The 111,193-nt window shown below is 63.1% G+C and carries 107 protein-coding genes, 1 tRNA gene, 1 pseudogene and 1 riboswitch (2 of these 110 running past the window's edge); of the genes and pseudogenes, 48 read left to right on the top strand and 61 right to left on the bottom strand.

From position 1 onward, the window contains the following. Together NKJ67_RS17520 and NKJ67_RS17515 are read left to right on the top strand one after the other, a co-directional pair. On the top strand, positions 1–770 hold the 3' portion of the coding sequence (locus NKJ67_RS17520) for a cell division protein FtsX (RefSeq protein ID WP_027038121.1). It extends 226 nt beyond the left edge of the window; 770 of the gene's 996 nt are visible here — the last part of the coding sequence; its start codon lies beyond the left edge, outside the window; the stop codon is at positions 768–770. Between the two features lie 132 nt (positions 771–902). Beyond that, entirely contained in the window at positions 903–1,628 is a 726-nt protein-coding gene (locus NKJ67_RS17515) for a YdcF family protein (protein WP_127397703.1), read from the top strand. Here the strand turns inward: NKJ67_RS17515 and NKJ67_RS17510 are convergent, their stop codons facing one another. Together NKJ67_RS17510 and NKJ67_RS17505 are read right to left on the bottom strand one after the other, a co-directional pair. Next, the gene (locus NKJ67_RS17510) at positions 1,629–2,261 is read right to left on the bottom strand and encodes a pyridoxamine 5'-phosphate oxidase family protein (RefSeq protein WP_127809197.1); all 633 of its coding nucleotides are present in this window, start codon (positions 2,259–2,261) and stop codon (positions 1,629–1,631) included. Between the two features lie 24 nt (positions 2,262–2,285). Continuing rightward, positions 2,286–2,756 carry a nuclear transport factor 2 family protein gene (locus NKJ67_RS17505; RefSeq protein WP_292334244.1) on the bottom strand — a complete coding sequence of 157 codons (471 nt, stop codon included), beginning with the start codon at positions 2,754–2,756 and terminating at the stop codon, positions 2,286–2,288. A gap of 117 nt (positions 2,757–2,873) precedes the next feature. Here NKJ67_RS17505 and NKJ67_RS17500 point away from each other — a divergent pair, with 117 nt between their 5' ends. Both NKJ67_RS17500 and NKJ67_RS17495 read left to right on the top strand, forming a co-directional pair. Further along, entirely contained in the window at positions 2,874–3,776 is a 903-nt protein-coding gene (locus tag NKJ67_RS17500) for a LysR family transcriptional regulator (protein WP_352582055.1), read from the top strand. A 123-nt stretch (positions 3,777–3,899) separates the two neighbouring features. Then, positions 3,900–4,700 (top strand): lysophospholipid acyltransferase family protein, encoded by an 801-nt coding sequence (locus NKJ67_RS17495; protein WP_352582054.1) that lies wholly within the window; start codon positions 3,900–3,902, stop codon positions 4,698–4,700. A gap of 25 nt (positions 4,701–4,725) precedes the next feature. On the opposite strand, the gene NKJ67_RS17490 is transcribed toward NKJ67_RS17495, so the two are convergent. The 3 genes from NKJ67_RS17490 to NKJ67_RS17480 all read right to left on the bottom strand — a co-directional run bounded on the left by NKJ67_RS17490 (position 4,726) and on the right by NKJ67_RS17480 (position 7,029). After that, on the bottom strand, positions 4,726–5,352 hold the full coding sequence (locus NKJ67_RS17490) for a LysE family translocator (RefSeq protein WP_352582053.1): 627 nt from the start codon (positions 5,350–5,352) through the stop codon (positions 4,726–4,728). Between the two features lie 88 nt (positions 5,353–5,440). Next, the gene (locus NKJ67_RS17485) at positions 5,441–6,388 is read right to left on the bottom strand and encodes an aldo/keto reductase (RefSeq protein WP_352582052.1); all 948 of its coding nucleotides are present in this window, start codon (positions 6,386–6,388) and stop codon (positions 5,441–5,443) included. A 119-nt stretch (positions 6,389–6,507) separates the two neighbouring features. Beyond that, complete coding sequence (locus NKJ67_RS17480; RefSeq protein ID WP_352582051.1) at positions 6,508–7,029, bottom strand: gamma-glutamylcyclotransferase; 522 nt, start codon at positions 7,027–7,029, stop codon at positions 6,508–6,510. Positions 7,030–7,171: 142 nt separating this feature from the next. Here NKJ67_RS17480 and NKJ67_RS17475 point away from each other — a divergent pair, with 142 nt between their 5' ends. Then, the gene (locus NKJ67_RS17475) at positions 7,172–8,170 is read left to right on the top strand and encodes a DUF2125 domain-containing protein (RefSeq protein ID WP_352582050.1); all 999 of its coding nucleotides are present in this window, start codon (positions 7,172–7,174) and stop codon (positions 8,168–8,170) included. Positions 8,171–8,177: 7 nt separating this feature from the next. Beyond that, a complete protein-coding gene (locus NKJ67_RS17470) occupies positions 8,178–9,101 on the top strand; it encodes a sugar kinase (RefSeq protein WP_352582049.1) in 924 nt (307 codons plus the stop codon). Between the two features lie 89 nt (positions 9,102–9,190). Here the strand turns inward: NKJ67_RS17470 and NKJ67_RS17465 are convergent, their stop codons facing one another. Together NKJ67_RS17465 and hisC are read right to left on the bottom strand one after the other, a co-directional pair. Continuing rightward, entirely contained in the window at positions 9,191–10,126 is a 936-nt protein-coding gene (locus NKJ67_RS17465) for a prephenate/arogenate dehydrogenase family protein (protein ID WP_206622036.1), read from the bottom strand. A 5-nt stretch (positions 10,127–10,131) separates the two neighbouring features. Next, entirely contained in the window at positions 10,132–11,241 is a 1,110-nt protein-coding gene (hisC, locus tag NKJ67_RS17460; protein ID WP_352582048.1) for a histidinol-phosphate transaminase, read from the bottom strand. A 135-nt stretch (positions 11,242–11,376) separates the two neighbouring features. Next, a riboswitch (SAM riboswitch) is annotated at positions 11,377–11,454 on the top strand. Positions 11,455–11,568: 114 nt separating this feature from the next. Here hisC and metX point away from each other — a divergent pair. Together metX and metW are read left to right on the top strand one after the other, a co-directional pair. Then, positions 11,569–12,738: a homoserine O-acetyltransferase MetX gene (metX, locus tag NKJ67_RS17455; RefSeq protein ID WP_352582047.1), complete on the top strand. Its 1,170-nt coding sequence runs from the start codon at positions 11,569–11,571 to the stop codon at positions 12,736–12,738. Continuing rightward, positions 12,735–13,352 (top strand): methionine biosynthesis protein MetW, encoded by a 618-nt coding sequence (metW, locus tag NKJ67_RS17450; protein ID WP_127268377.1) that lies wholly within the window; start codon positions 12,735–12,737, stop codon positions 13,350–13,352. Before metX ends, metW begins: the two co-directional genes overlap by 4 nt. A 7-nt stretch (positions 13,353–13,359) precedes the next feature. On the opposite strand, the gene NKJ67_RS17445 is transcribed toward metW, so the two are convergent. After that, a complete protein-coding gene (locus tag NKJ67_RS17445) occupies positions 13,360–13,680 on the bottom strand; it encodes a DUF1330 domain-containing protein (protein WP_127318404.1) in 321 nt (106 codons plus the stop codon). A 328-nt stretch (positions 13,681–14,008) separates the two neighbouring features. Here NKJ67_RS17445 and NKJ67_RS17440 point away from each other — a divergent pair, with 328 nt between their 5' ends. Then, positions 14,009–14,965 (top strand): glycosyltransferase family 2 protein, encoded by a 957-nt coding sequence (locus tag NKJ67_RS17440; protein WP_352582046.1) that lies wholly within the window; start codon positions 14,009–14,011, stop codon positions 14,963–14,965. Between the two features lie 15 nt (positions 14,966–14,980). Beyond that, complete coding sequence (locus NKJ67_RS17435) at positions 14,981–15,916, top strand: glycosyltransferase family 2 protein (protein ID WP_127318408.1); 936 nt, start codon at positions 14,981–14,983, stop codon at positions 15,914–15,916. Between the two features lie 69 nt (positions 15,917–15,985). Here the strand turns inward: NKJ67_RS17435 and NKJ67_RS17430 are convergent, their stop codons facing one another. The 3 genes from NKJ67_RS17430 to NKJ67_RS17420 form a co-directional block, all read right to left on the bottom strand. After that, entirely contained in the window at positions 15,986–16,789 is an 804-nt protein-coding gene (locus tag NKJ67_RS17430) for a DUF1194 domain-containing protein (protein WP_352582045.1), read from the bottom strand. A gap of 85 nt (positions 16,790–16,874) precedes the next feature. Beyond that, a complete protein-coding gene (locus tag NKJ67_RS17425) occupies positions 16,875–18,701 on the bottom strand; it encodes an ABC transporter ATP-binding protein/permease (RefSeq protein ID WP_352582044.1) in 1,827 nt (608 codons plus the stop codon). A 132-nt stretch (positions 18,702–18,833) separates the two neighbouring features. Continuing rightward, positions 18,834–19,616: a class I SAM-dependent methyltransferase gene (locus NKJ67_RS17420; RefSeq protein WP_127318414.1), complete on the bottom strand. Its 783-nt coding sequence runs from the start codon at positions 19,614–19,616 to the stop codon at positions 18,834–18,836. A 137-nt stretch (positions 19,617–19,753) separates the two neighbouring features. Between NKJ67_RS17420 and gloB the strand changes: the two genes are divergently transcribed. Together gloB and NKJ67_RS17410 are read left to right on the top strand one after the other, a co-directional pair. Beyond that, a complete protein-coding gene (gloB, locus tag NKJ67_RS17415; protein ID WP_352582043.1) occupies positions 19,754–20,521 on the top strand; it encodes a hydroxyacylglutathione hydrolase in 768 nt (255 codons plus the stop codon). Between the two features lie 19 nt (positions 20,522–20,540). Next, entirely contained in the window at positions 20,541–20,969 is a 429-nt protein-coding gene (locus tag NKJ67_RS17410; RefSeq protein WP_352582042.1) for a cupin domain-containing protein, read from the top strand. 1 nt (position 20,970) lies between these two features. Here the strand turns inward: NKJ67_RS17410 and NKJ67_RS17405 are convergent, their stop codons facing one another. From NKJ67_RS17405 to NKJ67_RS17395, 3 genes are read right to left on the bottom strand one after another with little or no spacing between them, the layout of a single operon-like run. Next, the gene (locus NKJ67_RS17405; RefSeq protein ID WP_352582041.1) at positions 20,971–21,657 is read right to left on the bottom strand and encodes a lysoplasmalogenase family protein; all 687 of its coding nucleotides are present in this window, start codon (positions 21,655–21,657) and stop codon (positions 20,971–20,973) included. Beyond that, positions 21,654–22,589, bottom strand: coding sequence for an aromatic amino acid exporter YddG (yddG, locus tag NKJ67_RS17400; protein WP_352582040.1), 936 nt, complete (start codon positions 22,587–22,589; stop codon positions 21,654–21,656). Before yddG ends, NKJ67_RS17405 begins: the two co-directional genes overlap by 4 nt. 34 nt (positions 22,590–22,623) lie before the next feature. Continuing rightward, the gene (locus tag NKJ67_RS17395; RefSeq protein ID WP_256745274.1) at positions 22,624–23,412 is read right to left on the bottom strand and encodes a DUF3108 domain-containing protein; all 789 of its coding nucleotides are present in this window, start codon (positions 23,410–23,412) and stop codon (positions 22,624–22,626) included. A 257-nt stretch (positions 23,413–23,669) separates the two neighbouring features. Between NKJ67_RS17395 and rpmB the strand changes: the two genes are divergently transcribed. From rpmB to NKJ67_RS17380, 3 genes are all read left to right on the top strand, one after another. Next, positions 23,670–23,966, top strand: coding sequence for a 50S ribosomal protein L28 (gene rpmB, locus NKJ67_RS17390; protein WP_013529373.1), 297 nt, complete (start codon positions 23,670–23,672; stop codon positions 23,964–23,966). Between the two features lie 186 nt (positions 23,967–24,152). Next, positions 24,153–24,833, top strand: coding sequence for a queuosine precursor transporter (locus tag NKJ67_RS17385; protein ID WP_127266961.1), 681 nt, complete (start codon positions 24,153–24,155; stop codon positions 24,831–24,833). A gap of 59 nt (positions 24,834–24,892) precedes the next feature. Beyond that, on the top strand, positions 24,893–25,564 hold the full coding sequence (locus NKJ67_RS17380; protein WP_256745273.1) for a spermidine synthase family protein: 672 nt from the start codon (positions 24,893–24,895) through the stop codon (positions 25,562–25,564). A 10-nt stretch (positions 25,565–25,574) separates the two neighbouring features. Here the strand turns inward: NKJ67_RS17380 and NKJ67_RS17375 are convergent, their stop codons facing one another. The 4 genes from NKJ67_RS17375 to NKJ67_RS17360 all read right to left on the bottom strand — a co-directional run bounded on the left by NKJ67_RS17375 (position 25,575) and on the right by NKJ67_RS17360 (position 30,252). Then, entirely contained in the window at positions 25,575–26,603 is a 1,029-nt protein-coding gene (locus NKJ67_RS17375) for an esterase-like activity of phytase family protein (protein ID WP_292334269.1), read from the bottom strand. After that, on the bottom strand, positions 26,600–28,501 hold the full coding sequence (cobT, locus tag NKJ67_RS17370; RefSeq protein WP_352582039.1) for a cobaltochelatase subunit CobT: 1,902 nt from the start codon (positions 28,499–28,501) through the stop codon (positions 26,600–26,602). The genes NKJ67_RS17375 and cobT overlap by 4 nt, the downstream gene beginning before the upstream one ends. A gap of 11 nt (positions 28,502–28,512) precedes the next feature. Continuing rightward, positions 28,513–29,499: a cobaltochelatase subunit CobS gene (gene cobS, locus NKJ67_RS17365; RefSeq protein ID WP_013529367.1), complete on the bottom strand. Its 987-nt coding sequence runs from the start codon at positions 29,497–29,499 to the stop codon at positions 28,513–28,515. A 123-nt stretch (positions 29,500–29,622) separates the two neighbouring features. Further along, positions 29,623–30,252, bottom strand: coding sequence for a J domain-containing protein (locus tag NKJ67_RS17360; protein ID WP_013529366.1), 630 nt, complete (start codon positions 30,250–30,252; stop codon positions 29,623–29,625). Between the two features lie 181 nt (positions 30,253–30,433). Here NKJ67_RS17360 and NKJ67_RS17355 point away from each other — a divergent pair, with 181 nt between their 5' ends. Beyond that, positions 30,434–30,736: a BolA family protein gene (locus NKJ67_RS17355; RefSeq protein WP_013529365.1), complete on the top strand. Its 303-nt coding sequence runs from the start codon at positions 30,434–30,436 to the stop codon at positions 30,734–30,736. Positions 30,737–30,766: 30 nt separating this feature from the next. Here the strand turns inward: NKJ67_RS17355 and NKJ67_RS17350 are convergent, their stop codons facing one another. Both NKJ67_RS17350 and NKJ67_RS17345 read right to left on the bottom strand, forming a co-directional pair. Continuing rightward, positions 30,767–32,320 carry an acetolactate synthase large subunit gene (locus tag NKJ67_RS17350; RefSeq protein ID WP_352582038.1) on the bottom strand — a complete coding sequence of 518 codons (1,554 nt, stop codon included), beginning with the start codon at positions 32,318–32,320 and terminating at the stop codon, positions 30,767–30,769. Between the two features lie 100 nt (positions 32,321–32,420). Next, positions 32,421–33,227, bottom strand: a complete 807-nt coding sequence (locus NKJ67_RS17345) for an alpha/beta hydrolase (protein ID WP_352582037.1) — start codon at positions 33,225–33,227, stop codon at positions 32,421–32,423. A 240-nt stretch (positions 33,228–33,467) separates the two neighbouring features. Here NKJ67_RS17345 and NKJ67_RS17340 point away from each other — a divergent pair, with 240 nt between their 5' ends. The 3 genes from NKJ67_RS17340 to NKJ67_RS17330 are packed head-to-tail and all read left to right on the top strand — an operon-like array spanning position 33,468 to position 38,296. Then, positions 33,468–35,417: a PrkA family serine protein kinase gene (locus NKJ67_RS17340; RefSeq protein WP_013529362.1), complete on the top strand. Its 1,950-nt coding sequence runs from the start codon at positions 33,468–33,470 to the stop codon at positions 35,415–35,417. A gap of 17 nt (positions 35,418–35,434) precedes the next feature. Next, positions 35,435–36,745: a YeaH/YhbH family protein gene (locus tag NKJ67_RS17335; protein WP_128308428.1), complete on the top strand. Its 1,311-nt coding sequence runs from the start codon at positions 35,435–35,437 to the stop codon at positions 36,743–36,745. 9 nt (positions 36,746–36,754) lie between these two features. After that, positions 36,755–38,296: a SpoVR family protein gene (locus NKJ67_RS17330; RefSeq protein ID WP_256745267.1), complete on the top strand. Its 1,542-nt coding sequence runs from the start codon at positions 36,755–36,757 to the stop codon at positions 38,294–38,296. A 24-nt stretch (positions 38,297–38,320) separates the two neighbouring features. Here NKJ67_RS17330 and NKJ67_RS17325 read toward each other — a convergent pair whose 3' ends face one another. From NKJ67_RS17325 to NKJ67_RS17315, 3 genes are read right to left on the bottom strand one after another with little or no spacing between them, the layout of a single operon-like run. Then, positions 38,321–39,214, bottom strand: coding sequence for an HlyC/CorC family transporter (locus NKJ67_RS17325; protein WP_292334279.1), 894 nt, complete (start codon positions 39,212–39,214; stop codon positions 38,321–38,323). Next, positions 39,211–40,347, bottom strand: a complete 1,137-nt coding sequence (gene aroB / locus NKJ67_RS17320; protein WP_352582036.1) for a 3-dehydroquinate synthase — start codon at positions 40,345–40,347, stop codon at positions 39,211–39,213. Before aroB ends, NKJ67_RS17325 begins: the two co-directional genes overlap by 4 nt. Next, positions 40,344–40,955, bottom strand: a complete 612-nt coding sequence (locus NKJ67_RS17315) for a shikimate kinase (RefSeq protein WP_256745265.1) — start codon at positions 40,953–40,955, stop codon at positions 40,344–40,346. The genes aroB and NKJ67_RS17315 overlap by 4 nt, the downstream gene beginning before the upstream one ends. A 210-nt stretch (positions 40,956–41,165) precedes the next feature. Between NKJ67_RS17315 and NKJ67_RS17310 the strand changes: the two genes are divergently transcribed. The 5 genes from NKJ67_RS17310 to NKJ67_RS17290 all read left to right on the top strand — a co-directional run bounded on the left by NKJ67_RS17310 (position 41,166) and on the right by NKJ67_RS17290 (position 45,064). Then, complete coding sequence (locus tag NKJ67_RS17310) at positions 41,166–41,318, top strand: histidine kinase (protein WP_127266685.1); 153 nt, start codon at positions 41,166–41,168, stop codon at positions 41,316–41,318. A gap of 17 nt (positions 41,319–41,335) precedes the next feature. Continuing rightward, positions 41,336–42,253 carry a site-specific tyrosine recombinase XerD gene (locus NKJ67_RS17305; RefSeq protein ID WP_292455596.1) on the top strand — a complete coding sequence of 306 codons (918 nt, stop codon included), beginning with the start codon at positions 41,336–41,338 and terminating at the stop codon, positions 42,251–42,253. Between the two features lie 99 nt (positions 42,254–42,352). Beyond that, the gene (locus tag NKJ67_RS17300; RefSeq protein ID WP_063173172.1) at positions 42,353–43,303 is read left to right on the top strand and encodes an acetyl-CoA carboxylase carboxyltransferase subunit alpha; all 951 of its coding nucleotides are present in this window, start codon (positions 42,353–42,355) and stop codon (positions 43,301–43,303) included. Positions 43,304–43,520: 217 nt separating this feature from the next. Beyond that, positions 43,521–44,819 (top strand): L,D-transpeptidase family protein, encoded by a 1,299-nt coding sequence (locus tag NKJ67_RS17295; protein WP_352582035.1) that lies wholly within the window; start codon positions 43,521–43,523, stop codon positions 44,817–44,819. A gap of 8 nt (positions 44,820–44,827) precedes the next feature. Then, positions 44,828–45,064 carry a sulfurtransferase TusA family protein gene (locus tag NKJ67_RS17290; RefSeq protein ID WP_164748663.1) on the top strand — a complete coding sequence of 79 codons (237 nt, stop codon included), beginning with the start codon at positions 44,828–44,830 and terminating at the stop codon, positions 45,062–45,064. A 9-nt stretch (positions 45,065–45,073) separates the two neighbouring features. On the opposite strand, the gene NKJ67_RS17285 is transcribed toward NKJ67_RS17290, so the two are convergent. After that, complete coding sequence (locus tag NKJ67_RS17285; RefSeq protein WP_127266675.1) at positions 45,074–46,198, bottom strand: CobW family GTP-binding protein; 1,125 nt, start codon at positions 46,196–46,198, stop codon at positions 45,074–45,076. A gap of 3 nt (positions 46,199–46,201) precedes the next feature. Then, positions 46,202–47,365 carry a D-alanyl-D-alanine carboxypeptidase family protein gene (locus NKJ67_RS17280; RefSeq protein WP_127266676.1) on the bottom strand — a complete coding sequence of 388 codons (1,164 nt, stop codon included), beginning with the start codon at positions 47,363–47,365 and terminating at the stop codon, positions 46,202–46,204. A 216-nt stretch (positions 47,366–47,581) separates the two neighbouring features. On the opposite strand from NKJ67_RS17280, the gene NKJ67_RS17275 reads away from it, so the two are divergent. The 3 genes from NKJ67_RS17275 (at position 47,582) to NKJ67_RS17265 (ending at position 51,365) form a co-directional block, all read left to right on the top strand. Beyond that, positions 47,582–48,745, top strand: a complete 1,164-nt coding sequence (locus NKJ67_RS17275) for a M20 aminoacylase family protein (protein WP_127266677.1) — start codon at positions 47,582–47,584, stop codon at positions 48,743–48,745. Between the two features lie 83 nt (positions 48,746–48,828). Further along, positions 48,829–48,905, top strand: a tRNA-Arg gene (locus tag NKJ67_RS17270). 537 nt (positions 48,906–49,442) lie between these two features. Next, the gene (locus tag NKJ67_RS17265) at positions 49,443–51,365 is read left to right on the top strand and encodes a coiled-coil domain-containing protein (RefSeq protein ID WP_352582034.1); all 1,923 of its coding nucleotides are present in this window, start codon (positions 49,443–49,445) and stop codon (positions 51,363–51,365) included. A gap of 149 nt (positions 51,366–51,514) precedes the next feature. Here NKJ67_RS17265 and NKJ67_RS17260 read toward each other — a convergent pair whose 3' ends face one another. The 8 genes from NKJ67_RS17260 to NKJ67_RS17225 all read right to left on the bottom strand — a co-directional run bounded on the left by NKJ67_RS17260 (position 51,515) and on the right by NKJ67_RS17225 (position 60,151). Then, positions 51,515–52,168, bottom strand: coding sequence for a hypothetical protein (locus NKJ67_RS17260; RefSeq protein WP_352582033.1), 654 nt, complete (start codon positions 52,166–52,168; stop codon positions 51,515–51,517). Positions 52,169–52,623: 455 nt separating this feature from the next. Further along, the gene (locus tag NKJ67_RS17255) at positions 52,624–52,977 is read right to left on the bottom strand and encodes a cupin domain-containing protein (RefSeq protein ID WP_127266678.1); all 354 of its coding nucleotides are present in this window, start codon (positions 52,975–52,977) and stop codon (positions 52,624–52,626) included. A gap of 340 nt (positions 52,978–53,317) precedes the next feature. Continuing rightward, positions 53,318–54,211 (bottom strand): sugar phosphate isomerase/epimerase family protein, encoded by an 894-nt coding sequence (locus tag NKJ67_RS17250; RefSeq protein ID WP_352582032.1) that lies wholly within the window; start codon positions 54,209–54,211, stop codon positions 53,318–53,320. 236 nt (positions 54,212–54,447) lie between these two features. Next, complete coding sequence (locus NKJ67_RS17245; protein ID WP_127329989.1) at positions 54,448–55,386, bottom strand: ABC transporter substrate-binding protein; 939 nt, start codon at positions 55,384–55,386, stop codon at positions 54,448–54,450. A gap of 76 nt (positions 55,387–55,462) precedes the next feature. After that, positions 55,463–56,461 carry an ABC transporter permease subunit gene (locus NKJ67_RS17240; protein ID WP_352582031.1) on the bottom strand — a complete coding sequence of 333 codons (999 nt, stop codon included), beginning with the start codon at positions 56,459–56,461 and terminating at the stop codon, positions 55,463–55,465. Next, the gene (locus NKJ67_RS17235; protein ID WP_352582030.1) at positions 56,458–58,002 is read right to left on the bottom strand and encodes a sugar ABC transporter ATP-binding protein; all 1,545 of its coding nucleotides are present in this window, start codon (positions 58,000–58,002) and stop codon (positions 56,458–56,460) included. Before NKJ67_RS17235 ends, NKJ67_RS17240 begins: the two co-directional genes overlap by 4 nt. Further along, on the bottom strand, positions 57,999–59,378 hold the full coding sequence (locus NKJ67_RS17230) for an FGGY-family carbohydrate kinase (RefSeq protein ID WP_352582029.1): 1,380 nt from the start codon (positions 59,376–59,378) through the stop codon (positions 57,999–58,001). The genes NKJ67_RS17235 and NKJ67_RS17230 overlap by 4 nt, the downstream gene beginning before the upstream one ends. After that, positions 59,375–60,151, bottom strand: a complete 777-nt coding sequence (locus tag NKJ67_RS17225; protein WP_352582028.1) for a DeoR/GlpR family DNA-binding transcription regulator — start codon at positions 60,149–60,151, stop codon at positions 59,375–59,377. The genes NKJ67_RS17230 and NKJ67_RS17225 overlap by 4 nt, the downstream gene beginning before the upstream one ends. Before the next feature lie 192 nt (positions 60,152–60,343). Here NKJ67_RS17225 and NKJ67_RS17220 point away from each other — a divergent pair, with 192 nt between their 5' ends. From NKJ67_RS17220 to NKJ67_RS17210, 3 genes are read left to right on the top strand one after another with little or no spacing between them, the layout of a single operon-like run. Continuing rightward, positions 60,344–61,387 (top strand): class II aldolase/adducin family protein, encoded by a 1,044-nt coding sequence (locus NKJ67_RS17220; protein ID WP_352582027.1) that lies wholly within the window; start codon positions 60,344–60,346, stop codon positions 61,385–61,387. 7 nt (positions 61,388–61,394) lie between these two features. Continuing rightward, positions 61,395–62,669: an FGGY-family carbohydrate kinase gene (locus tag NKJ67_RS17215; RefSeq protein ID WP_352582073.1), complete on the top strand. Its 1,275-nt coding sequence runs from the start codon at positions 61,395–61,397 to the stop codon at positions 62,667–62,669. Then, entirely contained in the window at positions 62,666–63,517 is an 852-nt protein-coding gene (locus NKJ67_RS17210; RefSeq protein ID WP_352582026.1) for a TIGR01459 family HAD-type hydrolase, read from the top strand. The genes NKJ67_RS17215 and NKJ67_RS17210 overlap by 4 nt, the downstream gene beginning before the upstream one ends. On the opposite strand, the gene NKJ67_RS17205 is transcribed toward NKJ67_RS17210, so the two are convergent. Beyond that, positions 63,504–64,514: a sugar-binding transcriptional regulator gene (locus NKJ67_RS17205; RefSeq protein ID WP_027038065.1), complete on the bottom strand. Its 1,011-nt coding sequence runs from the start codon at positions 64,512–64,514 to the stop codon at positions 63,504–63,506. The two genes, NKJ67_RS17210 and NKJ67_RS17205, sit on opposite strands and share 14 nt — an antisense overlap. Before the next feature lie 159 nt (positions 64,515–64,673). Between NKJ67_RS17205 and NKJ67_RS17200 the strand changes: the two genes are divergently transcribed. After that, the gene (locus NKJ67_RS17200) at positions 64,674–65,477 is read left to right on the top strand and encodes a hypothetical protein (protein ID WP_352582025.1); all 804 of its coding nucleotides are present in this window, start codon (positions 64,674–64,676) and stop codon (positions 65,475–65,477) included. 14 nt (positions 65,478–65,491) lie between these two features. Here the strand turns inward: NKJ67_RS17200 and ptsP are convergent, their stop codons facing one another. The 5 genes from ptsP to NKJ67_RS17175 all read right to left on the bottom strand — a co-directional run bounded on the left by ptsP (position 65,492) and on the right by NKJ67_RS17175 (position 70,285). Beyond that, a complete protein-coding gene (gene ptsP, locus NKJ67_RS17195) occupies positions 65,492–67,459 on the bottom strand; it encodes a phosphoenolpyruvate--protein phosphotransferase (protein WP_352582024.1) in 1,968 nt (655 codons plus the stop codon). A 56-nt stretch (positions 67,460–67,515) separates the two neighbouring features. Continuing rightward, positions 67,516–67,896, bottom strand: coding sequence for a PTS glucitol/sorbitol transporter subunit IIA (locus tag NKJ67_RS17190; RefSeq protein ID WP_013529330.1), 381 nt, complete (start codon positions 67,894–67,896; stop codon positions 67,516–67,518). Positions 67,897–68,004: 108 nt separating this feature from the next. Beyond that, a complete protein-coding gene (gene srlE, locus NKJ67_RS17185) occupies positions 68,005–69,009 on the bottom strand; it encodes a PTS glucitol/sorbitol transporter subunit IIB (RefSeq protein ID WP_352582023.1) in 1,005 nt (334 codons plus the stop codon). A 16-nt stretch (positions 69,010–69,025) separates the two neighbouring features. Continuing rightward, on the bottom strand, positions 69,026–69,787 hold the full coding sequence (srlA, locus tag NKJ67_RS17180) for a PTS glucitol/sorbitol transporter subunit IIC (RefSeq protein WP_013529328.1): 762 nt from the start codon (positions 69,785–69,787) through the stop codon (positions 69,026–69,028). 60 nt (positions 69,788–69,847) lie between these two features. Further along, on the bottom strand, positions 69,848–70,285 hold the full coding sequence (locus NKJ67_RS17175; protein WP_352582022.1) for a transcriptional regulator GutM: 438 nt from the start codon (positions 70,283–70,285) through the stop codon (positions 69,848–69,850). A 195-nt stretch (positions 70,286–70,480) separates the two neighbouring features. Here NKJ67_RS17175 and NKJ67_RS17170 point away from each other — a divergent pair, with 195 nt between their 5' ends. Then, positions 70,481–71,122 carry a hypothetical protein gene (locus NKJ67_RS17170; protein ID WP_024503716.1) on the top strand — a complete coding sequence of 214 codons (642 nt, stop codon included), beginning with the start codon at positions 70,481–70,483 and terminating at the stop codon, positions 71,120–71,122. Positions 71,123–71,216: 94 nt separating this feature from the next. Further along, a complete protein-coding gene (locus NKJ67_RS17165; RefSeq protein WP_352582021.1) occupies positions 71,217–71,891 on the top strand; it encodes an HAD family hydrolase in 675 nt (224 codons plus the stop codon). On the opposite strand, the gene NKJ67_RS17160 is transcribed toward NKJ67_RS17165, so the two are convergent. From NKJ67_RS17160 to NKJ67_RS17135, 6 genes are all read right to left on the bottom strand, one after another. Beyond that, entirely contained in the window at positions 71,888–73,063 is a 1,176-nt protein-coding gene (locus NKJ67_RS17160; RefSeq protein WP_352582072.1) for a DUF930 domain-containing protein, read from the bottom strand. The genes NKJ67_RS17165 and NKJ67_RS17160 overlap by 4 nt on opposite strands. Positions 73,064–73,172: 109 nt before the next feature. Next, positions 73,173–73,931: a 5'/3'-nucleotidase SurE gene (locus NKJ67_RS17155; RefSeq protein ID WP_352582020.1), complete on the bottom strand. Its 759-nt coding sequence runs from the start codon at positions 73,929–73,931 to the stop codon at positions 73,173–73,175. Next, positions 73,928–75,094, bottom strand: coding sequence for an MBL fold metallo-hydrolase (locus NKJ67_RS17150; protein ID WP_352582071.1), 1,167 nt, complete (start codon positions 75,092–75,094; stop codon positions 73,928–73,930). The genes NKJ67_RS17155 and NKJ67_RS17150 overlap by 4 nt, the downstream gene beginning before the upstream one ends. Then, entirely contained in the window at positions 75,094–76,173 is a 1,080-nt protein-coding gene (locus tag NKJ67_RS17145; protein WP_352582019.1) for an ABC transporter ATP-binding protein, read from the bottom strand. The genes NKJ67_RS17150 and NKJ67_RS17145 overlap by 1 nt, the downstream gene beginning before the upstream one ends. Further along, complete coding sequence (locus NKJ67_RS17140) at positions 76,161–77,864, bottom strand: ABC transporter permease (RefSeq protein ID WP_352582018.1); 1,704 nt, start codon at positions 77,862–77,864, stop codon at positions 76,161–76,163. Before NKJ67_RS17140 ends, NKJ67_RS17145 begins: the two co-directional genes overlap by 13 nt. Before the next feature lie 88 nt (positions 77,865–77,952). Continuing rightward, positions 77,953–78,939: an ABC transporter substrate-binding protein gene (locus tag NKJ67_RS17135; RefSeq protein ID WP_127272592.1), complete on the bottom strand. Its 987-nt coding sequence runs from the start codon at positions 78,937–78,939 to the stop codon at positions 77,953–77,955. A gap of 259 nt (positions 78,940–79,198) precedes the next feature. Here NKJ67_RS17135 and NKJ67_RS17130 point away from each other — a divergent pair, with 259 nt between their 5' ends. Continuing rightward, complete coding sequence (locus tag NKJ67_RS17130; protein ID WP_352582017.1) at positions 79,199–80,170, top strand: sugar-binding transcriptional regulator; 972 nt, start codon at positions 79,199–79,201, stop codon at positions 80,168–80,170. 29 nt (positions 80,171–80,199) lie between these two features. On the opposite strand, the gene NKJ67_RS17125 is transcribed toward NKJ67_RS17130, so the two are convergent. The 5 genes from NKJ67_RS17125 to NKJ67_RS17105 all read right to left on the bottom strand — a co-directional run bounded on the left by NKJ67_RS17125 (position 80,200) and on the right by NKJ67_RS17105 (position 85,469). Next, complete coding sequence (locus NKJ67_RS17125; protein WP_027038052.1) at positions 80,200–80,568, bottom strand: hypothetical protein; 369 nt, start codon at positions 80,566–80,568, stop codon at positions 80,200–80,202. A 115-nt stretch (positions 80,569–80,683) separates the two neighbouring features. After that, on the bottom strand, positions 80,684–82,108 hold the full coding sequence (locus NKJ67_RS17120) for a pyruvate dehydrogenase complex dihydrolipoamide acetyltransferase (protein ID WP_352582016.1): 1,425 nt from the start codon (positions 82,106–82,108) through the stop codon (positions 80,684–80,686). Between the two features lie 3 nt (positions 82,109–82,111). Further along, a complete protein-coding gene (locus tag NKJ67_RS17115; protein ID WP_352582015.1) occupies positions 82,112–83,110 on the bottom strand; it encodes an alpha-ketoacid dehydrogenase subunit beta in 999 nt (332 codons plus the stop codon). Next, entirely contained in the window at positions 83,110–84,138 is a 1,029-nt protein-coding gene (locus NKJ67_RS17110) for a thiamine pyrophosphate-dependent dehydrogenase E1 component subunit alpha (protein ID WP_352582014.1), read from the bottom strand. Before NKJ67_RS17110 ends, NKJ67_RS17115 begins: the two co-directional genes overlap by 1 nt. Positions 84,139–84,140: 2 nt before the next feature. Next, the gene (locus NKJ67_RS17105) at positions 84,141–85,469 is read right to left on the bottom strand and encodes an NAD(P)H-dependent oxidoreductase (RefSeq protein ID WP_352582013.1); all 1,329 of its coding nucleotides are present in this window, start codon (positions 85,467–85,469) and stop codon (positions 84,141–84,143) included. Between the two features lie 357 nt (positions 85,470–85,826). On the opposite strand from NKJ67_RS17105, the gene NKJ67_RS17100 reads away from it, so the two are divergent. Continuing rightward, positions 85,827–86,726 (top strand): hypothetical protein, encoded by a 900-nt coding sequence (locus NKJ67_RS17100; RefSeq protein ID WP_352582012.1) that lies wholly within the window; start codon positions 85,827–85,829, stop codon positions 86,724–86,726. Between the two features lie 20 nt (positions 86,727–86,746). Here NKJ67_RS17100 and NKJ67_RS17095 read toward each other — a convergent pair whose 3' ends face one another. Continuing rightward, complete coding sequence (locus NKJ67_RS17095) at positions 86,747–86,902, bottom strand: hypothetical protein (protein WP_352582011.1); 156 nt, start codon at positions 86,900–86,902, stop codon at positions 86,747–86,749. A 110-nt stretch (positions 86,903–87,012) separates the two neighbouring features. Here NKJ67_RS17095 and NKJ67_RS17090 point away from each other — a divergent pair, with 110 nt between their 5' ends. From NKJ67_RS17090 to NKJ67_RS17065, 6 genes are all read left to right on the top strand, one after another. Then, entirely contained in the window at positions 87,013–87,963 is a 951-nt protein-coding gene (locus NKJ67_RS17090; RefSeq protein ID WP_352582010.1) for a MurR/RpiR family transcriptional regulator, read from the top strand. A gap of 46 nt (positions 87,964–88,009) precedes the next feature. Beyond that, positions 88,010–89,452 (top strand): amidase, encoded by a 1,443-nt coding sequence (locus tag NKJ67_RS17085; RefSeq protein ID WP_352582009.1) that lies wholly within the window; start codon positions 88,010–88,012, stop codon positions 89,450–89,452. Between the two features lie 74 nt (positions 89,453–89,526). Further along, positions 89,527–91,059, top strand: coding sequence for an ABC transporter substrate-binding protein (locus NKJ67_RS17080; protein WP_352582008.1), 1,533 nt, complete (start codon positions 89,527–89,529; stop codon positions 91,057–91,059). Positions 91,060–91,133: 74 nt separating this feature from the next. Beyond that, entirely contained in the window at positions 91,134–92,072 is a 939-nt protein-coding gene (locus NKJ67_RS17075; RefSeq protein ID WP_023811025.1) for an ABC transporter permease, read from the top strand. Positions 92,073–92,122: 50 nt separating this feature from the next. Continuing rightward, positions 92,123–92,920 carry an ABC transporter permease gene (locus NKJ67_RS17070; RefSeq protein WP_352582007.1) on the top strand — a complete coding sequence of 266 codons (798 nt, stop codon included), beginning with the start codon at positions 92,123–92,125 and terminating at the stop codon, positions 92,918–92,920. Position 92,921: 1 nt separating this feature from the next. Next, on the top strand, positions 92,922–94,601 hold the full coding sequence (locus NKJ67_RS17065; RefSeq protein WP_352582006.1) for a dipeptide ABC transporter ATP-binding protein: 1,680 nt from the start codon (positions 92,922–92,924) through the stop codon (positions 94,599–94,601). A gap of 15 nt (positions 94,602–94,616) precedes the next feature. Here NKJ67_RS17065 and NKJ67_RS17060 read toward each other — a convergent pair. Both NKJ67_RS17060 and NKJ67_RS17055 read right to left on the bottom strand, forming a co-directional pair. Further along, a pseudogene (locus tag NKJ67_RS17060) lies at positions 94,617–94,846 on the bottom strand (SDR family oxidoreductase); the annotation flags it as partial. A gap of 7 nt (positions 94,847–94,853) precedes the next feature. Next, positions 94,854–95,387, bottom strand: coding sequence for a TetR/AcrR family transcriptional regulator (locus tag NKJ67_RS17055; RefSeq protein WP_023811021.1), 534 nt, complete (start codon positions 95,385–95,387; stop codon positions 94,854–94,856). 145 nt (positions 95,388–95,532) lie between these two features. Here NKJ67_RS17055 and NKJ67_RS17050 point away from each other — a divergent pair, with 145 nt between their 5' ends. Beyond that, positions 95,533–96,861, top strand: a complete 1,329-nt coding sequence (locus NKJ67_RS17050; RefSeq protein WP_352582005.1) for an efflux RND transporter periplasmic adaptor subunit — start codon at positions 95,533–95,535, stop codon at positions 96,859–96,861. Further along, positions 96,858–99,941 (top strand): efflux RND transporter permease subunit, encoded by a 3,084-nt coding sequence (locus NKJ67_RS17045; protein WP_127272041.1) that lies wholly within the window; start codon positions 96,858–96,860, stop codon positions 99,939–99,941. The genes NKJ67_RS17050 and NKJ67_RS17045 overlap by 4 nt, the downstream gene beginning before the upstream one ends. A 212-nt stretch (positions 99,942–100,153) precedes the next feature. Here the strand turns inward: NKJ67_RS17045 and NKJ67_RS17040 are convergent, their stop codons facing one another. Further along, positions 100,154–100,615 carry a L,D-transpeptidase gene (locus NKJ67_RS17040; RefSeq protein ID WP_023811018.1) on the bottom strand — a complete coding sequence of 154 codons (462 nt, stop codon included), beginning with the start codon at positions 100,613–100,615 and terminating at the stop codon, positions 100,154–100,156. Positions 100,616–100,969: 354 nt separating this feature from the next. Between NKJ67_RS17040 and NKJ67_RS17035 the strand changes: the two genes are divergently transcribed. Beyond that, positions 100,970–101,302, top strand: coding sequence for a hypothetical protein (locus NKJ67_RS17035; RefSeq protein ID WP_127330363.1), 333 nt, complete (start codon positions 100,970–100,972; stop codon positions 101,300–101,302). Positions 101,303–101,356: 54 nt separating this feature from the next. Then, positions 101,357–101,524 (top strand): hypothetical protein, encoded by a 168-nt coding sequence (locus tag NKJ67_RS17030; protein ID WP_081738724.1) that lies wholly within the window; start codon positions 101,357–101,359, stop codon positions 101,522–101,524. Positions 101,525–101,596: 72 nt separating this feature from the next. Here the strand turns inward: NKJ67_RS17030 and NKJ67_RS17025 are convergent, their stop codons facing one another. Continuing rightward, positions 101,597–102,298, bottom strand: a complete 702-nt coding sequence (locus NKJ67_RS17025; protein ID WP_127295240.1) for a response regulator transcription factor — start codon at positions 102,296–102,298, stop codon at positions 101,597–101,599. A 46-nt stretch (positions 102,299–102,344) separates the two neighbouring features. On the opposite strand from NKJ67_RS17025, the gene NKJ67_RS17020 reads away from it, so the two are divergent. Further along, the gene (locus NKJ67_RS17020; RefSeq protein WP_352582070.1) at positions 102,345–103,118 is read left to right on the top strand and encodes a response regulator; all 774 of its coding nucleotides are present in this window, start codon (positions 102,345–102,347) and stop codon (positions 103,116–103,118) included. 84 nt (positions 103,119–103,202) lie between these two features. Beyond that, positions 103,203–105,290: an ATP-binding protein gene (locus tag NKJ67_RS17015; protein WP_164873775.1), complete on the top strand. Its 2,088-nt coding sequence runs from the start codon at positions 103,203–103,205 to the stop codon at positions 105,288–105,290. A gap of 112 nt (positions 105,291–105,402) precedes the next feature. Here NKJ67_RS17015 and NKJ67_RS17010 read toward each other — a convergent pair whose 3' ends face one another. From NKJ67_RS17010 to NKJ67_RS16985, 6 genes are all read right to left on the bottom strand, one after another. Next, complete coding sequence (locus NKJ67_RS17010) at positions 105,403–105,813, bottom strand: hypothetical protein (protein WP_127271289.1); 411 nt, start codon at positions 105,811–105,813, stop codon at positions 105,403–105,405. 210 nt (positions 105,814–106,023) lie between these two features. Next, positions 106,024–107,334 (bottom strand): flavin monoamine oxidase family protein, encoded by a 1,311-nt coding sequence (locus NKJ67_RS17005; protein ID WP_352582004.1) that lies wholly within the window; start codon positions 107,332–107,334, stop codon positions 106,024–106,026. Between the two features lie 98 nt (positions 107,335–107,432). Continuing rightward, entirely contained in the window at positions 107,433–108,491 is a 1,059-nt protein-coding gene (locus NKJ67_RS17000) for a dipeptidase (RefSeq protein WP_352582003.1), read from the bottom strand. Between the two features lie 143 nt (positions 108,492–108,634). After that, the gene (locus NKJ67_RS16995; RefSeq protein ID WP_127322535.1) at positions 108,635–108,934 is read right to left on the bottom strand and encodes a GNAT family N-acetyltransferase; all 300 of its coding nucleotides are present in this window, start codon (positions 108,932–108,934) and stop codon (positions 108,635–108,637) included. A 2-nt stretch (positions 108,935–108,936) separates the two neighbouring features. Then, entirely contained in the window at positions 108,937–109,572 is a 636-nt protein-coding gene (locus NKJ67_RS16990) for an alpha/beta hydrolase (protein ID WP_352582002.1), read from the bottom strand. Positions 109,573–109,576: 4 nt separating this feature from the next. Beyond that, positions 109,577–110,509 (bottom strand): VOC family protein, encoded by a 933-nt coding sequence (locus NKJ67_RS16985; protein ID WP_352582001.1) that lies wholly within the window; start codon positions 110,507–110,509, stop codon positions 109,577–109,579. Positions 110,510–110,735: 226 nt separating this feature from the next. On the opposite strand from NKJ67_RS16985, the gene NKJ67_RS16980 reads away from it, so the two are divergent. Then, a protein-coding gene (locus NKJ67_RS16980) for an alkaline phosphatase family protein (RefSeq protein WP_352582000.1) crosses the window boundary here: on the top strand, positions 110,736–111,193 show its start. Its footprint extends 1,111 nt past the window's final position; 458 of the gene's 1,569 nt are visible here — the first part of the coding sequence; it begins with the start codon at positions 110,736–110,738; its stop codon lies beyond the right edge, outside the window.

Genomic DNA, 111,193 nt, shown 5'->3' with positions numbered 1-111,193 from the left:
CGCGCGAGGCGACCATCCAGATCAAGCCGGTCGACGGCCTCGACATGGAAGCAGCCCTTACCCAGGCCTCCCAGATCGCCGGGGAATTCCCTGGCGTCAAGACGACCCGGATCATCGACCGCGAGGCGACCGCGAGGCTCCTTGAGCCCTGGCTGGGCTCGGGGCTCAACATCGATGAATTACCCGTGCCGCGCCTGATCATCGTCACCATCGACGAGAACAGCCCGCCCGATTTCGCTGCCATGCGCGCCGCGATCACGCCGAAACTGCCGAGCGCATCGCTCGACGATCACCGCACCTGGGTCGACCGGCTGGTAGCGATGGCCCGCACCACGGTGACCATCGGCATTGCCGTGCTGGCATTGATGCTGTCGGCGACCGTGCTGACCGTGGTGTTCGCGACGCGCGGCGCCATGGCCGGCAACGGTCACATCATCGAAGTGCTGCATTTCGTCGGCGCCGAAGCACGCTTCATCGCACGCGAATTCCGCCGGCATTTCCTGGTCACCGGCATGAAGGGAGCGGCGGCTGGCGGTGCCGCGGCAGTGCTCGTCTTCATCGTCTTTTCCTGGTGGTCGTCGCGCAATATGGCGACGCCGCAGGCCGACCAGGCGACCGCCCTGTTCGGCAATTTCGCCATCGGTTCGGCAGGCTATCTCGGTGTCGTGTTGATGGTGCTGGTGATCGGCGGACTGACGGCTGCCACGTCCCACGCCACCGTCGTTGCCTATCTCAGCGACATCGATGTCCGCCAGCCGGATGCAGGCTAATTCATGTCGCCCAAAAGTGGGAACCGGTTTTGGGACAACGACATAGATAGGACAGGGTGATCACGGATGGAGAATTCACGTAACGCAAAGTGCGTCTTTACCTACCCAAAGCCGCATTTCAGGATTAACCATATGGCGATGGACGCGCGGGATTCGACCGGTACGGCTGGGCAGATGCCAGTGGTGGTTGCCCGTTCGCATGACCGCTCCGCTGTGAGCCGTCTAAGAGCCGCCTTGCGTCTGTCCGCTCTCTCCGTTCTCATCCTCGCAACCCTGTTCGCCGGCGGCTTCGGTTGGTTCGCCAACAAGGTCAGCCATCTGACAACGCCCGCCAATCCGGCCAAGGCGGACGCGATCATTGTCTTGACCGGCGGCCAGTCCCGCCTCGATGCGGCGATGGATCTGCTGGCGTCCGGCAAGGGCGAACGGCTGCTGATCAGCGGCGTCCATCCTTCCGCCAGCCGTCGCCAGTTGCAGGCGGCGACCGGCGGCGACAAGAATCTGTTCTCCTGTTGCGTCGACATCGACCGCGCCGCGCTCGATACGATCGGCAATGCGGAGGAAAGCGCCAAATGGGTCGAGAGCCACGCCTATGGCACGGTGATCCTTGTCACCAACAATTATCATATGCCGCGCAGCCTGCTGGAAATGGGCAGGCTGCTGCATGGCGCCAAGCTCGAGCCCTATCCGGTGGTCAATTCCAACCTCGACAATGGCGGCTGGCTGACCAAGCCGCGGGCATTGCGCGTGCTGTTCACCGAATACAACAAGTATTTGCTGGCGCTGGCGCGCGGCATCGTGCCGGTCAAGCCGACGCCCAACGGCATCGCACTGGCCGAAACCGCGGCCGGCGGCTGATTATTCCGCTGCGGCCGCGCCCGAATCTCCCCTGAGCCGTGCGATCTCCTGTTCAAGGCGCTCGATCCGCTTGTCCCGCTCGCCGAGTGCCGCCGCCACGTCGGCCGCCTCGAACCGTTGCGGGATGTGCTGCGGACAATTGGCATCCCAGGCCGAGACGGTGAACAGGATGACTTGCTCGGGGCGCGCCTTGTAGTCTTGCGGCATCAGTTTCGCCATCAGTTCGGCGTCACTCTCGACGACCCGCGCCGTGCCCCAGATCTTGATGCGCTGGCGGTGCATATAGTCGATCAGGAACAGGAACGCCCTTGGATTGTCGGCCAGATTGCCCTGCGTGATGAACTGCCGGTTGCCGGAAAAATCCGCGAAGCCGATCGTATGTTCATCCAGCACCTTGAGGAAGCCGGCCGGCCCGCCGCGATGCTGGACATAGGGCTGCCCCTCGCTGTTGGCGGTCGACAGGAAGACGCTGGTCTGCATTTCGATGAAGGCGGCAAGGTCCGGGGTGATGCCGGCCTGCCAGCCGCCACGCTCCTCGACGCGGGCATAGGACTGACGTGAGCCCTTGCGGGCCTGGATCGCCTTGACGGTCGGCGTGAAGGCGACGTCGCTGGTGAAAGCATGCGCGTTCATTGAAAGCTTCCTTGCGGCAAGATGCTAAAGTCCGAGCTCCGACAGCGTCGGGTGGTCGTCCGGTCGCCGGCCGAGCGGCCAGTGATACTTACGATCGGCCTCGCCGATCGGCAGGTCGTTGATGCTGGCGATGCGCAGGCGCATCAGCCCGTGTTCATCGAATTCCCAGTTCTCGTTGCCGTAGCTGCGGAACCATGAACCGCTGTCGTCGCGCCATTCGTAAGCGAAACGCACGGCGATGCGGTTGCCGTGGAAGGCCCAGACCTCCTTGATCAGTCGGTAGTCGAGCTCGCGACTCCATTTGCGCGTCAGGAAGGCCTGGATGGCGTCGCGGCCTTGCAGGAATTCGGCGCGGTTGCGCCAGCGGCTGTCCTTGGTATAGGCGAGCGCAACCCGCGCCGGATCGCGTGAATTCCAGGCATCCTCGGCCATGCGCGCCTTCTGTGCTGATGTCTCGGCGGTAAACGGCGGCAGCGGCGGTCGGGCTTCGGACATGGCAACTCCTTTGTGGGCCATGCTGCGGGCAGGCCGACAGACACAATATAGAGCCTTCCATCATTCAAATGCAGATGACATATTCGTAACCTGTCCTTCCATTTTCCGGAAGAAGCTATGGATCGTCTCGAAGCCATGTCGCTCTTTGTCGCCGCGGTGGAGGCCGGCAGCCTTTCCGCGGCCAGCCGCCGTTTCGGCATTCCGCTGGCGACGGTCAGCCGCAAGATTTCCGATCTCGAGCGCCATCTGAACACACGACTCCTGAATCGCTCGACGCGACGGCTAACACCGACCGATGCCGGCCAGACCTATCTTGCCGCCTGCCGCCGCATCCTGGACGAGGTCGGCGAGGCCGAACGCACGGCAGCCGGCGAATACAGCGCGCCGACCGGCGAATTGGCCATCACCGCGCCGGTCGTCTTTGGCCGCCTGCACGTGCTGCCGGTCGTCACCGGCTTTCTCGCCGCCTATCCAGACGTGGACATCCGCCTGACATTGGCCGACCGCATAACCCAGCTGGTCGAGGACCATTTCGATCTCGCCATCCGCATCGGCCAGTTGCCCGATTCGAGCCTGGTCGCCATCGGCGTCGGCGCGATCCGCCGCGTCGTCTGCGCCAGCCCGGCCTATCTTGCCGAACACGGCACGCCGACCACCCCGGAGGATCTGGAAACACACGATTGCATCACCTTCGAGGGACTTGCCTCCGCCGCCAGTTGGAGCTTCACCAAGGGCAAGGCCGAAATCCCGGTTCGGGTCCGCTCGCGGCTTCAGGTCAACACCGCCGAAGCGGCCATCGATGGGGCGATTGCCGGCGTCGGGCTGACACGCGTGCTTTCCTACCAGATCGAAGCCGCGCTGCGGTCCGGCACGCTGCGCATCCTGCTGCAGGAGTTTGAGCCAAAGCCATGGCCGGTAAGCCTGGTGCATGCGGGCCACGGCTTGCTGCCGGTCAAGCTGCGCGCATTCCTCGATTTTGCCGCCCCGCGCCTGAAGGAGCGGCTGGCGCGGCTGATGTAGCGGAACCAGGCCAACCCCCATTGGCGACCGTTCTTCGTTGCCAGCCAAAGCGCCCTGCGGCCATTTCCTTTTTTCCCGCGCTTGGTGTAACCAACGCTCACCTCCTCACCGGGCTCCCCCCAAATGCTCTACATCAGATCGCTGACGTTCAATTTCGTCTTTTACGTCAACCTGATCGTCCAGATGATCCTCTGGACCCCATACTATTTCCTGTCGCCCCGGCACCGCGCCTGGTTCGTGCCGAAATTTTGGTCGCGCACCTCGATGTGGCTTTACGACAAGATCGCCGGAACGAAGAGCGAGATCACCGGCCGGGAAAACCTGCCCGAAGGCTCCTTCATCCTGGCCCCCAAACACCAGTCGTTCTGGGATGCGATCGCCTTCTTTCCCTATCTTCACGACCCTCTCTACATCCTGAAGCGCGAGCTCACCTGGATCCCGTTCTTCGGCTGGTACATCATGAAGATGCGCATGATTCCGGTTCATCGCGGCAGCCGTTCGAAAGCGCTGAAGGCCGTGGTCGCCGCGACCAAGGCGGAGATGGCGCGCAATCCTCGCCAGCTCATCATCTACCCCGAAGGGACAAGACGCGCGCCGGGCGACGAGCCGGCCTACAAATACGGCATCGTCGAAATCTATGCGCAACTTGGCATTCCGGTGGTGCCGGTTGCCCATGTCGCCGGTCTCTATTGGCCGCGTCGAAAATTCCTGCGCTATCCCGGCACCATCAAGGCGCGTTTCCTGCCGCCGATCCCACCGGGACTGAGCAAGGACGAATTCATGGCCCGGCTGATCGGCGAGACCGAGGCTGCCTGCGACCAGTTCCTGATTGATGCCGCGCGCGGCCCAAACCCGCCTGCCTTGCCGCCGACAGCGGTGAAAAGACTGCAAGAGCTGGACAACGCCGCAAGACACAAAGCCTGAACCGGAAGTCTCCTACCGGCAGTTCTCAGCCGAACACGGCCAGCGCGGTGGTCAACACCAGCGTCGCGGCAAAGACCAGGTTGACGATCCGCGAGGCCGCCGGCCGGCGCAGGAAGCGCGCGAATGCCACTCCCAAGACAAGCCACACGGCGTGGATGGCAACGATCATGACGGCGAGAATCGTCAGCTTCAGCCATGGACCAAGCTCAGCGGTGCCCTGTTTCGACGAAACACCGGCGAACACGGCGGCGATTGCCACATAGGCCTTCGGATTGGCGACCGCGAGAAGGAAACCAGCCAGCCATGTTGGACACGAAGCCTCGGCGGCGCGTGCTGCCATGGGCGGCGCCGTGGCGATCTTGAAGGCGAGATAGAGGATGTAGGCCGCCGAGGCGAAAGCCAGCAACGGCGCCAGCTTCGGCATCGAGGTAAGCACCGCCATGACCCCGGTCGCGACAACCAGAAGCACGGCGATCGTGCCCAGGATGATTCCCCAGGCATAGCCCAGCGAGTGGCGCAAACCGAAGGCGGCCCCAACGGCGGTAACGCTTATCGTTGCCGGACCCGGGCTGCCCATGATCACCAGGGCGGCAAGCATCAGCGCGAGAAGTTGCCCCCAAAGATCCGGCTGCGAAAGAAGCGGCTCAGTCATCTCTCCTCTGTCCTGCCTCGCGAAGAGACGGTATGGCAGGACCAGAGTGGCGTCTTGGACGTTCGTGCGAGGCGTCGCGCCTGAAGCTTCAGCCGCTCGCTCTGTCGAGTTCGGTCATGTCGGCGGCGGTCAGTTTCAGCGACGCCGCCCTGATCAAGCTGTCCATCTGTTCAGGCTTGGTGGCGCTGGCGATCGGCGCGGTGACGCCCGGCCGAGCGATAACCCAGGCAAGCGCGACTTCCGCCTGCTTGGCCGAATGCCTTGATGAAACCGCGTCGAGTGCCGCAAGGATGCGCATGCCGCGCGCGTTGAGGTAGTCTTTCACGCCACCGCCGCGCGGGCTTTGACCGAGATCGGCATCGCTGCGGTATTTGCCGCTGAGAAAACCCTTGGCCAGGCTGAAATAGGTGATGACGCCGATGTCCTCGGCCACGCATAGATCGCGCAACGGCCCATCGAAGGACGAGCGATCGTAGAGATTGTATTCCGGCTGCAGCACCTCGTAGCGCGGCAGACTGCGCAAGCTCGCCACATCGAGTGCAGCACGCAACTGGCCGGCGTCGAGATTCGAACAGCCGGCATAGCGGATTTTGCCCTTGGCGAGCAGCTTCTCGTAGGCGCCAAGCGTTTCTTCGTAGGGGGTTGCAGGGTCCGGCCAGTGCGACAGATAGAGGTCGATGACTTCGGTCTGCAGCCGCTTCAGCGATGCGTCGACGGCCTTTTCGATGTATGCGGCGGACAGGTCCTTGTGCCCCTGCCCCATATCCGAACCGACCTTCGTGATCACCACGACCTTGTCGCGATTGCCACGGTCTTTCATCCATTTGCCGATGATGGTTTCCGATTCACCGCCCTTGTGGCCGGGAACCCAGCGCGAATAGGCATCCGCCGTATCGATGGCGTTGAGGCCGGCGCCGACGAAGCGGTCGAGCAGGTCGAACGAGGTATTCTCGTCGGCGGTCCAGCCGAAGACATTGCCGCCCAGAACCAGCGGCGCGATGGACAGGTCGGTGCGACCGAGACGACGTTTCTGCAAGGCGGATCTCCGGGATGATTGGGCGGGCAAAGGGCGTCGCGGGCTGAGGGTCGGAGCCTAACCTAGGTCTTGCCTGAACGAGGTCAAAGGCCTGGCCGCCTTTTTCCGCAGAGCCAGCTTCACAAAGGCGCGACCTGGCTGGCGACATCCTCCAGCCAGTGGTCGCTTATGCCCAGTGCCTCGAGATGCTCAAGCGTGCTCAGCACATAGTCCTCGTTGTTGCCAGACTGGCCGACCGCGCCGCGCACCACGGCCGCTGCATCCGCCGCGTCGAGCGCTCCGGCATATTGCTCGTGCTGGCGGTCGACAATGTAGACCACCGCGTCGACCGTACCGCCCCCGTCGAGGCGAATCTTGAGTATGCGCTCCAGATAGACATTGGTGACCAGTTCGCGCTCGCGAAGATAGGCCATGACCTCGTCGCGCAAGTCGCCGGGGACGCGGAATGCGAGGCCGACGCAGGACCCGCCACGGTCGAGGCCGAGCACCAGCCCCGGCCGATTACGCGTTCCGCGATGCACGAAGGAATAGACGCAGAGCGAGCGCCGGTAGCCATGCAGGCGGGCACGCTGTGTTTCGACATGCGCGAATCCCGGCCGCCAGATCAGCGAGCCATAGCCAAACACCCAAAAATCGCCCATATCGCCGCGCCTGATTGCAAAAGATGCCAACACCGCACCCGGACCGGTGTTTTTTCCGCCCGTCCCGTCTAACTATTCGTCTGTCTACCTGGCGGAATCGACCACCCGTCCGCAACACCCATGCGTTAACGAGAGCCAAAGCATGACGTCAAGTGACGAACGCCAGCCAAGTAACCGTCGCCGCCTGTTCTGGCTTGCAGCGTTCATAGTCGTGCTGGTCGCCCTCTACAGCGGCGGCTGGTTCTATCTGGCTGACCGCGTCAGGAGCGAAGCCGACAAGGCGGTTGCCACGGTCAACAAGAATGGCGTCGAGGCCGGCTGCGCCAATCTCCAGGTCAGCGGCTATCCCTTGAGCTTTACCGTCTCCTGCGACAACCTCGCCTATGAGGATGATGCCAGGAACATCGCGGCCTCAGCCGGCAGTTTCAACGCGGCCGCCCAGATCATCCAGCCTCTGTCACCGGTTGCCAATCTGCGCGGCCCGCTCAGGACCTCCGTTCCGGACATGGTGCCGCTGTGGATCGACTGGGACAATCTGCAGGCCAGTTTCAAATTGTGGTGGCCGCTGCCGCAGCGGATCTCGCTGGAGGCGGAGGGCCTGTCCGGCCAGACCGATCCGGCCGACGACACCGATCCGGTGCAACTGTTCAGCGCCGGCAAGGCATCGGGTCAGCTGCAGCCCAACGGTGACGATATCGACTATCTCGGCAGTTTCGGCGATCTCGAGATCGACCCCGACGCGATTGGCGGGCGCGTGCTTCCGGCGCTCGATGCCAGTGGCGACGTGACATTGAAGAACGGTGTCGCGTTGATCGGCACGCAGGTGAAGAGCCTTCGTGGCCAGGCGATCGAGATCCACAACCTTGACCTGTCGTCGGGGACGGCGCGCATTACCGTTTCGGGACCGCTCTCGGTCGATGCCGAGGGCCTGGTCAACGCCGATCTGATGATCAGGCTGAAGGACCCGAAGGCGGTGGCGGCCATCCTCGGCGCCGCCATACCCGAGCAGAAAAGCCAGATCGAGCAGGGTTTTTCTGCCCTGGCGGTGCTCGGCAACGAACCGTCGATGCCGCTGAAGGTGGTCAGGGGCAAGGCCTCGCTCGGCTTCATTCCGCTGGGCAAGATCAAGCCGGTCGAATAGCTCAACCATGGCAAAACCCGTGAAGCTGCTGAGCGTTGGCGCCTTGACGCTGGACACCATCCTGCGCGTCGAGACGCTGCCCGTGCATCAGGGCAAGTTCATTGCCTCCGACGGCCTCCAGATCGCCTCGGGCATGGCCACCAGTGCTGCCTGTGCCGCCCACCGCCTCGGCGCCGAGGTATCGCTGTGGGCGAGCGCGGGTGACGATGCCGTCGCCGACCAGCTCATCGCCGGCATCGAGGCCGAAGGCGTCGATTGCACCTTTGTGCGCCGCGTCAGAGGCGCCCGCTCGGCGCTGGCCTCGATCCTGGTCGACGCGCATGGCGAGCGCATCATCGTGCCGTTCTATGACGGGCTGGCCCAGGCCGATCCCGAAGTCTTGCCGGTCGCCGACCTCACGGCATTCGACGCCGTGCTGGTCGATGTCCGCTGGCCGGGCGCGGCAGCGTTGGCACTCAAGGCGGCACGCGCCGTTGGGCGTCCGGCGATCCTCGATGCCGACACCGCGCCGCTGGAAGTTCTGGAACAGCTGTTGCCGCTCGCCACGCACATCGTCGCTTCGGAAACGGCGGCGCGCATCGTCTGCGGCCAGGCGCTCGATCCGGAAACGGCTTGCGCCGATCTCGCCAGCCGCACCGACGCCTTTGTCGCGGTAACCGGCGGCGCGGCGGGCTGTTGGTGGCACGACTGTCGCGCAGGCTGTGTGCGCCATGTCGCGGCGCCGAGGATCAAGGCAGTGGATACGCTCGCCGCCGGCGATGTCTTCCACGGCGCCTTCGCCGTCGGGTTGGCGGAAGCCATGCCGGTCGAGCAGGCTTTGCGCTTTGCCAGTGCGGCCGCGGCGCTCAAATGCCTGCGCTTCGGCGGCAGGCTGGGCGCGCCGGATAGGGCCGAGACGCTGGCCATGGTTGCGCAGACCTGGCCAGCCTGAAACTGACGCTTTTGTTTTGACGCAATTCCCAAGGGAAAGCGCTAGCGCTTTTCCCGGGAAAAACGCCTCACACTTTTCCTGGAATTGCTCTAGCCCTTCGCGGGATGCTCGACGGCCTGGCGACCGAAATCGGGCACGTCGATGTCCTGGCCGGCCTCGATGATCGAGCGGCGTACGGCGCGGGTGCGGGTGAACAGATCGAAGAGCTTTTCGCCGTCGCCCCAGCGGATCGCGCGTTGCAGCGACGCCAGATCTTCCGAGAACCGCGCCAGCATTTCAAGGATGGCGTCCTTGTTGTGCAGGCAGACATCCCGCCACATGGTCGGGTCGGAGGCGGCAAGGCGGGTGAAGTCGCGGAAGCCGGAAGCCGAATATTTGATCACTTCGGACTTGGTTACCGACTGCAGATCATCGGCGGTGCCGACGATGTTGTAGGCGATGATGTGCGGCAAATGCGAGACGATGGCCAGCGTCATGTCGTGATGCTGCGGATCCATCGTGTCGATGTTGGCACCGCACCGGCGCCAGAACTCCGACAGCCTCTCCAGCGCGTCCGGGTTGGTGTCGGGCAGCGGCGTGAAGATGCACCAGCGATTGTCGAACAGGTCGGCGAAACCGGCGTCGGGGCCGGATTTTTCCGTGCCCGCCAGCGGATGGCCGGGAATGAAATGGACACCTTCAGGCACATAAGGCTGCATCTGCGCGATGACGGACGCCTTGGTCGAGCCGACATCGGTGAGGATCGCACCCGGCTTCAGCGCCGGCGCGATTTCCTCGGCCACCGCGCCGGATGAGCCTACCGGCACCGAGACGATGACCAGGTCGGCATCGCGGACAGCTTCTCTCGCATCGGTAGTATAGCTATCGCCCAGCCCGAGTTCCTCGGCTCGCGCCAGTGTCGCGGCACTGCGGGTCGAAATGGCCAAGTGACGGGCGAGACCTTCGCGGCGGATGACGCGGGCCAGCGACGAGCCGATCAGGCCGATGCCGACCAGCGCGATCTTTTCAAACATCGGTGATGTCATGGTCTCTAGCTTTTCAGGAATGTCGTGAGAGCGGCGACAACGCCGCGATTGGCCTCTTCGGTGCCGACGGTCATGCGCAACGCGTTGGGAAAGCCATAGCCCGAAACGCGCCGCAATATATAGCCGCGCGCCGTCAGATAGTCGTCCGCCGCCGCCGCCGAATGCTTCTGGTCATCGGGAAAATGAATGAGGACGAAATTGCCGACGCTCGGCGTTACCCGCAGCCCGAGCTTTGTGAATTCCTCGCTCAACCAGGCAAGCCAGGTCTCGTTGTGCGCCACGCTGCGCTCGACATGGGCGCGGTCGCGGATGGCTGCGATACCGGCCTCGATCGCCGTCGCATTGACGTTGAAGGGACCGCGCACGCGGTTGATGGCGTCGACGATATGCATCGGCGCATACATCCAGCCGATCCGCGCGCCACCGAGGCCGATCTTGGAGAAGGTACGGGTCATCACCACGTTCTCGGTGCTGCCGACCAGCTCGATGCCGGCCTCATAGTCGTTGCGGCGGACATATTCGGCATAGGCCGCGTCGAGCACCAGAAGCACGTTCTTCGGCAGCGCGGCATGCAGCCGGCGAACCTCCTGGAACGGCACATAGGTGCCGGTCGGGTTGTTGGGATTGGCCAGGAACACGATCTTGGTGCGCAGCGTGACCGCGGCCAGGACGGCGTCGATGTCGGCGCGCTCGTCTCTTTCCTTGATCGTCACCGGAACGGCACCCGCCGACTGGATGTAGATCTTGTAGACCATGAAGGCGTGTTCGGTGATGACGGCCTCGTCGCCGGGCGCCAGATAGGTCTGCGCCAGCAGGCCGAGAATCTCGTCGGAACCGTTGGAACAGATGATGTTCTGCGGGTTGAGGCCGTGCACCTCGGCGATCGCTTCGCGCAGCCGCCTGGCGGTGCCGTCGGGATAGATGTCGAGCTTGCCGGCAATCTCGCGCGCGGCTTCGATCGCTTTCGGCGAGGGCCCTAGCGGATTCTCGTTTGATGACAGCTTGTGGACCTTGGCGACGCCGGCGGGCGCCGTGCTCTTGCCCGGCACATAGGCGTCGATGTCCATGATGCCCGCACGCGGGGTTGGACGTGCCTGGTCCGGTGTCTGGCTCATGTCGCAAAATCCGTCGAGAACGCTTCCTGAGGGAAGCCGCAGCGGAAATACAAGCCGTGGCCTGCAATGTCGAGAGGCGACAGCCATCGCCCAGGGCTGGCCGTTGACGACGGCGCGCCACAGCCCTAGAAGGGGTGCGACTTCCGTGGTGATTTGGCCGGTCGGCTTGCAGCCACGTTAAACAACTTGCTAAAGGGCCGTTTGCATCCTGTAACCGGCTTTGCGACCGCAATGCCGGTTTTTTGTTGTCCGCGCCGGCCGGACACCCGTATCGGCATCGACTTTCGACAAGCGCGATGCGTGGGCTCAAAGTGTGAGATGGATGTCATGGCCGTTCTGCGTGCCCGCAAAACAAACAACGAGGTCGACCAGCCGTCGAGCCCGGTTTTGCGTTTTGGATCCGACAAGCCGCTCAAGCTGGACGCCGGCACGCTGCTTTCACCGTTCCAGATCGCCTACCAGACCTACGGCACGCTGAACGATGCCCGCTCCAACGCCATCCTCGTCTGCCATGCACTGACCGGAGACCAGCACGTCGCCAGCACCAATCCGGTGACCGGCAAGCCTGGCTGGTGGGAAGTGCTGATCGGCCCCGGCAAGATCATCGACACCAATCGCTTCTTCGTCATCTGCTCCAACGTCATCGGCGGTTGCCTTGGGTCCACCGGTCCGGCCTCGACCAATCCCGCCACCGGCAAGCCCTATGGGCTTCACCTGCCCATTATCACCATTCGCGACATGGTGCGGGCGCAGCAGATGCTGATCGACCATTTCGGCATCGAAAAACTGTTTTGCGTGCTCGGCGGCTCGATGGGCGGCATGCAGGTGCTGGAATGGGCGTCGAGCTATCCGGAGCGCGTCTTCTCGGCGCTGCCGATCGCCACCGGCGCGCGCCATTCCTCGCAGAACATCGCCTTTCATGAGGTTGGCCGCCAGGCTGTCATGGCCGATCCGGACTGGCATGGCGGCAAATATTTCGAGCACGGCAAACGCCCGGAAAAGGGCCTGGCGGTAGCGCGCATGGCCGCCCACATCACTTACCTGTCGGAAGCCGCCCTGCACCGCAAGTTCGGCCGCAATCTGCAGGATCGCGAAGCGCTGACCTTCGGCTTTGACGCCGACTTCCAGATCGAAAGCTATCTGCGCCACCAGGGCATGACCTTCGTCGATCGCTTCGACGCCAATTCCTACCTCTACATGACGCGGTCGATGGACTATTTCGACCTTGCCGCCGACCATGGCGGCCGGCTGGCCGATGCTTTCGCCGGCACGAAAACCCGCTTCTGCCTGGTGTCGTTCACCTCGGACTGGCTTTTTCCGACCGAGGAGAGCCGCTCGATCGTGCATGCGCTCAACGCCGCCGGAGCATCGGTATCCTTCGTCGAGATCGAGACCGACCGCGGCCACGACGCATTCCTGCTCGACGAGCCGGAACTGTTTGCCGCCATCAACGGCTTCATCGGCTCGGCCGCCAGGGCGAGAGGGCTGGGCCTATGAGCGTCAACCGCGACCAGCGCGTCGACCTTGAAGTCGTCGCCAACCTCATCCCACCACAGTCGCGCGTGCTCGATGTCGGCTCGGGCGACGGCTCGCTGCTCGAATTGCTGCAGGACAGCAAGCAGGTCGACGGCCGTGGGCTCGAGCTGTCGCAGCGCGGCGTCAACGAATGCGTGGCGCGCGGCCTCTCGGTCATCCAAGGCGACGCCGACAAGGATCTCGAATTCTATCCCGATAAGGGCTTTGACTTCGTCGTCCTGTCGCAGACGCTGCAGGCCACCCGCAACCCGAAGCTGGTGCTCGACGAACTGCTCAGGATCGGCAATCGCGCCATCGTCTCCTTCCCCAATTTCGGCCATTGGCGTGTGCGTCTGTCACTGTTCGTCAACGGCCGCATGCCGGTGACCAAGGACCTGCCCTATTCCTGGTACGACACGCCCAACATCCACTTCTGCACCATCCGCGACTTCGTCAATCTGTGCGACGAGCTCGGCGCGACCGTCGAGAAGGCAACCGCTCTCGACGCCAACGGCCAGAAGATCGGCCTGTCGATGCCGTGGTGGTTCTGGAACTTCTTCGGCCAGCAGGCAGTGTTCTTGCTGAAACGGCAGTAGCCGCAAGCTATTCGAGGATGTCCGTGGCCTTGTGCGGATGTTCGACACCGTCGGCGAACACCACATCGGCCTCCGAATTGTCCGTGCGCAGCGCCAGTATCGCCTGGTAGGCGGGCGAATTATACCAGCCATGCACATGCTGCCTATCGGGAAATTCGATGATGATCAGATGGCCCGGCCAGTTGTTCTCGATCACCTCGACATCACCGCCATGGACCAGAAAACGGCCGTCGAAAGGTTCCAGCGTGGCATCGATCTTGTGCAGGTATTCGACGATCTGCGGGCCCATCGTGGCTTGGCGCATATGGGCGACGGCGTAAGCGGTCATAAGTGCACTCCCTTTCAATCGAAGCCGATTGCCGGCTCCGCAGGCACAGATTGCCAAGGGTCGTGACAGAATTCGATTACCCCAAAAGTAATAAGAATGAGATGGACGCGATCGTGACGAACCGGCCTGCGCGATCCTGAGGCGGTTTCCAGTCTCCGGCCCTCAGGGTGTTGCCGTTGAGACGCAAGGTTGCGAATTCGTGGTTGCGGACGGATTGAACTCTGCAACCAGATGATGACACGGGAGCATGTTTTTCGTAGCGTCATGCCGGACGCGATGCCGAGCGAAGCACGGAGCGGGGAACCTGACCTATTCGATCGTTGTCGAAATGGAAAACGCCAAGTCCATCAATGAAGATGAGATCGGCGTTTCGTTCAGTGCTTTGGCACGGGAAATAGAAGCCGTGACGACGACCGGTCAATACCTGAAACCGGAGGTCATCGTCGTTCACAGCGGACCAGATACCGACACACCGCTTCTGCGGCATCGTCTCACCGAAATTGTTCCGCAACTTGGCATGGCAGCAAATACGGTCTTCAGCGCCTGCACAGGCGGCCGGTACTATGAGGTCAAGAACGCAGGCGCCGCGTTGGCCAAGGGCGACATCGTCATTTTCTGCGATTCCGATACAGTGATCGAAGACGGCTGGCTGTCGGCACTTCTCAAACCGCTCCAGGATCCGAAGACGATCGCCGTGAACGGTTACACCTATCTCGGCTGTGACGATTTCGCTTCGCGAACCTTTGCGCTTCTGTGGTTCTTCCCGCTGCGTGATGGTGATAGACGCTTTGCCTCCAAGCGCGCGATGAACGCTAACAATTGCGCCTTCCGCAGAAGCTGGTTAGCCGGCCATCCCTTTCCGGCCAGCAATGGATTCAAGGTTTCTTGCACGTTGCTCGCCAGCCAGTTACGAGCAAGCGGGCATGATTTTGTCAGAGTCGATGCCCGGGCCAGCCATTATCCTCCGCGCGGTTGGCGCTTTTTCTTTTGGCGTGCCCTGGTCACCGGGCGCGATGCGGACCGGAAATATGTGGCACTGGCATCGCCATCCCAAGCCGCGCGAGTGCTGAAGGCGACAAGACGTTGGTTTTCGACGTCCTGGAAAGTGGGCGGGCGTATTCTGACGCATGCAACTCGGCTCGGAATGCCGGCATGGCAGATCCCGTTTGCACTGATCGTCGGATTGGCCTTTTGCGCGCTGGTTTTTTGTGCACAAGCGGCCATGGCCCTTGGGCTGGTTCGGGACGAGGTTGAAAACGTGCCCCTCTACGTGGGACATAGCTGAAGCACTATGGTCAAAATGGGCAAAACCATCGAACCGACACCTCTCATCACGGTCATTACGCCGACCCACAACCGACGCGAAACGGTGTTGCGCGCCGTGGAAAGCGTACTCTCCCAGAGCATGTCGAGGCTTGAGCACATTGTCGTCGACGATGGTTCGACCGATGGAACCGAAGCGGCGCTTGCCCGTATCCAGGACCCGCGGCTGATCTATGTCGGGGCGAAATGGCGAGGCGCCAACGCAGCCAGGAATGCCGGCATCGAGCGCGCGCGGGCACCGTTGGTGACGTTCCTCGATTCGGACGACATCTACATGCCGCACCGGCTTGAACGAACCCTGACCTGGTTCGAGGAAAATCCTGTACTGCAAGTGCTGATCAGTTCGTTCGTGTCCCTGAAAGGCAGTCGCATCACAAACTGCGTCAACCCCGAGGCGTTCGTGAGCCCCGCAATGCTGGAGCGGACGCTGGTTGGGCAGACCATCTTCATTGCCGGCTCCGCGATCACGGCTCGCCGCGAAGCCTTGCTGGCCATCGGCGGCTACGACAGCGACATCACCCGCATGCAGGATCGCGAATTGCTGCTGCGCCTTGCCCGGCGCTTCGGTGCGCAGTTGTCCAGGGATCTGGACTGGACGAAATACAATTCGGAAAACTCGATTTCCGGCCGCCGTGACGGCTATGTCGAGGCCTATGCGAACCTGATGGGCAAACATCCGCATATTGCCCATGCCTACCCGCACATTCCGCCTTACATGATCTCGCGGCAGCTCATCGCCGACATCCTGCGAGGCAGGATACCGGAGGCATTTCAGGGCTACATGGCCAACCGTTCATCCAAAACGCTTGGCTATTCGCTGCCGGAATTGATGCAAGGCTATGTCCATGGCCGGCGCTGGCGCCGCGATCTCTCCAACGAGTTTCGCAATCAATTTGGTGCCCGGCCCGCTTAACCGAGAGGGATTCCGGGAAATTGTGGAACGGTTTTCCCTCCGGATCGCGTTAACCCCTCTGTCGAGAGCTCAACGGTCAAGTTCGGGAAAATACGGATCCGATAGAAACCGCCTGTCCCGTTCGCCTTGTAGGCAGTCTATCGGCGTCGCCGCGTCGATGGGGATGCTTCTCACCTCGTCCTGAATGCCACTCACTTCCAGGAGCAGCTTGCGCCGGATGGCTGTCGAAAACTCGGCGGCGGCATAGATAGGCAGCACGAAGGAACCGGGTCCGCCGATCACGCACTGCGCATAATACTGGTCGAGATGGCTGAAGGTGGGCGACGGGCTGATCAGGATCGGCAGGCCATTGACGACGATGCCTTTGGCAGTCGCCGCATCACGCGTCGCGGTGACCGGCGGCCCGATATTGTTCGGTCCGTCGCCCGAAATGTCGATGACGCTGCGTTCGCCCTGGAAAGACGTGCGGTCGAAAAGCTCGGTGCCGAAGGCCAGCGCGCCGGAAATCGAAGTGCCGCGAAAGCTGCGGAACGGACGAGCCGCGACCTTGTCGGCAAAGCTGTTCGCGCTCTCGGCACTATCGATAATCTGCCAGCCGATGACCGCGTCGTCGCGCACCGTGCCGGCCCATTCGAAATAGGTCAGCGCTATGCGGCCCGTGGCGCCAGCGCGGACAGCCTTGATGAAGTCGGGATGCCGCAGCGCCTCGACATAACCGGCCCGCTGCAGGGCGAACTCCTTCTCGTCCATCGACAGCGAGATGTCGACCGCCAGCACCAGCTCGACGTCGACGGCGAGCGCATCCGGCGGCGAGGCCATCGGGGCAGCCTGGGCGCAGGCAAGACAGGCAAGCAGGCGAAGAGCATCAAGCATGGCCGTCGCCAGGGTTGTTCTCCCGAAGAGCTTCCCTCGCGATCGCGGCAAAATAAAGCTCTGCTTCCCTCGCTCGGATATCAGCTCATTTCTTGCGGCGGGCGGCGACTGGCGGCGGTTCTATCGCGCCGGCCCTGACGCGGGCGGGCTTCAGGGCTGGCGCACCGGAATCCTTGACGATCGTCAACGCGCGCGGGAAGAAGTGGTTGTTGTGCTGGCCGCGCCCGATGTTGAGGATCGCTGTCCCCGGCAAACGCTTCTCGAGCATCGACAGCACGCGTCTTAGCGATGGGCCGTCGAACGCATCCAACGCCTCATCGATGATCACCCATTTCGGCTGCCGCAACGCGAGCCTGGCGAAGGCCAGCGAGCGTTGTTCGTCATCGCCCAACTCATGGTCCCAACGCCCGGCACGGTCGAGCGATGAGGATAGCCGTCCCAGACCGACCTCGGCCAGCACCGCCGAAATGTCGGCATCGTTCGCCGGCGCGGGCCCGTTCGGGTGATCGAGGACTTCGCGCAACGTGCCGACCGGAAAATAAGGCACGCGCGGCACGAATATGGGGGTTTCTCCCGACGGCAGGCCGATCCGGCCGCTTCCCCATGGCCACAGGCCGGCAATGGCACGAAAGAACAGCGTCTTGCCCGCACCGGGGTCGCCGGTGATCATGACGCGCTCGCCGGGGCGGATTTCGACATGCGGATCGGCGAGTCTGGTGCAACCCTCCGGCGAGGTCACTTCGAGCTTCTCGAAAGTCAGGCTGCCATTGACGTTTTGGCCGAAGGCGATGCGCTTTTCCGTGTCGTGCAGCGCATCGGTTTCATCGAGCGCGATGCGGAAATCGGCCACGCGCATCAGCGTGGCGCGCCAATCGGCAATGCTGCCGATGTTGTTGATGAACCAGCGCAAGGAGGAGTGGACCTGGTTAAAGGCGCCGACCGCCATCATCAGCCCGCCAAAGCTGATATCACCTGAGAAATAGACTGGCGAAGCGACCAGTATGGGCGCCACGACGGTGATCCAGCCATAGGTGTCGGTCACCCAGGACAGGTTGATCTGGGCGGTGTAGATGCGCCGCATGGCGCCCAGCACCGTGCCGAGATCGAGTTCGAGCCGCCGCCTGGCGTCGGCCTCGCCATGATACAACGCGATGGCATCGACATTCTCGTTGACGCGCACCATCGAGGAGCGCAGCTCGGCTTCGCGTGTATAGCGGTCGCTGTTCAGGCGGATGAGCGGGCGCCCGACCAGCCAGCTCAGCCAGGAGGCGATGCCGGCGTAAAGGATAGCGGCCCAGACCATGTAGCCCGGTATGGCCAGCGAGGTCCCGCCGATGTGGAACACGAAGCCCGAGGACAGCTCCCACAGCACCCCGACGAATGACACGAGCAGGATGCACGACTGCAGCAGCCCGACGCCGAGATCGGTTGACAGGTCGGATAGATGCGCGGCGTCCTGCTGCATGCGCTGGTCGGGATTGACGCCGATGGCGCCGGCATTGGCCAACCGGAAGGCGCGCGCCGGCCGCATCCACTGATCGATCAGATCCAGCGTCAGCGCCTCGCGCAGCTTGAGCCTGATCATCTGGTTGAGCCAGGTCTGGCCGATATTGAGCACCAGCAGCCCGCCGGCGATCATCGCGAAAACGAGGAGTTGGTGCAGGAAGGCCGCCATGTCGCGGCGCGCAAGCGCATCGTAGAAAGGCTGGTTCCAGCGGTTGAGCAGAACCTGGCCGATCGACGTTGCGATGATCACGGCCATGATGCCGACCGATGTCCACTGCAACCATTTGCGAACCGGCGATCCCGCCAGCGCCCGCCGGATCGTCGCCACCTGATCGCGCAGGCTGCTGGCTTCGACCGCCACGGCAACCGGATGAACGGCGGCGGCATTGTCCGGTTGATCAGCCATGGCCGAGGTCCTTGCGTCAGTGCTGAAACCGGATGGAGAAACTTGACAGGCGTTTGTATGGGCTGCCGGATGGGCTGTCGGTCCGCTTGCGACAGATAGGCAGGAAAACGACGTCAGGCACGCCTGCCGTGATCACGAAGCCGTCACTCGCGCAGCCGAGGGCTTGGCATCGGCTTTGTGACGGCCAAGCCGGGTGGCGCCATGCGGCGACAGCACCGGCACGAAGACGCGGCGCGAGGCGCGCTGGACGACGGGCACGCCTTGATAGAGCCGTTTCTGCGCCTCGACGACGATGACGCCGGAAAAGATCGGCCACAGCCGCCGGCCGGCGCGCTCCAGCACATTGTGGAAGCGCATCATGAAACGGCGCTTCGACGGCGGAAAGAACAGCGCATCGGACCAGGCGGCGGGCGTAAAATTGGCCTCGCGCAGCAATTCGGTGAGCTGGCCGCGCGAAAAGGGCCGGCCATTGCCGAATGGGGTGTGCTCGAAGCGCGCCCAGACCCCGCGCCGGTTGGGCACGACGATGACCACCCGGCCAGCCGGCGACAGCACGCGCCAGATCTCGTTCAGCGTCTCACGCGGGTTCTCGACATGTTCGAGCGAATGGACGAGCAGCATGCGGTCGATGCAGGAATCGACCAGCGGCAGTTCCTCGTCGAAGACCAGTGCCGTCGCCGTCGGCCCTGTCGCCGGCCACACCACCGCGCCTTGCGTTGCCGGCATGAATGCAAAGACCCGCTCGGCATCGGTGCCGAACCGCTCCAGCCACGGCAAGGTGTAGCCCAGACCAACCAGCCGCTCGTTGGGCACGGCTGCCCATATCGACGACAACGCCATGGTGATCGAACGCTCGGCGAAACGGCCGAGTGTTGTCGAATAGAAGGAGCGAAGATCGACGATGTCGGAATGCATGGCAGGGATGTAGCCGTGATATCAGCGGGTTTCAACAAAAGGCCGCGACGACCCGACATTCCGAGATGTCATTCGACATCCGGGATGACATCCACGCGCCGGCGCCCTATGTCTGCGGCCATAAACGGAGAGATGCGATGCCGGTCGAAATCGAACAGTTCATGAGCCGCAGCGACAATTTCGGCGTGCTGGTGCATGATCCCAAAAGCGGCCAGACCGCGATCATCGATGCGCCCGAGGAAGCGCCTATCCTGGCCGCGATAAAGCGCACTGGCTGGACGCCGACGATGATCCTGACCACGCATCATCACATGGATCACGTCGAGGCCAATCTGGCGCTGAAGGAGCGCTTCAAGCTGCGCATCGTCGGCCCGGAAGCGGAAAAGGCCAAGATCCCCGGCATCGACGAGACCGTCGAAGACGGCTCGGTTCTCCATCTTGGCGATGAAAAGATCGAAGTCATCGCCACGCCCGGCCACACCGCCGGCCACGTTTCCTATTATTTGCCGGCGTCGGGTGTGGCGTTCACCGCCGACACGCTGTTTGCGCTGGGTTGCGGACGGCTGTTCGAATGCAAGCCGCCGGTGATGTATGAATCGCTGAAGAAGCTGGCTGCACTTCCGGCTGAAACGGCCATCTATTGCGGTCACGAATATACGCTCTCCAACGCCCGTTTCGCGCTGACCGTCGACCCGTCCAATTCGGCATTGAAGGAACGCGCCGCCAGGATCGAAAAGCTGCGCGCCGACAACAAGCCGACGCTGCCGACGACGATCGGCGAGGAGCTGTCGACCAATCCCTTCCTGCGCTGGCACGATCCGGCGATCCGCAAGCATCTGGGGCTGGAGAAAGCTTCGGACTCCGAGGTCTTTGCCGAAATCCGCAAGCGTAAGGACAATTTCTAGGCCCGGTGGTATCGTCGCCATGACCAGCTCCGCAGAAATTATCGCGACGCTCGGGCTGAAGCCGCATCCGGAAGGCGGCTGGTATGCCGAGACCTTTCGCGATGGCACCGGCGGCGCGCGCGGCCATTCGAGCGCCATTTATTTCCTGCTTGAGGAGCATCAGGTTTCGGCCTGGCACCGGGTCAAGGACGCCGCCGAGGTCTGGCATTTCCATGCCGGCGCCCCACTGGCACTGGCGATGTGGGAGGAAGGCAGTACCGTTCTGGAGCAGGTGCTCGGCATCGATCTCGCAGCCGGTGAGCGGCCTCAGATCGTCGTGCCGGTAGGCTGGTGGCAGTCGGCGCGCAGCCTGGGCGAATGGACGCTGGTCGGCTGCACCGTCGCGCCGGGCTTCGAGTTTGCCGCCTTTGAGCTGGCCGCACCCGGCTGGCAGCCGAAACAACCCTAACTCAATAAGAACCCAAATTTAGCAGGAACCCAAGCGTCGTCGCGAGTTGGGCGGCGTAGTACAGCGCCCAGACGGCGAAGCGCATCCAGGCGCGGTGGGGCGAGATGGCGGCGACAAGGAATTTCTCGGTGGCGAGCAGCCCGTCCGATACCATGAACAGCACGGCGCCACCGATCACCCACATATTGCTTGTTGTCAGCGCCGAGATGCCCATTGCCAGGATCGCGGCGATATAGACGGTGATCGGGATACGCAGGCTGGGACCGACGCGACGCCACAGCGCCACCAGCATGATGACCACGAACACCGCCATGGCGAGCCCGATCGCTCCGCGCCACGGCTCGGCGCCAAGCACTCCCAATCCGCCACCGCTGCGCAGGAACAGCGCGACATAGACGATGTGGGCGACGAGAAAACTGGCCAGACCGCCGAGAAACGCCTTTTCACCGTCGCGCGACAGGAATGCGTCGCCAGCGGCGCTGAGGGCGAGCGCGGCGACCAGCAGCAGCGGACCGCCCTGCAGCCCCGCCAGCACGGCAAGCATCGCCACGGCAAGCGTCTTTGCCGCCGAGCGGGCGAGCGTCGACGGCATGCCTAGCGTGAACGCATAGATCATCGCCGCCGCCAGCGAAAAAATCAGTGTCGCATTGGCATTGGCGTCGATACCGCCCGCAAACGGCATCGTCATGCCCGGCTCCGCCTTTGGATGCCCCGGGCTCCGCCTTCGGACGACCCGGCTCGGCTCTCGGTCGCGGCAGGCTTGCGCAGGAACAGCGATTTTGCGGCGAGCGCCGCGCCACCGGTGATGAGCACGCAGGCGGCGAGGATGCGCAGCGACGGCTCGGCGACGCCGGCCGCGATCAGCACCAGCGTCGACAACAGCGGTGCGGCGTAGCTTGCGGCACCCAGCACCTGGATGTTGCCGCGTTTGACGCCGATGTCCCAGGCATAGAAGGCAGCGCCCACCGGCATCAGGCCAAGGCCAAGCACCGCCAGCCACTGGCCGGCGCCGACGGGCAGAACGGTCTGTTCCAGCGCCAGGTGGCAGGCGAGCGACAGCACCGCGGTGGCAGCACAGAACAAGGTGACGATGCTGGTCGGCACCGACGGGAAGCGCCGCGACAACAACGAATAGGACGACCATAGGACGGCGCAGACGGCAGCCATGGCATAGCCGAAGGAATAGCGGGCGTCGAAGGCCAGCCCGCCACCCTTGGTGACGATCAGCACGGTGCCGGCAAGGCCGAGCAGCGCGCCGACGACATGGTTCCACGCCAGTTTTTCGCCCGGCATCAGCGCCGAGCCGAGCACGATCAGCAGCGGCCACAGATAGGCGATCAGGCTCGCCTCCACCGCCGGCGCATTGCGCAGCGCGGTGAAATAGAAGAAGTGGTAGCCGAACAGGCCGGCAATGCCGATCAGCCACACCTGCGGCGGTATCTTCTGGCTCTTGTCGGGTGCCGGCATGAACAGCCGCGCGATGAGCCCGACCCCGGTGCCGATCGAGAAGGTGATCGCCGACAAGAGGAACGGCGGCACCTGGCCCGACGCATCGGTGAGCAGTGCGAGCAACGCCCACATGGCGACCGCCGAAAAGCCGATCAGTGTTGCGCGCCCCATTCTGTCTCCAGTGGCGCGCCAATTCCGCGCCTGGCTATTGTACGGCTTCGAAACGCCCGGCGCTGATGGTCAAGGTGCCGATCTGCGTGCCCACCGTGGCACGGATCGGCGCATATACGCCGGTTTGGCCGAGCGGTGCAAACGTCACCATCATGCGGCTTTTGTTCTTGAGATAGTTGAGCGCCTTGCGGCCCTTGCGATAACCCGCCACCGGCTCGAAGCCCATCCGGCAGGTGACGGTGTCGCCCTTGTAGCCTGGGACCGAGATCGTGCCTTTCGACGCGTAGGTCAACGTCAGGTCGGCACGCATCTCGCCGTCATAGAACTTCACCGTGCGGCCGCAGACCTGGTCGAGACTGTCGGCATGAATGACGGTGGCGGCCATAGGATCGAGCACCGACGCCAGGTCGCCGGCACCGAGCGGCACCCAGTTCTTGGGGTCGCGTTTGCCCGGTGCCGGTACGACCTTCGTCGAGGTGACCCTGCCATTGGCAAAGCGGATATCGACCACCGATGCTTTCTTGCCGGAGGTGTAGTCGGCGCGGAATGCCTGCGGCACCATTTTCTTGCCCGCGATCGTGCCCTTGGATGAGATCGTGCCACGCGTGTCGTCGAACAGCTTGGCCAGCCCTGCCGCGGTGACACTGCCTTGGATCGCGTAGGCGCCGTTCTCATAGCGGCTGGAAAACGTTGATTTCGCTATCGAAAGGCCGAGGAACGACACCGTGTACTCGCCCTTGAACGACTGCGGCGAGGCAGCAGACGCGGCGGACGGCAAAGCTATGGCAAGCATGGCAACAAGGGCATGTGGCGAACGAAGCATGGCGGGATCGGGTCCTTGATTTTCGGCCGGAGGCGGGCAACTCCGGTCTGGCATGTCCCTATGGAACCGCTTATAGGATGAATTCCGGCCTTAATATGAAATGCCGGGCGTGTCCGCAGGCAAGCTGGAGCTTGACGCCTCGGCGAAATGCAACTATGGAACGCCAACTTTTTCCATAAGGCCGCCTGACCAGAACCGCGCGCCACCCGGCGTGGGCTTGAGTGTTTGGCAGACCCCGAGAACTGAAGGTTAGAACAATGTCCCGCACCTGCGAACTCACTGCCAAGGCAGTCATGTCCGGCAACAATGTGAGCCACGCCAACAACAAGACCAAGCGTCGCTTCCTGCCGAACCTCGTCAATGTGACGCTGATTTCGGAAGCGCTGAACCAGAACGTGCGTCTTCGCATTTCGGCCAACGCGCTGCGTTCGGTCGAACATCGCGGCGGCCTCGACGCCTTCCTGGCCAAGGCCGACGTCAAGGAATTGTCGCAGCGCGCCCGTTTGCTGAAGAAGCAGATCGCCAAGAAGACCGCCGAACAGGCTGCCGCTTAAAACAGTTCAAAGGCGGGGGACGACCGCCCTGGCCAACCTCTTGTTGTTGGCCTCTGGCCAACCTTTTGTTGGCCTAGGCATCGGATCGAAGCCGCAAGGTTTCGGCAATCCGATGCTCAAATTCCGAAGCTAGCGTAATCCGATTTAGGAATACGTTCCGCTGGTTCCATTACCCAGGATAAAAAAATGACTTTCTTCTCGCGATACTTGCCTTTCGTGGCCGCCATGACGCTTGTCGTCGTGGCATCGAACATTCTCGTGCAATTCCCGATGCAGGGCCAGATCGGCGGCCTCTCGCTGGCCGACCTTCTGACCTGGGGGGCCTTCACCTATCCCTTCTCGTTTCTGGTCACCGACCTCGCCAACCGCCGTTACGGCCCCACTGTGGCGCGCCGGATCGTCTTTGTCGGCTTCATGACGGCGGTGATCTGCTCGATCCTTGTCCCGCCCTTCCTGTTCCGTCACGGCCTGATCGAATTCGAGACCGCCGCCGACCGGCTGGTGCGGATCGCGGCCGCGTCCGGAGCGGCGTTCCTTGCCGCGCAATTGCTCGATGTGACTGTCTTCAACCGGCTGCGCCGCCAGAGCTGGTGGCGGGCGCCGATCGTCGGCACGCTGGTCGGGTCGGTGTTCGACACAGCCGTGTTCTTCACCGTCGCGTTCTCGGCCGCCTTTGCCTTCGCTGGTCCCAACGACGGCTTTGCGTTGGAAAACGCACCCTTGATGGGCGTCTTCCATGTCGACGCGATGCGTTGGATCTCCTGGGCGCTGGGCGACCTCAGCGTGAAGCTGATCATCGCCGTGGTGGCGTTGATCCCCTACCGTCTGCTCGCGGCCCGCTGGAGCCAGCCGGCGGTTGCGGCTTAAGCCATGATCCCGAAAAGTGGGACCCGGTTTTCGGAAAAGATCATGGTCGGACAAAGATCATGATCCCGTGGGTTCAGCTCGATTCGGCAAAGACCCCGGACGGCGGACAAGAACTTCGCCTCAAGCGGCGCGGCACCGAATTCTCGATCATGCTGGGCACCAACGAGCTCATGAACAGCCGCCTCAGCGGTTCCGAGGAAGCGCTGGCAAAACTGTCCTGTGAGCGGATTGCCGGCCATAGCCGGCCCACAATCCTGATCGGTGGGCTTGGCATGGGTTTTACCTTGCGCGCCGCACTCACAGAATTGGCCAATGATGCCGGAATTGTCGTCGCCGAACTGGTGCCCGCCGTCGTCGCCTGGGCACGTGGCCCGATGGCCGAAATCTTTGACGGCTGTCTCGACGATCCTCGCGTCACCATCCAGGAAACCGATGTCGGGCAGTTGATCCGGTCGCGGCCCGCGGCCTGGGACGCCATCCTGCTCGATGTCGACAACGGCCCGGAAGGCATCGTCCACAAATCCAACGACGCACTTTACAGCGTGCAAGGCCTCGCAGCCGCACGCAGCGCCCTGAAACCCGGCGGCGTGCTGGCGGTGTGGTCGCAAGGCCCCGACAGCGGCTTCACGCGGCGGCTGAAGCAGGCAGGCTTCGCGGTCGAAGAGGTCAGTACGCGCGCCAACGGCAAGCGCGGCGCCCGCCATGTCATCTGGATCGCCACCAGGACGTAAAGCCGGCGGGTCAATCCTGGTGGAGAATGAATTCCAGATAGAGGTTGCGCTGCAGGATCGAGTGGTTGTCGTCCGAGATCAGCGACACCATCAGCGCGCCGTCGTCGCGGCTCCAGACGTCGAGCCCTTCCATATTGTCGATCTGGTAGTCCATGTCGGCCTCCAGCAGCACCGGCCCGTCGGCGACCGCGCCCTTCTCGACGCTTTCGCCGTAGATGCGCCGCAGCCGCATCTTGACGCCGCTGGCCATCGAGAAACTGCGCTCCAGAAGCAACAGATCACCATCGGGCAGGAAGGCGCCGTCGGTGATGTCGAAATCGCCATTGCGCTTGACGGTGAAGACGCCCTTGTGCGGCCCTTCGATGATGGCGGCATAGATGTTGCCGGCCTTGTCCAGGCTCTTCTCGGAGACCACGACCAGGCCGCCCTCATGCTGGCCGTTGGCATTGGCGTGGGTGACGGTCTCGAAGCCGCGATTCTGGCGCAGCTCGCGGGCCGGCACGACGAAATCCAGCGGCTTGAACGGCGCCTTCATGTCGTTGGGGTCGATCTTGAACTGGGCGACGCGGTGGCTGCGCTCGAAGCCGACGGTGGCGATGCCGTCCTTGACCGCGAGACCTTCCGCATCGACCTCCCATTTCCTGTCGATCGGCCGGCCGGTCTGGTCGACCATCTGCTGCATGCGGAAATTCTGGATGCCGGAGGGTCGCTTTTCCGCGTCGCGGACCACCGTGCCGAAGAACCAGAAGCCGGTGTCGGCAACGCCGATGAAATCACCGCCGGCTTTCAGGAAGCGGAAGGCCGATAGCGCGCCGAAATCGCGTGTCGGCGAGGTCATCTCCAGCCCGCCGACGAATTCGAAAGGGCCGAACTGCTTGTCGGTACGGCCAACTTGAAATTGGGTGATCGGGCGGGCCGAGATTTCGACCGGTTCGACAGAACCAGAGTCAGCCAAACCGGCTGCCGCCGAAGCCACGCCGGAAAGCAGGACGATGGCGGCGAAAAGCGTCTGCCGAAACCCGCCGCGCCTGGAAATCATCCGGCGCGCCGCATACCACCGCCGCGTCGCGTATCCTTCGCGCTTTCCTCGGCGAACAGCGAAGCCAGCTGCTCGGTCATGGCGCCGGCCAGTTCCTCGGCATCGACGATGGTGACAGCGCGGCGGTAGTAGCGCGTGACGTCGTGGCCGATGCCGATGGCCAGCAGTTCCACCGGCGAACGCGTCTCGATCAGCTCGATGACGGCGCGCAGATGGCGCTCGAGATAGTTGCCCGGATTGACCGACAGCGTCGAATCGTCGACCGGCGCGCCGTCCGAGATCATCATCAGGATCTTGCGCTGCTCGGGCCGGGCGATCAGCCGGTTGTGCGCCCACAGCAGCGCCTCGCCGTCGATATTTTCCTTGAGCAGGCCTTCGCGCATCATCAGGCCGAGATTGCGCCGTGCCCGCCGCCATGGATGGTCGGCGGACTTGTAGATGATGTGGCGCAGATCGTTGAGCCGGCCAGGATTCGGCGGCTTGCCGTCCTTCAGCCATTTCTCGCGCGCCTGCCCGCCCTTCCACGCCCGTGTCGTGAAGCCGAGGATCTCGACCGAGACGCCGCAACGCTCCAGCGTGCGCGCCAATATGTCGGCGCAGGTGGCGGCGACCGTGATCGGCCGGCCGCGCATGGAGCCGGAATTGTCGAGCACCAGCGTCACCACCGTGTCGCGAAATTTGGTGTCGCGCTCCTGCTTGAACGACAGCGGCTGCATCGGGTCGATGACGACCCGCACCAGCCTCGCCGGGTCGAGGTAACCTTCTTCCAGGTCGAAATCCCAGGAGCGGTTCTGCTGCGCCATCAGCCGGCGCTGTAGCCGGTTGGCCAGCCGCCCGACGACGCCGGACAGATTGGCCAGTTGCTTGTCGAGGAAGGCGCGCAGCCGGTCGAGTTCTTCCTCTTCGCACAGCTCCTCGGCGCCGACCGTCTCGTCGAAAGCCGTGGTGAAGACCTTGTAGTCGATTTCCTTCGGCAGATTGGTGAAGGGATTGTCGTTACGGCGCGCCTCGCCGGGTGTTTCGGCATCGGCGTCGTCATCGTCGGACAGATCGTCGGCGGTGGCATCGGAGGCTTCCGTCTCGGCCGACTGCTCGTCATCGGCCGAAGCTTCGGCATCCTCGGACTGCGACTGCTCGGAGCCGGAATCCTCTTCGCCACCCTCCTCGCTCTGCTCCTCGCCTTGCGGCTGGTTGTCGTCATTGTCCTCGGAATCTTCCGTCTCCTGGTCGTCGCCGAGTTCCTCGGCCATTTCCATGGAGGCGAGCATCTCGCGCACGACCCGGGCGAACGCCTGCTGGTCACCGAGCTTGGCCGACAATCCGTCGAGGTCGGCCTTGGCCTTCTCCTCGACCCAAGGGCGCCAGAGTTCGACCAGCCGCTCGCCGCTTTTCGGGATCGGACGGCCGGTCAGCTTCTCGCGCACCATCAGGGCAAGAGCTTCCTCGATCGGCGCGTCGGCCTTGTCCTTGATGTCGACGAGGTTGGCCTTGGCGTATTTGTCCTCCAGCATCGAGCCGATATTGTCGGCAACGCCTTGCATGGCGCGTGAGCCTATCGCCTCGACGCGAGCCTGCTCGACCGCGTCATAGATGGCGCGGGCCGCCTTGCCTTCCGGCGCCAGCTTGGTGTGGATGCGCACATCATGGCAGGCGCGCTTCAGCGCCATGGAATCGCCGAGGCCGCGGGTGATCGCAATATCGCTCTTCGATGCCTTCTTCGGCAATTCGGGCAAACGCGCACGGCTGCCGGCGAGCGCCGGCCGGTCCTTGGCGAAACCGACTTCCAGTTCCTTGTCGCCGGCAATGGCGCGCATGCAAACGGTGACGGCACGCTTGAAGCTGTCGGCTTCAGACCCCGTCTTCGACTTGTTGCGCGTGTTGTCGCCCGGACCCGCCATCGAGACCCTGCTTAGCCCAGCACCACGTTGGCGGCGCTCTCGGGCAGATCCTCGCCGAAGGCGCGCTGATAGAACTCGGCCACCACCGAGCGCTCCAGTTCGTCGCATTTGTTGAGGAAGGTCAGCCGGAACGCCATGCCGATATTGCCGAATATCTCGGCATTCTCGGCCCATGTGATCACCGTGCGCGGGCTCATCACGGTCGACAGATCGCCGTTGATGAAGGCCGAGCGCGTCATGTCGGCGACGCGCACCATCTTGTTGACGATGTCCTTGCCCTTGCCGTCGCGATAGTGCTTGGCCTTGGCCAGCACGATGGCGACTTCGTTGTCGTGCGGCAAATAGTTCAGCGTGGTGACGATCGACCAGCGGTCCATCTGCGCCTGGTTGATCTGCTGGGTGCCGTGATAGAGGCCGGTGGTGTCGCCAAGGCCGACCGTGTTTGCGGTCGAGAACAGCCGGAAGGCCGGATGCGGGCGAATGACCCGGCTCTGGTCGAGCAGCGTCAGCCGGCCCGACGATTCCAGCACGCGCTGGATGACGAACATCACATCCGGACGGCCGGCATCGTACTCGTCGAAGCACAGCGCGACATTGTGCTGGTAGGCCCAGGGCAGGATGCCGTCGCGGAATTCGGTGATCTGCAAACCGTCCTTGACGACGATCGCGTCCTTGCCGACGAGATCGATACGGCTGACATGGCTGTCGAGGTTGACGCGCACGCAAGGCCAGTTGAGGCGGGCGGCGACCTGTTCGATATGGGTCGACTTGCCGGTGCCGTGATAACCCGACACCATGACGCGGCGGTTGTAGGCAAAGCCCGCAAGGATCGCCATCGTCGTGTTCTTGTCGAACAGATAGTCCGGGTCGATGTCCGGCACATGCTCCGATGTCACCGAATAGGCCGGAACCACCATCTTGGATTCGAAGCCGAATTTCTCCTTCACCGACACCGTCGTATCGGGCAGGTTGGCGATGTCGCGATCGACCTTGTTCATATCTCTCAACGTCTCCACGGGCGAAACGTCTGATTTCGCCGGCAATCGATTTTGTCCGGGGGCGGTCTTAGAGCCTTTTCCAACCTTATGAAAGTTGGAAAACGACACGAACCGTATGGCCGCTCAGCACAGGCCCGCCTGTTTGAGCACGCGATAGGCCTGCAGCACATCGCGGAACCGGTCTTCCGAACCTCTGTCGCCACCATTCGCATCCGGATGGTGCAGTTTCACCAGTTCCTTATAGCGCGCCTTGATCTCCTTGCCAGTCGCCTTTGTATCAAGACCAAGCGTTTCCAGCGCCTTGGCCTCAAGCGGCTTGGCCTTGCGCTCGCGCGCCTCGCGCGGATCCTTCGGTCCCTTGAACAGGTCAAACGGGTCGCGCATGCGGTTATAGTAGCCGGCCCGGCCGGAACGCATCTGGGCCATATCGGGCGACGATCGCGTCGAGGCTCCGTTGGCGCCCATTTTCCAGGTCGGCCGGTGCCCGGTCATGGCTTCCTTCTGGAAGCGCGCGACCTCGGTGTCCGGCACGCCGGAAAAGTAGTTGAAGCCCTTGTTGTACTCGCGCACATGATCGAAGCAGAAGTGGAAATACTCGCCTTCCTTCATGCGCCCGACCGGCGCACGATGGGTGCCCGCTTCCTTGCAGCCGTCCCACTGGCAGATCGGCGAGTGCGACTTCAGCTCCGCGTCCTTGTCGGGGCGGACGCGAATCTTCTCGAAATATTTGGGGTACGGCTTCATCTTACCCATTTATGGGGTGTTCGCAGATGCGAAACAAGAATTGACATTTTCGCGATCATCGCCCTAACCGCTGAATCGCGGCATAAAGCAGGCGAATGGCGGATTTTGTTGCTCGGCGGCGGCCCCTCGCGAAACCGATTTTCGGTTTCCAGGCCGAGACGCCAGCGATATGTGGTGAAGGGAGATGGCGATGTCCATACAGGCGACCATGGAAGACAAGCTCAATAAGGCATTTTCGCCGGACAGGCTGGTTATCATCAACGAGAGCCATCTCCATGCCGGCCACCACCATCACGGCTCCGACCATCACGGCACTTATGACGGCACCGGCGAGACGCATTTTCGCGTCCGCGTCGTCGCTTCCGCCTTTGCCGGCATGAGCCGCATCGACCGTCACCGCGCCGTCAATGAACTGCTTGCCGACGAATTGAAGGCCGGCGTGCACGCGCTGGCGATCGAACCGGCGGCTCCCGGCGAAAAGACCCGCTGGTAGCTCGGTTCCGCCGATCGTTTTTCGCCGCGCTCAGAGCACCGCTTCGATGAGGAACGGCCCGCGCCGTGACAGCGCGCTGTCCAGCAGCGCCTCGAAGCGCTCGCATGTATCGGCGCGAGCCGCCTCCACGCCCATGCCTTTGGCCAGCGACACCCAGTCGAGCGAGGGATGGTCGAGGTCGAGCATGCGCCTGGCGTTCTCGCCGATCGCGCCCACGCCGACATTCTTCATCTCGCCATGCAGGATTGCATAGGTTCGATTGGAAAACACGATCGTCACCACGTCGAGCTGTTCCCGCGCCTGCGTCCACAATCCCTGTACCGTGTACATGCCGCTGCCGTCGGCTTCGAGGTTGATCACCTTGCGGTCCGGACAGGCGATTGCCGCCCCGGTCGCCATCGGGATGCCGCCGCCGATCGATCCGCCCGTGCCCATCATGTAGTCGTGCGGCGCTGCAAAGGCCGACAGCGCGAAGAAACGCCTGGCCGAGGTGACCGCTTCATCGCAAACGATCGCATCGGCCGGCAGTTTGCGCGCCACCGACAGCGCGATGGCATCTTCCGTCAGCTTGCCGTTCGGCGTTGCCTCGTCCGGAAAAGCGGCCGCGAGCACCTGTTGTTGTGACGGCTTGATGCCAAGTTCGTCGCGAAGCGCCTCCAGCGCCGCATGCAGATCGTCGCCATGGGCGGCCAGTGTCAGCACCTCGCAGCCTTCCCGCACGAGCCGTCCCGGTTTCCCCGGATAGGCGAAGAAGGCAACCGGCTCCTTCGCACCGACCAGGATCAGAACATCGACGTCGCTCAGCACAGCCATCGCCGCATCGACCGGATAGGGGATGCGGGTCGGCGCGACACGCCCACGCCCGCGTTGCATCCGTGCGATCAGAACCTCGCCGAACAGGCGGACATCGCTGCCCGTCGAAATCTGCCCGGCGATGGCGAGCGCATCGGCGCGTGCGGCCTTTCCGCGAACGATCATGCCTGCCCGGCCCGGAGCGGTACGGATCGCCGCGGCGACCTTGCGCACGGCGTCCATATCGACGGCCGGCGCTGGCACCAGCTTCACCTTGCCGACCGAAACCGCGTCGACTTCGCCCCAGGCGGCATCCGCCGGCAGGATCATCGTCGCGACGCCGGGCGGTGTCAGCGAGGCGCGAAAGGCTGCTTCAGCTGCCGGCACGATATCGGCCGGGCCCTTGACGCGGCCGACCCAATTGGACATCGGCGCCGCAAGGCTCTCGATATCGCTGGTGAGCGGGGCATCGAGCGGCAGATGGTAAGAGGCGTGGTCGCCGACGATGTTGATCATCGGGCTGAAGGCACGCCGGGCATTGTGCATGTTGGCGAGCCCGTTGGCCAGGCCGGGACCGGTATGCAGCAGCGTCGCGGCCGGCCGATCGGTCATCCGCGCATAGCCATCGGCGGCACCAGTCACCACCCCTTCGAACAGCCCGAGCACGCAACGCATTTTCGGCTTGCGGTCAAGTGCTGCAACGAAGTGCATTTCGGAGGTGCCGGGATTGGCAAAGCAGACCGTCACATCGTTGGCCAGAAGCACGTCACACAGGACATCGGCGCCGTTCATGCAATTCCCTCCCGCTCACGATCGAAGAGCACTTGCACCCGGGCGCGCCCGCACAGCAATATCCCGCCGCCATTTTTGATCTGATCCAGCGCTGTAAAGATCAGCCAACCGTCGATTTCAGGAATGCCAGCGCGGCAGCGGTCAGCGCGTCACCGTCCTCGCCGAAATCGCGATTGATCGACATATGCGTGTAGGCGCTGCCGTCGAACAGTGTGACCTGGGTGCCCGTCGCGCGCAGGCGCTCGGCAAAGGCCTTGGAGTCCTCGCCGCGGCCAGGGGCGCGCGAATAGGCAATGAACGTCGGCGGGTGCTTGCGGCCGTCGACATGGCTGGCCGGCGACAGTGCCGCCCATTGCGCGGGATTGGAAAAGACGCGGGCATAGGCCCGCACCATGCCGCCCTTCCTGGCAAGTGCTGCAAGATCATAGGCCCTGGTATCGTCGAGAATGAGCGCAGCTATGCCGGGCAATCCGCCGCGCATGCCGGTCAGCGCAATCAAATGGCAGCCGGCCGAATGGCCCATGCCGACAATGCGGTTGGGATCGCCGCCATGCCGGGCGATGTTGGCCCTGATGAAGGCGTAGGCCTTTTCGACGTCACCGGCCTGGGTGGCGACATCGGCCTGCGGCAACATGCGGTAGTCGATGGAGACGAAGCAGAAGCCGTTGGCGAGCAGGAAGGCCGGTTTGGCGTTGACCTGACTGCGTTTGCCAAACTGCCAGGTGCCGCCATGAACGAAAAACACGACCGGCAGCCCCATTGCACCATCGGGCGCATAGATGTCGAGCTTGGCCGGCCCGTAGTCGAAGGTCTTTGGCGTGGGTCGGCGTGTTTCCGACGCGGCCGATGCTTCCAACGGCAGCATCGCCGCCACCGAGGCCATGATCAGGCTTCGTCGATCGATCATCACTGTCTCCTGACGAGGCAAGACTGCACGTGGCGGCCCCAGCCGTCCAGTCAGGGATTCGCAACACACCCGCTACCCGCGCTGAATGCCGCTCCGCACCGAGCGCCTTGATCTCGGAGTGGCCTCAAATCTTACGATCGCAGCCACCTCTTCACATGAAGGGAACAAACGGTACCCCCCGACAGTTGAATGCGAGGTGAGCCGAATGGAAGCCACAGCGGCTCCGAGGGCAAAAGCATCATGCGAGAGAACCAGTCTGACGTCTTCGATCTGTTTTCGGAAATTTACACCAACGCGGCGCAGGAAGAGATCAGCATCCAGCAATATCTCCTTGCCTGCCGCGAGGACAAGTCGATGTATGCCTCGGCGCCTGAACGGATGGTCGAGGCGATCGGCGAGCCGAACCTGGTCGACACCAGCAAGGATGAGCGGCTCGGCCGCATTTTCTCCAACCGGACCCTGAAAGTGTACCCTTCCTTTGCCGATTTCTATGGCATGGAGGATACGATCGAGCGCATCGCCGGCTATTTTCGCTATGCGTCGCAGGGGCTCGAGGAGCGCAAGCAAATCCTCTATTTGCTCGGCCCCGTGGGCGGTGGCAAATCCTCCCTTGCCGAGCGTCTGAAGAAATTGATGGAACAGCGCCCGATCTACACGCTGAAGGTCGGTAATCAGGTCAGCCCGGTTTTCGAATCGCCGCTTGGTCTTTTCCATCCTGATCGCATGGGCGACCTGCTGGAGGACAAATACGGCATTGCCCGACGCCGGTTGAATGGGCTCATTTCGCCATGGGCAGCCAAGCGCCTCGACGAACTTTCCGGCGACATTTCCAAGTTCAGCGTCGTCAAGCTGATGCCGTCGCGACTGCGCCAGATCGGCATCGCCAAGACCGAGCCCGGCGACGAGAACAATCAGGACGTTTCGGCCCTGGTCGGCAAGGTGGACATCCGGCAATTGGAAAACTTCAGCCAATCCGATCCGGACGCCTATTCCTATAGTGGTGGACTGAACCGGACCACCCAGGGCCTGCTTGAATTCGTCGAAATGTTCAAGGCGCCTATCAAGGTCCTGCATCCGCTGCTGACCGCCACCCAGGAAGGCAGCTACAACGGCACCGAAAACTTCGGCGCTTTTCCCTACCAGGGAATCATCGTGGCCCATTCCAACGAGTCGGAATGGCTGCAGTTCAAGAACAACAAGAACAATGAGGCTTTTCTCGATCGCATCCTCGTGGTCAAGGTGCCGTATTGCCTTCGGATAACCGAAGAGCGGCAGATCTACGAGAAACTGCTGCGGGAGAGCGAATTGGCCGCCAGTCCTTGCGCTCCAGAGGTGCTGGACATCCTCAGCCGGTTTACCGTCTCGACCCGTTTGGCCGAGCACGACAATTCGCCGCTCTACACCAAGATGCGCGCCTATGATGGCGAGAACCTCAAGGAGGTCGACCCCAAGGCAAAGTCGGTTCAGGAATATCGGGACGCCGCCGGCGTCGACGAGGGCATGGCCGGCGTCAGCACGCGCTTTGCCTTCAAGATCCTGTCGCAGACCTTCAACTACGACACCGAAGAGGTGGCCGCCGACCCCGTGCACCTCATGTACATCCTGGAGGAGGCGATCAAGCGCGAACAGTTTCCGAAGGAGACGGAAGCCGCCTATCTGGAGTTCATCAAGTCCGAGCTGGCCGCGCGGTATGCCGAGTTCATCGGCCATGAGATCCAGAAAGCCTATCTGGAATCGTACAGCGAGTACGGCCAGAATCTTTTCGACCGCTACATCGCCTATGCCGACGCCTGGATCGAAGACCAGGACTACAAGGATCCTGACACCGGCCAGATCCTCAACCGCGAGGTTTTGGACAACGAGCTTTCGCAGGTCGAAAAACCGGCCGGCATCGCCAATCCCAAGGACTTCCGCAATGAGGTGGTGAAATTCACGCTGCGCGCCCGTGCAAGAAACCATGGCCGCAACCCGGCGTGGACAAGTTACGAAAAGCTGCGGGAAGTCATCGAGAAACGCATGTTCGGCCAGGTCGAGGACCTCCTGCCGGTGATCAGTTTCGGCTCCAAGCAGGACAGCGTCACGGAAAAGCGGCACAATGAATTCGTGCAGCGGATGGTCGAGCGCGGCTACACCGAGCGGCAGGTTCGTCGCCTTGTGGACTGGTACATGCGGGTGAACAGGGCGGGTTAGAGAACCCGGATGGTTCCATGCCGATCTTCATCGACCGCCGCCTGAACCCGAAAGACAAGAGCCTCGGCAATCGCCAGCGCTTCCTGCGACGCGCGCGCGAGGAATTGAAACGGAGCATACGCGACCAGATCCGCACCGGCAGAATCGCCGACGCGGATTCCGAGCACGCCGTGCGCATGCCCGAAAGAGGCACAAGCGAGCCGAGCTTCAGCAACGCCCGCGACAGTGGCAGGCGCCAGCACATCTTGCCGGGCAACAGGCATTTCTCCGCTGGAGACCTGATCCCCAAGCCCGGCGGAGGCGGCGGAGGAGCGTCGTCCCCGGGAAACAAGGCATCCGAGGACGACTTTCGTTTCGTACTGTCGCGCGAGGAAGTGCTCGATCTTTTCTTCGAGGATCTCGAACTCCCCGACATGGTCAAGCTCAACCTCAAGGAGATCCTTGCCTTCAAGCCGCGCAGGGCGGGCTTCGCCGCCACCGGTTCGCCGACCAACATCAATGTCGGCCGCACGATGCGCAACAGCCACGGCCGCCGCATTGCGCTGAGGCGCCCCAAGCAGGTCGAACTGGATGCGATCCTCGAGGAAATCGCCTCGCTCGAGGAGGCGCCATCCAGCGCCGACGCGCGCCAGCGTATCGCGGCATTGCGCGAAGAGCTTGACCGGCTGGAACGACGCCGCCGCCGGATTGCCTATGTCGATCCGGTCGACATCCGCTTCAACCGCTTCGATTCCCGGCCGGTGCCGAACGCCAATGCCGTCATGTTCTGTCTGATGGACGTGTCCGGGTCCATGGGCGAGCGCGAGAAGGATCTGGCCAAGCGCTTCTTCGTCTTGCTGCACCTGTTCTTGAAACGGCGCTACGACCGCATCGAGATTGTCTTCATCCGCCACACGCACCTGGCTCAGGAGGTCGACGAGGAAACATTTTTCTACAACACCCAAAGCGGCGGCACTGTCGTTTCCACCGCGCTGGAGGAAATGCACCGTATTATCGCCAGCCGCTACCCGGCCCACGACTGGAATATCTATGCTGCCCAGGCCTCGGACGGCGACAATTTCGCCGGCGATTCAGAGCGATGCATTTCGCTTCTCAACGGCGAGCTCATGCGGCTGTGCCAGTATTTTGCCTATGTCGAGATCATCGACGAGCGTGAAGCCCATATTTTCGGCTCGACCGAAAACGGGACATCGCTGTGGCGTGCCTATAACGCCATCGACCAGAAATGGCCGAACTTCCAGATGAGCCGCATCGCTACGCCCGCCGATATCTACCCGGTCTTTCGCCAGCTTTTCGGCAGGCAGCCGGTCTCCCTCAAGCGGGCATGAGGGTTCCCGATGGTCAGACAAGCCAGCAAATCCAGCCTGCTTTTTTCAGGGTCCGACTGGGATTTCAAAACATTGTCGCGGGCCTATGACGCGATCGAGGCACTTGCGGTCGAAGAGCTTCATCTGGACACCTATCCCGTTCAGATGGAGATCATCTCCTCGCAACAGATGCTCGACGCCTATTCGTCCATCGGCATGCCATTGATGTACCGTCACTGGTCTTTCGGCAAACATTTCCTCCACCAGGATCTGCTCTATCGCAAGGGCGGGCGAGGGCTTGCTTATGAACTGGTCATCAATTCCAATCCCTGCATCGTCTATCTGATGGAGGAGAACACCATGGCCCTGCAGGCCTTGGTGACGGCCCATGCAGCGCTCGGGCACAATCATTTCTTCAAGAACAATCAATTGTTCAAACAATGGACGGATGCAGGTGCGATCCTCGGCTACCTGGACTTCGCCAAGGGCTACATAGTCCGTTGCGAGGAGCGGCACGGCCTCGCCGCCGTCGAGGCTGTGCTCGATTCCGCCCACGCGCTGATGGATCAGGGCGTGTTTCGCTATCACCGGCCGCCGAGGCTGTCTTCGGAACGGCAGCGCGAAGGAATTCGCGAGCGTCTCGAATACGAGGAGCGCTCCTACAACGACTTGTGGCGTACGCTGCCGCCTTCGCAGCAAGCGGCCAACGACAAGGGCCAGGACCCGGAGCGGAAGAAATCGCTAAACCTGCCTGAGGAAAACCTGCTCTATTTCCTGGAAAAGAACAGCCCGGTCCTGGAGCCCTGGCAGCGTGAGATCATCAGGATCGTTCGGGTCATCGCGCAATATTTTTACCCGCAACGGCAAACACAGGTGATGAACGAGGGCTGCGCCACGTTCGTGCACTATACGCTGATGAACATGCTGTTCGACCGCGGCCAGATCAGCGAAGGCGCCATGCTCGAAATCCTGCGCAATCATTCCAACGTGGTCTTTCAGCCGGCCTTCGACGATCCGCGTTTTTCAGGCATCAACCCCTATGCTCTCGGCCTCGACATGATGCAGGACATTCAGCGCATGTCGACCAAACCCACGGCCGAGGACCGCGATTGGTTCCCCGACATCGCTGGCCAGGGCAACTGGCGCGAGGTCCTGCTTGACGCCTGGGCCGAGCATCGCGACGAATCCTTCATCCGCCAGTACCTCAGTCCGGCCTTGATCCGGAAATGGCGGTTTTTTGTGCTTGGCGACGCTGCCGACCAACCGCATTGTCTGGTCGCCTCGATCCACGACGAGCGCGGCTACGCCAAGATACGCGCCACGCTCGCCAACAGCTATGATCTCGGCGCGAACCGGCCGGACATTCAGGTGGTGGATGTCGATCTGCTCGGCGACCGCCATTTGCGCCTGCAGCACAAGGTCAATGACGGCATCCTTCTCGAGGATGCCAGCCGCGACGCCACGCTTCGTCACATCCGCAGGCTTTGGGGTTATGAAGTCAGCCTGGCGGCCATGGATGCCGAGACCGGCGCGACGATCCACGAACGCTCGACCAGCCAGATCGCCGGATGACGTGCCCCGGCCTCCCTGCGCGTATCAGGTGTCGCCGGCTGGCCTGATCCTCAGCCTTGCGATCCGGTTCTTGTCGCGTTTCATGACGATGAAGCGCTTGCCGTGGAACGTAAAAGCCTGCTTCTCCTCGGGGATCGATTGCGTCTCGTGAATGACGAGGCCGGCAATGGTGGTGGCCTCCTCATCCGGCAGGTTCCAGTCGAGAGCCCGGTTGAGGTCACGGATCGGCACCGTACCGTCGACGACCACGGAGCCGTCGGCCTCCTGCTTGACGCCCTGTATGTCGACATCATGCTCGTCGGCGATCTCGCCGACGATCTCCTCGATAATGTCCTCCAGCGTCACCAGTCCTTCGACCTCGCCATATTCGTCGACGACGACGGCGAAATGCGCTTTGCGGCGAAGGAAGGCGTTGAGCTGTTCCTGCAAGGTTGTCGTGTCGGGCACGAACCAGGGCTTCGAGGCGATCTTCATCACATCGATCCTGGAGAAGTCGTTGCCGACTTCGTTCAAGGCGCGCAGCAGATCCTTTGCATGCAGTACGCCGACGATGTTGTCGAGCGAGCCTTTCCACAGCGGCATGCGGGTGTGCGGGCTTTGCAAGATCTCGCGCACCACCGCTTCCGGCGCATTGTCGGCATTGACCGAGCGCATGTTGGTGCGGTGGACCATGATGTCGGAGACTTCGAGTTCGGCGAGATCGAACAGGCCGCCGACGCGGTCGCGATCCTCGCGCACCACCTGGCCGTCGCGGCGGAAATCGTCGACCGCGCCGCGCAATTCGTCCTGGCTGGAACGCTGCGGCTCGATGCGCGAAAGCTCGTATCCGAACATGGCAAGCAGGCGCGTGCGCACGGCAACAAGCAGCACGATGAGGATGGCAAGGACGGCAACGACGATCCAGCCGGGCTCGTTCATCTCCGGTCGCTTTCCTTTGGGTGATTCTCCCTGAGGAACGACAGCACTTCCGAGGCCGGCACGTCCTTGGCGATGAAGGCCTGGCCGATGCCGCGCGTCAGGATGAAGGTCAGCGCGCCGCGCGACACCTTCTTGTCCTGGGTGATAAAGGCCAGCAGCGCCTCGGCGTCAGGCAGATCGCCCGATATGTCGGCTATCCGCCAGGGCAGGCCGACGGCGCGCAGATGCGCCTCGACGCGCGCGGCATCGTCGGGGCTGGCCAGATTGAGCCGCGACGAGAACCGGTAGGCCAGCGCCATGCCGATGGCGACCCCTTCGCCATGGACGAGGCGGGCTCCGTCATACTGGGTGGCGGCTTCCAGCGCGTGGCCGAATGTGTGGCCGAGATTGAGCAGCGCGCGGTCGCCGGTCTCGAACTCGTCGCGCGCAACCATTTCGGCCTTGGCGCGGCAGGCTTCGGCGATCGCCTGCGTCCTCTCCGGCCCGCCGGCAAAAACCTGGACCCAATTCTTTTCCAGCCAGGTGAAAAGTTCTGGCCGGTCGATGAGCCCGTATTTGGCGAGTTCGGCATAGCCGGCGCGGAATTCCCGAATCGGCAGCGTGTCCAGCACTCCGGTGTCGGCCAACACCAGTTTCGGCTGATGGAAGACGCCGACAAGGTTCTTGCCGCGTGGGCTGTTGATGCCGGTCTTGCCGCCGACCGAGGAATCGACCTGCGCCAGCAGCGAGGTCGGGATCTGCACGAAATTCATCCCGCGCCGCACGATGCCGGCGGCAAAGCCCGCAAGGTCGCCGATAACGCCGCCGCCGAAGGCGATGACGATGTCGCCGCGTTCCAGTTTCGCAGCCAGCACACCGTCGACCACCTCTTCGAGATGAGCAAAACTCTTGGTCTTCTCGCCGGGCGGCAACGTGATCACGGCGGTCTGGATGCCGCCCGTTTCGAGGCTGGCCTGAAGGGCAGCGAGATGCGCTGCCGCGACATTGGCGTCGGTGACGACCGCGGCGCGTGTGCCCGGCAGGCGGCCCGATATCTCGGCGCCCGCGCGGGCCAACAACCCCGAACCTATCAGGATATCGTAGGTCCGGTCGCCAAGGCCGACTTCGACGACAACGGGTGCCTCGATGCTCACTGTTCCACCTCGCCCGTCGCCGTCGTCTCATCGATGCCGAAATGCCGGCACAGCGCGTCCACCACCTCGGTCGCGATGACTTCCTTGCGGTCGTCGCGGGTCGGCACGGTGACATCAGATGTCGCGTAGACCGGATAGCGCTCGCCCATCAGCCGCTCCAGCACGGCGCGCGGATCGGCACTTTTCAACAATGGCCGGTTCTGTTTCTTGGAGACGCGGTCCATCAGAAGATCGAGCTCGGCCTTCAGCCATACCGACACGCCCTGCGCTGCAATCGCCTCGCGCGTCTGCGCATTCATGAAGGCGCCGCCGCCGGTCGACAGCACCTGCGGGCCGTTTTCCAGCACGCGCAGGATGACGCGCTGCTCCAGCGCCCGGAATTCGGTCTCGCCATAGCGCTCGAACAGCTCCGGAACGGTCATGCGCGAGACGCTTTCGATCTCCTGGTCGCTGTCGATGAAGGGCAGAGCCAGCATCGTCGCCACCTTGCGGCCGATCGCCGTCTTGCCGGCACCCATCAATCCGACGAAGACGACGGAACGGCTGCCCAGCCGGCCAAGCAACGCGGCGTGGATCTCGTCTGGAGGATTTGCTGGCAGCGCGTTCATCGGATGTTTCGAAGGCCCTCTTTGCCGGCGTATCGACATGAAAAGCCCGTTTGCGTCAAGCGGGGCAAGCGCCTTGAACCCGATATGGACCAGCAGGGTCTGCATCAGAAGTTGCTAACAGGCCTCCGCTTCTTCCTTGAATTGGCCGGATTGGCGTCCCATAAGGGGACAGGGTTTGGAAACGCAGAACAAGAAGACGGGCGAAAATTGATGCCGACACTGTTTCGCTTTGTCGTGGTAACAGCGATTCTGGCAGGCATTGCCTATGGTGCGATGTTCGCATTGGTGATGTTCGTCGAGCCAAAGAAGGGCGAAATGAGCGTGCGCATCCCTCCGGAAAAGCTGAACCCCAAGAAAAGCTGAACCCGAAGAAAAGTTGAATGAACAGCGCCGCCCGCATCGAAGCCTTTCTGGAAATGATGAGCGCCGAGCGGGGCGCGGCTGAAAATACGCTTTCCTCCTACCGCCGCGACCTCGAGGACGCTTCTGGCGCGATCGATGGCGGGCTGGCTGGTGCCGCCGCCGCCGATATCCGCGCCTATCTCGACGACATTGCCGCCCGCGGCTTTGCCGCCACGTCGCAGGCGCGCAAACTGTCGGCGATCCGCCAGTTCTTCAAATTCCTCTACGCCGAAGGCCTGCGGGGCGATGACCCGACCGGCACGCTGGACAGCCCGAGAAAGGGCCGCCCGCTGCCCAAGACGATGAGCGAGGCCGACACCGGCCGGCTGATCGACCGAGCGGCGCTTGAGGCCGGCGATGCCTCGTCGGGCGATGGGGACAGTCTGGCGTCACTGCGCCTGCATGCGCTGGTCGAGGTGCTTTACGCCACCGGCCTGCGCGTTTCCGAGCTGGTCGGCCTGCCGGTGACGGTGGCGCAGCGCGACGACCGTTTCTTCATGGTGCGCGGCAAGGGCGACAAGGAGCGCATGGTGCCGCTCTCCGCCAAGGCACGCGCGGCGATGAAGACCTGGCTTGCCGCCCGCGCCAGGGTGCCAGCCTTTGCCGACAGTCCGTTCCTGTTTCCGGCCGCCTCCGACAGCGGCTATCTCTCGCGCCAGGTCTTTGCGCGTGACCTGAAGGGGCTGGCGGCAAGGGCCGGCATCGCCTCGGCGAAGATCTCGCCGCACGTGCTGCGCCATGCTTTCGCCAGCCATCTCCTGCAGAACGGCGCCGATCTCCGGGCCGTGCAGCAATTGCTTGGCCATGCCGACATATCGACGACACAGATTTACACCCATGTGCTGGAAGAGCGGCTGGTGCGGCTGGTCAACGATCATCATCCGCTTGCCGACTAGGCCTCATATCGCTATGTGAGGACGACATTTCACCGCCCGGAGCCTTGGATTCAAGGGTTCCGTCAGCCACTGCCTTCCGACGTATCGGTCCGCTCACGCATGTATAATTACCTCGATTTCGAAAAGCCGGTGCAGGACCTCGAGGGCAAGATCCTCGAGCTGAAGAAGCTTGCCGAGAATGGCGAGGCGGTCGATGTCGGCGACGAGATCAGCCGTCTCGAGAAGCGCTCCCGCGACGCGCTGCGCGACGCCTACAAGGCGCTGACGCCGTGGCAGAAGGTGCAGGTGGCTCGCCATCCCGACAGGCCGCATTGCGTCGACTATATCAAGGGCCTGTTCACCGATTTCACGCCGCTGGCCGGCGACCGCAATTTCGGTGAAGACCAGGCGATCGTCGGCGGTTTCGCCCGTTTCCGCGGCGAACCCATTGCCATCATCGGCCAGGAAAAAGGTTCCGACACAGCCAGCCGCCTGAAACACAATTTCGGATCGGTTCGCCCGGAGGGCTACCGCAAGGCGGTACGGCTGATGGAACTGGCCGACCGCTTCAAGATCCCGCTGCTGACGCTGGTCGACACGGCCGGCGCCTATCCCGGTGTCAACGCTGAAGAGCGCGGCCAGGCGGAGGCTATCGCCCGTTCAACCTCGACCTGTCTCGGCCTGAAAGTGCCGTCGATCTCGGTGGTCATCGGCGAAGGCGGTTCGGGCGGCGCCATTGCCATCGCCACCGCCAACCGCGTCTACATGCTCGAACACGCCATCTATTCGGTGATTTCGCCGGAAGGTGCCGCCTCTATCCTGTGGCGCGACACGACGCGATCGAAGGATGCGGCAACCAATATGAAGATCACCGCGCAGGACCTTCTGGAGCTGAAGATCATCGACGCCATCATCCCCGAGCCGCTCGGCGGCGCGCATCGCGGCGCCGAAACGGTGATCGCTGCGACCGGAGACCTCATCGCCAGGACGATGAAGGACTTTGCCGGCGCCAACACCGATTTCCGCGAGCAGCGCCGCGAAAAATACCTGGCCATGGGCCGCAGTCTCTGACCACAGGCAGCCTTGGCCGCAACAATGTGGCGGAGCGGAGCATTTTTGCCACAAAAATGCCGCTGCATTCGGCTCAATGAGACTGCCGCAGGGGGATGCGTCGGCACTTGCGGTAAGGAATTTATTAGGGTTAACGGGCTTAGGGTCCGTCGATGCGCAGTGTAGCAGCCGGGGCAGGAAACGTCCTGGCGCCAGAGAAAAGACGATATCCGTAGCCATGTTTGTCAAGCTCGCCCGCACCGGAATCCTGATAGCCGCACTCGGCGTTGCCGGCTGCAACAATTCGTCGATGAAGGATTTTGCCCCGGAGGCCAACAAGCCGCTGCCCGACAAGATCCTTGCCGACATGAAGGCCAAGGGCATGGTCCGCACCTCGTCGGTGATGGCCCGCATCTTCAAGGAAGAAGGCAAGCTCGAAATCTGGAAGGCCAAGACCAACGGCCGCTACGACATGGTCGCCAGCTACGACATCTGCAAATGGTCGGGCAAGCTCGGGCCGAAATACACCGAAGGCGACCGCCAGGCGCCGGAAGGCTTCTACACGGTGCGCCCGGCGCAGATGAATCCGCGCTCGAACTACCATTTGTCCTTCAACATCGGCTATCCCAACGCCTATGACCGCGCCAATGGCCGTACCGGCTCCAATTTGATGGTGCACGGCGCCTGTTCGTCTTCGGGCTGCTATTCGATGACCGATGCGCAGATCGAGCAGATCTATGCCTTCGGCCGCGATGCTTTCCAGGGCGGCCAGACCGAGTTCCAGATCCAGGCGTTTCCGTTCCGCATGACCGCCGCCAACATGGCGCGCTACCGCAACGACCCGAATTACGACTTCTGGAAGATGCTGAAGGTCGGCTACGACAATTTCGAGATCACCAAGGTGCCGCCGAAGGTCGATGTCTGCGAGAAGCGTTATGTCTTCAACCAGGTTGCCGCCGACGGTCAGACATTCGATCCGGCCGGCGCCTGCCCGGCGACCACGCAACCTGATTCGCTGAAGAGCGCCTACAATTCCTACATGAGCACCTACGACGCTGCGTTCAGCGGCGCGGTCAAGGCCAGCGTGCCGGCGCCCAAGCCGACCATTGCCGGTATCAAGGAAGCCAGCATCGTCTCCGACTGGTCCAAGCGCCGCGCACGCGGTGAACGCGTGCCGATCGATCCGCCGTCGCTCAACAATGACGGCTCGATCACCGAGACGGCGCGCATGGGCCGCATCGATTCGCCCGCTGGCCGCAAGATGGCGGCCCTCGACGCCGAAAAGGCGGCCAAGCAGAAGGCCGAGGAGCAGAGGCTGGCTGCCATAGAGGCGGCCAAGCAAGCCAAGGAAGCCGCCAAGGCCCAGGCTCTGGCCGAAAAGGAGGCCGAAAAGGCCGCCAAGGAAGCCCCTGTCGCCACCGCGACCATCGCGGCCCCTTCGGAAGCGGCACCGATGGCTGAGACGCAAGCGGCGAGTGCCGACGAGAGCCGCGTGACGAAGCTGAAGAACAAGCTGCTCGGCATGTTCGGCGGTTGATTTCGCCCGTGGATGACCGCGCCGCTATTTATGACCTCAAGGGGCTGAACTGCCCCTTGCCCGTGCTCAAGGCCAAGAAGCGCCTGGCGGGGATGCAACCGGGCAGCCGGCTCTGGCTGGAGACCACCGACCCGCTCGCCGTCATCGACATTCCGGCATTCTGTTCGGAGAGCGGCCACCAGTTGATTGAAACGGCGGCGGTCTCCGGCGGCCATCGCTTCCTGGTCGAGTGCGGCGCGCCGTAATCGTGGGAGCTACCGCCCGGCAATCGCCAGCGGGTTGTTTTCCAGCGCGGCGCGATCGGGCGTGTCGATCGACGGCCGGTTGGTGAAGGCGGCGAACAGCCTGCGGATATAATCTTCGGGCATATCGAGCGTGATCAGCACCAGCCGCGTGCCGCGCTGGCCATCTGGCCAGGACGGCAATTGCACCGGCGGATGCAGGATCTTCTGCACGCCATGGATCACCAAAGGCCGCGACGGGTCTTCCCTGAGCTCGATGACGCCCTTCATGCGCAGCAGGCGCTCGCCATGTGTCGAGCGCAGCAGGTCGAGGAACATCTCGATCGCCGAAAACGGCACCGGGCCGTCATGCACCAGCGAATAGGAACGCACCCGCGAATCGTGGCGATGACCGTGGTCATGGCCATGTTCGTGATCATGCCCATCATGGTGATCATGATCATGATGGTGATGATCATGAGCGGCTTCCTCGCCCAGCCAGCGCCGCACATCGGCGGATTTGGTTGCCGGGTTGTAGAGGCCGCAATCAAACAGCGCCGCCACGCCTGTCCCCGTGTCACCGGCATCGAGCAGTTCGGCGCCCGGATTGATCTGCCGCAGGCGCGCCCGAAGCATTTCCAACTCATTGGGATCGGCGACCAGATCGGCTTTGCTGAGCACGATGCGATCGGCGACGGCAGCCTGCTTGACCGCCTCGACATGGGCGTCGAGCGTGGCGTTGCCGTTGACGGCATCGACCAGCGTGATGACGCCGTCGAGCCGGAAGGCCTGGATCAGCGCCGGATGCGCCATGATCGACTGCAGCACCGGCGCCGGGTCGGCAAGGCCGGTGGTCTCGACGATGACGCGGGCAAGCCGGGCGATGCGGCCGGTCTGCAGCCGGTCGACCAGGTCGGCCAGCGTGTCGACCAGTTCGCCGCGCACCGTGCAGCAAAGGCAGCCGTCCGAAAGCTGGATGATGCCGTCGGAAGACTGCTCGACCAGCAAATGGTCGATCGCCACCTCGCCGAACTCGTTGATGATTACCGCCGTGTCGGCCAGCGCCGGATCCTTGAGCAGCCGGTTGAGCAGCGTCGTCTTGCCGGCGCCTAGGAAGCCGGTCAGCACCGAGACGGGGATCGGGAAGCCGCTGCCCATTGGCTAGTTCGCAACCTTGGCCGGCTGGTCGCCCTGCGCGGCGGAGCCGGCAATCTTCGGGCCTGCGCCGGCCGGTGCCGGCCTGTCGGGCCGCCAGCTCGGGATCGGCACATCGGCATATTCCTGACCGCCCCGGTCGAGGATGGCCTTCGGCGCCGGACCGGTGGCGCCGCCAAGGCCGACGGCAACCAGCGTCGGCACATGGTCGAGCTTTTCCTGATAGGGCGATTTCGGCACGTCCTTGGCGACGACCGGCGGCGCCTCCGACTGCTCCTGCGGCGTCTTCTTCTTGCAGACCTCGTCCTTCATGTCGTTGGGCGAGACCGTGTCGCCATAGGGCGCCAGCGTGGTGACGGTGGCCGAGCCGGCGGCAGGCGCGTCAAAACCTTGATCGAGCAGTTTTGCCGCGGTCTCGGCACGTGTGACCGCCGATTTCTCGCCAAGCACCACCGCGACCAGCGTGCGCCCGTTGCGGGTCGCCGAACCGATCATGTTGAAGCCGGAAGGGCAGACAAAGCCGGTCTTCATGCCATCGGCGCCGGGATAACGGCCAATCAAGAGATTGTAGTTGGGGATAGCCTTCTTGCCGACGGCAAGGCCTTCGATCGAGAACCACGGCGCATATTGCGGAAATTCGCGGCGGATCGCCATCACCAGCACGGCGAGGTCGCGCGCCGTCGTGTACTGATCCGGCGAATAGAGCCCGTTCGGATTGACGAAATGCGTGCCGTTCATGCCGAGCCGGGTCGCTTCGGCGTTCATCCGGTCGGCAAAGGCCGCCTGCGAACCGCCGACATTTTCGCCCACCGCCATGGCGATGTCGTTGGCCGATTTGACCAGCATCATCTTCAGCGCGTTGTCGAGCCGCATCACCGAGCCCGGCTTGAAGCCCATCTTGCTTGGCGGCTCGGCGGCGGAGTGTTTGGTCACCTTGATCGGCGAATCAAGCTGAACCTCGCCGGCGGCGATCGCCCGAAAGGTGACATAAGCGGTCATCAGCTTGCTCAGCGATGCCGGATACCAGCGCTTGAACGCGTCCTGATGCTGCAGGATCTTGCCGCTGCCGAGATCGAATACGACCACCGGATTGGCCAGCGCCGGCCCGGCCACGACCGACAGCGCGATTGTGCCAACCGAGAATAGTTTGAGGAAATGCCTGTACCGCATGATCAAATCCGAAATCGCCTCTTGCCGTAGTCGCCCCTGGCTCCGTAAGATTTCGTTACGCGATCGCCAGCATGATTGGTCCGACCCTCAAAAACCGGACCGCATCGTTGCGGTGCTATTTACCCTATGTGACGCCAAGATGGCAAAGTGCCTGGCGATCACAATTGCAAGGCAGCGGACGACACCCGCCTGTCCCAACAGCGAGATGGAACCATCATGCCAATCCTGAACCGTGCCGCCGAAATGCAGGACGAAGTTGCCGGCTGGCGCCAGCATCTGCACCAGACGCCAGAACTGAACTTCGACGTCTTCAAGACCGCCGCCTTCGTCACCGAGAAGCTGAAGGCTTTCGGCTGCGACGATGTGGTCACCGGCCTCGGCAAGACCGGCGTCGTCGGCGTCATCCGCGGCCGCCAGGGCGAAGGCCCCACCATCGGCCTGCGCGCCGATATGGACGCGCTGCCGCTCAACGAGATCACAGGCAAATCCTACGCCTCGACCATCCCCGGCAAGATGCACGCCTGCGGCCATGACGGCCACACGGCGATGCTGCTGGGCGCGGCCAAATACCTCGCCGAGACGCGCAACTTCACCGGTTCCGTGGCGGTGATCTTCCAGCCGGCCGAAGAGGGCGGCGGCGGCGGCAACGAGATGGTCAAGGACGGCATGATGGAGCGTTTCGACATCTCAAGGGTGTTCGGCATGCACAACATGCCGGGCCTGCCCGTCGGGCAGTTCGCCATCCGCCCGGGCCCGATCATGGCGGCGACCGCCGAGTTCACCATCACCGTGCGCGGCAAGGGCGGCCACGCGGCGATGCCGCACGGCACGATCGACCCGATCGTCATCACCAGCCAACTGGTCGGCGCCTTGCAGACGATCGCCTCGCGCAGCACCGATCCGGTCGAGGCCGTGGTGGTGTCGGTGACCAAGTTCCACGCCGGTGACGCCTACAACATCATCCCCGAAACCGCTGAAATCGCCGGCACCGTGCGCACCTTGCGCAAGGAGATCGCCAAGAAGTCCGAAGAGCGCATCCGCAGCATATGCGACGGGCTGGCGACCGCATTCGGGGCAAAGATCGAGGTCGACTACCAGGCAAATTACCCCGTGACCTTCAATCACGCGGAAGAGACGGTGTTTGCCGGTGATGTCGCGATGAGTGTCGCCGGCGACGCCCATGTCCACCGCGGCATCCAGCCGGTGATGGGCGGCGAGGATTTCTCCTACATGCTCGAAGCCCGCCCCGGCGCCTTCATCTTCATCGGCAATGGCGACACCGCCGGTCTCCACAACCCTGCCTACGATTTCAACGACGAGGTCATCCCGCACGGCATGAGCTACTGGGTGAAACTGGCGGAAACCGCGCTGGCCGCCTGACGGCGGCAGCGCAAAACCGGCCGAATTGCCTTCGGCCGGCCTCTTGGCGAAACGATCCGAAGCGGCTATGTGTCTGGCCGCGTGGTCCCGTAGCTCAGTAGGATAGAGCGGCAGATTCCTAATCTGTAGGTCACAGGTTCGATTCCTGTCGGGATCACCACGCTTTTCACCAGCTTAGCAAACTGACGTCGTACTTTTCGCGAAACAGTGCAACGAATTCTAATCTCGGCGGGAATGCATCGCCGAACAAGGAACGATCCAGCTTCGCTCCGAAGAGCGGGCACCACAATGGCCCTTTTGTCTGGCCGAAGGCTGCCGGCAGGATCATTGCGAGGTGATGGTTGACCGTGGTGCGCTGTGACCTAGCTTAAAGTTCATGATGGACAGTCAAGAGCCGGGAAGTGGCGAATTGTCCGCACCGGCGAACTCTCGCGAGGTTGATATGCAGAGGCGCAAATCGGCGTCTCAGGGCCCCGCATGTGTCCTTGGTCGGCCATTGCCCGCCAAGGAATATCAACTGCGGCGATCTATCAGCACGCGACCGGCGCCCCGCCATCCGCAACAATTCGCAAGTACCAGAAGGATCCCGAAGAAAGCGACGCTTTGAGGACGGTAAGGCCTTGGCCAATACCAAGGCGAATGACCAGACATCGCTTTATGAACTTGACAATACACCCCAGAACGCACGGGCACGGCAATGCCACATTATCTTGCCGAAATGTATGCAAACGACGTAAATCTGACCATTCTGAGCGCGGTAGTGACGCTTGCATCGGTGGGCGTCTATCTTGTGCTCCGGCGTATCCTTGCTGCGGTGCGACGGCGCCGCCTTGCAGCGTTTGACGAAGGCAGATCCGGTATCGCCGACGAGGCTTCTTGGGAATGGGAAAGCCCGGCCGGACTTGTCGCCGGTCCTGCTTCTTCCAAGGCTGCCAACCCCTTGCATGCGGTCGGCCTGGATGTTCGGGCTCAAAATACCAACTACTCTCGGTTCGGAGTGCGAATCGAGCATTTCGCCGCGACATCCGAACCCAGCGGGAGCTCGTTAGTGACCGGTGCTCCTGCACCGAACAGTGTGCAGTCTGGCCGGCTTGCAGCATCCATCAGCGCGATCGCGGAACGTGGGAAGCGGATTTGCGGGTCGGCATGGGACCAATTGCGCCATAGAGCTTCACCGCCAAAAATTGCTCCGTTGGCCTATGCTGCGGATCGCGGTTTGAATTTCACAGCTCAGATGGGAGATCCCGACCCGGCCATGGCGCCTGCCTCAAACCCTGTCGTTCGCAGGCCGATCGTTCTTGTATCGCGTTTGGGTCTCGCCGCCATTTGTCTGGCCGCGCCGATTGGCTATGCGATGACGAGACAAATCTGGGTCGAAAGCGCTTCAGCCATCTCGCAAACCCAAGACCAGGCCCATCGAGACCTTTCGCGCCCGTTGAAACTTCAGGCGAGTGCCGAATTGCTTGGCCCGGATCTCACGGCTAACCAGGCGCAAGCCGGGACGGATCGTGCTCAGTCCGCCGCTGCGAGACAATTGGCCGACCAGGAGCACCGGGCGGCGGAAGGCGAGCGTGCCAGGAGCGCCGCTCTGCAGGGAGCGCTCCTCGAGGCGAGCAAGCAGATCCACACGCTGAGGGCAAGCATGGCAGCTGCCGATGACGCGCGCGAGGAGCGGTTGCGCAATGAACTCGCGGCGGCCCGCACTCTTCACGCGTTGCGGCGCATTGCGGGAGATGCCCGCACGATGCTGAGCGAGGCCACCAGCTATGTCCTTGAGGAGATGCCCGCTGCTCATCTCGAGCAGGAGCAGGCCCAAAGGCAGGCGCGCGATTTATCGCAAGCGCGCGTCCAAATTGAACAGCTTCAGACCGAGGCCGCCGAGGATCGCGCCACGGCCAAGGCTTCACTGGCGCAGGCGAGCGGCATGCTCGACGACGAACGCCGGAAGGCGGAGCTGCTGCGTGGCGATCTCGCCGAAGCGAAACTGGCCAATGCCGCACTCATGAAGCGTACGGCCGCGGCTGAGCAGGAACGGACCGACGCGGTCACAGCGAGACAACAAGTGGAGCGGACCGCAGCTGACACGGAGCGAACGCTCGCACGAGAACGCGCTGCAGCAGCAGCGGCCGTTGAGGAGTTGAAAGAAGCTCGCGTCGAGCGCCAGGCGGCTGAACTGGAGCGAGCCAAAGCAGTCTCAGCGAAAGAGCGTGCCGAGCAGGCCGCAACCGAGACGGCACAGGCTCTGGCACGGGAACGTACTACAGCCGTCATGAATCGTGAGGATCTCGACAGAGCCCGCATCGAGCGCGAAGCCGCCGCCCAAGCTCTTTTGGTGCGTGTCGCTAAGCTTCAGGAGGCTCTGGACGAGCAACGCGAGGCCACTGTTTCTCTTGCCCGCGACTTGGCTGCGGCGCGCGGGGACAACGACAGGCTCAGGACTGAGCGCCGCAGCGCGCAGATCGAACCGCCCCTGAAGCCGCGTTCTGGCCGCGCGGCAGCCAGCCAGGTGAAGGCCGTCAGCAAGAAGACTGGCAAGGTTCGCAACCCTTCGCGGATGACCCGGGTGCGTTCGATCACACTTCCTTATTCGCTCTTGCCAAGACACGTGACACCGCAGTGATTTCCGACTGCGCGGTCCCTTCCGTGGAAGGCCATCTTTGATGCCCCGCACCCTTGGTAACACACCCGAGGCCTGCTGCCATTTCGGCCAAAGATGAATGGCCCCTCGAATTCACCCTGCTTCATCAGCGAGGTGTTCTGCGCGGTTCGCTATGTCAGGCCGATCACGCTGCCTGTCGCGTCCAATTCGCATTGGATCGCCGCCTGCCGCGTTTCCACGTTGCCTTGCCGCACATAGTCGATGCTGACCTCGATAGGGGCCGAGATCGTCGCCCGACTCAACTGATGTACGAAGCCCGCGCTGGCGACGCGCACGCTGGTCGCCCCAAACGGAGCGGCGGCCGACTCGATGGCATCGTGGCAGGCCCGAACGACTTTATCCGGGACGCCCGGCAACGCCTCGGTTCGGCTGACTGTTGATTGAGTGTTGCTGTCGCTGGGAGGCTGGAGAGCGGCCGGCAGGTCGAGTGACTGTCCGCCCCTTGCGGACGCAACAGCAGTAGCGGTGGCCGGACCTACCGTCCCCGGGGCTGTCGCAGTGCCGCTTGTGCTGGTCTCGCCGCCGTCCGCCGACGAACTGGAGCCGCCGGGGTCGTCGCCAGTCCCTTTCTGCGAGCCGCCGTGGTTGCCGCCTGCGTCATGACCTCCGCCGCCACCATGGCCACCAGAACCATGGCCGCCGTTGCCATGCCCTCCGCCCTGCTGACCACCGGTTGCAGCTCCTGCGCAAACTACCGCGATCGAGCAAGCTAAGACGAAATACGCACAGGTGAATCCACGCGATTGACGCACGACGACCTCCATGGATGCGTCGGTCCAACCGACTTTCCGCGGCGTGCAGTCAGAACGGCCCGAACCGCCGCTGCCCCCGAGGCAACCTCGCGATTGCCGCGCCCCCGAAAGAACTAGGGGATCAATCCGGCGTATCAAGGATATTTGGCTGGCAAGCGCCGATGAGAGATCGCTTGGCTGGCGAGTGCCGTATCACTCAGTCGAGGCCGACCGTGGATGACGCCGCAGACGCCTTCGTGATCCAATGGCCGGAGTCCGGCGATTGGCCTGGCCGAGGCCCCGGCGAATGCAGAGATCAGCGAATACGCTTACCGCGCTCAGGTCAGCGCACCTCCTCCGAGCCATCGGCGACAGCCACGCGATGTCCGATGGGATGGCATCCAAGAGGCCCCCGGGGCACGAAAAAGCGTCCGCTTGAGCACTCGCCGCCAAGGCGAACCATGGCGGGCCAGACGGATCACCGCGCCTCAGCCAACCCTGACGACAAAATGCTTCGTCACCGGCTCGATGATCTTCCAGGTTCCCTTGAAATCGGCTTCCACCACGAAGGCATCGCCGGGACCGACCTCGACCGGTGTGCCGCCGTCCGGCGTGATGATGATGCGGCCGGCGATCATGTGCACGAACTCGTAGTCGGTATAGGTCGCGTGGTAGGTACCGGGCGTCGCGCGCCAGGTGCCCGACAACACCTTGCCGTCCTCGGTCGTGTGCTGGACGGCGGTTTGCATGGTCGGCTTGCCCTCGACGACGATCCAGCCAGCCAGATCGCCGGCGTCCGCGTGTTCGACGGTGCCGAATTTGAGGATTGTCTCGCGTGTCATGTGCTGGGCTCCGTTTGGTGGATTGCGTGGCGTTGTTTGCCTGGCCGGTCAGATAACCGATGCACCTGCCGCGAGCAATGCCGGAGCCATACGGCCGGCACCTTGGCTGACGGTGCATCAAACAAAAAACCCGCCGGTGCGGCGGGTCACTGGCGCAAATCAGCACCATAGGCAAAAATGTACCATAGCTGAGGTCACCGGGTCAAGAAAAAATTCCTATCTCGGAAAAAATGGCGGTACAAAAGCCGCCAAAACCGGCAGCCACGAGGCCTGTTGTTAATCTGAGTTCGGAACCCTGCCCTGTGGCGCACGCCGCGTCCTTCGGCCCTCGACGGGCGGGTCAGGGTTTGTGCCGCGCCGAGACGAGTTCCGCCTTGCGCCTTGCCGTCTCTATTCCCAGACCGATGAAAGCACGCGCGTGCTTGGCCAGCGCCATGTTGTCCGTCCAGAGATTGCGCCAGATCGCGGTCTTCTTCGACAGGTTCTCATCGACGATTTCCGAAGAGAAGGATTCGAAGCTGAGGTCGTCGCTGTAGCCGATCGCGGTCAGCGCATCGAAGATCGCGGCGAAATCGATATTGCCGGTGCCGAGGAAGCCGCGGTGGCTTTCGCCGATATGGACATAGCCGATCTTATCGGCGGCATGACGAATGGCCAGCCCGACATCGGCCTCCTCGATGTTCATGTGGAAGGTGTCGAGATGCAGGAAGATGTTGTCCGAGCCTGTGTCCTCGATGAAGGCCAGCCCTTGCGCGGCGGTGTTGAGCAGATTGCTTTCGAAGCGGTTGACGATCTCGAGGTTGAGCGTGACGCCGGCCGCCTTGGCTGTTTCGGCAACCTTGGCCAGCGTGCCGGCGCTGCGCTGCCATTGATCGCGCGTCGGCGCCTCGACCTGCAATCCGTGGCTGGTCGAGAGAATGCCGGCGACCTTGCGGCCGCCGAGATCGCGCGTCAGCGCGATGGTGTCGTTGAGGATTTCGACGCCTCGCGCGGCAATCGCCTTGTCGGCGCTCGAAATGTCGCCATCAACAGGCAATCCGATGCTGATCGCCACGCCGAGGCCAAGATCGGCGATGCGCCTGGCGAGCCCGCCGATGTCGACATTGGCGGGATCGAGATAGGAGAATTCGATGAGGTCGAAGCCGGCCTCCCTGGTGTTGGCCAGCGTGCGCTCGAGATCGGCCTGAGCCGAGCTCGCCGACCAGACGAAAGAATGGATTCCAATACGCGACATCATCGTCTCCGGTGCTGACAAGAGGTGCGGCCGGGTCATCCCGGCCACACGCTGTAGATGGAGTTAGAGACTGTTTCGAAATTCGCTCTGGCGAGTCATATGGTGGTGGTTTCGAGAACCGTAGCGCAGCGGACATTTGGTCCGTGAGCTCAGTTCTACTGCGCCGACGCAGTAGAACTGGGAAGCGCAGAAAACGCCATCAGATGGCCGACAGAGTAGAATTTCCAAACAGGCTCTTAGCGGGCCGCGGTCCAGCCCTTGTAGTCCTTCAGGTTCTCGGCCGTGATGAGCTTCGGGTCGAGCAGGACGGTCGGCTCCGCCGGCTTCTTGCCGGCCAGCAGTTCGGCCGCCATCGTCAGCGACTGGCCAGCCATCACGTAGGGATCCTGCGAGGCCGAGGCCTTGATCATCGAGGTGCCGGAGGAGAGTTCCTTCTCGATATCCGGCGCACCGTCAACGGCGGTGAAGATGAACTCCGAGCGGTTGAGCTGCTTGGCGGCAAGCTGGGCGCCGATCGCCGTCGGATCATTGATGGCAAACACCGCATCGATCTTGTCGAAGCGGGTGAGCAGCGACTGGAACACCTTCAGGCCGCCGTCGCGCGAGCCTTCGGCATTCTGGTCGTCGGAGAGGATCTTGATGTCGGGATGCTGCGCCAGCACGTTCTTGCAGCCCTTCACCCGCTCCAGGATCGACGACGATGCCGGTCCGTTGAGGATGACGTAGTCGCCCTTGCCGCCGGTGTGGTCGACCAGGTACTGGCAGGCCTCTTCGCCGGCCTTGACGTTGTTGGTCATCACGGTGACGTCGGCGCCCGGCGCCGAAACGTCGAAGGCGGCAACGACGATGCCCGCCGCTTGCGCCTTCTTCACCGCCGGCGCGATCGCCTTGGCGTCGACGGCGTTGAGCATGATCACGTCGACGCCGGCGGCGATGAACGAATCGACCTGCGAGACCTGCTTGTTGAGGTCATAGTCGGCCGATACCGAGGTCACCTCGACCTTCGGGTTGATCTTCTTGGCCGCGTCCTCGATGCCCTTGATGGTGGCGACGAAGAAGGGGTTGCCGAGCAGGCCGACCGAGATACCGACCTTGTTGAGGTCCTTGGCCGTAGCAGGCGCGATGGCGAGCGACGCGAGTGCGACGCCGCAGAGCAGTTTGGCGATGGTCTTCATTGCTTTCCTCCGATTGCCCCGCGCCTCTCACGGTGCGTTACACAAACCGGTCGTTGACGCCGGCGACTAAGGTCAATCACGTTCTTGCTCCTGCCTGGAGCCTGTAGCGGTCGAGGGCGACCGCCACGATGATGACCAATCCCTTGATGATGTACTGCCAGATGTCCGAGACACCGGCCAAGATGAGCCCATTGGAGAGCACCGCGATGATCAGGCCGCCGATCAGCGTACCCCAGATCGAGCCGACGCCGCCGACGAAGCTGGTGCCGCCGAGGATGACCGCAGCAATGGCGTCGAGTTCGTAGGACTGGCCGAGCTGCAAGCCATTGGCTGCGTAGAGCCGGGCCGCCGACATGGCACCGCCAAGACCGGCCAGCAGGCCGGAAACGCCATAGACGAAGAGCAGCACCAGCGGCACCTTGATACCGGTCAGCCGCGCCGCTTCGGCATTGCCGCCGACGGCATAGATCCAGGTGCCGAGCACCGTGCGCTTCAGCACCAGCCAGGATAGCACCACCACCGACAGCGCGATGATGACCAGCCAGGGAATGCCGAACAGCGAACCGTTGCCGATGAAGTCGAACGGCAGGTCCGAGTTGAACACCGTGGTGTCCTGGCCGAGCAGGCGGGCAACGCCGCGCACCGCGGTCAGCGAACCCAGCGTGACGATGAAGGGCGGCAACTTGATGTAGGCGATGAGCAGCCCGTTGATGAGGCCGAAGCCGAGCCCGACTAGAATGGCCGCCGGCACGCCGAGCAAACCCCAGTCCGGCACCAGCGACACCATCACCGCCACCATCGCCGATGCGGCGAGGATGGCGCCGACGGACAGGTCGATACCGCCGGTCAGGATGACGAAGGTCATGCCGGCCGCCAGCACGATGTTGATCGATGACTGCTGGGTGACGATCAACAGGTTGGTCTCGGTCAGGAAGCGCGGGTTCAGGAACTGGAAGCCGGCCGCCAGCAGGATCAGCACCGGCAGCATGCCAAGGGCAGCGAAAGCCGTGCGCAACCGTCGGCTCATGCCGGTGGCCTGGCCGCCTGCGCTGGTCTCGGTCGCCTTGTCGGTCATTGCTGAGCCGCTCCTGTTGCAAGTTCCATGATTTTCTCCTGGCTTAGCGGTTCGCCTTGCGATGCCGTCACCTCGCCCGATATCGTGCCGTCGCGCATCACCAGCACGCGATCGGCGACGCCGATCACCTCGGGCAGTTCGCTGGAGATCATCAGGATGGCGATGCCCTGCTTGGCGAGATTGTCGATCAGCCGGTAGATTTCCGATTTCGCTCCGACATCGACGCCGCGGGTCGGCTCGTCGAGGATGACGACCTTCGGCTCGGTTTCGAGCAGGCGGGCGAGCAGCACCTTCTGCTGGTTGCCGCCCGACAGCGAGCCGGCATTGGCCTGCACCGAACTGGTGCGGATGGAGAGATCGGCAACGGCCTTGGAAGCGCGCCTTTCGGCGGCCGCGAAGTCGCGCAAGCCGCCGGCATGCGAATCCCGCGCCAGCACGCCCATGCTGATGTTGTCGGAAATCGACATGTCGAGGAACAGGCCGAGTTCCTTGCGGTCCTCGGTCAGATAGGCGATGCCGGCATCGAGCGCCTCGCGCGGCGAGCCGATGGTTACAGGTTTGCCGTCGAGTTCCAGCGTGCCTGAAATGTGCCTGTCGGCGCCGAAGATCAGCCGCGCGAGCTCTGTACGGCCGGAACCGACCAGACCCGCCAGCGCCAGCACCTCGCCCTTGTGCAGGTCGAACGAACAGTCTTTCAGGAGACGGCCGTCGGACATGCCACGCACCGAGAGCGCCACCACGCGCTTTTCGTCCGGCGGCCGATGATCCTTCTTGTAGAAAGCCGACAGATCGCGGCCGACCATCATCGACACCAGGCGCGAGGCGCTGAGGTCGGCACGTTCGAGCGTACCGACATAACCGCTGTCGCGCAGCACGCTGACGCGATCGGCAAGCTGGTAGACCTCTTCCATGCGGTGGCTGATGTAGATGATGGCGATGCCTTGCGATTTCAGCGTCGCGATGACCTCGAACAGACGGTCGGTCTCGCGCGACGTCAACGACGTGGTCGGCTCGTCCATGACGATGATGCGCGCATTGGTCGACAGCGCGCGGGCGATCTCGACCAGCTGGCGCTCGCCGAGCGACAGGCTGGAGACCATGTCGCGGGCCGAAAAGGAGACGCCCAGACGCGCGATGATCTCCCTGGCGCGCCGGGTGCACTGGTCGCGGTCGACGATGCCGAAGCGTCGCGGCTCGTTGCCGAGGAAGATGTTTTGCGCCACCGTCAGATTGGGCGCCAGCGACAGCTCCTGATAGATCACCGCGACGCCGCTGGCGCGCGCCTTGATCGGATCGCCGGTCGCGGCCGGCATGCCGTCGATCAGGATCTCGCCACCGGCATCCGGCCGATAGGCGCCTGAAAGCACTTTCATCAATGTCGACTTGCCGGCGCCGTTCTCGCCCATCAAGGCGTGCAGCTCGCCGGCATGGACGCTGAGCGAGACATCGTGCAAGGCACGGATCGCGCCGAACGTCTTGGAGATGTGCCGCATCTCCAGCACCGGCTGGCGCGCCGTCTGAGCTTGGGCAATCGCACTCATCGCGCGCCTCCCGCTGCCGCACCGGCGACGCCCCGGTCCATGGCGGCGTCACGCCAATTGCTGCGATAGCCTGCCAGCCCGGTGAAACGCGACGCGCGCACCGGCTCCGGAACTTCGGCGGCGAATTCGCGCCCAACGCTCTCGAAGGCTAGTGCCGCTGCACCGGTGGCGCTGCCCTCCAGCGTGGCGCCTTGCAGGAAAGTCTGGTCGGGACGCAACTGCGCCAGCAGCCCGGCGAGCAGGCCGCCATTGTTCAGCCCGCCATCGACGATCACGGTGTTGTTCGAATGGATGAGGTCGAGGCAGAGATCGACCATCAGCGCGACATAGAGCAGCGCCACGGCCGCGCGTTCCTCGGCATCGGGCGTACGCCCGACCAGCCGGCCGGACTGGCCGGACATCGGCCCGCCCGGCGCGAAGCTCGGCAGCGCCATGATGCCGGCGTCGATCACCCGCTGCACCGCCGGGCCGGCGATCTCGCCTTGCCAACCACCGCTGATGGTTGCGAATTCGCGCCCGCCCATGAAGCGGATGGTCGGCACCGGGCCGCCGCCGACATCGACATTGACCAGCATGTCGCGGTCCCGGTCGAGTGCGTCGAGCGAGCAGTCCGGATTGAGCACGACGACCCAGGTGCCGGTCGAAACGACGGTGACCGGGCCAAGTTCCTGCCGGCGATAGGCATGCAGCGCCGCATTCGAGTCATGGACGCCATTGTGGATGGCGATCGGTCGCGCCGCGGCGCCGAGGCGGTGCTCGCCGATAACAGTGCCGGCGCGCTCGAAGGCAGGCATCCGGTCACGCCAGCCCTGCGCGTCGACCAGCGAGGAAAAGTCTTGGCGGCGCGGCGCCCACAAATGCGAATGGCAGCCGAGATAGGACACTTCCGAGACCGCCCGCCCGCCAAGGCGCCAGCTCCAGTATTGCGGATAGCCGAGGATCGATTTCGACGCTGCGAACGCGTCGGGATCGACCTCCTGCAGCCACAGCATGTGGCGGCCGTAGTTGAAGCCGAGCGGCAGTCGCGGCGAGAACGTCTCGGAAAAGTCAGGAATGCGGCGATCGATCCGCGCGGCAATCTCGGCCGGCGGCTCTTGCTCGTAATCGAGGATCGGATGCGTCAGCGCCGCCTCGTCGACCAAGGCAAAGGTGCAGCCATGGCCCGACACCATGACCCCTTCCACTCCATGACCATCGACCGCATCGGCAAGGGCGCTAAGCGCCCAATGGTGGAGCGCCGCCTCGTCGAGCACGCTGAAGGCGCCTTGGCGCACCCATTTCGGCTGGGTCCGGCGCTCGTCGATCATCCGCCCGTCCTGGCCGAAGACGAACAGCTTCGAATTGGTCTTGCCGAAATCGAGCACCGCCACCTTCACTGGATGGCTCCCGAGGCTATCCGCACCATGACGCCGGCATCTTCCAGCATGCGCGCATCGGCGTCGGAAAGACCGTCGTCGGTGACCAGCGTGCCGATGCGGGAAAGCGGCAGCGCGACATTGCGCGCGTGGATCGACAGTTTGCGGCTGTCGGCCAGTACCACGATCTGGTCGACGCAGAGGCTGAGATCGACGATCGAGCGTACCAGAAGCGGGTGCGATTCCATCACGCCTTCCTGGCCAAGGCCTTGCGCGCCGAGAAAGAATTTGGAGGCGTAGAAAGGCACGGCCTGGGTGAGCGAATGGATGATGCCGGGTTCGCGATGCAGATCACCGCCGGCAACCGTCAGGCTGCAATGGCCGTGGTCGCTGAGATAGGCCGCCAGCGGCATCGAGTTGGTGTAGAGGCGGATGTTGCGCTCGGCGAGCTTGACGCCCAGATGGAAGCAGGTCGAGCCGCCATGCACGATGACGGCGTCGCCGTCGCGCACCATGGTCGCCGCCAGAGCGGCGATCTGCCGCTTGGCCTCGACCGCGAGGTCGCGGTTCTCGTCGTAAGGCCTGGCGTAGGCGACCCCGGCCTGGGAAGCGCCGTCGAGCGCTGAGATGCCGCCATAGACCTTCCGCGCTTCGCCGGCCTCGTCGATCCGGTCGATGTCGCGCCTGACCGTCGCGGCCGAAACGCCAAGCCGTTCCTGCAGCTCGCGCACCGAAGCGAACGGACGATCCCGCAACAGTTCGACGATCTGACGCTGGCGGCCGGAGTCGCTCAATTCTTTCCTCCCGGATGCCATTTTCCATGGCGGTTGGCGTAACTTACTCAACATTAGTCGGATTGCAAGCGGGTTTGATGATAGTAGATCACTATTGACGTAGATCACTCGTATCTGCGATATCAGCGCCAATTCGACCCCGGCAACGGGATTTCGCGCAGGACACGGCCGAGCCGTTGGAGGAAAAGCGCCATGGCGACCCAAGCTGATGCGCAGGAACTGGCGGCCTTGCGGGCGCTTTCGGCCAGCATCGGGCGAAGCCCGCACCTAACCCAGGCGGCGGGAGGCAACACCTCGCTGAAGGCCGGCGACACGCTGTGGATCAAGGCCTCCGGCACCTGGCTGAAAGACGCGCTCGTCGATGACATCATGGTGCCGGTGGCGATGGCGCCGTTGCTGAGAGCCGTCGAACAGCGTGATCGCGCCGCCGACCTGCCGCAGGGTTTCACCATTGCAGCGCTCAACCCGCGCGGCCTGCGGCCGTCGATCGAGACCACGGTGCACGCCCTGATGCCGCAGCGCGTCGTTCTGCATGTCCATTGCGTCGACACCATCTCGCTTGCCGTGCAGGCCGATGGCGAGGCCGAGGTCGCCAGGCGGCTCGATGGCATCGAATGGGCCTATGTGCCCTATTTCCGGCCGGGCCTGCCGCTTGCACGCGGCATTGCCGAGAAACTGCGGCCTGGTGTCGACGTGCTGATCCTTGGCAATCACGGGCTGGTCGTCGCCGCCGAAACCGTCGCCGAAGCGGAGCTTCTGCTGCGCCGTATCAGGTCATTGCTGGCCCGGCCGGCGCGCGCGACCGCCGCACCCGACCTTGCCGCCTTGGCGGCTCTTGCCGGCGACAGTGGCTACAGATTGCCGGCCGATGTCGAAGCGCATGCGGTTGCGCTCGACCCGGAGAGCCGTCGCATGGCGCAGGCCGGCAGCCTCTATCCGGACCATGTCATCTTCCTCGGCCAGGGCTCCGTCGTGGCGGAGCCCGGCGAGCCCGTGGCTGATGTCGTCGCGCGGCTGGGCACGCCGCCGGCGGCGATCCTGTTTCCCGGTGCCGGCGTGCTGATGCGCGGCGACGCCAGTGCCGGCGCCGACGCCATGCAACGCTGCCTCGCCGACGTGACGGCGCGCATCGACACCGCGGCGCGACTGAACTATCTCACCGCCGCCGAGAATGACGAGCTGGTCAACTGGGACGCCGAGCAATATCGCCAGAAGCTCAACGCGGCCGGCGGCTAGCATGGACATGATGCCACTTGTCATCGGCATCGACATCGGCACATCAGGTGCGCGCGCCGTCGCCATGCGCCCGGATTTTTCCATAGCCGGGCATTCGGCCGTTCCACTCGACAGGTTTGGCCGCGATGGCCGAGCCCCCACGGCGTGGTGGCAAGCGGTCAAGGCGGTTCTGACGGAGCTGCTTTCCGGCATCGACCGCACGGCGGTCCGCGCCATCGCCGTCGACGGCACCTCCGGCACGCTGCTGCCGGTCGACGCCGCCGGGCGACCGCTGGCCGAACCGCTGATGTACAACGACAAGGTCGATGACGACGACATCCTGGCCGCGATCGCCCGCACCGCGCCGGCTGCAAGTGCCGCGCACGGAGCGACATCCGGCCTCGCCAAGGCCCTGCGCTTCCAGCATCTGCCGGGCATTGCAATGGTGCTGCATCAGGCCGACTGGATTGCCGGAAACTTCTCCGGCCGCTTCGACGTCAGCGACGAGAACAATGCCCTGAAGACAGGCTATGATGTCGAGGCCAGCCGCTGGCCGGAATGGATCGCGGCGACCGGAATGCGCGTGGAGTTGCTGCCGTGCGTGGTCGAACCGGGTGAAGTCACCGGCGCCCTCACCGATGCCGCCGCGGAGCTGTTCGGTCTGCCGCGCGATGTGGCCGTTGTCGCCGGCACCACGGATGGCTGCGCCTCGTTCCTGGCGACCGGTGCCACCGCGATCGGCGACGGCGTCACCGCGCTGGGATCCTCGCTGACCATCAAGATCCTGTCCGACCGGCCGATTTCGGCGCCGCGCTTCGGCATCTACAGCCACCGGCTCGGCAACGCCTGGCTGGCTGGCGGTGCGTCGAATTCCGGCGGCAAGGTGCTGGCTCAGTATTTTCCGCTCGCCCGTATCATCGAACTCAGCGCAAAAATCGACCCGGAGACCGACACCGGCCTCGATTATTATCCGCTTCCCGCCATCGGCGAACGATTTCCGATCGCCGATCCGGCGCTGCCGCCGCGCCTTGCGCCCCGGCCGGCGGACGACGCCGATTATCTGAAAGCGATGTTCGAAGGCATCGCCGGAATTGAAGCGCTCGGCTTTGGCAGGCTTGCCGAACTCGGCGCGCCCGCGCTGATATCGGTCAGGAGCGTCGGAGGCGGGGCGGCGAACCCAGCCTGGACGGCAATCCGGCGGCGCAGGCTCGGCGTCGATTTCCTGCCCGCGCTGTCCGACGAGGCCGCCGCCGGCACGGCGCGGCTGGCGCTGATGGGTGCAAGCCGGGCAGGACTCCTATGAGCGCGAAAACGATCGAACGTCTCGACAGCATCGGGCCGCTCGCGGAGCGCTACGACGTGTTCCTGCTCGACCAATTCGGCGTGCTGCATGACGGCACGCGGCCCTATCCAGGCGCGGTGGCGGCGTTATCGGCGCTGAAGCGCGCCGGCAAGATGGTGGTGCTGGTTTCGAACTCCGGCAGGCGGGCACACCCCAATGAAAGCCGGCTCATGAAACTTGGCTTCGAAGCGGGAAGCTGGGATCATTTCGTTTCTTCCGGCGAGGTGGCCTGGCGATCCTTCAACGATATGGCGGCATCGAGGAGGCTGCGCCCGGGGACAAAATGCCTGCTGATCAGCCGCGACAACGACCGCTCCGCGATCGAAGGTCTGCCATTTGTGCTGACCGGGTCCGGCGATGAGGCCGAGCTGGTGCTGATCGCGGCCAGCGAGGGTGACCGCTTTGACCTCGACCATTATCGCAGGCTGTTCGCGCCGGCTGCAGAGCGGCGGGTGCCGTGTTTCTGCACCAATCCCGACATCATCATGCTGACGGCCAAAGGCCCTCGCTTCGGCGCCGGCCGTCTTGCCGATCTCTACGAAAGCCTGGGCGGCAGCGTTACCCGCATCGGCAAGCCCGACAAGGCGATTTTCGAAGCCGCGCTGGCGCTGGCCGGCGAGCCGGACCGTGGCACCGTGGTCTGTGTCGGCGACAGCGTCGAACACGATATATCGGGGGGAAACAGCGCCGGCATCGCCACCGCGCTAGTGCTGAGCGGAATACTGGCGGACACACCGGATCTCGCCGCTGTTTTCGACGAACAGCAGGCCTGGCCGGACTACATCACGGACAGTTTCAGCTTCCGCTGACCGCTTCCAGCATGCGCCGCGCGCTCTCCTCGTCGGTGATCAGGATGGTTGGGGCGATGAGGGTCATGGCGCCAAGCAGCGCTTCGGTTTTCTCCTCGCCACCGGAGGTGAGGATACGGATCGGCGCCTTGCGCAGACGGTCGACATCCACCGACATCACGTGGCTGTTGACGGGATGGTCGACCAGATCGCCGTTGCGGTCGAAGAAATGGAACAGGAGGTCACCGACAGCGCCACGCGCAAGCAGGGCCTCCCGATCCGCCTCCTTGAGGAAGCCGCCACGAGAGAAGGTGGTGGCCGAGGCGATCCCGCCGACGCTCAGCAGAACGGCATCGAGCACGTCGGCCATCTCGAAAATCTCCTGCAGGCCGCAGCGCTCGATCAGCGCGATCTTGGTCTCGACGCTGTCGACGACGGCTGGTGTCGGCATCAGATAGCCGTCGCCCTGGAATATCTGAGCAAAGCGCCAGGCGAACTCGGCTGGGTTGACCCGGCGCACGACGCCGACGCCGCCAAGCAGCGAAATCACCTTGAAGTCGGTGAGCGACTTGGCGCTGATGAAGGGCAGGCTCGAGAACAGCGTCTGCCCCCAGCCGACGCCGACCCGCATGCCGGACTTCATCATGTCCGACAGGAAACTGCCGGTCTTGGCGCTGATCGCCGGTATCGGATCGGCATTGGGTGCCGAAAGCGGCGCCACCAGCGCCTGCTGCAGCCCGAACGTCTTCTCCAGCGCGCGCTCAAGCCGCACGATTTCCGACAATTCGCTCTCGATGGTGATCTTCACTTCGTTGCGCGCCCTTGCATCCGCCAGCATGCGCACGATGGTGACGCGACCGACGCCGAGCACGTCGGCGATCTCGTTCTGCGTCATCTGTTCGACGAAATACATCCAGGCGGCGCGAATCCTGAGGCGATCCGTCCGGCTTTCGCTGGCGACGTGCTCGGTTGCCTCGCCTCGACCGTCTTCGCTTTCGCCCTGTCGTCGTCTGCCCAAGTCTGTCTCTCCCCCTGCGGCGACGGACGAGCGCGCCGCCGCCGATTCTGCATGCTGGTCTAGTATCGCCTATTGATCTACCAATCGATAGGAACAATGTAGAGAGTGGCGGCTGCCCCGGTTGGCGGCTATCCGCAGCAAACTTCAAGGCGACCCGCGATGCTCCGACAAATCTCCGAAGATGTCCGCGTCAATCTGAAGGACCGGCTGCGGGAAGTCCGCGAAATCATCCGCCAGAGCCGCCATGACGGCAGCGGCGATGCCAGCATCCTGCGCGAAGCAACCAGCCATCTGCCGCCGTTTCCGGGCAAGGGCATCGAAGGCCTGCTCAGCCATGCCGCCAGTGCCGTCGACGAGGCGCTGTCGATCGCTGAAGCTTTCGTCCCCCATGAGCGCCCGATCAAGGTGGACGGCACGACGGTAAAGGGCCTCGGCACCTATTTCCCGATCGGCAACGAGGATCGCCAGTTGAGCGCGGAGCGCTTGTTCCGGCGCGATATGTATTATCTGACCAAGGCAGTGCTTGCCGGCCTGAACATAGACAATGCCCGCATCCACGAAGCCGATTTCGCGGCCGTCCATGCCACGATGCGCAAGCGGCATGGCGACCTCCTGGCCGCCTTGGCCGCGCCAGGTGCTGGACTGCAGGCAATCGCGGCGACCTGTTCGGCGCTGCTGGTCGAGTGCCTCAGCCAGCGTCCGGTCCGCTTTGCCGAGACCGTGCCGGAAACGCCGGCCGCGATTGCCGGCCGGGCGCTCGACATAAACTGCCTGGCGCCGCTTGCTTTGGCCTGCGGCCTGGCGACCACCGGCAAGGACGGCGCGCCGGAGCCGGATATGCTGGAGATCGCGATCCTGGCGGCGGATATCCGCCACGACCGCATCGTTCAGGCCTGTGCCAAGGCGAGCCCGATCGCTGAGCTGACACCGGTTTTCGCCACCTTGCTTGCCCATTTGCCGTAATTATCGGACCTCGGCTAGCCTTCCGCCGCCATCGCCATGATCGTCTTCTTGGCGCGCTGGATCGAGGCCGGGCTCATCGAAAGTTCGGTCAGCCCCATCTTCACGAAGGTCGCAATCAGATCCGGACGGCCGGCCGCCTCACCGCACATGCCGACCATGATACCGGCGGCGACGCCGGCTTTTGCCGTCATTTCGATCGCCGACATGACGGCTGGATTGGTGACATCGTTGAGCTTGGCGACGGTCGGATTGAGCCGGTCGGCGGCCATGATGTACTGGGTCAGATCGTTGGTGCCGATCGAGAAGAAAGCGACCTCCTTGGCCAGCGCCGGGGCGATCAGCACGGCGGCCGGGGTTTCGATCATGACGCCGAGATCGAATGACGCGTGCGGCACGCCTTCGGCTTTCAACTCGGCCGTGCATTCGTCAACCAGCACGCGCGTCTGCCTGACCTCCGAGATGTCGGACACCATCGGCAGCATCACCTTGATGTTGCCGTGCACGGCGGCGCGCAGCAGCGCCCGCAGTTGGCGCTTGAAGATGTCGGGCCGGTCGAGACACATGCGGATGCCGCGCCAGCCGAGGAAGGGGTTTTCCTCGTCGGGAAATTCGATGCCGGCAATCGGCTTGTCACCGCCGATGTCGAGCGTGCGCACAATGACCGGATAAGGCGCAAAAGCCTTGGCCAGCGCCGCATAGGTCTCGGCCTGCATGTCTTCCGAGGGCAGATGCATATGGCGCATGAACAAAAGCTCGGTGCGGAACAGGCCGATGCCCATGGCGCCAGCCTCTTGCGCCGCTTCGATTTCCTCAAGTGAGCCGATGTTGGCCGCGACCTCGATGATCCTGCCGTCGGCGAGCTTCGGCGTCACCGTCTTGAAGACGGTCAACCCGGCGCGCTCCTTTGCCGCCGCTTCGACGCGGCCGGCGAAATCGGCGCGGGTCGCCTCGTCGGGGTCCATGATCACATGGCCGGCATTGCCGTCGAGCGCGACGTCTCGCGCGGTGCGCAAGGCATTGACCTGGCCGCCGAGGCCGAGCACGGCCGGAATGCCGTGCGAGCGCGCGATGATGGCGATGTGCGAGGTGGCGCCGCCATGGCCGCACACCACGCCGCCTATACGCTTCAGCGGCGCGCGTGCCAGATCCCAGGCGCCGATGTCATCGGCAATCAGGATAGCGCCTTCGGGTATGTTTTCGAGGCTGACATCGTCTTGGCCCAGCAACACCAGGCAGATCTGCCGCCCGACCGCATGAACGTCATCCGCCCGCGCGTTGAGATAGTGATCATCGACGGCGCTGAATTCGGCGGCGATGGTGGAGGCGGCGGTGATGACGGCGGAAACCGCGTCATTGCCGCCCTTGATCAGGCCCTCGGCCTCACCAGTCAGGCTGTCGTCGGCGGCGATATCGCGCAGCGCGGCGACGATGCCGCGGTCTCCAGCCGACAGGCTGTCCTGCGCCAACGCATGGTCCATGCGTGCCTGGACCGCACGGACCGCAGCGCGGAACCTGTCGATCTCTCCGCCGATCTCCTCGGCCTGCAACATGCGGCCTTGTCCGGCGATATCGGGCGGGAAATGCGCAAAGGCCGGGCCGATGGCAAAACCTTCGCTTGCCGCCACCCCGCGCAAGCCGTTTGCTGCTCCAGATGCCGTCGGCGCGGATCCGACCGCCGCCTTCGGCCCGGCATCGCCTGTCGGCTGGGAGTCCTCGTCATCAAGGCCGGCCTTTGGATTCTCGAGATAGCCGATCAACGCCTCGATCGCCTCGATCGCGTCGGCACCGTGCGCCCGCACCGTGACTTCCTGGTTTTCCTTGACTGCCAAAAGCATCAGCTTGACCGAACTCTTGGCGCTGACCGCCTTGCCGTCCTTGACCAGTTCGACATCGGATTCGAAGCCCTTGGCGAGCTTCACGAACCGCGTCGCGGGACGAGCGTGCAAACCTTCATGCACTCTGACGATGGTCGAGCGTTCCATGGCAAGTACTCTGGTTTTGGGCGCCGCTCCCAACATAGACCACGGCGCGAATGCTGTCAGGCGGCGATGGTGATGATCGCGCCGGTCTTCAGGGCGGCCACGAGCGCTTGTGGGTCGACTTGCGACGCACAGATCTCGCCCGGCCTTTCGGCCTCGGTAGCGCCGTTGAACGAAATGACCACATGACCCATTTCCAGCACCTTGCTCCACGCGCTGGAGCCGACCGCCGTGATAACAGCGGCAACCGGGCCGAGGGTGATCGAAGCGCCCTTGGCGGGCGCTCCGTCACTTGGTCCCTGCTCCGCCTTGTGGAGCACCGAAACCTCGGCAAGCTCCGGCGGCGAGCCATCCGCAAACAGGATGACCACGCCCCCTTCGGCAAGGTCCGCCACTTCGGGGCCGATGGCAGTGACCCGTGTTCTCAGCAGAACCGTCATATGGCGAACCTCATTTTCTCAACTTTCCCTAGAGCGGTGAACCGCTCTATCTCTTTGTTTTGACGCAATTTCCAAGGGAAAGCATTGTGCGCTTTTCCCGGAATTGCCTTAGAACACGATCAGGCTGACGACCCAGGCGATCAGCACCGAGACCGGACCCATGATCTGGCGGCTGATGAGCACCGCCGGAACGCCGATTTCGATCGTCTTAGGCTTGGCCTCACCGAGCGCCAGGCCGACTGGGACGAAGTCGCAGCCCACCTGGGTATTGTAGGCAAACAGCGCCGGCAGTGCCATTGCCGGCGAAATCGTGCCATTGGCGATCTGTGGGCCGATGATGGCAACGCCGATGACCTGCGCGATGACAGCGCCTGGCCCGAGGATGGGCGACAGGAACGGCAGGCCGCAGATCGCCGAGATGATCAGCAGGCCGACGATGTTGTTGGCCAGCGGACCCATCGGCTGCGCCAGCACATCGCCGATGCCGGTATACAGGATCAGACCGATGAGCATGGTCACGAAGGCCATGAACGGCAGCACGTTGCGAATGACCTGGTCGATAGTGCGGCGGCCGGCATTGAAGAAGATGCCGACGATACGTCCCATGACGCGGCCGATCGTGCTGATGAGGCCGATCAGCCCACCTTCGCTCGGCAGCGGCTGTGGTGCCGCGGCCGCATTGTTGTTGCTCGAACTCATCGCTGCTGCTCCCCCTGCAGTCGTGACCGTTTCGGATCCGTCCGCCATTGTGATGTTGGCCGGCTTCACGCCCGAAACGTAGATGTCTTCGGTGATGAACTGGGCCAGCGGCCCGGACTGACCGACCGGCGTCAGATTGACGGTCGGGATGCGCTTGCGCGGATAGACGCCGCATCGTGCGGTGCCGCCGCAGTCGACGACGACCACCGCCATCTCGCTTTCGATCGGTGGCGCCCTGAAGCCGTCGACGGCTTCGCCACCGGTCATGTCGGCGATAAGCTGCGCCACCGGGTGAATGCCACCGCCGGTGACGGAAACAACCTTGCTGCGCTGTTCGGTCGGCTCGATGATGAGCGGGCCGCCCCAGCCGGTTTTGCCCTGGGTGATCCTTACGGCTTTGTATGTCTTGGCCATGATGTCCTCCCCGCCCTTACAGCTCGACGCCCTGGCGGCGTGCCATGATGGCGGTGATGCGTTCGGTCAGCATGCCCTTGAGCAGGATGACGACGAGGCCGACGATGGCGTACCAGATCGCCACCTTGACGTGGTAGCCGGCGACGACGACGCCCTTCTTTTCCAGCTCCAGCAGCGCGACGAGAATGCCGCCCCAGACGAAATACTCGCCGGGATTGATGTGCGGGAACAGACCGAGCGGCGGGTGCACATAGGACACGGCCGCGTCATAGAAGGCCGGCTTGTGCTTTTCTTCCAGGAACGATCCGAACGTATAGGCCATCGGATTGGTGAGGAAGAACACCGCCAGCAGCGGCAACAGCGTGTAGCGCGTCAGCGCGATCCGGCCGGCGCCGCGCGCCAGACCATGCACGCGCTCTTCGCCGACCAGTTCGGTGACGGCGTAGAAGGCCGTCATCAGCACCACCAGCGTCGGAATGATGCCGGTGACGAAGCCGGCGAAGACCTCGCCGCCCTTCTGGAAGATGCCGATGAAGTACTTGCCGATGGCGGTCAGCCAGCCGAGCTGCTCTTCCTGCTGGACGTCCTTCAGCTTTTCCTTGAACTGATCGACGGTGATCGGTCCGCTGTCCGCTTGCGCGAGGACAACGAGATGGTCGGAGGCATGCTCGACGGCGAGCTTGCCATGCAATGCGGCATCCGAGACCATGGCACCTGCGACATGCAGATTGTGCACGGCCATGTCGGCATGCTGCGCTAACAACGAAAATACAGACATTTCTCCTCCTTATGCCGCCCGCCGGTTGATCCCAGTCGGTGCGCGGCGTCCTCTCGTCCTCTAGGCCCTTGCTATGTTCAAGCCGGACAGACCCGGCTTCTTTCCCGGCTCCGACCGTGTCTTGTCGATCTGTTCGATCGCCCGTTTCACGGCCTCGGCCACACCGGGTTCCCCCTCCCCCATGATTGCAGGGTTGGACCGGAGTCTATCGAGGGGAACACCCTCGAACTCTTCATGTCTTTTGAATTTGGTGAAGACGGAACGGCCGCTCATCACCATCAGGCGGCGCACGACCAGATCGGGTGTCACCACGACGAGCGCGATGGTGCCCTTGGCCAACCGACCGCGAAAATTGCCGGCTCCGACGAAGCCGTCCTTGTACTGGTCCGTGACGCCCCTGAAGACATCCGAATAGTGCCGCATCTGCAGCCAGACGCCGAGCGACTGCAGCGCCCACACAATAACCAGCAGAAGCAGTCCCCACTGCCAAATCGCCATTCGGTTCTCCTCCCGAAGCCTCAGTTGAACCGCACCTTGGACCGGCGCGTGACAACAGCAAAGTGAGAACATTTGTTTCCGAGAATGTCAATATGTATGATATTGGCCTCGGCTGCGGTCATCCACAAGGGCGCTGACCGATTTCGGCGGTGCCACCGTTGTGCTAGGCTGACCGGGAAACAGGATACGAGGAACATGGATCTGCCCTTCAGGGACGAACTGGCCTTGATGCCCGATCTTCGCCATCGGCTGCGGCAGTTGCGCTGGTTCCGCGCCACCTTTCGCGGCAGCGCGAAGGTGGTCTCGGACACGTTCGGCGTGCGCTTCGAGATCGACGAGGCCAAACTCACCAGGGCCTTTCTCGACTGGGTCGAGATCATGGAGGCGCAGAAGCGCTTCGCCGCGATCGACCGCGCCGACTTCATCGTCTTTGCCGCCGGCCTCGTGCTGCGCGAACTGATAAAACAGGCGCCGGCAAAAGAAATCTCCGGCCTCACCCAGCTGATCGAGACAGAAACGAACGCCGGCACGCTGGAAATCGTCCGCTTCTGGCCGGAGGGTTTCCTCTACACCAACTACTGCGTCTCGGTGATTTCGGCGATCCACGAGCAGGAATTCGGCACGGCACCCGGCATCGACAAATGCGCCGATGATTTGCGCACATGGTGGTCCTATCGCGAGAACGTGACCGAGATGCCGGCCTATGCGGTGGCTTTCCTCGACCGCTTTCTCGGCGCCGAGCCGAACTGGATCACCCCGGATCGCGCGCAGTCCCGGCAAGCCATGCAACGGGCGCTCGGGTCTTCCCGTGCGAGCGATGCGTTGCGCCAGCTTTGAGCCCGCTCTTCGCGCCCTCAAAAACGCACGCGCTATTGAACATTTGACTTTTTGTCGATAGCGATGTGCGAAAATTGACTCGAGAGGGGAACGCGTGGCGCGACCAAGGCCTATTATTTTCGATTGCGACGGCGTTCTCGTCGACAGCGAGCCTCTGGCCGCCCGCGCTTATGAGCGCGTCTACGAAAAGCACGGCATGCCCGGTGTCAACACCAGCATCATCGCCCAATGCATCGGCATGAAGCAGTCCGATATCATCGCCAGGATCAAGGAATTGACCGGGCACCAGTTTCCGGCGGCGGCGGACGGCGACATCTGGGCCGAGACCAAGGTGCTGTTCTCGCAGGAATTGAAGCCGACACCGGGAATCACTGCGTTTCTGGAGACGCTTGCGGGCGACCGCTGTGTCGCCTCGTCCTCCTCCGTCGAGCGCATAAACCACAGCCTTGCCGTGACCGGGTTGGTGCGTTTCTTCGGCGACGCGATCTACAGCTCCTCGATGGTCAAGAACGGCAAGCCCGCGCCGGACATCTTCCTCTTCGCGGCGGACAAGATCGGCGCCAATCCCGTTGACTGCATCGTCATCGAGGACTCGCCCTTCGGCATCCAGGGCGCGGTCGCCGCAGGCATGACGGCGATCGGCTACACCGGTGGCGGCCATACCTATGCCGAGCACGCCGCGCGGCTGACAGCTGCCGGTGCCGATTTCGTCTGCGCCGACTGGCAAGAAGTTAGCCGGCAATTGGCTAGGTTTGGTGTGCCGGCCTAGTTTAGACGATACTTTGTGAATCCACGGCTGGCCCATTCGCCAGGCGGCACCAATGAGCCCACACGGAAGTTGAAGGACAGGACCCTCGTCGCATCGGCGTCGACTTCGCATCGGAAATTTAGGTTGTACCAGGCGTTTCTGGTGCTGAAGGCGGCCTGCGGAGGATTGAGAACATTGCCTTTGTCCAGCGTAATGGTTGGCACCCATTTGACCGTATAGTCGGCACTTTGCAGTTCCCGGCTCAGGACATTGCCGCAAAGGGTGGCCACGCGTTGACCGCGCGGAACATTCTCCATGGAGCTTGTAGCGAACGCATTGCCGGTTGCCCCTTGCGAGTAAAGCTTTCTGACGCCCGGAAGGCCGGAATAGATCGGTGATCCTGCAACGTCGTCGTTGGTGGGATTTGACCTTCCAGCATTCCCGATCGGCGCTTTGAAAGCTCTTGCGGGCTTGAACGTCATTGTCTTGGCAGGTTTGGCTTTGGGCTTTGCCTTTCCAGTCGAGGCTGGAGGCGCCGGCTTGTCGCCGATCTCAGCCGCCAATGGCTTTGGCGTCACGACGGCTTGCTTTTCGGCGGGTTGCGGTGCGGGTTCCTGTTTGTCCGGCTGCTGTTTGTCGGTTTCCTCGGTCGCCTGCTTCTCCTCGCTTTGCGCGGGCTTTTCGTCCGGCGCAGCGGTGGCTGGCTTCTCGTCAGGCTTGCTGGGCTCCGCCTTCTGCTGTGGCGTTGCAGCCGGGGCGGGCTGGGTTGGCGCGGGTGTCGGTGCTACAGGCGGCTTCGCCGCCTCATCCTTGGCCGGCGACGGCGTGCTGGACTTAGCGCTGCTTCCGTCGAGCGATTTCTCCGGCCCGATATCTTTCTGGCCGTACTGGAAGACGCGCTTCAGAACCTGGTCGTCTGGCGGTTTCGGCGGTACCGGAGGCGGCTTTTGTTCAGGCGGCTTCTCAGCCTTCTTTTCAGGTGTCGGTTCCGGTGGCTTTGGAGCAGGTTTCGGCTTGGGCTTCTCGGGTGGCGGCACGATCGCGACATTGACGGGCTGTTCCTGCTGAACCGGCTGCTGCTCGGGTCTCGGCAGGCCATAGACCAGAAACGCCGCGATGAGCGCATGCAGGATCAGCGATGCGGGCAAAGCCCACAGCAGATGCCGCCGCCGTTCTCCTGTCTCGCCCTTCATCCGCACCGATGTGGAATGAAATAGCGGCGGCTTCAAGCATAGGTAGTGGATTGGCTTGATTTTAATCGCTGACAGGTTGGTGATCGGATGACGACGCGCAGATCCCAGGTCAGCCAGTTTGCCGCTGGCGCGGGATCCCGTCCAGAAACCGTTCGTCCAGCCGTGTCTCGCCAAACCAGTTCAGCCGGTTGATGCTGATGAAGCCGGCATCGATCGCCTCGTTTTCGTCACCCGGCTGGCTGTCATGGGCCCGACCGCGCGGCACCGTGATGATAGTGCGATCGCCATCGCTTTCCACGATCTCTGCCTTGCGGGCGATCTTGTCGCGGCCAATGCGCGGCTGCCGGATTTCGGCCGGCAGCGAGGTCGGCAGGTTGATGCTCAGCCAATGACCCTCAGCGGCCCAGTCGGCGCGCGAGTGCCACAATGAAGTGATCAGCGCGCCAAGCCATTGGTCGTCGCCATCGGTGAAATCAGGATTTTTCACGCGTGAGAAGCCGATGGCTGGAACGCCCCAGAAGGTCGCCTCCCGCGCAATGCCGAGCGTGCCTGAATAGGCAATATCCTCGGCAGCGTTGCGGCCATCGTTGACGCCCGACAGTAAAAGGCCCGGTTTCTCGGAATCGGCGAACAGCCAGGTCATGGCGCTTACCACGCAATCGGCCGGGGTGCCGGAACAGGAGTACCAGTTCGGTTTGACGCGCCGCATGGTCAACGGCCTGGCAATCGTCAATGACGAGCCGGCAGCGGTGCGCTTGCCGTCGGGCGCGACCACCCAGACATCGTCGCTCAACGCGCCGGCCGCATTGACCAGACGGGCAAGCCCCGGCGCTTCGATGCCGTCGTCGTTGCAGATCAGAATTCTCATCGTTTTCTTGCCTCCGACACCACTATGCGCTGGCCGGTGCGGCATTGCGTGCGCAGCGACGGGATGTGGGTTTGCAGATCGCCGAGAAGGTCCGGCGTGCAGGAATGACCGAGTGCGGCGGGACGACCGGCCTTCTCCCAGATGTCGACATTGCCCGGCAGCGTCGGATGGGTCGGCATGCGCACCCAGTCCGCTCGGCCGGCCTTGTGCAACAGATCGCCCGGCGAGCCTGACGGCAGATGGCCGGTAAGCAGCACCGGAAAACCGGAATGGTCGGCACGCGGCAAGAGGCGCGATGACGGGCCGGCCTCGCCCATACCGTCATCCGCTAGCAACGGCATTGGCGGCAGGGGATCGGCATCGGTCCAGTCGGCTGCGTCTTGCAGGCGGCGAAGCAAGAGTTCTGAGACACCTGGCAACAGGGATGCGGTGGCGCCGATCTGCGCTTCCAGCGACGAACGCATGCCGGCATGGATCGCGAACGGCCCAGGCAAGGCCGCGATCAGCTCCAGCGACCGACCCGAGAGCGGCGTCGGCAAAAGACACCCGCCCGAATGCCTCGCAACCCACTGCGAGATTTCGAGCGCCCGCGCCGTCCCAGGCACCGGATCGGCGCCATAGGAAGCATCGAGGACAAGCAGGTCGCAGTGCGGGATCGTGTCCATGACGAAGACATTGCTGTCCGGCACCACATCGGCCGAATAGGCGACGCGGCTCTCGCCATCGTCCACGGCAAACCAGACACCGCCCACGACATGTCCCGAGCGTCCCGTCCGGATCGTGAGATTTCCGCTCTTCAGCGTATCGCCGGGTTCGAACAATTCGATGCGGTCTTCGGGAACAGGGAACCGCCTGAAATCCTCGGGCTCAGCATAGCTCGCGAGCGTGGCGGGCGCCTCATTGCGGGTCTCGGCCGTCATGAAGATCGGGCCGGCATAGCCACGCGACAGCAGCCAGCTCAGTGCGCCGACATGATCCTCATGGGCATGCGAGACGAACAGCGCGTTGATGTCGGCGACCGACCCGTTCAGCACCGGATAGTAGTCCGCGCCCGAAGCGCCGACCTTGATGCCGACGTCGAGCAGGATGCGATCCTTGCCGCTGCTGACAGCAAGACTGGTGCGGCCCTTTTCGCCAAAGCCGCCGAGCAGGTCGAGCATCATCACGATGCCGCCCCCGCCGCCGGGATCAGCCAGCCGGACCGTATCCGCAGACGCGCCTGGGCTCCGCTCTCCAGCACGACCGGGTCGGGCTGTTCGAAATGCAAGGTGAGGTCGGGGCTGGTCGAAGGCGTAAATTCGATGCGCGCCGAGCCACCCTGGTAGATCACCCGCTTGACCAGGCCATCGAAGCCGGGGCCATCCGGCGACACGTCGAGATCGGCCGACCGGCAGCAGATCTTTGCCCCAGTTCGCGGCCGCTCGCCTGGCCGGCAGCGGACAATCAGTTCAGTCCCGAGAACCCGGATCTTGCAGTGGCCCGCCTGCTCCGCGCTCAGCACGTCGGCGGGGAGCAAAATGCCCTGCGAAATGAAGGATGCGACCATTTCATTTGCCGGCTGATGATAGAGTTCGCGCGGCGTCGCCAGCTGGGCAAGGCGCCCGCCATCCATCACCGCGATGCGGTCGGCCAATGCCATCGCCTCGGCCTGATCATGGGTGATGTAGACGATGGTGGTGCCGGTGCGCTTGTGGAAGGATGCGAACTCGTCCTCCATCGATGCCCTCAGATGCACGTCGAGATTGGCCAGCGGCTCGTCGAACAGCACCAGCGAGGGCGCGGCGACAAGGCAGCGCGCCAGCGCCACGCGCTGGCGCTGGCCGCCGGAAAGATTGGCCGGCCGGCGATCGCCCAGCCCTTGCAGATTGACCAGGGCCAGTGCGTCTTCAACCTTCCGGCGGGCGACGGCCTTATCGAGCTTCGCCACCTTCAACGAATAGCCGATGTTCTCGGCCACCGTCATATGCGGCCACAGCGCATAGTTCTGGAAGACGATGCCGACGCGCCGCTTTTCCGGCGCGACGCTGCCGCCCTTGCCCGACACGACCTCATTGCCGATGCGGATTTCGCCTGAGGTCACTTTCTCGAATCCGGCCACCAGCCTCAGCAACGTCGTCTTGCCGCAGCCGGAAGGGCCGAGCACCGCCAGGAACTCGCCGTCGGCGACGTCGATCGACACATCCTTGACGGCGTCGAAGTTGGCGAAGCTCTTGGTCACATTGTCCAGGCTCAATCGCGCCATGGCAGCACTCCGGTCGGAAGGTAGGGGGCAAGCAGATTGGTGACCAGCATCAGCACGAAGGTGACCGCCACGGTGATGACGGACATCGCCGCCGCATAGTTGGAATCGCCGCCCTGCTCGAAGGAGAACATCACCACGCCGATGGTTTCCGAGCCCGACGACCACAGCAGCGCCGAAACGGTGAGTTCGCTCAGCGCCGTCATGAAGATCAGCAGGCCGCCGGCGATCGCCGCCGGTGCCACCAAGGGAAAGATGATCGTGCGCATGCGCGTGAACAGCCCGGCGCCGGCCACTTGCGCAGCCTCCTCCAGCGCCCGGTCGATCTGGTGGTAGCCGCTGATGGTTGGCCGCAGCGCCAGCACCAGGAAGCGGGCGAGATAGGCGTAGAGGATGATCCAGACGGTGTTGTAGAGCTGGATGCCGGTGAGCGGGATCGGCCGCAGGAACATGAGCAGCGAGGCGATCGCCAGCACCACGCCGGGCAAAGCGTAGGGGAGCTCGACCGACAGATTGAGCAGCCGCACCCAGCGCTGCTTGCCCCAGGCGATCAGATAGCCGATCGGCACGGCAACCAGGACCGCGAAGAAGGCCGCCGCGATCGACAGCCAGAAGCTGTTGAAGAAGGCGCGGCTGGCGGCATCATGCTCGAACAGCACGAAGCGATAATTGTCGAAGGTTGCCGTCTTGGCGGTGAGCGCGATGCCGTAGCCCGGCACCAGCGATGTCAGAACCAGCCCGAACAGCGGCAGGAACAGCACCACGATGATCAGCAGCCACATGCCGGCCTGCACGGCGGGCCGCCAGCGGCCGAGCTCATAGGGCTCGGCCGAAAGCGACGTGGAGCTGATGCGATAGTCGCGGCGGCGGCTCATGATCTCCTGGGCAAGGATGCCCGCCATGGCGATAATGCCGATCAGCACCGACAGGAACGCGGTTTCGCCGAGGACGGCGGGGCCGCCGCCGGCCAGCTTCTGATAGATCAGGGTCGGCAGCACGAGATAGTTGGCGGGAATGCCTAGAAAAGCCGGAATGCCGAAATTGCCGACGCAGGAGACGAAGGCAAGTGCGGCGGCGGCCATGATCGAGGGCGTCATCAACGGCAGCACGATGGTGACCAGCACGGTGAACCAGCCGGCACCGCCCGCTCGCGCCGCTTCGATCAGTTCGCGCGGCAGCTTGCGCAGGCCGGCGCGCACCAGCAGGAAAACCAGCGGCCCATACTGCACGCCGAGCAGCAGGATGATGCCCGATGTCGAATAGAGCGGATTCCTGGTACCGAGCGGCGGTGCCGCCCCGAACAGCTTGAGGAACGGGCTTGCCGGGCCGAACAATTGCAGCCAGGCCAGCGCCGTCACCTGCGGCGCGATCATCAAGGGCATGACGTAACAGAGCACCATGGCGCTGCGAGCGCGGATATCGGTCAGAGTGACGAGGACGGCCACCAGCGTACCCGACAACACCGCAAGCAGGGTGCCGCCGATACCGACGACCAGTGTGTGCCAGGTGGCGACCCAGGTCGCCGGACTGGCGAGCCCCGCCTTTATCGCGACGGCCGACAGCGTGCCGCCGGGTGCCACGATCTCCTTGATCAGGCGCAGCATCGGCAGCAGCGAAAGCAGGACGATGACGATGGCCACCGCCGCCGTCAGGACCATTTCCTGGCCCCGGCTTTCCCTGATCCGTGTTGACATGATTGCTTTTCCTGGGATCGATCAGCCGATGCGCTCGGGTTTCGCAGTCGGCATGCCGCTAGGGGGGCATGCCGACTGGATTGCCGGCTCAGCCGCCGAACAGTTCTGAGAACTTCGCCTTGTCGGCGTCGGTCTTGGCGACGATTGCCTTGGTGTCGAACGACATCACCTTGACCTTGACGCCTTCCGGCAGCCATTCGGGGCGGCCGACCGAGGCGCGCGCCGGCAGATAGCCCATCGAAAGCGCAAGCTTCTGGCCGTCATCGGAAAGAATGAAGTCGACGAACTTCTTGGCGCCATCGACATTCCTGGCGGTCTTCATGATGGCGACCGGTTCGGTCACTGCCGGCACACCTTCCGAGGGGAACACGAACTCGACCGGGGAACCCTTCTTCTTGGCGTTCATCGCCATGAAGTCGACCAGGATGCCATAGGGCTTCTCGCCTGATGCCACCGACTTCAGCACCGCACCATTGCCGCGCACGCTGACGGTGTTGTTGGTCTTCAGCTTCTGGAAGAAATCCCAGCCATAATTGGTATCGCCGACGAAGCCCGAAAGCAGGTAGGCGGCCGCACCCGAATAGAGCGGGCTCGGCATGACCAGGCCATCTGCATAGGCCGGCTTGGCGAGATCTGCCCAATGCTGCGGCTTCTCGGTCGCCGCGGTGTTGTAGACGATGCCGGTGGTGATCAGCTTGCTGCCGAAATAGGTCTTGCCGGCATCATAGGCATCCGCTTCGATGCCTTCGAGCTTTGCCTCGGGATAGGGCAGCAGCCGGTCGTCCTTCTTCAACAGCTCCATCGAGACCGCATCGGCGATCAGAAGCACGTCGGGCTGCGGGCTGCCGGCGGCAAACTCGGCCGCCATCTTAGTCAGGATATCGCTCGTTCCCGAGCGATAGATATTCACATCGATACCCGGCTGTGCCTTCTTGAAGGCATCCACGGTCTTGGCCGCGTCGGCTTCCGGCTGGGACGTGTAGAGCGTCAGTGTTTCGGCGTTTGCCACGCCGGCAAACAAAGTTGCCGCGAGCGCCAGCTGGCTGGCCAGCAGCTTGATGAAGTGCGTCTTCAATGAGACCTCCTGTCTTGTCTGTGCATGACCGGTCCGGCTCTGGCCGGCTCCCCGTCTCTTCCTCCCTGCACGGCGCATATGACTGGTGGATGACACAGCGCGTGAAACCCACAAAATATGTTCATATGTACGATGTCAATTACAAATGAACAGAAATGTGCGACAATCGACACGCCGAAGATCCGGCATCAGTTGACATCCGGCCGGTGTTTCCTTGATGAGCACCGGGCAGGCCACGGCTCATGAGGGACAGGAACCGATGACCACAGAAAAACCCAGACAGGCTCGCCTGCCGATGGTCTCGTCGGACCTTACCGTCAAGACGGCATGGCTCTACTATGTCGAAGGTTTCACCCAGGAACAGATCGCCGAAAAGCTCGATGTCTCCAGGGTGAAGGTCATGCGTACCCTGGCCTCCTGCACCGCCGAAGGCATCGTCGTCACCATGATCAACGCGCCGACCGCCGGACAGGTGGCGCTCGAGCGGGAGCTGGAAAAGCGCTGGGGTCTGAATGCCGCCGTCGTCATCCCGACGCCTTCGGCGCATGACCATCTGGAGAAGGCCATCGGCCACGCCGTCGCGGCCTATCTCGGCGAGCAGATGCAGGACGGCATGACGCTGGCGATCGGTGGCGGCGCGACCCTGCATGCCAGCCTCGGCTTCCTTGCCCGCCGGCAGTTGAAGCGTGCCTGCGTGGTGGCGCTCGTCGGCAGCCTGCCGCATTCGCAATGGATCAATCCATCGATCGTTGCAGCCAAGGTCGCAGACGTCTTCGAGGTCGACAGCTACCAGATCACCGCGCCGGTGACGGTCGACAATTCCTCGCTGCGTGATCTCCTCTGGGCACAGCCGACCCTGCAGGATGTGCGCCAACGCGCGGCGACCGCCGACATCGCGCTGCTCACCGTCGGCGACATGTCACCGGACGCCACCATCTTCCGGCACGGCATCGTGCCGTCATCGCTGATCGCTCCGCTGAAAGCGAAGGGCGCGGTCGCCAACATGCTGTGCTATTTCGTCGATGCCGCCGGCGGACTGGTCGACCACGAGGTCAACAGCCGCGTCATGGCCATCAATCTCGATGTGGTCAGCAACGTGCCTAATGTCGTTCTTGCCGCGGGCGGCAAGCGCAAGGTCGCGGCGATCCTCGCCGCGCTGAAAGCCGTCGACACCAACGTGCTGATCACCGACAGCCATACCGCCACGGCGCTGCTTGCCAAGGGCGGCTGAGCCGGTTCGACTGGCTCCGGTGTTTCCCGCTAAATGAGCCCGCGCTCGCGCAAAAAATCCTCGACACCGACATGGGTCATGGATTCGAATTCGGCGATCGCCTCGGCCACCCGCTTGCGCTGCGCCGCCAATAGTGTGAACACCTGCTTCATCTCGCCGGAAACGCCAAAACGGCTCCACCGCTCGGCGATGTGCGTGGGCAAGCCGATGTCGGCGCAGAACGCGTCCAGGCTGTCATAGCCGAGGCTGGCGACGAGCTGCCTGGTCTCGTCCGCCGACATGCGCGGCTCGAAGGCGTGGTCGTGCAGTCGCTGCGCCACCAGCTTGATGTCGGATGGCGACGCGCCCATGACCTTGCCGAACAGGGTTTTCACGTCAGACGGGTCGAATGCAGGCATATTTTGGCCTCCCTGGATCGCAATCCAGATAGAACATGGGTCAAGGGTCGGCGCCTGACAAGTCGTTTCTGTCGTAAGCCGGCGCATCATTCGGCGCCGGCTTCTGCTTGATGGATCAGACCAGCAGGCCCATCGGATTTTCAAGGAGGTTCTTGAAGGCGACCAGCAGTTCGGCACCCAGCGCGCCGTCGACGGCGCGGTGGTCGGTCGACAGCGTCACCGACATCACGGTGGCGATCTTGATCTCGCCGTTCTTGACCACCGCCCGCTCCTCGCCGGCGCCGACCGCCAGGATGGTCGCATGCGGCGGGTTGATGACCGCGGCAAAATCCTTGATGCCGAACATGCCGAGGTTGGACACCGCCGTGGTGCCGCCCTGATACTCTTCCGGCTTCAGCTTGCGGCTGCGCGCGCGGCTGGCCAGGTCCTTCATCTCGTTGGAGATGGTGGACAGCGTCTTTTCGTCGGCCTTGCGGATAATCGGCGTGATCAGGCCACCGGGGATCGACACGGCAACGCCGACATCGGCATGCTTGTGCTTGACCATGGCGCTTTCGGTCCATGAGGCATTGGCATCCGGCACCGCCTTCAGTGCCATGGCCATCGCCTTGATCACCATGTCGTTGACCGACAGCTTGTAGGCCGGCGCCTCGCCCTTGTCGGTCTTCTTCACCGGGGCAGCCGCATTGATCTGCGTGCGCAGCGCCAGCAGCGCATCGAGTTCGCAGTCGAGCGTCAGGTAGAAATGCGGGATGGTGGTCTTGGCCTCGACCAGGCGCCGCGCAATGGTCTTGCGCATATTGTCATGCGGGACGAGTTCGTAGGAGCCCTGTTCGAACAGACGCAGCACGTCACCCTCCCCCTTGAGGGGAGGGTGGCCGGCCACAGGCCGGTCGGGTGGGGTCGCTTCGACCGGTGTCGGCGCCAGGGCGGTGCTGAATTGGGCGGCGCCTCCTGAGGCGACCCCCTCCGTCCGCTTCGCGGACACCTCCCCCTCGAGGAGGGAGGAAAGTGCGGCGTCGATATCGGCTTTTACAACACGGCCGTATGGGCCTGTGCCGGATACGGTTGAGAGGTTCAGGCCAGCCTCGCGGGCCAGGCGTCGGGCAAGCGGTGTCGCACGTGCGCCCGACGGCGATTGGCCAATCTCCCCCCTTGAGGGGGAGATGCCCGGCAGGGCAGAGGGGGGGGTGACAGAATGCGACGTTGGCGGGGCAGCGCCCCCCTCTGTCGGCTTCGCCGACATCTCCCCCTCAAGGGGGGAGATCGGCGCCACGTCCCGCTTGGCCCCATACACCTCATCGTCGGCATAGATCCATGCAACAGCTGCACCGACCGCAATATCGACACCTTCCTTGCCGGTGACGTCGCGCAACACGCCGCTGGCCGGCGCGTCGATCTCCATCGCCGCCTTGTCGGTTTCGATCTCGAACAGCACATCGCCCTTCTTGACGTGCGCGCCTTCCTCGGCGAACCAACGCGAGATCTGTCCGGTCGCCATGTCCATGTCGACCTTGGGAAGAATGACTTCGGTCGGCATTTCTCAGCGAACCCCTTTCACGAGGTCGCGCGCAGCGGTGATGATGTCGGGAATTTGCGGCACCGTCGCCTTCTCGAGCTCCGGATTATAGGGGATCGGCGTTTCGGCGCCGCCCAGCCGCACGATCGGCGCATCGAGATAATCGAACGCTTCGCTCTCGGCGATCATGGCGCTGACCTCGGCGCCGATGCCCAGCGTCTTGACCGCTTCATAGACGCATAGCAGCCGCGACGTCTTCTTGACACTGTCGATGACGGTCTGCTTGTCCATCGGCCGGATGGTGCGGAGATCGACGACTTCGACGTCGATGCCTTCGCTCTCCAGCGCGGCAGCCGCGTCGAGCGCCTTCTGCACCATGATCGAGGTGGCGACGATGGTCAGGTCCCGGCCCTCGCGGCGGATATCTGCCTTGCCGATCGGCACGGTGTAATAGCCTTCGGGCACCGGTCCCTTCATCTTGTAGAGCAGCTTGTGCTCGAAGATCATGACCGGATCGGGATCGGCGACCGCCGCCAAGAGCATACCCTTGGCATCATGGGGGGTCGCCGGCTGGATGACTTTCAGACCCGGCACATGGCCGAGCCAGGCCTCGAGGCTCTGGCTGTGCTGAGCCGCCGCACCGGTGCCGGAACCGGCGGGAAAACGCATCACCACGGGAACCGAAACCTCGCCGCCCAGCATGAAGCGCATCTTGGCCGCCTGGTTGACGATCTGCTCCATGGCAAGCGTGGCGAAATCGGAAAACTGGAACTCGAAGATCGGCCGCATGCCGGTGAGGGCAGCCCCCACCGCGACGCCCGCGCCGCCCAGTTCCGAAATCGGCGTGTCGATGACGCGGTCAGCGCCGTAACGTTCGACCAGGTCGCCGGTGACCTGGAAGGCGCCGCCATAGACACCGATATCCTCGCCCATCAGGAAAACGCGTTCGTCCATGTCCATGGCGATCGCCATGGCTTCCTGGATCGCCTGGGCGTAGCTCAGTTCACGCACCATCGCGTCCATCACGCCTGCTCCGTATACACGTAATTTCCGGTCTCGCTGATATCGGGCGATGGGCTCGCCTTGGCGAACTCGATGCCCTCGGCGATCTCTTGCGCCACGGAATCGCGAATGGCCTCGATGCCCTTGTCGTCGATGAAGCCGAATTCCCTGAGCTCGCTTTCGAACAGGGTGATCGGATCGCGGTTCGACATCCAGTCCTCGATCTCTTCCTTGGTGCGATAGCGGTTGCGGTCGCTCTTGGAATGGCCGCGATGGCGGTAGGTCTTGGACTCGATCAGCGTCGGCCCCTCACCGGCGCGGGCTCGGGCGATAGCCTGATGAGACGCCTCGGCGACCTCGGAGAAGATGTTGCCGTTGACGATGACGCCCGGCATCGAATAGGCGGCGGCGCGCTCGGCGATGTTCTTGACCGCGGTCGAGCGGGCTGTCGATGTGGACATGCCGTAGCCATTGTTCTCGCAGACGAAAATGACGGGCAGCTTCCAGACCGCCGCCATGTTGAGCGCCTCGTGGAAAGCGCCTTCATTGTTGGCGCCATCGCCGAAGAACGAGACCACGACCTTGCCGGTCTTCATCATCTTGGAGGACAATGCCGCCCCGACGGCGATCGGGATGCCGCCGCCGACGATGCCATTGGCGCCGAGATTGCCCTTGCCGACATCGGCGATGTGCATCGAGCCGCCACGGCCCTTGCAATAGCCTGTGGTCTTGCCGAAGAACTCGGCGAACATGCGCTTGACCTCGGCACCCTTGGCAATGCAGTGGCCATGACCGCGATGCGTCGAGGTGATCTGGTCATCCTCGGCAAGCGGCATGCAGATGCCCATGGCGCTGGCTTCCTGGCCGATCGACAAATGCATGGTGCCGTGGATGAGACCGCGCGTGTAGCACTCCTCCGCGCCCTCTTCGAAGCGGCGGATCAGGTACATCTTGTGGAGCACCTCCCTGAGCTGCTCGGCGCTGTACTGGCGGTAGACGAAGGGCAGATTGGCGCGACTGTCAGTGACGGCTTTGCTGGCTGTGGCCATGATCACGCTCCCACGGACCCATAGACGAGCCTGTCCTGGCGGGCGCGCAGTTCGGCGATCTTGGAGCCCGCCGCGGGCGCTGCATTCGCGTAGGTTATGAGCTCGCCCTTCTTGATCGGCGCGGTGACCGAGCCGCCCTGCAGCAGGCCGCAGGGAATGGCCTTGGCGGCGCGCGCCTCAGGCGTCGTCATGATCCAGGCACGATAGCAATATTCACCGATCGCATCCAGCTTCTCGCCGGGCTGCATGTCCTTCTTGGCCACGGCGGCGACTTCGGCCACCGGTTTGGCCAGCGGCACCATGTCGGCCTTGCCGTAGAGCACGACGCGCGCGCAGGTCAGCGGCACTTCAAGCGAGGTCAGGTGATAGGGACGATGGAAAGTGAAATACGGGCCTTTGCCCATCTTCAAATCTTCCATACGCTCGGAGATGCGCGGATGCGACATATCGGCAACGACGAAGACGCCGGGCGCGACACCCTTGCCGATCGAATAGTCGACGACGCCGACCCTCGACAGCACGCCGCCATCCTTCTGCGGCACCAGCACCTTGGACAGTTCGCCAAGCGTCGCCGCCGGGCCATGCATGCCGGCCTTGTCTGGAACCAGGCCAGTGGCATTGGCGATCGCCGCCATCTCGACCATGGTCTTGGAGCCGTCGACGAATTCGACCAGCATCCGCACATTCATGTGCCGGCGCTTGGCTTCCTCCTCATAGTCTGGGGGAATGGCGTCGATGTTGAGCGGGTTGTTCTTGCCCTTGCCGGCGGCAACGATCGGATGCCCCATGGCCGAAACGAACTCGATCAGCTCCATGCAGGAGGACGGCTCATCGCCGGCGCCCAGCGAATAGGTGACGCCGAGCCGGTCGGCCTCGCTCTTCAGATAGGCGCCGATGGTGACGTCGGCCTCGACATTCATCATCACCAGATGCTTGCCATGTTCCATGGCGCGCAGCCCGATCTCGGCGCCGACGGCGGGAACCCCGGTGGCGTCGATGACGACGTCGATCAGATCATTGTTGATGACAAGGCTGGCATCGTTGGTGACCGCCACCTTGCCGGCTTCCATCGCCGCCGTCATCGCCGACGCGTTCGACACTTCGCGCGCATGCCCGGTTTCCTGGAAGGCGATATCGACGGCCTTGCTGGCGGCAGGCAGGTTCAGTTCGGAAATGGCGCCGATCTCGATGCCCGACATATGGGCGACGCGAGTGACGATGTCGGTTCCCATCTCGCCCGAGCCGATCAGGCCGATGCGGATAGGCTTGCCCGACTTGGCGCGTTCCTCGAGATCGCGGGCAAGGCCCGTCAACGAAACATTGGAAGCCATACCGCTCGTTCCTCCCATAATGCAGGCTTGTTCGATTGCCTGACGGGTATTGAACATCTGTATTTCTGTCAAGACTAATGTCCAAAATCGATGCCCTTTTGGCACGCCTTCGCGGTGACCCCAGGCAATGGCAGCTGCACAGCGGAGTGCATATCGACAGGCAGGCGCGGCGGCGAGTTTCCTGACGCACGGAACAAGGAGACCGGTCCATCGCCGTAACGATCGCCATCACGGCGGCCATCTCCAGTGTGGGGAGCCCTACGGAGTTCGAGCACGCGCCGCCTCCACGCCTGACTTGTGAGAACGCAGGCTTCGGCCTAATAAAGCCGAAGCTCATTCAGAGCCTGGGGGAATTGTATGAGCTGGAACCCGAGGAGGGTCCTTATCGATCTGCTGAACCAGAACCGGCCTGTCAGAGCAATCAAGGCATTGCGAAATGCCTTGATTGAACGCAACTTCCGCGGACGCGGTGTTGCGGAAGGCCTGAAATTCGCCGACGAAGTGCGGCGAACCGGTGATCGGCGATTTTGTTTTGTCATTGCCTTCAACACCCCTTGGGTCATCGACGCGATGGCCCGCTCCTGGGAGCTGTATTCGTCCGGAATGACGCTGGTCGTTGTCGACAACTCTCCAAAGCAATCGGCTCGCACCCGTATCGAGGAAATCTGTCGAGCGCGAGGCGTCGCCTATTTCAGCTTGCCCCGAAACTGGGAGCGTCATCCCAACCGGTCGCACGGAACGTCCATGAACTGGATCTTCCACAATATCATCCGGCCGATGCAGCCGGAGCTGTTCGGCTTTCTGGATCACGACTGCTTTCCGATCACCCCCGTGGACATCCCCGCGACGATGGAAGGAAAATCCGTCTATGGCTCAAAGCGCTGGTCAACTTCGGACCACCAAGCGTGGTTCTTGTGGGCAGGGTTCTGCTTCTTTCGCTTTAGCGCCTTGGAGAACGTGAAGATGGACTTTAACCCCCACTTCGTCCACGGGATGGACACCGGCGGAGGCAACTGGTCTGGGCTCTATCGCCTGCTCGGCGAAAACGATGTCGTGGATGTGCCAGCCACTACGGCTCATCTGAACCTCGGCGAGGCCGACTCCGGTCATCAGATGTTGGGCGGCGCCTTTTTGCATATCGGCGGCGCTGGCTACCGGAAGTTGGTCAACGCCCAGCGATACCGGCAGCTGGTCTCCAACTATTTGTGGGACACCTATCTGCAGGGCGATGAGAACCACCTCGTCAGGGAAATTTGACCAAGCTCAGGCTGTAGCCTTTACTTCGCCAGCCTTTGCTGCGCCGTCCAGCCGCCGTCCACTGACAAGGTTGTCTGCAAGGCTGAATCCCAAATACCGGAGCGCGTCAGCACCGCACCTTGACGGATCATGAAATAAAAATACCGGAATATAAAACTGTAAAATTTATCTTTCATGGCGTGTTCTCGCGTGCTAGCGTCACGTCATGATCTGGAAATGAAGCGCGTTTCCCGGGTGGCATTTTCCGGTCTGTTCCAAATAGGTCTGCCAAGGGACGTTGCGGTCGATGAAGACGAAAACGCCTAGCGAGAAGGCTGTGTCCGGTGAGACCGAGGTGGCCAGTGCGCTGGAAGCCAGGTTGCGTGAGGGCTGGCTGGATTTCGCCCGGACCGAGCAGGCAATCGCGCGATACCTGCTCGCCAACATCCATGACATTCCCTTTGAAACGGGCGCCACCATTGCCGTCGGCGCCGGTGTAAGCGAGGCAAGCGTCACCCGTTTCGTACGGCGTCTCGGCTACACCGATCTCAAGGAAATGAAGCGTGGCCTGCGCTCCGCACCGAAAACCGTCGGCCCGGGCCTGGACAGTGCCGAGTTGCGTTTCCGCATTGGCGGCGAAAAGCAGGAGCGGTTGGCTCGCAGCCTGGAGATGGAGCAGCAGGCCTTGACCGCGGCCTATGGCCTTGCCCAGGGCGAGATGTGGTCCGAAATCGTTCATCTGCTGAGCACCTGCGATCGCGTGAACTGCGTCAGCTTCCAGGCAGTGAAGGGATTGGGGCTCGATTTCGCGACGCGTCTGCGCTGGGTGCGCAGCGGTGTCCGCTTTGCCGAAGGTTTGGGCGGCACGTTCTCGGAAATCCTCACCGATAGCGGCGAAAATTCTTGCGTCCTGCTGATCGACACGGCGGAATACGCCGCGATGAGCTTTCGGCTTTGCGCCCAGATCAAGCGCCGAAAGATCCCTCTGATCATCGTCACCGACAAATACAGTCATTGGGCATCTGAATACACAAAACTGGCGCTCGAAGTATCGACACGCGTCGACCTGTACTGGGATTCGATGGCCGCGATAAGTTCGGTTCTGAACCTCCTCACGCATTCCGTTGCCGAGAAACTCGGAAAATCGGCCGAGACGCGGATGAATGAGCTGGAGGATATCGCCGGGATCCTGCGGACCTTCCACAAACCGCCACGGCGCGTCGCACGGCATATCAAAGAGGAAGAAGGCGAAGAATGACGATGCATCACCCGTTGCTGAAACCGTGGACAGTCAGGGCAAGCGCATGAAGTTGACGGAATACGCCGCCTATGACGGCGTTGGTCTGGCCGAGCTCCTGCGCAAGCAGGAAGTTACGCCGCGCGAACTGGGAAACTGCATCATTTCAGGGATCGCCGCGGTCAACCCGCAGCTCAATGCCGTGATCGAAACCTATGCCGATGCGATCGAAGCCCTCGGCGACGTTCCCGGACCCGCACCTTTCCACGGCATGCCGACATTGACCAAGGATTTCCCCATCGAAGCCGGCCGGCCGGGAGAGTTCGGCAGCGTTTTCGCCAAGGGTTTCATCTGCGGTGAGGATCACGCCTTCTGGGTGAAGATGCGATCCGGCGGCCTTGCCAATATAGGGCGTACCACCACGTCGGAATTCGGCATAGCGGCGGCAACCGAATCCTCCCTCTATGGTGCGACACGCAACCCCTGGGATACCAGCAGGGGTGTTTCGGGATCGAGCGGCGGCGCGGCCGCGGCCGTTGCCGCCGGCATCGTTCCCTTCGCCCAAGGCGCCGACGGTGGCGGCTCCATTCGCACCCCCGCCGCCTTTTGCGGTGTCGTCGGCCTGAAGCCGTCTCGTGGCCGGATCAGCGGCGCGCCGGAATCGAATGCGCCAATGCTGGGCCTCGCCATTTCATTCATGCTGACACGCTCGATCCGCGACACGGCGGCCTTGCTTGATCTGGGGTCTGGTGCGCTTCCCGGCGACAGCTATGAGATCGTTCCTCCAACCACCAGCTATGCCCAGGCGATCAAGACGCCACCCAAGGCTTTGCGCATTGCCCTGTGCACGACGTCCTGGTCCGGCTATCCGCTCGACGCCGAGGTGAAGACGGCGGTTCTCGAAGTGGGCAAGAGGCTGGAGCAACTGGGCCACAAGGTCGTCGAAGCCGGGCCCGTGTTCGATTATGAGCGCTATCTGGCGGCACAGAAAGTGATCTGGGCAGCCTCCACGGCGCAGTCACTCGACGAGTTGGCGGGCTTGCTGCGACGGCCGGTCGAGGAGGCCTGCCTGCAGCAGACGACACTTGCCGTCTACCGCCATGGCCGAACGCTGGACGCGGCAAGCTTGATCGCGGCCCTCGCTGTTTATGACCGGATCACGCGGACGGTTGGCGAATTCCTGGCCGTCCATGACGTGCTGGTGACGCCGACTTGCGCGATCTCGCCGGAGTTGCTCGGCACGCACAACCCGGATCGTCCTGGCCGCGACATCGACACGGTGTTCGCCGATCTGGCGCCGAAGGAGACGTTCAGCGCGCTCTTCAACGGCACCGGATCGCCGGCGATATCCCTGCCGCTCGGCTGGACGCAAAACGGCCTGCCGATCGGAGTGCAGTTTGTCGCCGCGTTCGGACGCGACGATCTGCTGCTGCGGTTGGGTGCGGTGCTTGAAGCCGACTACGCCTGGCACCAGCGCAAACCACCTACCCACATCACCAAGACTGCTTGAACCAACAACGACTGCTTGAACCAACAAGCATGGAACCGCCCCGGGAACATCATCAACGAAAATGGGAGATTGTCATGGACCGCAGAGTATTCCTCAAAAGTGCGGCGTTTGCCGGCTTCAGCATCGCGACATTGCCGGCCACATTGCTTCGAGCCAATGCTGACGGCAGCAAGATACTGCGTATGGCCTATGGGGCCGAGGTTCTCACCCTGGACCCGATCAAGACCACCTACGGAGCCGATATCCTTATCCAGGGCATGATGTATGCACGCCTGCTGCATGCCAATGCCGATCGCACCGAAGTCGGCCCGGGCCTTGCCGAGAGCTGGGACATCGCCGATGACGGCAAGACCTATACCTTCCACCTGCGCGAGGCCAAATTTTCCGATGGGTCGCCGATCACGGCCGAGGACGTGGCATTTAGCTGGAACCGCATGCGCTTCCAGAAGGATTCCGCCTATGCGGCGCCGTTCCAGCCCCTGACCAAGATCGAGGCAAAAGACGCCAGGACAGTGGTGATGACACTCGATCGCAAATTCACGCCCTTCCTGACGCTGACCGAAATCTGGAATACCGGCATTGTGCCGAAGGCAGCGGTCGAGAAAATGGGCGACGACGCTTTCGCCAAGGCGCCGGTCACATCAGGGCCGTTCAAATTTGTCGAATTGAAGCCGGGAGACCGCGTGGTCCTTGGCCGCAACGAGCACTATTACCGCGAAGGCGAGCCCAAGATCGACGGCGTCGAATTCCGCTATGTCCCGGACGACAACACCAGGGTCTCGATGTTGCAGGCGGGCGAGCTCGATGTCTGCCTAGGAGTTCCGGCCCCGCGTATGGCCGAGTTGAAGGCCGCCGGCTTCCGGGCCGACCCTGAACCTTCGAGCACCACCTATGACATGCTGATCAACCATTCGGCAGAACCCTTCAACGACCTCAAATTCCGGCAGGCTGTCAGTTACGGCATCGACCGCACGGCAATCAATGCCGCGGTGACGCTGGGTCTCGGCACGCCGGCCAGTTCCATCATGAGCCCGACACTCGATTTCTTCGACAAATCGCTGCCAGTCATTGCCCGAGACGTCGAAAAGGCCAAGGCCCTGTTGGCTGAATCCGGCAAGACCGGAGCCAGTTTCGAACTCATTCAGAATGCCGGAAGTGCCGACGAGGAAAAGGCGGCGGTGCTGATCCAGGCGCAGTTGGCGGAAGTCGGCATCACCGTCAACATTGCCAAGATCGATTCAACCCAGGCATGGACCCGCCTCGCCGATGGCGAGTACCAGGCGGAAATGAACTGGTGGTACAACGAGACGCGAGATCCCGACAACGCATTGCGCTGGTGCGTCTGGGGCGCGGGCGACAACAAGTCCTACTACACCCGCTACAACAACGAAACGGTCGACAAACTGATCGATGAAGCCTCGGGCGAGGCGGACAATGCCAAACGGGCCGAGCTCTATGCCCAGATCCAGAAGACCGTGGTGGACGAGGTGGCGCAGGTGGCGCTCTATCACCCGACGTGGCTCAACGCCTATGCTCCGAGCGTGAGAGGGTTGGTCCTGAACGTCGGCCTGCAATTCTCGTCCATCGGCGGGACCAGCCTGGATTGATCGGCACAGGATGCGAGACGGGGACGAGACACTTCTTCCCCGTCTCGCATCGATTTGACACCAGGATCCCGACCATGAATCGATTCTCCTTCGTGCTCAGGCGGCCGATACAGTTGATCCCCGTGCTGCTGGGTATCAGTGTGATCACCTTCCTGCTGCTGCAAATGACACCCGGCGATCCGGTTCGCCTCATGCTTGGCCCCAAGGCCAGTCAGGAGGCGATCGAATTCGTGCGGGCGCGATACGGTCTCGATCAGCCCATTCCCGTGCAGTATTTCTACTACGTGCTGAATTGCCTGCGCGGCGATTTCGGTCAGTCGATCGCCTTCCGGGGTCCCGTCAGCGGCGTCATCGCGGCACGGATCGCGCCGACGGTTTTCTTGATCCTCTATGGCCTCGTGATCTCGCTGCTGTTGACATTCGCGCTCGCGGTCACCGCTGCCCGGCAGCGCGGACGGTGGATCGATCACCTCATCCGTCTCGTCTGCGTCGCGGGCGTCGGCGTGCCGTCCTACTTTGTCGGCCTGCTGCTGATCATGGGCTTCTGCCTGCGGCTGAAGATCTTCCCGGTATCCGGTTACGGCCCGACCTTTATCAACAATCTGTGGCATCTGTTCCTGCCCGCCCTGACGATCGGCATCGGGGTGACGCCGATCCTCGCGCGCAATCTGCGCGCGACCTTCATTCAGCAGCTGGACAAGGATTACGCGATCGCCTGCCGCTCCAGGGGTCTGCCGGAAAGCTACATCTTTTCCCGGCATGTGTTCTGGAATTCGCTGTTGCCGACAGTCAATCTGCTGGGCGTGGTGGTCGCCTTCCTGATCGGCGGAACGGTCGTTGTCGAAAATGTCTTCAACATTCCAGGGCTCGGCAACCTGCTCATCCGCGGCGTTCTCACGCACGACCAGTTCGTCGTCCAGGCAGTGGCCCTGCTGCTTGCCGTAGGTGTCGTCATTTCGAATTTTGCCGTCGATGTCTTGACCGCCATTCTCGACCCACGGGTGGAATTATGAGCGATGTGATGCGAGGCAGCGGCCCCTTGGCCATGGCGCGGATCCGGACGATGCCGGCAACCTTGGCCATTGGCGGCGCCATCACCTTGGCCTGGATCGTCGTGGCCATTCTGGCGCCGGTGCTGACCAGTTTCGACCCGATCAAGGTCGATGTGATGCAGGCGCTGAAACCACCTGGCGCCGAGCATTGGTTTGGCACGGACGCTATCGGCCGCGATGTGCTGGCGCGCACACTGTTTGCCGCACGCTACGATCTCGCCATGGCGTTCTTCGGCGTGGTCGGTCCGATCGTCCTGGGGACGACCATCGGCCTCATCGCCGGCTATCTGGGTGGCCGGATCGATGCGGTGCTGATGCGCATCCTCGAGGTCACCGTATCATTTCCTTATTTCGTCCTCGTGATCGCCATCGTGGCCGTGCTGGGACCCGGCCTCAAGAGCTACTTCATCTCGCTCACCTTGGTGAACTGGGTCAGCTATGCGCGACTTGTGCGGAGCCAGGCGCTGGTGCTGCGCGGCGTCGATTTCGTGCTGGCGGCACGTGGCATGGGTTTTGGGCATTTGCGCATCATGCTGTTCCATATCCTGCCGAATGCCATCGTCCCATCGATCGTCTTCGTCATGACCGATGCCGTGCTGGCCATCGTGCTCGGATCATCATTGGGTTTCCTCGGCCTCGGCGTACAACCGCCGACGCCGGAATGGGGCGCCATGATCGCCGACGGGCAGACCTATCTGACGACCGCATGGTGGATTGCGATCTTTCCAGGCATCGCCATCTGCCTTCTGGCGCTGGGCCTCTCGTTGACCGCTGATGGTCTCGCCCGCCTCCTGAACACGGAATCCTGAGATGAGCGACCTCGTCAGCGTCGAGAACCTCACCATCGACTTCGCCACCAATTTTGGCGACGTCCACGCCCTGCGCGGCGTCAGCTTTTCATTGAAGGCGGGAGAGGTCCTTGGGATCGTCGGTGAATCCGGATCGGGCAAGACGGTGGCCTGCAGAGCCATCCTCAAGCTGATTGCCGGCAACGCACTGGTGAAGTCGGGTCGGATCATGTTCGAGGGCAGCGATGTCCTCGCCATGAAGGATGCCGAGCTGGGCCAGCTGCGTGGCGGGCAAGCGGCGATGATCTTCCAGAACCCGTCGACGCATCTTGATCCGATCATGACGGTCGGGCGTCAGGTGGGCGAAGCGATGGTGGTCCATCAGGGCATATCCTGGCGGCAGGCCAATGCGCGGGCGGTCGGACTGCTCGAAGACATGCACATCAAGGACGCGCCAAGGCGCGCGGGCGCCTATCCTCACGAGCTATCCGGTGGCATGCGTCAGCGGGTGATGATTGCGGCGGCCCTTGCCTGCGAACCGAAACTGCTGATTGCCGACGAACCCACGACGGCACTTGATGTGACGGTGCAAGCTCAGATACTCGACCTGCTCCGCGGCATCCGGCGTGAACGCAAGCTGTCGGTCATTCTGGTCTCTCACGACCTTGGCGTGATCGCGGAAATGTGCGACCGCGTCGTCGTCATGAAGGACGGCGCGGTGCTGGAAATCGGCTCGGTCGATCAGATCCTTCGTGACCCCGCCCATGAATACACGAAGCGCCTGATCGCTTCCCAACCCTCGCTGATGAAGCCGACCACGCATGCCTGCCCCGTGGCGACGGAACCGCATCTCCTGGTGAAGAACCTGTGCGTGAACTTCTACCCAGGGCAGAGCCTTGCAGCCTGGGCGACGCGCAAGCCGCCGCAGATCGTGCGCGCCGTCGACAATGTTTCGCTGGCATTGCGGCGCGGTGGGGCACTGGGGATCGTCGGCGAGTCCGGTTCCGGCAAGAGCACCATAGCCCGGGCCATTGCAGGCCTGGTGCAGCCGGAACAAGGAGAGATCGAGGTGGACGGCCAATCGCTCGATCGCGCGCTAAGGCAGCGCCGACCGGAGCAGGTTCGCAAACTGCAGATGGTGTTCCAGGACCCGTTCATGTCCCTCAACCCGGCGTTTACGGTTGCGCGAACTCTGGCCGAACCGCTGCGGCAACAGAACATCTGCCCGGAAAGAGACATCCCGGAGCGGATCCGCGAGCTGATGGAAAAAGTGGAATTGCCACGCCAGTTGCTGGACCGACGCACCACGCAGCTTTCCGGCGGCCAGCGGCAGCGCGTCGGCATCGCCAGAGCCCTGGCGCTGGAACCTGAGATATTGATCGCCGATGAAGTCACCTCCGCTCTGGACGTCACCATCCAGGCCCAGGTGCTCGGCCTCTTTGCGCGGCTGCGCCGCGAATTGTCGCTGACGCTGATCCTGATTTCCCACGATCTGGGCGTGGTGCGTTATCTCTGCGAGCACGTTGCGGTCACGCAGCACGGCAAGCTGGTTGAGTATGGCAATACGGAAGATGTCCTGGATCGTCCGCAGCAGGCCTATACGCGAGAGTTGATCGCCGCTATCCCGAAACTCTCGCGTCGAACGAGCAGCGGAATCCAACCAGGAGACACCCCGCTACTGGCCGCCGGAAGCAAATGCTGAGCCTTCGGGGCCGGGCTACTGTGCCGTCCAGCCGCCGTCCATCGGCAAGTCGTGCCGGTGATCTGCCTGGCTGCGTCCGAACACAGGAACAGCGTCAACGCAGCAAGCTCATCGACGGTGACGAATTCCTTGGTCGGCTGGGCAGCGAGCAGCACATCGTGCTTGACCTGTTCCTCGGTCATGCCGCGCGCCTTCATGGTGTCGGGAATCTGCCTTTCGACCAGCGGGGTCCAGACATAGGGTGGGCGGCGCCTATTTGGCGATCTCGAGCAGGGACGATACCAGAAGCTCTCGCTCGTCTTTCGACAGGACATCCGAATCGAAGAGGTTCATGCTGCGCAATCCCTCGATGGCGAGATAGCAGATCAACAGCGATTTGAGATCCGGCGTCTCACCTTTCAGCCGCTCGAAAAGCTGCCTCTTGAAGGTCTTTATCGGCATCATGAAATCGGGATCCTCGGCGATGGCCGAGAAAATCCAGGACGCCGACGGCTGCTTTTCCTCGCAATCATTGGCTGACAGCCTGATGTAGACAGCCAGGGGATTTTCGTCCTTGTCATTTGTGCGGGCGGCTTCCAGTGCGTGCTCGAACTCACGCAGATAGCCTTCGACCAAACCTTGCATCAATTTGGCCTTGGTCGGGAAATTGTAGAGGAGCCCTCCCTTCGACACGCCGGCACGGCTGGCTACGGCATCCAGCGACAGGCTGCCTGGTCCGGATTCCCGGGCAACATCAGCCGCCGCGGCGAGAATCTTCTCGCGCGAATTCGGTCTTTGGGCTCTCATGGGGCCTCCCATCGCAAGCTTAGGCCCAATTGACAAGACCGTCCAGACGGTACAGGAAGACCGCCATTATTTGAAATCGGGACCCGCAGTCGATATGTGTCCCGATATCCGCGCTTCGCGCCGGATTTCGACTGAGGGGACTTCCTTGTTCAAGCGCATACTCCGTATCTTTATCATTGTTCTGGTTCTGGCTCTGCTCGTCGTTGTGGTCGGCGGCATCGTCGGCTTCAACTTCCTGCGCGACAACGGCATCAAGCAGTACTTCGCATCGATGAAGCCGCCGGCGGCAACCGTTTCGACGACCATCGCCAAGCCTTCGGCCTGGACGCCAGGCGTCGAGGCGATCGGTACGGTCAGGGCTGTGCGTGGTGTCGACCTGACGGTCGAGACCACCGGGATCGTCAAGGACATCCTTTTCCATGCCAACCAGAAGGTGGCCGACAATGCGGTTCTGCTGCAGCTCGATGACGCCGTCGAGCGCGCCGATCTCGACGCACAGAAAGCGCAGGCCGCGCTCGACCAGACCTCGCTGGCCCGCGCCATTGAACTGACCAGGCGTGGCGTCGGCTCCGACTCGACGCTGGACACGGCGCGTGCGGCGGCCTCGGCCTCGGCATCTCAGGTCACCAAGCTGCAGGCCGTACTCGAACAGAAGCAGCTGACGGCGCCTTTCGGCGGCACGGTGGGCATTCCGAAAATCGATATCGGCCAGTATCTGGCGCCCGGCACCGCCGTGGTGACATTGCAGGACCTCGACACGATGCGGGTCGATTTCTCGGTTCCCGAACAGCAACTCGCCTTGCTGAAGATCGGCCAGACGATTCGATTGGGCTTCGGCGGTGAGGAAAGGCCGTTTGCCGGCACCATTCGCGGCATCGACCCGAAGATCGACTCGTCCAGCCGGCTGGTGAACATCCGGGCGGAAGTCGCCAATCCCGATGGCAAGCTGACCCCCGGCCAGTTCGTGCAGGTGCGTGTCGAGCTGCCCGAAGAGCAGAACGTGCTGACCCTGCCGCAGACGGCGCTGACGACAAGCCTCTATGGCGACTACATCTTCGTGGTGCAGCCGGCCAAGCCTGCCGAGGCGGCCCCAGCCAAGCCGGAGGAAAAACCCGCCGCGCCGTCAGCCGACAAATCGGCGGAAGCCAAGCCTGCGGACACCAAGCCGGCCGATGCCATGAAGCCGGCGGCTGATGCAGCCAAGCCTGCCGCCGATGCGGCAAAACCAACCGACAAGGCTGCCGATCCGGCCAAGCCGGCGGCGGAAGGTGACAAGCCCGCGCTCGTGCTGTCGCAGGTGTTCGTCAAGCCCGGCCGCCGCAATCAAGGCATGGTCGAGATCGTCGAGGGGCTGAAGGCCGGCGACGAGGTCGTCACCGCCGGCCAGAACCGCCTCTTCAACGGCATGTCCGTCGTTGTGGACAACACCATCGACCCGACCAAATCGGCGAACAAGCAGGCCGAACAGCAATGAGCTTTTCAGATCTCTTCATTCGCCGGCCTGTTCTTTCGACGGTCCTTGCCTGCATGATCCTGCTCCTGGGTTTCCAGGGCATCTTCAACCTGTCGATCCGGCAGTATCCGAAGGTGGACGAAACCGCGATCACCATCACGACGGCCTATCCAGGCGCCAGCGCCGATCTGATCCAGGGCTTCATTTCCGCCCCGATCGCCCGCGCCGTCGCCTCGACCGAAAACATCGACTACGTCACCTCGTCCAGCCGCCCGTCCTCCAGCACCGTGACCGTGCAGATGAAGCTCGGCTCGAACCCCGACGTCGCGCTGACCGAAGTCCTGTCCAAGGTCCAGGGCGTGCGCGGCACCTTGCCGGACGCATCGAAGGACCCTGTCATCGTCAAGGGCACCGGCCAGCAGTTCGCGATGATGTACATCTCGATGCAGAACCCGAACATGACGAAGGAGCAGCTGACCGAGTATATCGAGCGCGTCATCAGGCCGCGCATGTCGACGGTCGAAGGCGTCGCCGACGTGCAGATCTTCGGCGCCCAGGAATACTCGATGCGCGTCTGGATCGATCCGGTCAAGCTTGCCGCGCGCGGCGTGACGGCCTCCGAACTGCTGACGGCGATCAACAATTCCAACTTCCTGTCGGCGCCCGGCAACACCCAGAACGAGTATGTCGTTTCCTCGATCACCGTGCGCTCGACATTGCAGACGCCGGAGGCATTCGCCGAGCTGCCGCTGCGCTCGACTGACGGCAATGTGGTGCGGTTGCGCGACGTGGCTCGCGTCGAACTCGCGGCCGAGAACACCGACACCCGGGTCTCGTTCAACGGCAAACCCGGCACCTTCCTCGCCATCTTCCCGACGCCGGCAGCCAATCCGCTGACCACGGCGGCGGCGCTCACCAAGCTGGTGCCGCAGATTCAGGAGACGCTGCCGAAAGGCATGACGATCGAGGTCGTCTACGACGCGACCGGGCAGATCAGCGCTTCGATCGAAGAGGTGTTCAAGACCATCGCCGAGGCGGTTGCCATCGTCATCGTCGTCATCCTTCTGTTCCTTGGCTCCTTCCGGTCGGTGATGATGCCGATCATCACCATCCCGTTGTCGCTGATCGGCGTCTGTTTCCTTTTGTTTGCGGTGGGCTATTCGATCAACCTGCTGTCGCTGCTGGCCATGGTGCTGGCGATCGGCCTGGTCGTCGACGACGCCATCGTGGTGGTGGAGAACATCCATCGCCATATGGAAGAAGACCACATGTCGCCGATGCAGGCCGCGTTCAGCGGTATGCGCGAAATATCGTCGGCCATCATTGCCATGACCATGACACTGGCCGCCGTGTTCGCGCCGCTGGCCTTCACCGGCGGCCTGACCGGCGCATTGTTCCGTGAATTCGCAGTCACGCTCGCCGGCTCAGTGGTGCTGTCGGGCGTCATCGCCATCACCATCACCCCGATGATGTCGGCACGCCTCCTGAAGTCCGGCACGCCGGGCCGTTTCCAGCGCATTGTCGACGGCGCCTTCGCGCGCGTCGAGCATGTTTATGAACGCGCCGTCACCGGGTCGCTCAATTATCGCCCATTGACGCTGATCATCGTGCTTGCGCTTGTCGGCGTCACCGGCTTCATGTTCACCAAGACCTCGAGCGAACTGGCGCCGGAAGAGGACCAGGGCTTTCTGCTCTCGATTGTGACAGGGCCGCGTTATGCGACCTCCGATTACACCGAGACATACGTCAACCAGATCCTCGGCCTGGTGAAGGATATTCCCGAAACACGGGCGCAGTTCTCGGCCGTCGCCTTCGGCGGCACGACAAACAGCGCCTTCGTCGGCTATGCCTTCAAGGATTGGGCGGAACGCAAGCGCAATTCGAAGGAACTGCAGGCCGACATCACGGCCCGTATCGCCAAAGTGGCCGGCGTCGAGGCCTTCGTCTTCGCGCCGCCGACGCTGCCCGGCTCTGGTGGCGGCCTGCCCATTTCCATGGTGGTGCGATCGACCGGCGCTTCCTCGGAAGTGTACGAGGTGGCCGAGCAGATCAAGAACAAGGCGCAAGCCTCCGGCCGCTTCATCGTCGTGCAGAATTCGATGGCTTATGACGCACCAGAGGTGACGGTGACCATCGACCGTGATCGCGCCGCGGCGTTGAACCTGCCGATCGCCGATATCGGCCGCACGCTGACCTTGCTGGTCGGCGGCGCCGAAGTGGCGCAGTTCGACCGTGACTCCAACAGCTACGACATCATCCCGCAGGTGCCGCAGGAGTTTCGCGACAACCCCGATAAGCTCGGCGAATACTTCGTGCGCAGCGTGACGGGCGAGATGGTGCCGCTCTCGGCGGTGGTCAAGATTTCGAACAATGCGGCGCCGGCGGCAATCGAGCAGTTCAACCAACTGAATTCGTCGACGATTTCGGCGCTCCCGCTGCCCGGCGTCACCACCGGCGACGGGCTGAAGGCGCTGGAGGACATCGCCAAGGAGAGCCTGCCCGACACCTTCTTCCTCGACTATTCCGGTCAATCGCGGCAGGAAAAGGAACAGGGCAACACCATCCTGATCGCTTTCGCGGCGGCCGTTGTCGTCATCTATCTGGTGCTGGCGGCGCAGTTTGAAAGCTTTCGCGACCCCCTGATCATCATGATGGCGGTGCCGCTGTCGATCTTCGGCGCGATCGTGCCGCTCAATCTGGGCCTCGGCACGCTCAACATCTACACGCAGGTCGGCCTGATCACACTGATCGGTCTGATCACCAAGCACGGCATCCTGCTGGTCGAGTTCGCCAACCAGCAGCGTGAAAAGCATGGCATGCGACGGCGCGACGCCATCATCGCCTCGGCCAAGGTGCGCCTGCGGCCGATCCTGATGACGACGGCGGCGATGGCGCTCGGCGTGGTGCCGCTGATCACGTCCAGCGGCGCTGGTGCCGCGGCCCGCTATTCGATGGGCCTGGTCATCTTCACCGGCATCCTGGTCGGAACCCTGTTCACGCTCTTCGTCGTGCCCATGTTCTACACCTTCATCGCCAGCAAGGACCTGCCTCATTTGGCGGAGAAGCCGGATCCCAAGCTGATGCCGGCACTGCCGAGCTAGGGTGGGGCTTCCTGCCCGGAAATGCGCAGGACAAATGCAAAAGAAAAGAGGCCGGAAACTTTCCGGCCTCTTTTCTTTTTGGCTGGGCTCGATACCGCCGGTTTGAGCTGTACGCAATACCTCGGTTCGAGCTGTGCTCGATACCGCAGCGTTTTCCGGCGGGAGCCTTGAACGGCGCGGCAGCATGCTGACACGCCGTCGGTCACAGCCTGCTACTTGACGATGACGATGCTGGTGTTGGTCGCCCCGAAGGTTTCGACGAGCTGGTAGAAATCGGCGGCGTTGTCGGGGTGCAGCCGCACGCAGCCATGCGAAGCCGGCTGGCCGAGGCGCTTGATCGCATAGGTCGCGTGCACCGCATAGCCGCCGCTGAAGAAGACTGAGTGCGGCATCGGGGCGTTGTCGTATTTCTTCGAATACCACATTTCATGCATGCGGGTCGGCTTGAACGAGCCGGTCGGCGTCACATGGGCCCGGTCGCCGGTGGAGACTTTCCAGGCGAAGGTCGGCCGGCCGTCGACGGAGACTTCCATGATCTGCTGCGAAAGCGAAACGCGTGCCACGATCTTGTTGGCGGCGTGCGCCGCACCCGAGCCGGCGCCGAGCAGCAGTGCTGCACCAGTCAAGGCAGCGGCGGTGATGTTGATAAGCTTGGCGGAAATGGCGGTATGCATGATGAAGTCCCCTCTCTCTGCCGGTTGGCCGGCTCCAGTTCGATGGCCGTTTATCCCAACGTCATGTTTCGAGAAGATTTCGCAAAATGCTCGCTTCTGTTTCGAATCTGTTTCCACTGGTTAACAAATCTCCCTCTTATAGATGGGGGTGGAACACGCTCGGCAGGCCCCGCCAGCAAAGACCACCGGCGGGAACATGAGTATCCGCCTCCAAACGAAAGTGCGAATTGGCATCATTTGAAAGAACAGTCGTCGACATCGAAACCAACCTGCAACAAAGCGCGGCTCCAAGCGGCATGATCCGGATACGGGGTGCGAGCAAAGTTGACGCAACGAAAACAGTCGGAAACGAACATGGGAACGAAATCGAACGCGCTGTCCTGGCTTCTCAGGATCAGCATCGCGGCAACGGTCATCGGCGGCGTTGGCACGGTTGCCGGCACCCCGCTGACAAGCCTCGGCGCGATGACATCAGGCGAGATTTCGACGCTGCATGCCGCACTATTTTTCGCCACGGTCTGGATTGTTTCCAGCCTGCGCATCGCCCGGCTAAAGGCCCTCTGGCGGGTCGGCCTTAGGCTGACGGGTTTGCGCGGCGCCTCCGGCAACTTGCTGCCGAGAGGACCGAAGGCCCGCGCCGCGACGGGGGGCTCCGTGGGCGGCGCGGGCACTTCGGGGGTATCCTGAAGAGACCCGCAACAGGTTCATTTTCGAAGAATTGGCATTTGGGGAACTGCGACGATGAAAACGAAATTCGCTGCTTCGGTGCTGTCCGCACTGCTTTACGCCCAGGGCCTGCTCGGCTTTGCCGGTCTTGCTACCGTGCTCCTCAGGGACCGCGCCCATGCAAGCGAACTCACCATGGGCAGTGACATGCCGGTGGGGCCATCGCTTCTGCTGGTACGCTGAGCGTCAAGAGCATCGGGCCCAGAGATGGAAAATCCGATGCCTGACAAAAGGGATTGCGCCAGTACCCGGCGGTCAGTCGGCGAATTGCCGCGGCGGATCGAACCGGTAGCCGGCGCCACGTATTGTGGTGATGGTGTCGGTGTCGAGTTTGCGGCGCAGCCGCACGATGCGCGAATCGATCGACCGATCGAAGGCGTCGGCGTTTTCGGCCGGTGCCGCGGCGATGATGTCGTCACGCGTCAGCACCTTGCGCGGACTGGCCAGGAACAACCTGAGCAGCGCCACCTGGCCGGGCGAAAGCTGTTCCTCGGAGCCGGAGCGATGCATGACCATGGCCGATCTCAGATCGACGGTCGCGTTCTCCAGCACGATCAGTTCCTGGGTGCCCCTGCCGCGACGCGAAAGAAGGCCGCCGACACGGGCGGCCAGTTCACGGACATTGAGCGGACTCTCGACGACGTCGGCCGCACCAAGCTCCAGCGCCAGCACCTTGTCGACAAGATCGGCCGGCCGGCAGATCAGGATGAAATCCGGCCCGCCCTCGCCGCCTCCTGCTTGGCCGCCATAACGTCTGAGCAGATCCCGCCCCTCCGCCTGGCTGAGGCTGTCGCCGACGACGACGACGTCGATGCCCTTTCCCGACAGCAGCGATTCGGCCTCCCAGGGCTGGCGCGCCTGATGCACGTCGTGGCCGCGCCGCTCGAGATGGTCGGCGAGTTCGGTCGCGACCACTTCGGCTACCGAAACAAGTGCAATAACGGATCGTGCGGCCATCTTTTCCAACCGTTCCCTGGCAACCCGGATATGAGTGCTGGACATGATGTTTATACCCAATCTACTTTCCACTGAAAGTGGGAGCGAAAGCATCGTGCGGGCAAGAATTGTCATCGTCGAGGATGAGCCCGACCTCAGGGACGCGGTCGCCGAATATCTTGGCGCATCCGGCTATGACGTGGCCACCGCTGAAAGTGCTGCCGCAGCGCGCAGCCTCATTGAAACGCAATCGTTTCACCTCGCCATTCTCGACATCGCCATGCCCGGCGAGGACGGCCTCTCGCTCGGCCGCTGGCTGCGTTCGAAACTGCCGATCGGCATCATCTATGCCACCGCGGCCGGCACCGCGCTCGACCGTATCGTCGGGCTGGAACTCGGTGCCGACGACTACATCGTCAAGCCCTACGAATTGCGCGAAGTGCTGGCCAGGGTCCGCAGCGTGTTGCGCCGCGTTCCCCAGCCGAAGGAGCTCCAGGACAAGAAGGCCGGGACGGATCGCCGTTCCGTTGCCTTCGGGCCCTTTCAGGCCGATCTCGACGGCAGGCTGGTCACCGGTGCCAATGGCGCGGTGATCGACATGGCCAAGAGTGAGTTCGACGTGCTGGAGATTTTCCTCACCCGCGCCAACCGGCTGCTGACACGCGCCGCTATCTCCGAGGCGATCGGTTTCACCGAAGATCCGGAATCGTCGCGCGCCGTCGACATCCGCATCATGCGGCTGCGCAAAAAGATCGAGGCCGATCCCGCCAATCCGAAATTCCTGCGCACGGTGCGCGGCGAGGGCTATATCTTCTCGCTGCCGACCGGCGACGGCAACTGAGCACCGGGCCAGAAGGATTCGGTTGCTCGCCAGCCGGAATTGGCACGACTCCGAATTGGCGCGACTCCGGAATGACAGCACAAGATGATCGCTGAAGCAGCAAGCACCGATATGCAAGGGTTCAGGCAGGGCGCGGCCATGGCGGCCGTGCGCGTCGTTCGCCGGCTGCGCGAGGCCGGCGACTGGCAGCGCGAGATGGACGGCATACTGGAAACGCTCTGCCGGGCCATGGATTGCCAGCGCGGCATCCTGTTTCGCTTGCGCGAACTGCCAGGCCAGGGCTTCGCCCAATCCGTCGCCGCCTATTGGATCGACCCTCTTTTCGGCGGCGAACTGGCATCGCCGACCGTCATCATGCAATCGATCGTCAATTCGGACCCCCTGCTGGAGCGGCTTGCCGAGGACGAGAGGCAAGGCAAGATCTTCGCCGGCCATACGCGCGACCTCGAAGGCTTCCTGAGGACCGATTTCGAGAAGCAGAACATCAAGTCGTTCCTCTCGGTCTCGGTCTTCGCGCATGGCCATCTCTGGGGCACGCTGGCGGTCAATGACTGCGTCAGCGAGCGTGCATGGACCGACGAGGAAGAGGCGACGCTGCACATCATCGCCCTGGCTATCGGCGACGCCATCGAGCGCTCGCCCTCCGACGCCCATGCCAGCGAGGTCATTCGCCGCACTATGCTGCAGGCCTCGCTCGATGCCATCGTCGTCATCGACGAGACCGGCTCGATCATCGAATTCAATCCGGCCGCCGAGAAGATGTTCGGCTTCCAGCGCAGCGACATTCTCGGCAAGGATCTGCTCGATACGATCGTGCCGATCTATTACCGCAAGGGCTATGCTTCGGGGGCCGAATACATGTCCGGCCGCGGCGCGCCGATGGTCGGCCAAAGGCTCGAGACGGTGACCCAGAATGCCGCCGGCGAAGTGTTCCCGATCGAGCTGACGGCGACCGAGATGCGGGTCGCCGACCGCCGCCTGATCTTCGGCTCCATCCGCGACCTGCGCGACAAATTGCGTGCGGAGGAGGAAATCGGCCGGCAGCGCGAGAAGCTGCACCAGAACGAGAAGATGGCGGCGATGGGTTCGTTGCTGGCCGGCGTATCGCACGAGCTCAACAATCCCCTGGCCGTGGTTGTGGCGCAATCGACGCTGCTGCACGAATTCGCTTCCGATCCGCAGACCAAGGTGCGCGCCGAGAAGGTGCGTGCCGCGGCCGAGCGCTGCGGCCGCATCGTCAAGAGCTTCCTGTCGATGGTCCGCCTCCATCCCGCGGCACAGGCCGAGACCGACCTCAACCAGGTGATCCGGTCGGCACTCGAAGTGACCGCTTATGGCGCGCGCTCAAGCGGCATCGTCATCGACACCGATTTCGCCGCCGGCCCGCTGCTGGCCATGGCCGACGCCGACCATGTGACGCAGGTAGCGGCCAACTTCCTCATCAACAGCCAGCACGCCTTGGCTGGCATTGCCGGTGACCGGCTGATCAAGGTGCGGACGTTCCGCAGCGACCGCGGTCATCCCTGCTTCTCGGTCGAGGACAATGGGCCCGGCGTGCCGGAAGCAATCCGCGGCCGCATCTTCGAATCCTATTTCACCACCAAGCCGGTCGGCGTCGGCACCGGCATCGGCCTGTCGATCTCGAAATCGATCATCGAGCGGCACAATGGCAATGTCTGGTTCGAGGAAGTGCTCCCGAGAGGTGCGCGTTTCGTCGTCCAGCTGCCGGCCATCGTGGCCGGCCTCGCCACCGCCGGCGACAACCAGCCGCGATCGAGCGGCCTGCGCCATGCCTTGATCATCGACGACGAGCCGGATGTCGCCGGCTCGCTCTCCGACATACTCGAACTGATGGGCATCAAGTCGCGGATCGTTCCTGTCTGGGAATCGGCCGCCGCCACTTTGAGCGGCCACATGCCGCCGGACATCGTCTTTTCGGACCTGCGCATGCCCGGCGTCAGCGGCATATCGATTTATCGCGAGTTGCTCGCCGAAAAGCCTGACCTGGCGCGGCGTTTCGTGCTGGTCACAGGCGACCTGATCGGTGCGAAAGCCGAAATCGAGGCCCTGCCGGCACAGCAGCGGCCGCAGATCCTGGAAAAGCCGTTCAGCACGCTTGATGTGCGCAGTGTGCTGTCTGCCATTGCCGAACAGGCGGCCTTTAAAGGATAAAAAAGAGGCCCCCGGGGGCGGGGGCCGAAGAAGAGCGCGCTGGAGGGAGCGCTCGGGGAGTCCAGAACATGATCCCAAAACGGGAACGGTTTCGGATCGTGCTACGACAAAATCAGAAAATATTCGGCGTGTCGGCCAACGGTGCGGCAGTGGCGATCATGCGGATGGCGCGGCTCTTGTGTGTTCCGGACTGTTCGGCGATTGCGCGCAGGCAATCGATACTCTCGGCACCCCAGGTCTGGCCCTTGCAGGCGAAGTCGGTCACCGGTACCGGCAGACGCGCGGTCCTGGTCGTCGTCTGCGCGCCGTCGATGAGATTGGACGGCGGATTCAACGAAGCGAAGGCCGGCCCGATTGTCGGCGTGAACGCCATGCCGACGAAGGCGCAAGCAGCCAGCACCATGAACATCGCCATGGGGTGGTCGCTGGCCCGCTGGCGCAGCGCCAGTTTCGGACGGCGGTCATTGCGCTCTGGAGCCTGAAGGCGGCTCTCGCCGCGGATCGTCTGGATTTTCGCATGCATTGCCTTCCCCTTCGCTGAGTTTCTTTTGGCGGTGAAATGAACTTATCCGCACTTTGTAACGACGATGGGGTGGCGAAGGACTGGCACTGTAACCAATTCGAAACAGCATTCGGGCGAAGTCGGGCAAAATCGGGCATAGCTTCGACGGCGCTCGGGCTCGAGGCGCAACCTGACCCGATCTTGCCAAACAGTTTTTCGAAAAGACCAGGCTCAGACCGGAGCTTGAAGCTCGGCAATGATCTTGTGCGCGGCGATACGCCCGGCAATGATGGCGCCCTCGACATACCCCGGAAACGACGGCGAGAGTTCTGAACAGGCGAGATACACCGGCGGTGCGCCGGCAAGGATCGTTCGCTCGGCATCTCTTGCTGTCACGTCGACAACAAGATCGCTGTACGCGCCGCCGCTCCAGCGATCTCCTACCCAGTCACGCAAACTGAAATCGATGACATCACCGGCATCCGGACCAAGGGCTGCCTCCAACCGGCCGGTCACCTCCGCACGCAGTTCCACCTCGCCGAGGTCACGCCAGCGCAGCGCGAGCGACCCGCCGACGAACACGACGAGCGCGGCATGCTCCGCATCCTTGCCGGCGTCGCAGGCAAACAGTCCCGGCGGATCGAGCCACATCACCATGCCGTTCAAATCCCGCCCGCGCCAAAACGGTTTGGCATAGCGCACCAGGATCTTGATAGCCGCGCCGCTTTTCCAGGCGCCGAGCGCCCGCCCCAGTCCAGCTGGCAAGGCGGGGGCAAAGGCGAGCTCCGTCACCGTCGCCGGGGGGACGGCAACCAGAACCGTGCGCGCCTCGATGGCACCCCCGGCCGAAACGACAAGAACACCTTGCGAACTATGCTCGATGCGCGTGACCGGCTCGCTGAGCCGCAACCGATCGCCAAGGTCGCGGGCCAGATCGTCGGCCAGTGAATGCATGGTTTCGCGCACGAAATATTGCAGCTCCGGCACCTCGTTGGTGACGCGTCGGTCATTGTCGATCAGATACCAGAGAGGAATCTGATCCAGCGCCATGCACCAGAGACCTTCGATCATCGAACGGAAGACGGCCCTGGCGTCGGCCGAATCGCGCTGGCGGGCAAGCCAGTCGGCAACGGTCAGTCCGGCAATCGAGACGTCGTCCGGATCGACCCCGTTCATGCGCTCGCGGATTGCCATTGCCGCGTCATAGATTCGCTCTGCTCGTTGTACGGACATCGTCGGCTGGGTGATGAAATCGCCATCGACATAGGTTTCAACCAGCGTCTTGCCACGCGCCTCGATCAGCGCCATCAATTCCGGCATGTCCTCGCACAGGAACTGGCCGCCACTATCGATCCGTTCGCCAAGTCCGTTCAGGCGGGACTCGACGCGTCCGCCGACGCGGTCGCGTGCTTCGAGCAGAATGAAATCGATGCCGGCCTTTTTCATCTCGAGCGCCGCCGACAGGCCAGTGAAACCCGCACCGACGATGACGACATCGGTTCGCTCGAATTCGCCGCCCTCATCCGTGAAGGTCTTCAGCATTGCCGGCTATCCACCCAATCGCATCCGGCTTCCACCGACGAAGTATGTCCTTGTCGACATATGCCGGCGGGCCGCACACGCCATGCCGCAGGCTGTCTCTAACCTATCGTTTTCTCGAGCATATTGAGCCAGTTGCGATAGGCGATTTTTTCGATCAGTGCGCGGCCGAAACCGCGTGCCGCCAATGCATCGATCAGCTTCGGCAGGCCGGCGACATCCCCGATGACGGCCGGGATCATGGCGCCGTCGAAATCGGAGCCAAGACCAACGCCGTCCTCACCCAGTGCCTGCAGCAGCGAATCGATATGCCGCACCATGATGTCGAGGCTTGTGTCGGCATTCATGCGACCGTCCTCGCGCAGGAAGCCGGTTGCGAAGTTCAGCCCGACCATGCCGCCGGTTTCGCGGATCGCGCCGAGCTGCCAGTCGGTCAAGTTGCGCGAATGGCCGCAGATCGCGTGCACGTTGGAATGGGTCGCGACCAGCGGCGCATCGCTGAGCGCCGCGACATCGCGAAAGCCCTTCTCGTTGAGATGCGACAGGTCGATCATGATCTTCATCTGGTTGCAGGCCTTGACCAACGCCTTGCCGGCATCGGTCAGGCCGGGGCCGGTGTCGGGCGAGGACGGGAAGCGGAACGGCACGCCGTGGCCGAAGGCGTTCGGCCGGCTCCAGACGATGCCGAGCGAGCGCAGGCCGGCTTCATGCAGCACGTCGAGCATGGTGAGCTCGGGATCGATCGCCTCGACCCCTTCGATGTGGGACACCGCGGCGATCGAGCCTTGCGCCATGGCACCGCGCACATCGCCGGCGCTGCGGCAGACGGTGAGCGCTCCGGCCCGTTCCAGCCTGAACAGGATCGAGGCCATCGCGATGGTCGAGGTCAGCGCCTCATTGCGCGGAACCTCGGGCGGCAGCGGCTCGGCGGCACTCGGCGCCAGGGGCACGGCGCCGCGCCTGGATTTGTCGACAGGCGGCGGAAAGATGGCGAACATGCCGCCGGCGAAGCCGCCGGCTTTGGCACGCGGCAGGTCGATATGGCCGCCCGATTTCCCCTCTATGAACAGCTTTTCGACATCCGTGTCTTTCGACTGGTAGAGTCTGAGCAACGTATCGTTGTGGCCGTCGAAGACGGGAACGAGATCGGTTTCGGTCATAGGGGATCATTCGGTTCGTTTGTCGGCAAGGGGCTGAGATATATCATATCGACTTAGGCAGGATGCGCTACCCGCACAAATGCCAAAGTCATCCCCGTGGGGATCGCAGCCGCTTTCCGCACCGTTTCCAAGCGACGAAACCCCTATTGCTTCAGCACGTCGGCCCATTCCTGATGGCGGCGAAACTGGGCGTTGGCGAACGGGCAGAGCGGGATGATCTTCTTACCCGCCGCACGCGCATCCTCGACGGCGCGGGTGACGAGGCGAAGCCCGGCACCCTGGCCGCGAAAGACGTCCGGCACCTCGGTGTGGTCGATGATGATCTGGTGCTCACCGATCTTGGTGAAGGTCATCTCGGCCTCGGCGCCATCGGGTCCACGCAGGACATAGCGGCCCTTGGAACCGCGATCCTCAAGTTCGATCTCAGGCAGTTGGTCAGGCATCGCTATGCTCCTTGGGCAGCATCGGCAAAGAACCGCCGTGCCGCCTCGATCTCGTTTGGCCGCACCTCGTGCCCGCCATCGTGCCATTCCACTGTGACATCGGCGCCGTCGGCACGCAAATATGCCTCGAGTCGCGTGGTCAGGTTCGGCGGGCAGATCGGGTCGCGCTTGCCGGCGGTCATCAGAATATGGCGGCCGGCGAGACTGCCCTTCACCTGCGGCTCGAACGGGATCAGCGGATGCATCAACACCGACGCGTCGAACAGCGCTGGAACCGCGAACACCACCGAGGCCAGGACATTCGCGCCGTTGGAATAGCCGAGACCCAGCACGGCCGATGGCTTCGCTGCTTCGACATGGGCCGCCTCGACATGAGCTTTGACGAAGCCCGCCATCCTGATCGTCGCCCGTGCCAGATCCTCCATGTCGTAGACGCCCTCGCCGGCGCGGCGAAAGAAGCGCGCGGCACCCTGTTCGGACACATCGCCGCGCGGCGAGATGATGGTTGCCTGGGGCGCGAGATCGCGCCCCAGCGACAGAAGCTGGTTCTCATCGCCGCCAGTGCCATGGAAGACGAACAGCAGCGGACCGCCCGGCGAACCGGGCAGCAGCTTGTGGATGTAAGCGTCCTTGCTCATGACCTCAGCCTTCCAGTCTCTGCAGATGCTGTTCCAGATACGGCCGCAGGTGCTGGTGCTGCGACGGCAGCTTCAGCGCTTCGCCCAGATGAGCGGTATCCTCGTCGCGATCGAAACCCGGCTCGTTGGTGGCGACTTCGAACAGCACGCCACCCGGAGTGCGGAAATAGATCGCCCAGAAGTAGTCGCGATCGATGACCGGCGTCACCCCATAGCCGGTGTCCATCAACGCCTTGCGTACCTCAAGCTGCCTGGCGCGGTTCTCGACCGCGAAGGCGACGTGATGGACAGAGCCGGCACCGAGATCGGCGAAGGCCGTGCTCGGCAGCGATTCGATGTCGATGACGTCGGCGCCATTGCCGTTCTTCACCGCCAGCCGCTTGAGATTGCCGGACTTGTCGACTTCCTCATAGCCCATGAACTTCAGCAGCTCCTCAGTGGCGCCGCCATCCTTCAGCCGAAGCGACACCGAGTGAAAGCCACGGATCGCCTCGTCCGTGGGAACACCGCCCTTCGCCCAGGGTGCTCTTGCGTCGGCCTTGTCCTCGACCAGCGCGAAACCGTCGCCATCCGGTCCGGCAAAGGCCAGACGCTTCTCGCCGAATGTCTCTTCACGCGACAGGCCGGTGACGCCCTCATCGGCAAAACGGCTTTCCCAATAGCCAAGCGTGCCTTCCGGCACCGAGTAGACGGTGGTTCCGACTTCCCCGACGCCATGCCGGCCCTTGCCGATGTCGGGAAAAGGGAAATAGGTCATCACCGAACCCGGCGTGCCGGCCTCGTCACCATAATAGAGGTGGTAGACGTCGGGCGCGTCGAAATTGACGGTCTTCTTGACCCGGCGCTGGCCGAGTTTCCTGGTGAAGAATTCGTTGTTCTGGCGGGCATCCCTGGCCATCGACGTGACGTGATGCAGGCCCTTGATCTGGTCGAGCATTGTCTTGCTCCTTCCTTGGTGCATGTGCGGCCCTCGCCGCTGTCCACGCCAATATGAGGACCAGAGCAGTTTAGGCAAAGGCGGCAAACACAGAATGGACTGTGTTGTAAAAGTGAACGATGGAACAAGGTTCGTTCACCAATTGGCCCGCAGAGTCGGGCTTGCGCCGTGGCCGGAATTCGGTTCCATGAACGGCGTTCGACATCCCGCGAAAAAGGTATCGTGAGTGACTGGAAAAGCCAGGCGGCCCAACATTCTCCTGATCACATGCGATCAGTGGCGTGGCGATTGTCTGTCCGCAGCCGGCCATCCGGTCGTGCAGACGCCCAATACCGACGCTTTGGCCGCGGAGGGTGTGCTGTTCAAGCGGCACTATGGCGGCGCGGCACCCTGTTCGCCCGCTCGCGCCTGCCTCTACACCGGCCTCTACCAGATGAACAACCGCGTCTGCCGCAACGGCACGCCGCTCGACGCTCGCCACGGCAACATCGCGCTCTCGGCTCGCGCCCTGGGCTATGATCCGACGCTGTTCGGCTACACCGACGTCTCGCTCGATCCGCGCCTGCTGGCGCCGGGCGATCCGCGGCTGCAAAGCTATGAAGGCGTGCTGCCGGGCTTTACGGTGCGCCAGTTGCTGCCCGAGCACCAGAAGCAATGGCTATCCTGGCTGGAGCTGCAAGGTGT

This window comes from Mesorhizobium sp. M0088, from assembly GCF_040322895.1.
Taxonomy (GTDB): Bacteria; Pseudomonadota; Alphaproteobacteria; order Rhizobiales; family Rhizobiaceae; genus Mesorhizobium.
Note: the sequence above shows the minus strand (reverse complement) of the source record. Positions and strands in the feature narration are given on the sequence as shown.

Excerpts from the sequence above, each read along its gene's own strand:
- NKJ67_RS17515 (WP_127397703.1), top strand. The coding sequence starts at position 903 with ATGGCGATGGACGCGCGGGATTCGACCGGTACGGCTGGGCAGATGCCA.
- NKJ67_RS17510 (WP_127809197.1), bottom strand. The coding sequence starts at position 2,261 with ATGAACGCGCATGCTTTCACCAGCGACGTCGCCTTCACGCCGACCGTC.
- NKJ67_RS17505 (WP_292334244.1), bottom strand. The coding sequence starts at position 2,756 with ATGTCCGAAGCCCGACCGCCGCTGCCGCCGTTTACCGCCGAGACATCA.
- NKJ67_RS17500 (WP_352582055.1), top strand. The coding sequence starts at position 2,874 with ATGGATCGTCTCGAAGCCATGTCGCTCTTTGTCGCCGCGGTGGAGGCC.
- NKJ67_RS17495 (WP_352582054.1), top strand. The coding sequence starts at position 3,900 with ATGCTCTACATCAGATCGCTGACGTTCAATTTCGTCTTTTACGTCAAC.
- NKJ67_RS17490 (WP_352582053.1), bottom strand. The coding sequence starts at position 5,352 with ATGACTGAGCCGCTTCTTTCGCAGCCGGATCTTTGGGGGCAACTTCTC.
- NKJ67_RS17480 (WP_352582051.1), bottom strand. The coding sequence starts at position 7,029 with ATGGGCGATTTTTGGGTGTTTGGCTATGGCTCGCTGATCTGGCGGCCG.
- NKJ67_RS17475 (WP_352582050.1), top strand. The coding sequence starts at position 7,172 with ATGACGTCAAGTGACGAACGCCAGCCAAGTAACCGTCGCCGCCTGTTC.
- NKJ67_RS17470 (WP_352582049.1), top strand. The coding sequence starts at position 8,178 with ATGGCAAAACCCGTGAAGCTGCTGAGCGTTGGCGCCTTGACGCTGGAC.
- NKJ67_RS17465 (WP_206622036.1), bottom strand. The coding sequence starts at position 10,126 with ATGACATCACCGATGTTTGAAAAGATCGCGCTGGTCGGCATCGGCCTG.
- hisC (WP_352582048.1), bottom strand. The coding sequence starts at position 11,241 with ATGAGCCAGACACCGGACCAGGCACGTCCAACCCCGCGTGCGGGCATC.
- metX (WP_352582047.1), top strand. The coding sequence starts at position 11,569 with ATGGCCGTTCTGCGTGCCCGCAAAACAAACAACGAGGTCGACCAGCCG.
- metW (WP_127268377.1), top strand. The coding sequence starts at position 12,735 with ATGAGCGTCAACCGCGACCAGCGCGTCGACCTTGAAGTCGTCGCCAAC.
- NKJ67_RS17445 (WP_127318404.1), bottom strand. The coding sequence starts at position 13,680 with ATGACCGCTTACGCCGTCGCCCATATGCGCCAAGCCACGATGGGCCCG.
- NKJ67_RS17440 (WP_352582046.1), top strand. The coding sequence starts at position 14,009 with ATGGAAAACGCCAAGTCCATCAATGAAGATGAGATCGGCGTTTCGTTC.
- NKJ67_RS17435 (WP_127318408.1), top strand. The coding sequence starts at position 14,981 with ATGGGCAAAACCATCGAACCGACACCTCTCATCACGGTCATTACGCCG.
- NKJ67_RS17430 (WP_352582045.1), bottom strand. The coding sequence starts at position 16,789 with ATGCTTGATGCTCTTCGCCTGCTTGCCTGTCTTGCCTGCGCCCAGGCT.
- NKJ67_RS17425 (WP_352582044.1), bottom strand. The coding sequence starts at position 18,701 with ATGGCTGATCAACCGGACAATGCCGCCGCCGTTCATCCGGTTGCCGTG.
- NKJ67_RS17420 (WP_127318414.1), bottom strand. The coding sequence starts at position 19,616 with ATGCATTCCGACATCGTCGATCTTCGCTCCTTCTATTCGACAACACTC.
- gloB (WP_352582043.1), top strand. The coding sequence starts at position 19,754 with ATGCCGGTCGAAATCGAACAGTTCATGAGCCGCAGCGACAATTTCGGC.
- NKJ67_RS17410 (WP_352582042.1), top strand. The coding sequence starts at position 20,541 with ATGACCAGCTCCGCAGAAATTATCGCGACGCTCGGGCTGAAGCCGCAT.
- NKJ67_RS17405 (WP_352582041.1), bottom strand. The coding sequence starts at position 21,657 with ATGACGATGCCGTTTGCGGGCGGTATCGACGCCAATGCCAATGCGACA.
- yddG (WP_352582040.1), bottom strand. The coding sequence starts at position 22,589 with ATGGGGCGCGCAACACTGATCGGCTTTTCGGCGGTCGCCATGTGGGCG.
- NKJ67_RS17395 (WP_256745274.1), bottom strand. The coding sequence starts at position 23,412 with ATGCTTCGTTCGCCACATGCCCTTGTTGCCATGCTTGCCATAGCTTTG.
- rpmB (WP_013529373.1), top strand. The coding sequence starts at position 23,670 with ATGTCCCGCACCTGCGAACTCACTGCCAAGGCAGTCATGTCCGGCAAC.
- NKJ67_RS17385 (WP_127266961.1), top strand. The coding sequence starts at position 24,153 with ATGACTTTCTTCTCGCGATACTTGCCTTTCGTGGCCGCCATGACGCTT.
- NKJ67_RS17380 (WP_256745273.1), top strand. The coding sequence starts at position 24,893 with ATGATCCCGTGGGTTCAGCTCGATTCGGCAAAGACCCCGGACGGCGGA.
- NKJ67_RS17375 (WP_292334269.1), bottom strand. The coding sequence starts at position 26,603 with ATGATTTCCAGGCGCGGCGGGTTTCGGCAGACGCTTTTCGCCGCCATC.
- cobT (WP_352582039.1), bottom strand. The coding sequence starts at position 28,501 with ATGGCGGGTCCGGGCGACAACACGCGCAACAAGTCGAAGACGGGGTCT.
- cobS (WP_013529367.1), bottom strand. The coding sequence starts at position 29,499 with ATGAACAAGGTCGATCGCGACATCGCCAACCTGCCCGATACGACGGTG.
- NKJ67_RS17360 (WP_013529366.1), bottom strand. The coding sequence starts at position 30,252 with ATGGGTAAGATGAAGCCGTACCCCAAATATTTCGAGAAGATTCGCGTC.
- NKJ67_RS17355 (WP_013529365.1), top strand. The coding sequence starts at position 30,434 with ATGTCCATACAGGCGACCATGGAAGACAAGCTCAATAAGGCATTTTCG.
- NKJ67_RS17350 (WP_352582038.1), bottom strand. The coding sequence starts at position 32,320 with ATGAACGGCGCCGATGTCCTGTGTGACGTGCTTCTGGCCAACGATGTG.
- NKJ67_RS17345 (WP_352582037.1), bottom strand. The coding sequence starts at position 33,227 with ATGATCGATCGACGAAGCCTGATCATGGCCTCGGTGGCGGCGATGCTG.
- NKJ67_RS17340 (WP_013529362.1), top strand. The coding sequence starts at position 33,468 with ATGCGAGAGAACCAGTCTGACGTCTTCGATCTGTTTTCGGAAATTTAC.
- NKJ67_RS17335 (WP_128308428.1), top strand. The coding sequence starts at position 35,435 with ATGCCGATCTTCATCGACCGCCGCCTGAACCCGAAAGACAAGAGCCTC.
- NKJ67_RS17330 (WP_256745267.1), top strand. The coding sequence starts at position 36,755 with ATGGTCAGACAAGCCAGCAAATCCAGCCTGCTTTTTTCAGGGTCCGAC.
- NKJ67_RS17325 (WP_292334279.1), bottom strand. The coding sequence starts at position 39,214 with ATGAACGAGCCCGGCTGGATCGTCGTTGCCGTCCTTGCCATCCTCATC.
- NKJ67_RS17315 (WP_256745265.1), bottom strand. The coding sequence starts at position 40,955 with ATGAACGCGCTGCCAGCAAATCCTCCAGACGAGATCCACGCCGCGTTG.
- NKJ67_RS17310 (WP_127266685.1), top strand. The coding sequence starts at position 41,166 with ATGCCGACACTGTTTCGCTTTGTCGTGGTAACAGCGATTCTGGCAGGC.
- NKJ67_RS17305 (WP_292455596.1), top strand. The coding sequence starts at position 41,336 with ATGAACAGCGCCGCCCGCATCGAAGCCTTTCTGGAAATGATGAGCGCC.
- NKJ67_RS17300 (WP_063173172.1), top strand. The coding sequence starts at position 42,353 with ATGTATAATTACCTCGATTTCGAAAAGCCGGTGCAGGACCTCGAGGGC.
- NKJ67_RS17295 (WP_352582035.1), top strand. The coding sequence starts at position 43,521 with ATGTTTGTCAAGCTCGCCCGCACCGGAATCCTGATAGCCGCACTCGGC.
- NKJ67_RS17285 (WP_127266675.1), bottom strand. The coding sequence starts at position 46,198 with ATGGGCAGCGGCTTCCCGATCCCCGTCTCGGTGCTGACCGGCTTCCTA.
- NKJ67_RS17280 (WP_127266676.1), bottom strand. The coding sequence starts at position 47,365 with ATGCGGTACAGGCATTTCCTCAAACTATTCTCGGTTGGCACAATCGCG.
- NKJ67_RS17275 (WP_127266677.1), top strand. The coding sequence starts at position 47,582 with ATGCCAATCCTGAACCGTGCCGCCGAAATGCAGGACGAAGTTGCCGGC.
- NKJ67_RS17265 (WP_352582034.1), top strand. The coding sequence starts at position 49,443 with ATGCCACATTATCTTGCCGAAATGTATGCAAACGACGTAAATCTGACC.
- NKJ67_RS17260 (WP_352582033.1), bottom strand. The coding sequence starts at position 52,168 with ATGGAGGTCGTCGTGCGTCAATCGCGTGGATTCACCTGTGCGTATTTC.
- NKJ67_RS17255 (WP_127266678.1), bottom strand. The coding sequence starts at position 52,977 with ATGACACGCGAGACAATCCTCAAATTCGGCACCGTCGAACACGCGGAC.
- NKJ67_RS17250 (WP_352582032.1), bottom strand. The coding sequence starts at position 54,211 with ATGTCGCGTATTGGAATCCATTCTTTCGTCTGGTCGGCGAGCTCGGCT.
- NKJ67_RS17245 (WP_127329989.1), bottom strand. The coding sequence starts at position 55,386 with ATGAAGACCATCGCCAAACTGCTCTGCGGCGTCGCACTCGCGTCGCTC.
- NKJ67_RS17240 (WP_352582031.1), bottom strand. The coding sequence starts at position 56,461 with ATGACCGACAAGGCGACCGAGACCAGCGCAGGCGGCCAGGCCACCGGC.
- NKJ67_RS17235 (WP_352582030.1), bottom strand. The coding sequence starts at position 58,002 with ATGAGTGCGATTGCCCAAGCTCAGACGGCGCGCCAGCCGGTGCTGGAG.
- NKJ67_RS17220 (WP_352582027.1), top strand. The coding sequence starts at position 60,344 with ATGGCGACCCAAGCTGATGCGCAGGAACTGGCGGCCTTGCGGGCGCTT.
- NKJ67_RS17215 (WP_352582073.1), top strand. The coding sequence starts at position 61,395 with ATGATGCCACTTGTCATCGGCATCGACATCGGCACATCAGGTGCGCGC.
- NKJ67_RS17210 (WP_352582026.1), top strand. The coding sequence starts at position 62,666 with ATGAGCGCGAAAACGATCGAACGTCTCGACAGCATCGGGCCGCTCGCG.
- NKJ67_RS17200 (WP_352582025.1), top strand. The coding sequence starts at position 64,674 with ATGCTCCGACAAATCTCCGAAGATGTCCGCGTCAATCTGAAGGACCGG.
- ptsP (WP_352582024.1), bottom strand. The coding sequence starts at position 67,459 with ATGGAACGCTCGACCATCGTCAGAGTGCATGAAGGTTTGCACGCTCGT.
- NKJ67_RS17190 (WP_013529330.1), bottom strand. The coding sequence starts at position 67,896 with ATGACGGTTCTGCTGAGAACACGGGTCACTGCCATCGGCCCCGAAGTG.
- srlE (WP_352582023.1), bottom strand. The coding sequence starts at position 69,009 with ATGGCCAAGACATACAAAGCCGTAAGGATCACCCAGGGCAAAACCGGC.
- srlA (WP_013529328.1), bottom strand. The coding sequence starts at position 69,787 with ATGTCTGTATTTTCGTTGTTAGCGCAGCATGCCGACATGGCCGTGCAC.
- NKJ67_RS17175 (WP_352582022.1), bottom strand. The coding sequence starts at position 70,285 with ATGGCGATTTGGCAGTGGGGACTGCTTCTGCTGGTTATTGTGTGGGCG.
- NKJ67_RS17170 (WP_024503716.1), top strand. The coding sequence starts at position 70,481 with ATGGATCTGCCCTTCAGGGACGAACTGGCCTTGATGCCCGATCTTCGC.
- NKJ67_RS17160 (WP_352582072.1), bottom strand. The coding sequence starts at position 73,063 with ATGAAGGGCGAGACAGGAGAACGGCGGCGGCATCTGCTGTGGGCTTTG.
- NKJ67_RS17155 (WP_352582020.1), bottom strand. The coding sequence starts at position 73,931 with ATGAGAATTCTGATCTGCAACGACGACGGCATCGAAGCGCCGGGGCTT.
- NKJ67_RS17150 (WP_352582071.1), bottom strand. The coding sequence starts at position 75,094 with ATGATGCTCGACCTGCTCGGCGGCTTTGGCGAAAAGGGCCGCACCAGT.
- NKJ67_RS17145 (WP_352582019.1), bottom strand. The coding sequence starts at position 76,173 with ATGGCGCGATTGAGCCTGGACAATGTGACCAAGAGCTTCGCCAACTTC.
- NKJ67_RS17140 (WP_352582018.1), bottom strand. The coding sequence starts at position 77,864 with ATGTCAACACGGATCAGGGAAAGCCGGGGCCAGGAAATGGTCCTGACG.
- NKJ67_RS17130 (WP_352582017.1), top strand. The coding sequence starts at position 79,199 with ATGACCACAGAAAAACCCAGACAGGCTCGCCTGCCGATGGTCTCGTCG.
- NKJ67_RS17125 (WP_027038052.1), bottom strand. The coding sequence starts at position 80,568 with ATGCCTGCATTCGACCCGTCTGACGTGAAAACCCTGTTCGGCAAGGTC.
- NKJ67_RS17120 (WP_352582016.1), bottom strand. The coding sequence starts at position 82,108 with ATGCCGACCGAAGTCATTCTTCCCAAGGTCGACATGGACATGGCGACC.
- NKJ67_RS17115 (WP_352582015.1), bottom strand. The coding sequence starts at position 83,110 with ATGGACGCGATGGTGCGTGAACTGAGCTACGCCCAGGCGATCCAGGAA.
- NKJ67_RS17110 (WP_352582014.1), bottom strand. The coding sequence starts at position 84,138 with ATGGCCACAGCCAGCAAAGCCGTCACTGACAGTCGCGCCAATCTGCCC.
- NKJ67_RS17105 (WP_352582013.1), bottom strand. The coding sequence starts at position 85,469 with ATGGCTTCCAATGTTTCGTTGACGGGCCTTGCCCGCGATCTCGAGGAA.
- NKJ67_RS17100 (WP_352582012.1), top strand. The coding sequence starts at position 85,827 with ATGAGCTGGAACCCGAGGAGGGTCCTTATCGATCTGCTGAACCAGAAC.
- NKJ67_RS17095 (WP_352582011.1), bottom strand. The coding sequence starts at position 86,902 with ATGAAAGATAAATTTTACAGTTTTATATTCCGGTATTTTTATTTCATG.
- NKJ67_RS17090 (WP_352582010.1), top strand. The coding sequence starts at position 87,013 with ATGAAGACGAAAACGCCTAGCGAGAAGGCTGTGTCCGGTGAGACCGAG.
- NKJ67_RS17085 (WP_352582009.1), top strand. The coding sequence starts at position 88,010 with ATGAAGTTGACGGAATACGCCGCCTATGACGGCGTTGGTCTGGCCGAG.
- NKJ67_RS17080 (WP_352582008.1), top strand. The coding sequence starts at position 89,527 with ATGGACCGCAGAGTATTCCTCAAAAGTGCGGCGTTTGCCGGCTTCAGC.
- NKJ67_RS17075 (WP_023811025.1), top strand. The coding sequence starts at position 91,134 with ATGAATCGATTCTCCTTCGTGCTCAGGCGGCCGATACAGTTGATCCCC.
- NKJ67_RS17070 (WP_352582007.1), top strand. The coding sequence starts at position 92,123 with ATGCCGGCAACCTTGGCCATTGGCGGCGCCATCACCTTGGCCTGGATC.
- NKJ67_RS17065 (WP_352582006.1), top strand. The coding sequence starts at position 92,922 with ATGAGCGACCTCGTCAGCGTCGAGAACCTCACCATCGACTTCGCCACC.
- NKJ67_RS17055 (WP_023811021.1), bottom strand. The coding sequence starts at position 95,387 with ATGAGAGCCCAAAGACCGAATTCGCGCGAGAAGATTCTCGCCGCGGCG.
- NKJ67_RS17045 (WP_127272041.1), top strand. The coding sequence starts at position 96,858 with ATGAGCTTTTCAGATCTCTTCATTCGCCGGCCTGTTCTTTCGACGGTC.
- NKJ67_RS17040 (WP_023811018.1), bottom strand. The coding sequence starts at position 100,615 with ATGCATACCGCCATTTCCGCCAAGCTTATCAACATCACCGCCGCTGCC.
- NKJ67_RS17035 (WP_127330363.1), top strand. The coding sequence starts at position 100,970 with ATGGGAACGAAATCGAACGCGCTGTCCTGGCTTCTCAGGATCAGCATC.
- NKJ67_RS17030 (WP_081738724.1), top strand. The coding sequence starts at position 101,357 with ATGAAAACGAAATTCGCTGCTTCGGTGCTGTCCGCACTGCTTTACGCC.
- NKJ67_RS17025 (WP_127295240.1), bottom strand. The coding sequence starts at position 102,298 with ATGGCCGCACGATCCGTTATTGCACTTGTTTCGGTAGCCGAAGTGGTC.
- NKJ67_RS17020 (WP_352582070.1), top strand. The coding sequence starts at position 102,345 with ATGTTTATACCCAATCTACTTTCCACTGAAAGTGGGAGCGAAAGCATC.
- NKJ67_RS17015 (WP_164873775.1), top strand. The coding sequence starts at position 103,203 with ATGATCGCTGAAGCAGCAAGCACCGATATGCAAGGGTTCAGGCAGGGC.
- NKJ67_RS17010 (WP_127271289.1), bottom strand. The coding sequence starts at position 105,813 with ATGCATGCGAAAATCCAGACGATCCGCGGCGAGAGCCGCCTTCAGGCT.
- NKJ67_RS17005 (WP_352582004.1), bottom strand. The coding sequence starts at position 107,334 with ATGCTGAAGACCTTCACGGATGAGGGCGGCGAATTCGAGCGAACCGAT.
- NKJ67_RS17000 (WP_352582003.1), bottom strand. The coding sequence starts at position 108,491 with ATGACCGAAACCGATCTCGTTCCCGTCTTCGACGGCCACAACGATACG.
- NKJ67_RS16995 (WP_127322535.1), bottom strand. The coding sequence starts at position 108,934 with ATGCCTGACCAACTGCCTGAGATCGAACTTGAGGATCGCGGTTCCAAG.
- NKJ67_RS16990 (WP_352582002.1), bottom strand. The coding sequence starts at position 109,572 with ATGAGCAAGGACGCTTACATCCACAAGCTGCTGCCCGGTTCGCCGGGC.
- NKJ67_RS16985 (WP_352582001.1), bottom strand. The coding sequence starts at position 110,509 with ATGCTCGACCAGATCAAGGGCCTGCATCACGTCACGTCGATGGCCAGG.